General features: G+C 37.3%; 102 protein-coding genes (1 of these 102 cut by a window edge). 67 read left to right on the top strand and 35 right to left on the bottom strand.

Annotated elements, in window-relative coordinates:
* The 5 genes in view from nagB to PXG98_RS07825 are tightly spaced (at most 57 nt apart) and all read left to right on the top strand, a layout consistent with a single transcriptional unit that may run on beyond the window.
* On the top strand, positions 1–1,593 hold the 3' portion of the coding sequence (gene nagB, locus PXG98_RS07805) for a glucosamine-6-phosphate deaminase (protein WP_276390112.1). It extends 354 nt beyond the left edge of the window; the window shows 1,593 of its 1,947 coding nt (coding positions 355–1,947); the start codon falls outside the window, past its left edge; it ends in the stop codon at positions 1,591–1,593.
* Between the two features lie 57 nt (positions 1,594–1,650).
* A complete protein-coding gene (locus tag PXG98_RS07810) occupies positions 1,651–3,189 on the top strand; it encodes a glycoside hydrolase family 10-like protein (RefSeq protein ID WP_276390114.1) in 1,539 nt (512 codons plus the stop codon).
* Positions 3,173–4,447 carry an MFS transporter gene (locus PXG98_RS07815; RefSeq protein ID WP_276390116.1) on the top strand — a complete coding sequence of 425 codons (1,275 nt, stop codon included), beginning with the start codon at positions 3,173–3,175 and terminating at the stop codon, positions 4,445–4,447. Before PXG98_RS07810 ends, PXG98_RS07815 begins: the two co-directional genes overlap by 17 nt.
* On the top strand, positions 4,416–6,041 hold the full coding sequence (locus PXG98_RS07820) for a glycoside hydrolase family 3 protein (RefSeq protein ID WP_276390118.1): 1,626 nt from the start codon (positions 4,416–4,418) through the stop codon (positions 6,039–6,041). The genes PXG98_RS07815 and PXG98_RS07820 overlap by 32 nt, the downstream gene beginning before the upstream one ends.
* 4 nt (positions 6,042–6,045) lie before the next feature.
* Positions 6,046–7,122: an anhydro-N-acetylmuramic acid kinase gene (locus PXG98_RS07825; RefSeq protein ID WP_276390119.1), complete on the top strand. Its 1,077-nt coding sequence runs from the start codon at positions 6,046–6,048 to the stop codon at positions 7,120–7,122.
* Between the two features lie 186 nt (positions 7,123–7,308).
* Here PXG98_RS07825 and PXG98_RS07830 read toward each other — a convergent pair whose 3' ends face one another.
* The 3 genes from PXG98_RS07830 to PXG98_RS07840 are packed head-to-tail and all read right to left on the bottom strand — an operon-like array spanning position 7,309 to position 10,786.
* The gene (locus tag PXG98_RS07830; RefSeq protein ID WP_276390121.1) at positions 7,309–8,847 is read right to left on the bottom strand and encodes an acyl-CoA carboxylase subunit beta; all 1,539 of its coding nucleotides are present in this window, start codon (positions 8,845–8,847) and stop codon (positions 7,309–7,311) included.
* Between the two features lie 3 nt (positions 8,848–8,850).
* Entirely contained in the window at positions 8,851–10,293 is a 1,443-nt protein-coding gene (locus PXG98_RS07835) for an acetyl-CoA carboxylase biotin carboxylase subunit (RefSeq protein ID WP_276390123.1), read from the bottom strand.
* 7 nt (positions 10,294–10,300) lie between these two features.
* Positions 10,301–10,786, bottom strand: coding sequence for an acyl-CoA carboxylase biotin carboxyl carrier protein subunit (locus tag PXG98_RS07840; RefSeq protein ID WP_276390125.1), 486 nt, complete (start codon positions 10,784–10,786; stop codon positions 10,301–10,303).
* Between the two features lie 245 nt (positions 10,787–11,031).
* Here PXG98_RS07840 and udk point away from each other — a divergent pair, with 245 nt between their 5' ends.
* The 11 genes from udk (at position 11,032) to PXG98_RS07895 (ending at position 21,378) form a co-directional block, all read left to right on the top strand.
* Positions 11,032–11,640, top strand: a complete 609-nt coding sequence (gene udk / locus PXG98_RS07845; protein ID WP_276390127.1) for a uridine kinase — start codon at positions 11,032–11,034, stop codon at positions 11,638–11,640.
* Positions 11,640–11,972 carry an FtsB family cell division protein gene (locus tag PXG98_RS07850; protein ID WP_276390128.1) on the top strand — a complete coding sequence of 111 codons (333 nt, stop codon included), beginning with the start codon at positions 11,640–11,642 and terminating at the stop codon, positions 11,970–11,972. Before udk ends, PXG98_RS07850 begins: the two co-directional genes overlap by 1 nt.
* Positions 11,962–13,347: a methylmalonyl-CoA mutase subunit beta gene (locus PXG98_RS07855; RefSeq protein WP_277612700.1), complete on the top strand. Its 1,386-nt coding sequence runs from the start codon at positions 11,962–11,964 to the stop codon at positions 13,345–13,347. The genes PXG98_RS07850 and PXG98_RS07855 overlap by 11 nt, the downstream gene beginning before the upstream one ends.
* The gene (gene scpA, locus PXG98_RS07860; protein ID WP_276390130.1) at positions 13,340–15,487 is read left to right on the top strand and encodes a methylmalonyl-CoA mutase; all 2,148 of its coding nucleotides are present in this window, start codon (positions 13,340–13,342) and stop codon (positions 15,485–15,487) included. The genes PXG98_RS07855 and scpA overlap by 8 nt, the downstream gene beginning before the upstream one ends.
* A 145-nt stretch (positions 15,488–15,632) precedes the next feature.
* Positions 15,633–16,406, top strand: a complete 774-nt coding sequence (locus PXG98_RS07865) for a ParA family protein (protein WP_276390132.1) — start codon at positions 15,633–15,635, stop codon at positions 16,404–16,406.
* A 1-nt stretch (position 16,407) separates the two neighbouring features.
* Entirely contained in the window at positions 16,408–17,310 is a 903-nt protein-coding gene (locus PXG98_RS07870) for a ParB/RepB/Spo0J family partition protein (protein WP_276390134.1), read from the top strand.
* Positions 17,303–17,953 carry a DUF5683 domain-containing protein gene (locus PXG98_RS07875; protein ID WP_276390136.1) on the top strand — a complete coding sequence of 217 codons (651 nt, stop codon included), beginning with the start codon at positions 17,303–17,305 and terminating at the stop codon, positions 17,951–17,953. The genes PXG98_RS07870 and PXG98_RS07875 overlap by 8 nt, the downstream gene beginning before the upstream one ends.
* Before the next feature lie 2 nt (positions 17,954–17,955).
* Positions 17,956–18,657, top strand: a complete 702-nt coding sequence (gene dapB, locus PXG98_RS07880; RefSeq protein WP_276390137.1) for a 4-hydroxy-tetrahydrodipicolinate reductase — start codon at positions 17,956–17,958, stop codon at positions 18,655–18,657.
* Between the two features lie 51 nt (positions 18,658–18,708).
* Positions 18,709–20,415 carry a signal peptidase I gene (lepB, locus tag PXG98_RS07885; RefSeq protein ID WP_276390138.1) on the top strand — a complete coding sequence of 569 codons (1,707 nt, stop codon included), beginning with the start codon at positions 18,709–18,711 and terminating at the stop codon, positions 20,413–20,415.
* Positions 20,416–20,441: 26 nt separating this feature from the next.
* Positions 20,442–21,074, top strand: a complete 633-nt coding sequence (locus PXG98_RS07890) for a WbqC family protein (RefSeq protein WP_276390140.1) — start codon at positions 20,442–20,444, stop codon at positions 21,072–21,074.
* Entirely contained in the window at positions 21,067–21,378 is a 312-nt protein-coding gene (locus PXG98_RS07895; protein WP_276390142.1) for a DUF6122 family protein, read from the top strand. Before PXG98_RS07890 ends, PXG98_RS07895 begins: the two co-directional genes overlap by 8 nt.
* Here the strand turns inward: PXG98_RS07895 and PXG98_RS07900 are convergent.
* The 7 genes from PXG98_RS07900 to PXG98_RS07930 form a co-directional block, all read right to left on the bottom strand.
* On the bottom strand, positions 21,375–22,385 hold the full coding sequence (locus PXG98_RS07900; protein ID WP_276390144.1) for an endonuclease/exonuclease/phosphatase family protein: 1,011 nt from the start codon (positions 22,383–22,385) through the stop codon (positions 21,375–21,377). The genes PXG98_RS07895 and PXG98_RS07900 overlap by 4 nt on opposite strands.
* Positions 22,386–22,388: 3 nt before the next feature.
* Positions 22,389–23,264 (bottom strand): rhomboid family protein, encoded by an 876-nt coding sequence (locus tag PXG98_RS07905; RefSeq protein ID WP_276390773.1) that lies wholly within the window; start codon positions 23,262–23,264, stop codon positions 22,389–22,391.
* A gap of 1 nt (position 23,265) precedes the next feature.
* A complete protein-coding gene (locus PXG98_RS07910; RefSeq protein WP_276390146.1) occupies positions 23,266–24,009 on the bottom strand; it encodes a rhomboid family intramembrane serine protease in 744 nt (247 codons plus the stop codon).
* Positions 24,010–25,854 (bottom strand): DNA mismatch repair endonuclease MutL, encoded by a 1,845-nt coding sequence (gene mutL / locus PXG98_RS07915; RefSeq protein ID WP_276390147.1) that lies wholly within the window; start codon positions 25,852–25,854, stop codon positions 24,010–24,012.
* Positions 25,854–26,144, bottom strand: a complete 291-nt coding sequence (locus tag PXG98_RS07920; protein ID WP_276390148.1) for a riboflavin synthase subunit beta — start codon at positions 26,142–26,144, stop codon at positions 25,854–25,856. Before PXG98_RS07920 ends, mutL begins: the two co-directional genes overlap by 1 nt.
* Before the next feature lie 122 nt (positions 26,145–26,266).
* Positions 26,267–26,743, bottom strand: a complete 477-nt coding sequence (gene ribH, locus PXG98_RS07925; protein ID WP_276390150.1) for a 6,7-dimethyl-8-ribityllumazine synthase — start codon at positions 26,741–26,743, stop codon at positions 26,267–26,269.
* 6 nt (positions 26,744–26,749) lie between these two features.
* Positions 26,750–27,511, bottom strand: coding sequence for a tetratricopeptide repeat protein (locus PXG98_RS07930; RefSeq protein WP_276390152.1), 762 nt, complete (start codon positions 27,509–27,511; stop codon positions 26,750–26,752).
* A 115-nt stretch (positions 27,512–27,626) separates the two neighbouring features.
* Between PXG98_RS07930 and recF the strand changes: the two genes are divergently transcribed.
* From recF to PXG98_RS07945, 3 genes are read left to right on the top strand one after another with little or no spacing between them, the layout of a single operon-like run.
* Positions 27,627–28,706, top strand: a complete 1,080-nt coding sequence (recF, locus tag PXG98_RS07935) for a DNA replication/repair protein RecF (RefSeq protein WP_276390153.1) — start codon at positions 27,627–27,629, stop codon at positions 28,704–28,706.
* A 1-nt stretch (position 28,707) separates the two neighbouring features.
* Complete coding sequence (locus tag PXG98_RS07940) at positions 28,708–29,121, top strand: hypothetical protein (protein WP_276390154.1); 414 nt, start codon at positions 28,708–28,710, stop codon at positions 29,119–29,121.
* Positions 29,122–29,123: 2 nt separating this feature from the next.
* Positions 29,124–29,417 carry a DciA family protein gene (locus tag PXG98_RS07945; RefSeq protein WP_276390155.1) on the top strand — a complete coding sequence of 98 codons (294 nt, stop codon included), beginning with the start codon at positions 29,124–29,126 and terminating at the stop codon, positions 29,415–29,417.
* 206 nt (positions 29,418–29,623) lie between these two features.
* On the opposite strand, the gene PXG98_RS07950 is transcribed toward PXG98_RS07945, so the two are convergent.
* Both PXG98_RS07950 and PXG98_RS07955 read right to left on the bottom strand, forming a co-directional pair.
* Positions 29,624–30,043 carry a nucleoside-diphosphate kinase gene (locus PXG98_RS07950; protein ID WP_276390157.1) on the bottom strand — a complete coding sequence of 140 codons (420 nt, stop codon included), beginning with the start codon at positions 30,041–30,043 and terminating at the stop codon, positions 29,624–29,626.
* Positions 30,044–30,091: 48 nt separating this feature from the next.
* Complete coding sequence (locus PXG98_RS07955; protein WP_276390158.1) at positions 30,092–31,141, bottom strand: alkaline phosphatase D family protein; 1,050 nt, start codon at positions 31,139–31,141, stop codon at positions 30,092–30,094.
* 119 nt (positions 31,142–31,260) lie between these two features.
* Between PXG98_RS07955 and PXG98_RS07960 the strand changes: the two genes are divergently transcribed.
* The 3 genes from PXG98_RS07960 to PXG98_RS07970 are packed head-to-tail and all read left to right on the top strand — an operon-like array spanning position 31,261 to position 33,953.
* A complete protein-coding gene (locus PXG98_RS07960; RefSeq protein WP_276390159.1) occupies positions 31,261–32,277 on the top strand; it encodes a DHH family phosphoesterase in 1,017 nt (338 codons plus the stop codon).
* On the top strand, positions 32,274–32,816 hold the full coding sequence (gldI, locus tag PXG98_RS07965; protein ID WP_276390160.1) for a gliding motility-associated peptidyl-prolyl isomerase GldI: 543 nt from the start codon (positions 32,274–32,276) through the stop codon (positions 32,814–32,816). Before PXG98_RS07960 ends, gldI begins: the two co-directional genes overlap by 4 nt.
* An 18-nt stretch (positions 32,817–32,834) precedes the next feature.
* The gene (locus PXG98_RS07970) at positions 32,835–33,953 is read left to right on the top strand and encodes a peptidylprolyl isomerase (protein ID WP_276390162.1); all 1,119 of its coding nucleotides are present in this window, start codon (positions 32,835–32,837) and stop codon (positions 33,951–33,953) included.
* 31 nt (positions 33,954–33,984) lie between these two features.
* On the opposite strand, the gene PXG98_RS07975 is transcribed toward PXG98_RS07970, so the two are convergent.
* Positions 33,985–35,439 (bottom strand): aminoacyl-histidine dipeptidase, encoded by a 1,455-nt coding sequence (locus PXG98_RS07975; RefSeq protein ID WP_276390163.1) that lies wholly within the window; start codon positions 35,437–35,439, stop codon positions 33,985–33,987.
* 69 nt (positions 35,440–35,508) lie between these two features.
* Between PXG98_RS07975 and PXG98_RS07980 the strand changes: the two genes are divergently transcribed.
* Positions 35,509–36,588: a DUF3810 domain-containing protein gene (locus tag PXG98_RS07980; RefSeq protein ID WP_276390164.1), complete on the top strand. Its 1,080-nt coding sequence runs from the start codon at positions 35,509–35,511 to the stop codon at positions 36,586–36,588.
* Between the two features lie 16 nt (positions 36,589–36,604).
* Here PXG98_RS07980 and PXG98_RS07985 read toward each other — a convergent pair whose 3' ends face one another.
* Positions 36,605–37,405, bottom strand: coding sequence for a DUF6503 family protein (locus PXG98_RS07985; RefSeq protein WP_276390165.1), 801 nt, complete (start codon positions 37,403–37,405; stop codon positions 36,605–36,607).
* 75 nt (positions 37,406–37,480) lie between these two features.
* On the opposite strand from PXG98_RS07985, the gene PXG98_RS07990 reads away from it, so the two are divergent.
* The 13 genes from PXG98_RS07990 to PXG98_RS08050 all read left to right on the top strand — a co-directional run bounded on the left by PXG98_RS07990 (position 37,481) and on the right by PXG98_RS08050 (position 54,490).
* Positions 37,481–38,302, top strand: coding sequence for a TrmH family RNA methyltransferase (locus PXG98_RS07990; protein WP_276390166.1), 822 nt, complete (start codon positions 37,481–37,483; stop codon positions 38,300–38,302).
* A gap of 69 nt (positions 38,303–38,371) precedes the next feature.
* Positions 38,372–39,604 (top strand): M48 family metallopeptidase, encoded by a 1,233-nt coding sequence (locus PXG98_RS07995; RefSeq protein WP_276390167.1) that lies wholly within the window; start codon positions 38,372–38,374, stop codon positions 39,602–39,604.
* A gap of 41 nt (positions 39,605–39,645) precedes the next feature.
* On the top strand, positions 39,646–41,853 hold the full coding sequence (locus PXG98_RS08000) for a RelA/SpoT family protein (protein WP_276390168.1): 2,208 nt from the start codon (positions 39,646–39,648) through the stop codon (positions 41,851–41,853).
* A gap of 94 nt (positions 41,854–41,947) precedes the next feature.
* Positions 41,948–42,403 (top strand): Fur family transcriptional regulator, encoded by a 456-nt coding sequence (locus PXG98_RS08005; protein ID WP_276390774.1) that lies wholly within the window; start codon positions 41,948–41,950, stop codon positions 42,401–42,403.
* Positions 42,404–42,418: 15 nt separating this feature from the next.
* On the top strand, positions 42,419–43,690 hold the full coding sequence (locus PXG98_RS08010; protein WP_276390170.1) for an adenylosuccinate synthase: 1,272 nt from the start codon (positions 42,419–42,421) through the stop codon (positions 43,688–43,690).
* Between the two features lie 116 nt (positions 43,691–43,806).
* A complete protein-coding gene (locus PXG98_RS08015; RefSeq protein WP_276390171.1) occupies positions 43,807–44,871 on the top strand; it encodes a 6-bladed beta-propeller in 1,065 nt (354 codons plus the stop codon).
* 172 nt (positions 44,872–45,043) lie between these two features.
* Complete coding sequence (locus PXG98_RS08020) at positions 45,044–46,732, top strand: OstA-like protein (protein ID WP_276390172.1); 1,689 nt, start codon at positions 45,044–45,046, stop codon at positions 46,730–46,732.
* An 8-nt stretch (positions 46,733–46,740) separates the two neighbouring features.
* Positions 46,741–47,913 carry an aspartate aminotransferase family protein gene (locus PXG98_RS08025; RefSeq protein WP_276390173.1) on the top strand — a complete coding sequence of 391 codons (1,173 nt, stop codon included), beginning with the start codon at positions 46,741–46,743 and terminating at the stop codon, positions 47,911–47,913.
* A gap of 104 nt (positions 47,914–48,017) precedes the next feature.
* A complete protein-coding gene (locus tag PXG98_RS08030; protein WP_276390174.1) occupies positions 48,018–49,418 on the top strand; it encodes a tetratricopeptide repeat protein in 1,401 nt (466 codons plus the stop codon).
* 30 nt (positions 49,419–49,448) lie between these two features.
* Positions 49,449–50,372, top strand: coding sequence for a polyprenyl-phosphate transporter (locus tag PXG98_RS08035; RefSeq protein ID WP_276390175.1), 924 nt, complete (start codon positions 49,449–49,451; stop codon positions 50,370–50,372).
* 2 nt (positions 50,373–50,374) lie between these two features.
* On the top strand, positions 50,375–51,394 hold the full coding sequence (locus PXG98_RS08040; protein ID WP_276390177.1) for a DUF368 domain-containing protein: 1,020 nt from the start codon (positions 50,375–50,377) through the stop codon (positions 51,392–51,394).
* Positions 51,366–52,118, top strand: coding sequence for a shikimate dehydrogenase family protein (locus tag PXG98_RS08045; protein ID WP_276390179.1), 753 nt, complete (start codon positions 51,366–51,368; stop codon positions 52,116–52,118). Before PXG98_RS08040 ends, PXG98_RS08045 begins: the two co-directional genes overlap by 29 nt.
* A gap of 140 nt (positions 52,119–52,258) precedes the next feature.
* A complete protein-coding gene (locus PXG98_RS08050; RefSeq protein ID WP_420909563.1) occupies positions 52,259–54,490 on the top strand; it encodes a DUF349 domain-containing protein in 2,232 nt (743 codons plus the stop codon).
* Between the two features lie 14 nt (positions 54,491–54,504).
* On the opposite strand, the gene PXG98_RS08055 is transcribed toward PXG98_RS08050, so the two are convergent.
* Positions 54,505–55,080 (bottom strand): 3-keto-disaccharide hydrolase, encoded by a 576-nt coding sequence (locus PXG98_RS08055; protein WP_276390181.1) that lies wholly within the window; start codon positions 55,078–55,080, stop codon positions 54,505–54,507.
* Between the two features lie 74 nt (positions 55,081–55,154).
* Entirely contained in the window at positions 55,155–57,365 is a 2,211-nt protein-coding gene (locus PXG98_RS08060; RefSeq protein ID WP_276390182.1) for a carbohydrate binding family 9 domain-containing protein, read from the bottom strand.
* Positions 57,366–57,611: 246 nt separating this feature from the next.
* On the opposite strand from PXG98_RS08060, the gene PXG98_RS08065 reads away from it, so the two are divergent.
* The 3 genes from PXG98_RS08065 to PXG98_RS08075 are packed head-to-tail and all read left to right on the top strand — an operon-like array spanning position 57,612 to position 60,820.
* Positions 57,612–58,496, top strand: coding sequence for an alpha/beta hydrolase (locus PXG98_RS08065; protein WP_276390184.1), 885 nt, complete (start codon positions 57,612–57,614; stop codon positions 58,494–58,496).
* 47 nt (positions 58,497–58,543) lie between these two features.
* The gene (locus PXG98_RS08070) at positions 58,544–59,197 is read left to right on the top strand and encodes a GDSL-type esterase/lipase family protein (protein ID WP_276390186.1); all 654 of its coding nucleotides are present in this window, start codon (positions 58,544–58,546) and stop codon (positions 59,195–59,197) included.
* A 6-nt stretch (positions 59,198–59,203) separates the two neighbouring features.
* Positions 59,204–60,820, top strand: a complete 1,617-nt coding sequence (locus PXG98_RS08075; protein ID WP_276390187.1) for a family 20 glycosylhydrolase — start codon at positions 59,204–59,206, stop codon at positions 60,818–60,820.
* A gap of 9 nt (positions 60,821–60,829) precedes the next feature.
* Here PXG98_RS08075 and PXG98_RS08080 read toward each other — a convergent pair whose 3' ends face one another.
* Genes PXG98_RS08080 through ruvX form a run of 3 tightly spaced genes read right to left on the bottom strand, consistent with a single transcriptional unit; the run spans position 60,830 to position 62,302 of the window.
* Positions 60,830–61,255, bottom strand: coding sequence for a DUF5606 family protein (locus tag PXG98_RS08080; protein ID WP_276390188.1), 426 nt, complete (start codon positions 61,253–61,255; stop codon positions 60,830–60,832).
* A 41-nt stretch (positions 61,256–61,296) separates the two neighbouring features.
* Positions 61,297–61,887, bottom strand: coding sequence for a peptide deformylase (gene def, locus PXG98_RS08085; RefSeq protein ID WP_276390190.1), 591 nt, complete (start codon positions 61,885–61,887; stop codon positions 61,297–61,299).
* Position 61,888: 1 nt separating this feature from the next.
* Complete coding sequence (gene ruvX / locus PXG98_RS08090; protein WP_276390191.1) at positions 61,889–62,302, bottom strand: Holliday junction resolvase RuvX; 414 nt, start codon at positions 62,300–62,302, stop codon at positions 61,889–61,891.
* A 100-nt stretch (positions 62,303–62,402) separates the two neighbouring features.
* Between ruvX and PXG98_RS08095 the strand changes: the two genes are divergently transcribed.
* Positions 62,403–63,218, top strand: a complete 816-nt coding sequence (locus PXG98_RS08095; RefSeq protein WP_276390192.1) for a 2,3,4,5-tetrahydropyridine-2,6-dicarboxylate N-succinyltransferase — start codon at positions 62,403–62,405, stop codon at positions 63,216–63,218.
* 98 nt (positions 63,219–63,316) lie between these two features.
* Positions 63,317–64,111: a glycosyltransferase family 2 protein gene (locus PXG98_RS08100; RefSeq protein WP_276390193.1), complete on the top strand. Its 795-nt coding sequence runs from the start codon at positions 63,317–63,319 to the stop codon at positions 64,109–64,111.
* Here PXG98_RS08100 and PXG98_RS08105 read toward each other — a convergent pair.
* On the bottom strand, positions 64,093–64,905 hold the full coding sequence (locus PXG98_RS08105) for a glycosyltransferase family 2 protein (protein ID WP_276390195.1): 813 nt from the start codon (positions 64,903–64,905) through the stop codon (positions 64,093–64,095). The genes PXG98_RS08100 and PXG98_RS08105 overlap by 19 nt on opposite strands.
* Positions 64,906–65,153: 248 nt before the next feature.
* Here PXG98_RS08105 and PXG98_RS08110 point away from each other — a divergent pair, with 248 nt between their 5' ends.
* From PXG98_RS08110 to PXG98_RS08150, 9 genes are all read left to right on the top strand, one after another.
* Positions 65,154–66,221 carry a glycosyltransferase family 9 protein gene (locus PXG98_RS08110; protein WP_276390196.1) on the top strand — a complete coding sequence of 356 codons (1,068 nt, stop codon included), beginning with the start codon at positions 65,154–65,156 and terminating at the stop codon, positions 66,219–66,221.
* 29 nt (positions 66,222–66,250) lie between these two features.
* Positions 66,251–67,180: a glycosyltransferase family 2 protein gene (locus PXG98_RS08115; RefSeq protein ID WP_276390197.1), complete on the top strand. Its 930-nt coding sequence runs from the start codon at positions 66,251–66,253 to the stop codon at positions 67,178–67,180.
* A gap of 36 nt (positions 67,181–67,216) precedes the next feature.
* Complete coding sequence (locus PXG98_RS08120; protein ID WP_276390776.1) at positions 67,217–67,777, top strand: L-threonylcarbamoyladenylate synthase; 561 nt, start codon at positions 67,217–67,219, stop codon at positions 67,775–67,777.
* Between the two features lie 73 nt (positions 67,778–67,850).
* Entirely contained in the window at positions 67,851–69,284 is a 1,434-nt protein-coding gene (locus PXG98_RS08125; RefSeq protein ID WP_276390199.1) for a CCA tRNA nucleotidyltransferase, read from the top strand.
* Positions 69,285–69,598: 314 nt separating this feature from the next.
* Positions 69,599–76,744, top strand: a complete 7,146-nt coding sequence (locus tag PXG98_RS08130) for a T9SS type B sorting domain-containing protein (RefSeq protein WP_276390200.1) — start codon at positions 69,599–69,601, stop codon at positions 76,742–76,744.
* A 1-nt stretch (position 76,745) separates the two neighbouring features.
* Entirely contained in the window at positions 76,746–77,702 is a 957-nt protein-coding gene (locus tag PXG98_RS08135; protein WP_276390201.1) for a PorP/SprF family type IX secretion system membrane protein, read from the top strand.
* Between the two features lie 128 nt (positions 77,703–77,830).
* Positions 77,831–78,865, top strand: coding sequence for a COX15/CtaA family protein (locus PXG98_RS08140; RefSeq protein ID WP_276390202.1), 1,035 nt, complete (start codon positions 77,831–77,833; stop codon positions 78,863–78,865).
* 29 nt (positions 78,866–78,894) lie between these two features.
* Positions 78,895–79,386 (top strand): IS1096 element passenger TnpR family protein, encoded by a 492-nt coding sequence (locus tag PXG98_RS08145; protein ID WP_276390203.1) that lies wholly within the window; start codon positions 78,895–78,897, stop codon positions 79,384–79,386.
* Positions 79,387–79,473: 87 nt separating this feature from the next.
* The gene (locus PXG98_RS08150; protein WP_276390204.1) at positions 79,474–80,532 is read left to right on the top strand and encodes a nucleoid-associated protein; all 1,059 of its coding nucleotides are present in this window, start codon (positions 79,474–79,476) and stop codon (positions 80,530–80,532) included.
* Positions 80,533–80,535: 3 nt separating this feature from the next.
* Here the strand turns inward: PXG98_RS08150 and PXG98_RS08155 are convergent, their stop codons facing one another.
* Complete coding sequence (locus PXG98_RS08155; protein WP_276390205.1) at positions 80,536–81,621, bottom strand: hypothetical protein; 1,086 nt, start codon at positions 81,619–81,621, stop codon at positions 80,536–80,538.
* 86 nt (positions 81,622–81,707) lie between these two features.
* Between PXG98_RS08155 and PXG98_RS08160 the strand changes: the two genes are divergently transcribed.
* Genes PXG98_RS08160 through uvrB form a run of 5 tightly spaced genes read left to right on the top strand, consistent with a single transcriptional unit; the run spans position 81,708 to position 89,710 of the window.
* Positions 81,708–82,610 carry an ABC transporter ATP-binding protein gene (locus PXG98_RS08160; protein ID WP_276390206.1) on the top strand — a complete coding sequence of 301 codons (903 nt, stop codon included), beginning with the start codon at positions 81,708–81,710 and terminating at the stop codon, positions 82,608–82,610.
* Positions 82,611–82,627: 17 nt separating this feature from the next.
* Positions 82,628–83,461: an ABC transporter permease gene (locus PXG98_RS08165; RefSeq protein WP_276390207.1), complete on the top strand. Its 834-nt coding sequence runs from the start codon at positions 82,628–82,630 to the stop codon at positions 83,459–83,461.
* 26 nt (positions 83,462–83,487) lie between these two features.
* Positions 83,488–86,184 (top strand): T9SS type B sorting domain-containing protein, encoded by a 2,697-nt coding sequence (locus PXG98_RS08170; RefSeq protein WP_276390209.1) that lies wholly within the window; start codon positions 83,488–83,490, stop codon positions 86,182–86,184.
* A 32-nt stretch (positions 86,185–86,216) separates the two neighbouring features.
* Positions 86,217–87,671, top strand: a complete 1,455-nt coding sequence (locus PXG98_RS08175; RefSeq protein WP_276390210.1) for a T9SS type B sorting domain-containing protein — start codon at positions 86,217–86,219, stop codon at positions 87,669–87,671.
* A 50-nt stretch (positions 87,672–87,721) separates the two neighbouring features.
* Positions 87,722–89,710 carry an excinuclease ABC subunit UvrB gene (uvrB, locus tag PXG98_RS08180; protein WP_276390211.1) on the top strand — a complete coding sequence of 663 codons (1,989 nt, stop codon included), beginning with the start codon at positions 87,722–87,724 and terminating at the stop codon, positions 89,708–89,710.
* A 100-nt stretch (positions 89,711–89,810) separates the two neighbouring features.
* On the opposite strand, the gene PXG98_RS08185 is transcribed toward uvrB, so the two are convergent.
* On the bottom strand, positions 89,811–90,239 hold the full coding sequence (locus tag PXG98_RS08185; protein ID WP_276390213.1) for an Hsp20/alpha crystallin family protein: 429 nt from the start codon (positions 90,237–90,239) through the stop codon (positions 89,811–89,813).
* Between the two features lie 155 nt (positions 90,240–90,394).
* Positions 90,395–90,796 (bottom strand): TerB family tellurite resistance protein, encoded by a 402-nt coding sequence (locus tag PXG98_RS08190; protein ID WP_276390214.1) that lies wholly within the window; start codon positions 90,794–90,796, stop codon positions 90,395–90,397.
* Positions 90,797–90,936: 140 nt separating this feature from the next.
* On the opposite strand from PXG98_RS08190, the gene PXG98_RS08195 reads away from it, so the two are divergent.
* Positions 90,937–91,335, top strand: coding sequence for a DUF1456 family protein (locus tag PXG98_RS08195; RefSeq protein WP_276390215.1), 399 nt, complete (start codon positions 90,937–90,939; stop codon positions 91,333–91,335).
* A gap of 203 nt (positions 91,336–91,538) precedes the next feature.
* Here the strand turns inward: PXG98_RS08195 and sucC are convergent, their stop codons facing one another.
* Both sucC and PXG98_RS08205 read right to left on the bottom strand, forming a co-directional pair.
* Positions 91,539–92,732: an ADP-forming succinate--CoA ligase subunit beta gene (gene sucC, locus PXG98_RS08200; RefSeq protein ID WP_276390217.1), complete on the bottom strand. Its 1,194-nt coding sequence runs from the start codon at positions 92,730–92,732 to the stop codon at positions 91,539–91,541.
* Positions 92,733–92,879: 147 nt separating this feature from the next.
* A complete protein-coding gene (locus PXG98_RS08205) occupies positions 92,880–93,518 on the bottom strand; it encodes an LON peptidase substrate-binding domain-containing protein (protein ID WP_276390219.1) in 639 nt (212 codons plus the stop codon).
* A 155-nt stretch (positions 93,519–93,673) separates the two neighbouring features.
* Here PXG98_RS08205 and lysA point away from each other — a divergent pair, with 155 nt between their 5' ends.
* Both lysA and PXG98_RS08215 read left to right on the top strand, forming a co-directional pair.
* A complete protein-coding gene (gene lysA / locus PXG98_RS08210) occupies positions 93,674–94,915 on the top strand; it encodes a diaminopimelate decarboxylase (RefSeq protein ID WP_276390221.1) in 1,242 nt (413 codons plus the stop codon).
* A gap of 62 nt (positions 94,916–94,977) precedes the next feature.
* Positions 94,978–95,511, top strand: a complete 534-nt coding sequence (locus tag PXG98_RS08215) for a thioredoxin family protein (protein WP_420909560.1) — start codon at positions 94,978–94,980, stop codon at positions 95,509–95,511.
* Between the two features lie 42 nt (positions 95,512–95,553).
* Here the strand turns inward: PXG98_RS08215 and guaB are convergent, their stop codons facing one another.
* Positions 95,554–97,026: an IMP dehydrogenase gene (gene guaB / locus PXG98_RS08220; protein ID WP_276390223.1), complete on the bottom strand. Its 1,473-nt coding sequence runs from the start codon at positions 97,024–97,026 to the stop codon at positions 95,554–95,556.
* A 226-nt stretch (positions 97,027–97,252) separates the two neighbouring features.
* Between guaB and PXG98_RS08225 the strand changes: the two genes are divergently transcribed.
* Positions 97,253–99,484 carry a TonB-dependent receptor family protein gene (locus PXG98_RS08225; RefSeq protein WP_276390224.1) on the top strand — a complete coding sequence of 744 codons (2,232 nt, stop codon included), beginning with the start codon at positions 97,253–97,255 and terminating at the stop codon, positions 99,482–99,484.
* A 22-nt stretch (positions 99,485–99,506) separates the two neighbouring features.
* On the opposite strand, the gene PXG98_RS08230 is transcribed toward PXG98_RS08225, so the two are convergent.
* Both PXG98_RS08230 and PXG98_RS08235 read right to left on the bottom strand, forming a co-directional pair.
* The gene (locus tag PXG98_RS08230) at positions 99,507–100,373 is read right to left on the bottom strand and encodes a hydroxymethylglutaryl-CoA lyase (protein WP_276390225.1); all 867 of its coding nucleotides are present in this window, start codon (positions 100,371–100,373) and stop codon (positions 99,507–99,509) included.
* 30 nt (positions 100,374–100,403) lie between these two features.
* Entirely contained in the window at positions 100,404–101,030 is a 627-nt protein-coding gene (locus PXG98_RS08235; RefSeq protein WP_276390226.1) for a LysE family translocator, read from the bottom strand.
* 144 nt (positions 101,031–101,174) lie between these two features.
* On the opposite strand from PXG98_RS08235, the gene PXG98_RS08240 reads away from it, so the two are divergent.
* A complete protein-coding gene (locus tag PXG98_RS08240) occupies positions 101,175–101,528 on the top strand; it encodes a Dabb family protein (RefSeq protein WP_276390227.1) in 354 nt (117 codons plus the stop codon).
* 48 nt (positions 101,529–101,576) lie between these two features.
* Here PXG98_RS08240 and PXG98_RS08245 read toward each other — a convergent pair whose 3' ends face one another.
* Positions 101,577–102,620: a quinone-dependent dihydroorotate dehydrogenase gene (locus PXG98_RS08245; protein WP_276390228.1), complete on the bottom strand. Its 1,044-nt coding sequence runs from the start codon at positions 102,618–102,620 to the stop codon at positions 101,577–101,579.
* 71 nt (positions 102,621–102,691) lie between these two features.
* Positions 102,692–103,108, bottom strand: a complete 417-nt coding sequence (locus tag PXG98_RS08250; RefSeq protein WP_276390230.1) for a hypothetical protein — start codon at positions 103,106–103,108, stop codon at positions 102,692–102,694.
* 180 nt (positions 103,109–103,288) lie between these two features.
* Here PXG98_RS08250 and pepT point away from each other — a divergent pair, with 180 nt between their 5' ends.
* Positions 103,289–104,518, top strand: a complete 1,230-nt coding sequence (gene pepT / locus PXG98_RS08255) for a peptidase T (RefSeq protein WP_276390231.1) — start codon at positions 103,289–103,291, stop codon at positions 104,516–104,518.
* A 1-nt stretch (position 104,519) separates the two neighbouring features.
* Entirely contained in the window at positions 104,520–105,104 is a 585-nt protein-coding gene (locus PXG98_RS08260; protein ID WP_276390233.1) for a YdeI/OmpD-associated family protein, read from the top strand.
* A 31-nt stretch (positions 105,105–105,135) separates the two neighbouring features.
* Here the strand turns inward: PXG98_RS08260 and PXG98_RS08265 are convergent, their stop codons facing one another.
* The 4 genes from PXG98_RS08265 to nusB all read right to left on the bottom strand — a co-directional run bounded on the left by PXG98_RS08265 (position 105,136) and on the right by nusB (position 108,328).
* Positions 105,136–106,482, bottom strand: a complete 1,347-nt coding sequence (locus PXG98_RS08265) for a Gfo/Idh/MocA family protein (protein ID WP_276390235.1) — start codon at positions 106,480–106,482, stop codon at positions 105,136–105,138.
* A 101-nt stretch (positions 106,483–106,583) separates the two neighbouring features.
* Positions 106,584–106,871 carry a preprotein translocase subunit YajC gene (yajC, locus tag PXG98_RS08270; protein WP_276390237.1) on the bottom strand — a complete coding sequence of 96 codons (288 nt, stop codon included), beginning with the start codon at positions 106,869–106,871 and terminating at the stop codon, positions 106,584–106,586.
* Positions 106,872–106,890: 19 nt separating this feature from the next.
* Positions 106,891–107,367 (bottom strand): DUF1573 domain-containing protein, encoded by a 477-nt coding sequence (locus PXG98_RS08275; RefSeq protein ID WP_276390238.1) that lies wholly within the window; start codon positions 107,365–107,367, stop codon positions 106,891–106,893.
* Between the two features lie 46 nt (positions 107,368–107,413).
* Positions 107,414–108,328: a transcription antitermination factor NusB gene (gene nusB / locus PXG98_RS08280; RefSeq protein ID WP_276390239.1), complete on the bottom strand. Its 915-nt coding sequence runs from the start codon at positions 108,326–108,328 to the stop codon at positions 107,414–107,416.
* 202 nt (positions 108,329–108,530) lie between these two features.
* On the opposite strand from nusB, the gene PXG98_RS08285 reads away from it, so the two are divergent.
* The 4 genes from PXG98_RS08285 (at position 108,531) to PXG98_RS08300 (ending at position 113,988) form a co-directional block, all read left to right on the top strand.
* Positions 108,531–110,285: an ABC transporter ATP-binding protein gene (locus PXG98_RS08285; RefSeq protein WP_276390241.1), complete on the top strand. Its 1,755-nt coding sequence runs from the start codon at positions 108,531–108,533 to the stop codon at positions 110,283–110,285.
* A gap of 77 nt (positions 110,286–110,362) precedes the next feature.
* On the top strand, positions 110,363–110,734 hold the full coding sequence (locus PXG98_RS08290; RefSeq protein ID WP_276390242.1) for a PUR family DNA/RNA-binding protein: 372 nt from the start codon (positions 110,363–110,365) through the stop codon (positions 110,732–110,734).
* An 82-nt stretch (positions 110,735–110,816) separates the two neighbouring features.
* Positions 110,817–113,339 (top strand): M14 family zinc carboxypeptidase, encoded by a 2,523-nt coding sequence (locus PXG98_RS08295; protein WP_276390243.1) that lies wholly within the window; start codon positions 110,817–110,819, stop codon positions 113,337–113,339.
* A gap of 91 nt (positions 113,340–113,430) precedes the next feature.
* Complete coding sequence (locus PXG98_RS08300; protein ID WP_276390244.1) at positions 113,431–113,988, top strand: thioredoxin family protein; 558 nt, start codon at positions 113,431–113,433, stop codon at positions 113,986–113,988.
* Between the two features lie 4 nt (positions 113,989–113,992).
* Here PXG98_RS08300 and PXG98_RS08305 read toward each other — a convergent pair whose 3' ends face one another.
* A complete protein-coding gene (locus PXG98_RS08305; protein ID WP_276390245.1) occupies positions 113,993–114,535 on the bottom strand; it encodes a YfiT family bacillithiol transferase in 543 nt (180 codons plus the stop codon).
* Positions 114,536–114,688: 153 nt separating this feature from the next.
* Here PXG98_RS08305 and PXG98_RS08310 point away from each other — a divergent pair, with 153 nt between their 5' ends.
* A complete protein-coding gene (locus PXG98_RS08310) occupies positions 114,689–115,327 on the top strand; it encodes a peroxiredoxin (protein ID WP_276390247.1) in 639 nt (212 codons plus the stop codon).
* The last annotated feature ends 16 nt before the right edge of the window (positions 115,328–115,343 follow it).

A 115,343-nucleotide genomic window follows, 5' to 3' on the forward strand; every position in this document is an offset into this window, starting at 1 on the left:
CATATAGACATCAAAAAAAGCAATATAAATATCCCTGATGGTACTTTAGACAGAGAAGATGTGCGGGAGTTCTGCTTAGACTACGAGCGAAAAATTGAGGCAGCCGGCGGAATAGATATTCAGGTTTTGGGAATAGGTAGAACCGGACATATCGGTTTTAATGAACCGGGATCTTCTATTAACAGTAAAACTAGAATTGTAAGACTAGACCGAGTTACCCGTTTAGACGCAGCAAGTGACTTTTTTGGACTTGAAAACGTGCCAATTAAAGCTCTAACTATGGGTGTTGGCAGTATAATGGCCGCAAAGCGTATCATTTTAATGGCTTGGGGTGAAGGAAAAGCAGGAATAGTAAACCAGGCCGTAGAAGGAGCTATTCGGGAATCTGTTCCAGCAACTTTTTTGCAAAATCATCCAAATTGCGACTTTATCATAGATAATGCAGCAGCTTCTGCTTTAACAAGGGCCAAAACACCTTGGTTGGTTACGGAGTGTAATTGGAATGACAACCTAATAAAAAGAGCTACCATTTGGCTATCAGAGAAGTTAAATAAAGCCATTCTAAAACTTACAAATGAAGACTACAATGAATATGGGATGGGTAATCTTATTGCAGAAATAGGTTCTGCAGAGCATATCAACCTAAGGGTATTTAATCAGTTACAACGAACTATCACAGGTTGGCCTGGAGGCAAACCAAACGCTGACGATAGTCAAAGACCAGAAAGAAACGAGCCCTATCCTAAAACCTCATTAATATTTAGTCCACACCCCGATGATGATGTTATTTCTATGGGAGGTACTTTATTACGTCTGGTAGATCAGGGGCATGATGTTCATGTAGCCTACCAAACCTCTGGAAACATTGCTGTTTTTGACGATGAAGTAATACGGTTTTTAGACTTTGCTTCGGACGCCGCCAAAGGTAATTCTGAACTTTCTGAGCAGGTGATTAAAGTAAGATCATTTCTAAAAGAAAAAAAACCTGGACAGGTAGATAGTCCTGAAATTCAAAGATTTAAGGGACTAATCAGAAAAGGAGAAGCTCTTGCAGCCTGTAGATACTGTAGGGTAGACGAAGACAACGCACATTTTCAAAACCTGCCTTTTTACGAAACTGGAACCGTTAAAAAGAAGCCTTTTTCTGAGGCGGATGTACAACTAACTTACGACCTATTGAATAAGGTAAAACCTCATCAGATTTTCGCCGCAGGGGACTTATCGGACCCACATGGCACACACAGAGTTTGTTTAGATATCATTTATGCCGCTTTAGATAAATGTGTTGAAGAAGGTGTTAAATGGATTGATGATTGTTATGTTTGGCTATATAGAGGTGCTTGGCAAGAATGGGATATTGCAGACATGGAAATGACCGTTCCAATTGGCCCAATGGATATGGAACGTAAAAAGAATGCTATTTTTAAACACCAATCGCAAAAAGATGCTGCCATGTTCCCTGGTAACGATGAAAGAGAATTTTGGCAGAGAGCTGAGCAACGAAATACAGAGACCGCAAGAAAATACAATGCCCTTGGTATGGCAGAATACGAAGCCATGGAAGGCTTTGTACGGTACAAGTTTAACGCCTAAACAATGAATATAAATTCCTCAGGCGGTCTTAGATCGTCTGAGGAACTATAGCTAATAATGCTCAAAAAGACATGCTTCCTTTTCTTGGTATTTATAATTTCCTGTCAGGCACAACGACTTAGGAAAGATTTGCCAAAGAAAGAGTTTAGAGGAGTATGGATTGCTACGGTCGCAAATATCGACTGGCCAAAACAAAAGGAAGAATCCTGGGAAGTTAAAAAGAAGGACTTCCAGGAATTCTTAAAGTTCTACAAAGAACTAAACTTCAACTCGGTAATTGTACAGATTCGCACAGCCGGAGATGCCCTGTATCCAACTGACTTGGCACCCTGGTCGCGCTATTTAACGGGTCAAGAAGGTATTGCACCATCTTCCACAGAAAATCCATTGTCTTGGATGATCAAAGAAGCACATAGTTGGGGATTTGAATTTCATGCTTGGTTTAACCCCTACAGGGCTACCATAAATCTGAATACCTCCATTTTATCTCCTGAGCACGATTTTTTCAAACATCCGACATGGATGGTACCGTATGGAAAAAAATACTATTACAATCCGGGTATTCCTGAAGTACGAAAGAAACTTGTTGAAATTATTGACGAAGTAGTCGCTAACTATCCTATTGATGGCGTACATTTTGATGATTACTTTTACCCCTATAGAGTGCGGAATGCCAGTTTCAATGATTCACTCACTTTTAAAACCCATGCCAAGGAAGGAATAAGTCTTGATGATTGGCGAAGAGCTAACATTGATTCTCTTGTAAAAAATACCTACGAGATCATAAAAAAAAGAAAACCTTGGGTACAATTCGGAATTAGTCCTTTTGGTGTTTGGAAAAACAACACCACCGACCCCAAAGGTTCGGCAACTCTTGCAGGTCAAACCACCTATGATGATCTATATGCCGATCCCATCTTGTGGATGAATGAAGGATGGTTAGATTACATTGTACCACAATTATACTGGAGTCTTAAACTTTCTGTAGCCTCGCATAAAATTTTAGCAAATTGGTGGGTTAAAAATAGTATCAACACCAACTTATACATAGGCAATGGAGCCTATAAAGTATATAACAATAGTGATTCTAACTGGGATAAAACAATGGAATTACCCAGGCAAATAGTCTTAGGACGTAGATTAGACAAAATCCAAGGCAATGTATTTTTTAGTGCCAAATCATTAATTAGTGAACGGGAAGACCTAGTTCGCTATCTTAAAAGCAATACCTACCCCTACCCTAGTTTAACCCCAGAATCTCCCCATCGACCGATGACCTTGCAGGCCAAACCTGAAATTAAAAAAATAATTGATTGGGGTAGCTTTCTACAAATTCACTTTATATCAGATTCTACAACACCTCTGCGCTTCGCTAATGTTTATAAAACTAAGAGCGCAGAGAGAAAACCTAAGCTAAGGTCCATAGATTTATTAGCCAAAGTCTCCGTAGTACAAAAGGAATCTTTTACCGTCGGAAAGGGACTTTTCGGTAAAAAAGGAATCCTTGCCATCACTTTTACCGATGCCTATCGTAGGGAAAGTGAAGGAATTATCATAAATTTAAACCAAACACAACAAAATGGTACAAAAAAATAAGCGAGCTTGGGTCTGGATTCCCTTTCTTTATTTTACCCAAGGTTTGCCTTTTGTCATGGTTGTTACGGTTTCAGTAATTATGTACAAAAAGTTAGGAATTAGTAATGCAGATATTGGCCTTTATACAAGCTGGTTGTACTTGCCTTGGGTAATAAAACCTCTATGGAGCCCTTATGTAGACCTTATCAGTACTAAACGTAATTGGTTTCTGCTAATGCAACTATTAGTCTCTCTAGCCCTTTTGGGAATTGGTTTAAGCTTGCCAACCAATATATTTTTCGTTACAACTTTAGCGTGCTTTTGGATGGCAGCTTTTGCTTCTGCAACGAACGACGTTGCCTCAGATGGTTATTATATGATTGGACTTACCCAGGACAAACAATCATTTTTTGTAGGAATACGAAGTACTTTCTACAAACTAGCCAATGTAACAGGCCAGGGGCTGCTCGTAATACTAGCCGGGTTTTTAGAGAATTACTACGGGGATAACACAAAAGCTTGGTCTATTACCATGATCTGCGCAGCTGTATTAATGTTGTCTCTTACCATTACCAACTTTTTTGTTACTCCCAAATATGAATCATCTGAAGCAATTCAGGTACAAAAACCCAAAGGTTTTTTTGAAGTATTCTCTACCTTTTTTAATAAAAAAGGAATGGGTATTGCGCTTGCATTTATTCTATTTTTTCGCTTAGGAGAATCCCAGTTAGTTAAAATGGCTGCTCCCTTTTTTCTAGATAGCGTAGAAGAAGGCGGACTTGGATATTCCACTGCCGAGGTAGGCACCATCTATGGTACCGTTGGGGTTATTATGTTAACTATTGGAGGAATTCTTGGAGGGGTATTAATTTCTAGAGATGGACTAAAAAAATGGATGCTACCTATGGTTTTATCCATTAACATTCCAAACGCATTTTACGCCTTATTAGCCATAACCAAAACCACCAATATTGTTGCAGTTGTAAGCACCGTAGTTTTGGAACAATTTGGCTACGGATTTGGTATAGCTGGTTTTATGGTCTACCTCATTTATATAGCTGAAGGAGCCTCTAAAACATCTCATTATGCCTTGGCTACTGGTTTTATGGCATTGGGTATGATGCTGCCCGGATTTATTAGCGGCTACGTTCAAGAATGGCTTGGATACGACGGCTTCTTCATTTGGGTAGTGTTAGGAGCATTACCGGCATTGTTTATTTTACGATATTTGGATTACCCTGCAGACTATGGTAAAAAAGGAGCTAATTTCGAGAGTTGATATGACAAAATATTCTGAGGCGACCTTGAGCTTAACTCTTGAGGAAAAAGTAGGACAACTTTTTATGCCAGCAGCCTTCATTAATGATGGGGAAGAAGAAATACAAAAGCTTGAAAAATTAATAAAGGAATTTGCTATAGGAGGTATCTGCTTTTTTCATTCACGCGCAAGTGCGGCTACTAATTATGAAGGCAAAAAAGAAGTTCTCTATAACAAGGAAAGTCTCAGCTTGCTTAAAAAGCTTATTAAAAGATATCAAGAGGCTTCAAAGTTCCCATTATTAATCAGTATTGATGCGGAATGGGGCCTGGCAATGCGAGTTGAAAATACCCCCCAATATCCATATTGCCTAACCTTAGGAGCTTTGGATGGACATAATAGTCTTATTTTTGAACAAGGTAGGCATATTGGGCATGATTGCAGAGAAACAGGTATTCATTGGAACTTTGCTCCCGTTTCAGATATCAATAGTAACCCAAACAACCCGGTAATTAGTTATAGGTCCTTTGGAAGCAACAAGGCAAAGGTTGCTGAAAAAGCGGTCGCTATGAGCGCAGGCTTGGCGGAAGGGGGCGTATTAAACAGTGCCAAACACTTCCCCGGACATGGAGATACAGCAACCGATTCTCATTTAGGACTCCCCTGTATCGAAAAATCAAAAGATGAGTTATGGAATAATGAATTATTACCCTTTAGAGTTTTGATAGAACAGGGTATTGATTCTATTATGGTTGGACACTTATCGGTTCCGTCCTTAGCCAATGGCTCAACACAACCATCCTCTCTTTCAAAAGACATCATTAAAGGCCTGCTGCGAGGCGAGCTCGGTTTTAAGGGAACTGTTGTCTCTGATGCACTAAATATGCATGCAGTTTCCAAACTATATCCAACCAAGGGCGAATTGGAGTGGCTTGCTTTTGATGCTGGAAACGATGTCTTATGCTTTGCGGAAAATGTGAAGGAAGGTATAGCAATGATCTTGAATAAAGCTATTGATTCTCAAATTGAAGAGAGCTTTAGACGTATATGGCATTTAAAGGAAAAAGCATTAGGGTTTCAGACGAAAAATTTTAGGAAGAAACTATCAATCCCCGAAAAACTAAACCGTCAGATTGCCCTACAAGCCATTACCTATCTGGGTGATGATGAGACAGATTTAGAAAGGTTTTGGGCGGCAGATACCCTGTGCCTTACTGCAGGAAACAAGGAGGTAAGTAGATTTTTAAAAAAGTGTAAGGAAAAAAAAGAAATACCATCTTATAGTCTTTTTGATATATCAAACCCTAAAGAAAAAGACAAAATAGAAAGAGCAGAAAAAATAGTCTTCACTATCTTCCCCCCTAGTGTTAAACCTCAGAATAATTTTGGTTTTAGTTTTGAAGAAATGGAGATAATTAAAGATATTTTGGCTACGAAAGAAGTGGTTCTATATCTCTTTGGCAACCCATATTTTTTAAATCTTTTACGATCTATAGAGATAAAACACAAGGTGATAATCTATCAGGATTTTGAAGTATTTCAAGAAGTTGCAGCAGAACACTTTTTTGGTAAAATTAAAGCAAATGGGAGCATCCCTATAACTCTTGACCTCTAAATAAATGAAAGTATACGATGTCTTAGGTTTAATGAGCGGCACGTCCTTGGATGGACTGGATATGGCCTATTGCCAGATATGGAAGAAATTAGACCGATGGGACTTTAAAATTTTAGAAGCAACTACCATCACTTATGACGAATCGCTAAAACAACAATTAAAGGATAGCATCTATCTCGAAGCCCACGAACTATTGTCCCTAAACAATACCTACGGCAGTTGGCTGGGAGAAAAAGCAAAGAGCTTTATCTTGGAAAACAATCTGGATATCGACTTTATTTCGAGTCACGGACATACAACGCATCACAAGCCGGAAATTGGACTAACATATCAAATAGGCTCCGGACAACATTTGGCTAATGCTAGTGGCGAAAAGGTTATCTGTGATTTTAGAACCAACGACGTAGCATTAGGCGGTGAAGGAGCTCCCTTGGTTCCTATAGGAGATCAATTACTTTTTGGAGCTTACAACTTCTGTTTAAATCTGGGAGGCATCGCAAACATGTCTTTTGAAAAAGAAAACAAAAGAATCGCTTATGATATTGGCCTCGCGAACATGCCTTTAAACTATCTAACACAAAAAGTTGGACTACCATTTGACGAGGGAGGAAAAATGGCGAAAAAGGGGAAGCTTAATAATGCCCTATTAAAAGACCTTAATGAGCTTCAATTTTACAAAGAACCGTATCCAAAATCTACAGGTTATGAGTGGTTTACAGAAAAAGTGTGTCCGATATTGGAAAGACATAAAGATACGCTAGAGAACCAATTACATACCATTATAAAACATATTTGTCAACAAATCGCTATACAGCTAGAAGCCAACCTTACGGATGAAAAGGCCTCTTTATGGGTAACAGGAGGTGGCGCTATGAATACACATATGATGGATATGCTTCGCGAAGAACTTCAAGAAAATATAGAACTTGTCATCCCGGCTAAACAATTAATAGCCTTTAAAGAAGCGGTTGTATTTGCGCTTATGGGAGTCCTCAGAGCTGAGCAAGAAATAAATATTCTAAAAAGCGTTACAGGGGCTAAAAAAAATTCATCAAGTGGAGTAGTTTATCTACCTACATAATTGCTTAAAGAATAGCTTTAAGTTACAATGGTTAAGGCCTCATATTTAAGTATTTGCGTAAAAGCTAAGATGCCAACCAGATATTTATGCTTTAAGTATTAAGGAATATCCGATAGAATAATAATAAAGGGATTCTCCTTTTTTCAGTAGCTTCAGACCTATTACCTATTGTAGCCGAATAGACTGCTATAGGGGAATGTTTCCATGTTTTTTCTGAGGAGGATTAACTATCTTATTCTCTAACATACTAAATGCCTTAATTAGTTTACGTCTGGTGTTTTTGGGTAAGATTACCTCATCGATAAAACCACGACTTGCTGCTCTAAAAGGATTTGCGAACTTTTCGGCATATTCTGCTTCTTTCTCTTTAAGTACCTTCTCTGGGTCATCCGAATTCCCAATCTCCCGCCTAAAAATTATTTCACTGGCACCTTTGGCTCCCATAACTGCAATTTCTGCAGTTGGCCATGCAAAATTAAAATCGGCACCGATATGTTTAGAATTCATCACGTCGTAGGCTCCCCCATATGCTTTACGTGTAATTACCGTTACTCTTGGAACTGTAGCCTCACTAAAGGCAAACAACAGTTTTGCTCCATGCATTATAATCCCGTTCCACTCTTGATCGGTTCCTGGCAAAAAACCGGGTACATCCTCAAGTACTAACAAGGGTATATTAAAGCTATCACAGAAACGCACAAACCTTGCAGCTTTTACGGAACTCTTTACGCCCAACACACCTGCTAAAAACATAGGTTGATTTGCAACAATACCAATACTTCGGCCAGCCAACCTAGCAAATCCTACAATGATATTCTCTGCATAGTCTTTATGGATTTCGTAAAAAGAACCTGCGTCGATTATCCCTTCAACAACCTCATGCATATCGTAGGGTTTATTAGTATTGTCAGGTATAATAGTCGACAAGACTTCTCTTATCTCATCATCTAATTCATAAGTAAGCTGCTTTGGCTTTTCTCTATTACTTTGTGGTAAATAACGCAAAAGTGTTTTAATGTCTTCCAGACAAACTATATCGTTTGCCGATTTCTTATGAGCTACTCCAGATTTTGTTGCATGCGTACTTGCCCCTCCAAGTTCTTCAGAGGTAACCTCTTCATTCGTAACTGTTTTTACCACGTTGGGTCCAGTGACAAACATATAGCTAGTTTGCTCTACCATTATGGTAAAGTCTGTCATAGCAGGCGAGTAAACTGCCCCACCGGCACACGGACCCATAATGGCTGAAATCTGAGGTACCACTCCAGAAGCCTGAACATTTCTATAAAATATATCTGCATATCCACCTAAAGACCTGACCCCCTCTTGTATTCTGGCTCCACCAGAATCATTTAAACCGATTATTGGTGCCCCAACTTTCATTGCCAAATCCATAACCTTGCAAATTTTCTCTGCATGTGTCTCGGATAATGCCCCACCAAAAACAGTAAAATCCTGGGCATAGACGTAGACCAGTCTATCGTTAATTGTCCCATAACCGGTAACCACCCCATCGCCATAATAAATCTCCTTGTCCATACCAAAATCAGTGGTTCTGTGTGTAACAAGAATTCCCATCTCTTCGAAAGAACCCTCATCCAAAAGATAGGTTATTCTTTCTCTGGCGGTTAGTTTATGTTTTTTATGCTGTTTGTCTATTCTTTTTTGTCCGCCTCCAAGATGGGCAAGCGCTATTCGCTCGTTAAGTTTATTTAAATTATCCATAGTCTAAGCTGTTGGTATTCTTAATTTTTTTTGATCTTCTTCATACTTCCGTATTGCCATTAAAGCGGCCAAACGGGCCTCTATCTCTGCTTTATTCCGCAACATCTCAGGAGAATAATAGTCTTTTACAAAATGTGTGTCAAAGTTTCCCGAGCGAAAAGACTCATGCTCAAAAACAAATTTACCAAAGGGCAGTGTTGTTTCCACCCCTGCAATATGATAATCATCAATGGCCTTAATCATTAATTGCATGGCCTCTTCTCTGTCCTTTCCATGGGTAATGAGTTTAGACAACATAGGATCATAGTAAATTGGTACCTCCATGCCTTCTTCAAATCCATTATCCACTCTTATCCCTTCTCCCTGAGGTAGCTTATATACTTCCAATGTCCCCACACTTGGAAGAAAGTCATTCAAAGGATCTTCTGCATAAACTCTAAGTTCCAGCGCATGCCCATTAATTCTCAAATCCTCTTGTTTCATCTCCAGAGTCTCTCCTCTGGCTACCTTAATTTGTAATTCCACCAAATCAACTCCTGATATTAACTCGGAAACAGGATGCTCTACTTGTAGTCTTGTATTCATTTCCAGAAAATAGAAATTTAGATCTGCATCCATTAGAAACTCTACTGTACCGGCACCAACATAATTACAGGATTCGGCTACTTTTGTGGCAGCAATTCCCATTTTCTTCCTGAGTTCCGGATTTAGTATAGCGGATGGGGCTTCTTCCACTACTTTTTGATGCCTCCTTTGTATACTGCATTCTCGCTCGAAAAAATAAAGGATATTTCCAAAGACATCAGCCATTATTTGTATTTCAATATGCCTGGGAGAGGTAACATATTTTTCAATAAAAACAGAGCCGTCCCCAAAGGCAGAGGTAGCCTCGCTTATTGCTCTCTTCATTTGCGACTCTAAATCGCCCTCTTTTTCTACAATTCGCATTCCCTTTCCACCTCCCCCAGCAGAAGCTTTTATTAGAATAGGAAAGCCAATTTCTTTGGCTATTGCCTTTGCTTTTGCCAAATCTGTTATGGCCTCATCAATTCCGGGAACCATGGGTATATTATAGGTTTTAACAGCTTCTTTTGCAGCCAGTTTACTCCCCATAACTCTTATAGCATCAGACTTGGGGCCGATAAAAACTATATTGTTTTTTTCTACCTCCTCCGCAAAATCTGCATTCTCGCTGAGAAAGCCATAACCCGGATGTATGCCGTCAACATTTAGACGTTTAGCTTCTGCAATAATCTTTGAACCCAATAAATAGGACTTATTGGAAGGTGCTTCTCCAATACATACCGCTTCATCTGCAAATTTTACATGCGGAGCATTCCTGTCTGCAGTAGAATATATGGCTACTGTTTTAATCCCCATCTTCTGTGCAGTCTTCATCACACGAATGGCTATCTCACCCCTATTGGCAACTAAAATTTTCTTCATAATGCTCTTATTCAAATTCAATTAAAAGGTGATTCTTATCTACAGCATCACCCTTTTTAACGGCAATACTTTTAATTATCCCATCCCGGGGAGAGCAAATAAGGTTTTCCATTTTCATGGCCTCCAGAATAAGTAGGGGATCATCCGTCTTCACTTCCTGCCCCTGTGCCACATTAATTTCCAAAATAAGTCCGGGCATGGGTGCCTCTATCGAAACAATTTCCTTTGCAGAGGCAAGTTCAAATCCCATATCGGCAATCAGCCTATCTAATTCATCTGATATTACAACCTCATAGGTACTATGGTTAATACTTATGGTGTAGGTTTTGTTGTAAAAATCTTGTTTCAAGATTTGGGCAACATAGGGCTTGTTTCCCTCTAAAATATGATAGTTGTCTTTAGAGATAGATAAGGCGTCTAGCTTGGAAGCTTCCTTACTACTTATCTCAAAATCCAAACTATTATTTACGACAATCTTAAATAATTTGTCCATGGAATCGTGGCTTATTGGTGGTATATAAAATTCTGGATAAGATACTTAAATTTTGGCATTCTAGTTCAGCAGCAACAGGAGCATTAGCATTTTATTTGTCAAATTTATTCCCTTAAAATTTATGGAAATATGAATATTATCATATATTAAATTATTTTCTTAGCGTAACTATGCTATTGGAAAAGAAGACGGTTTGTCTCTTAATTTATATCCAATAATGTATTTTTGGAAGAAATAGATAGGACATGCTAATAATCGGAATAGCGGGAGGTACGGGATGTGGAAAAACCACAGTGGTAAATCAGATAATTAACCAGTTCCCGGATAAAGAAGTGGGTGTTATTTCCCAGGATTCTTATTATAGTGATTTATCGCATTTGAGCTATGAAGAACGAACGAAAATAAATTTTGATCATCCGAGAGCTATCGATTTTGAATTGTTGGGGAGGCATATAAAAGCCCTAAAAAATGGAGACACAATTGAACAACCCGTTTACTCTTTTTCTAAACACAACAGAACTAACGACTTTATAAAAGTACACCCCAGAAAGGTGATGATAATTGAGGGCATATTAATAATGACAAATCCTGAAATAAGGGATATGTTTGATATAAAAATATATGTACATGCCGATTCTGATGAACGACTTATAAGAAGATTAAGGAGAGACATTAATGAACGTGGCAGAGATTTAAACGAAGTGCTAAATCGATACCAATCTACTCTGAAACCTATGCATAGTCAGTTTATTGAGCCTACAAAAGAATACGCGGATTTAATTATTCCAAATAACAAATACAATACAGTAGCTATTGATATCGTGCGCACAATTATTAACGAAAAACTTAATTAATGGGATTTAAAAAGCTACGACAGAAAAAATGGTTTGGCATTGCAACCAATCTTTATGTTTTAGTATTAACAGCCTTTTTGATTTGGATGGTTTTTTTTGACACTAATTCCCTTTTGATACATTTAGAGCTGCGGAAGGAAATTAAGAAGTTAGAAAAGACCCAAGAGTTTTTAAAAAAGGAAATTGCCAAAGACAAACTAATTATCGAAAAACTTTCAGATCCCAAAGAACTGGAAAAATTTGCCAGAGAAAATTATTACCTCAAAAAAAAGAATGAGGAAATATATCTGATTGAATACGAGGATAGTACAATTCAAAACAATGATAGATAAAAAAGACTTGTTTTCGGAATTCGATACGGTTTCCAAGAAAGCTTGGAAACAGAAGATACAAGTAGATTTAAAAGGTGCCGATTATAATAACACACTTGTGTGGGAATCACCGGAAGGCATTAATGTAAAGCCCTTTTACAATGCAGAAGATTTAGAGAATCTTTCGGACAACCTTTTCCAAAGAAATAATAAATGGCAGGCAGCCGAACTTATTGTGGTTAACAATACTGCAGATACTAATATTAGAATTGAGAAAGCCCTGCAAGGAGGTGCAGAATGCCTTGTGGTGAAAATTGATAAACCACTATCAGGAATCTCGGAATTTATGCAGGGGTTAAACCTAGGTAAAATACCTATGCACATAGTTCTTCCAATACGTCATACATCTGTCCTTGAAGAAGTATCAGATTTCAACAAAGCATCTGGCAATAAGATTCAATTTTATTCGGATATAGTAGGAAGTTTTGCAGCATCTGGCAAATGGTTTAATTCTGAAGAGGAAGACTTTGCAATTTTTGAAAAACTTAAGAAGAATCCTAACTTCCCCTTTTCCATAACAATTAATAGTAATCTATACCAAAATGCAGGAGCCAATATAGTTCAACAACTTGCATATAGCCTTGCCCATGCCAACGAATACTTGCATTATTTGGATGTGAAAGAATCCTTAAAAAGAATAAAGGAAGTCACCTTTTTCGTTTCAGAAGGGGGAAATTACTTTTTTGAAATTGCCAAAATAAGAGCGCTTAGACTTCTTTGGAATGTATTAGCAGATGCCTATGGGGTAGAATTAAATTGTAAAATTATTGCCTCTCCAAGTAAAAGAAACAAAACTATCTATGATTACAATACAAATCTATTGCGCAGCACCATGGAAACCATGTCGGCAATTCTAGGAGGAGCAGATATTGTTTATAATAGACCTTATGATTTTTTATATCATAATTCAAATGACTTCGCCGAGCGAATAGCGAGGAACCAATTACTAATTCTAAAAGAAGAGAGCTATTTTGATCTTGTTAACAACCCTGCAGACGGATCTTATTATATTGAATCTTTGACCAATGAAATGGCCGAAAAAGCCCTAGTATTATTTAAACAGATAGAAAAAGGAGGTGGTTTTATAAAAGGTCTTAAAACACATCAAATACAAAAGAAAATAAAGGAGAGTGATAAAAAAGAGAAAGAGTTAGTTTCGTCTGGCAAGGAAGTCTTGGTTGGATCTAATAAGTATCCCAATCCTTTGGATAAAATGAAAATGAGTTTAGACAAAAATCCATTTCCGATTAGAAATCCAAGACAAACGCGCGTAGAACCAATTATCCCATCTAGGTTAACAGAAGTCATGGAACAAAAAAGATTGAATCATGAATAGAAAAAATCTTAGTGGCTTAAATCTTGCGTTAAAGCCTAAATCGCATCACACTCATATTGGGGATAAAAGGTCGACCACCGCCGAGGATATTGCAATTAAAACGTCCTATTCTAAAAAAGATATAGAACATGTAGATCATTTAAACTTTGCTGCAGGAATAGCTCCAAATTTAAGAGGCCCGTATTCTACTATGTATGTCCGCAGACCATGGACCATCAGGCAGTATGCCGGATTCTCCACTGCCCAGGAAAGTAATGCTTTCTACCGACGAAATTTAGAGGCAGGTCAGAAAGGACTGTCCGTAGCCTTCGATTTACCAACCCACAGAGGCTACGACAGTGATCATGAACGAGTAATTGGGGATGTTGGAAAAGCAGGAGTGGCCATTGATTCTGTAGAAGACATGAAAGTTTTATTTGATGGCATCCCTCTGGATAAAATGTCTGTTTCTATGACCATGAATGGAGCTGTTCTGCCTATTATGGCATTTTATATAGCCGCAGCAGAAGAACAAGGCGTTTCCCTGGAACAATTGTCCGGAACCATCCAAAATGATATTTTAAAGGAATTTATGGTTCGGAACACCTATATATATCCCCCAACTCCGTCCATGCAAATTATTGCCGACATCTTCGAGTATACGAGCAAAAACATGCCCAAATTTAATAGTATTAGTATTTCTGGTTACCATATGCAAGAAGCTGGCGCCACTGCTGATATTGAATTGGCTTACACACTTGCTGATGGCTTAGAATATATCAGAACAGGCTTAAAGGCAGGTTTAGAGATAGATAAGTTTGCTCCTAGGCTATCATTTTTCTGGGCTATTGGTATGAACCATTTTATGGAAATTGCTAAAATGAGAGCCGGACGAATGTTATGGGCAAAATTAGTAAAGCAGTTTAAGCCTAAAAATCAAAAGTCATTGGCGCTACGCACCCACTGCCAGACAAGCGGATGGAGTTTAACCGAGCAAGACCCTTTTAATAACGTTGCGAGAACCGTTGTTGAAGCTTCTGCAGCTGCCTTTGGCGGAACACAAAGCTTACACACAAATGCGCTAGATGAAGCCATAGCCTTACCCACAGATTTTTCTGCACGTATTGCTAGAAACACCCAAATTTACCTTCAGGAAGAAACCAAAATAACTAAAACTGTAGACCCCTGGGGCGGAAGTTATTACGTTGAATACCTGACACACGAAATAGCCAATAAAGCCTGGGAACTCATTCGGGAAGTAGAAGAACATGGCGGTATGACCAAGGCCATAGAGGCTGGTATTCCAAAGATGAGGATTGAACAGGCAGCAGCAAAAAAACAGGCCCGTATTGATAGTGGAACCGATACAATTGTTGGTGTTAATAAATATTCTTTGGAGGAAGAAGACGATTTACAAATCCTTGAGGTTGATAATGCCAAAGTACGGATGGGTCAGTTAGAACGTCTTAAAGAACTAAAAAGTAAAAGAGACTCAAAAAAGTTAGCCAATACGCTAAGGCGTCTTACCGAGGCAGCAGAAAAAAGTAATTCCGGAAAATCAGGGGATCGAGATAATTTACTAGCTTTAGCAGTAAAAGCTGCAAAGGACAGAGCAACCCTAGGGGAAATTAGTGCTGCCTTAGAAGTGGCTTTTGGAAGATATAAAGCTAAAATTCAATCGTTTACAGGAGTGTACGCAAAAGAAATAAAAGAAGACGCAAGTTTTAAAAAAGCCAGAGAACTAGCAGATAAATTCTCCGAATTGGAAGGAAGAAGGCCTCGTATCATGATTGCCAAGATGGGGCAAGACGGACACGACAGGGGCGCCAAGGTTGTAGCTACTGCTTATGCGGATTTAGGTTTTGATGTAGATATTGGTCCCTTATTTCAGACTCCTGAAGAGGCAGCAAAACAAGCGGTTGAAAATGATGTTCATATTCTTGGCGTATCTTCCTTAGCGGCAGGACATAAAACTTTAGTTCCAAAGGTCTTAGAGGAGTTAAAGAAATACGAACGAGAAGATATTATGGTAATTGTGGGTGGGGTGATACCCAAACAAGATTACCCCTTTCTGTTTGATGCCGGTGCGGCAGCTGTTTTTGGCCCGGGTACGAAAATAACCGAGGCTGCAATACAAATCTTAGAAATATTAATTGACTAGAAGCCGATTAAAACAGAAACAAGGCAACATATAAAAGCCTGTTTTAGTATATCCAAAGCTGCGTAAGTTATTCACTTGATGTTAACAAAATTCATTTTTTGGCACGGTAAATAATCGTATTTTTAACCCCTAACTTACTACAATTATGGGCAAAGTAATTGCTATTGCAAATCAAAAGGGAGGTGTTGGCAAAACCACTACCACTGTTAATCTCGCGGCATCGCTTGGGGTACTTGAAAAGAAAGTTCTTTTAATTGATGGTGACCCCCAGGCAAATGCTACTTCCGGTTTAGGTATTAATGTAGATGAAATTGAAATAGGGACTTATCAATTACTGGAACATACCGCCAACGCAGTAGATACAATTGTAAAAACTGCTTCTCCAAATGTCGATTTAATTCCCGCCCATATAGATTTAGTGGCTATAGAAATTGAATTGGTAGATAAGGACAATAGGGAGTCAATGTTAAAAATAGCAATTGAAAACCTAAGAGAGGCCTATGACTATATCCTTATAGACTGTGCCCCTTCTCTTGGTTTACTTACACTAAATGCGCTGACTGCGGCAGACTCCGTAATAATTCCCATTCAGTGTGAATACTTCGCCTTAGAGGGGTTGGGCAAACTACTCAACACAATTAAAAGTATTCAGCGTATACACAATCCAGACCTGGATATTGAAGGAATGTTACTAACCATGTACGATTCTCGATTACGCTTAAGTAATCAGGTTGTAGAGGAAGTAAAAAAACATTTCTCGGACATGGTTTTCGAGACTATTATTCAAAGAAATGTACGACTGGGTGAGGCTCCTAGTTATGGTGAGAGTATAATTAAATACGATGCAAGCAGCAAAGGAGCTACCAACTATCTTAATATGGCAAGCGAATTGTTGAAAAAAAACAAGGAAAAGGTATAAAATGGCGAAGGCAACAAAAAAGCAAGCACTTGGTAGAGGATTATCGGCCTTATTGAAAGACCCCAATAATGATATTAATACTATTTCGGATCGCAATGCGGATCAGGTAATTGGGAATATCGTAGAATTAGAATTAGAGAGTATTGAGGTAAATCCTTTTCAACCTCGAACGCATTTCAATGATGAAACCTTAAGCGAATTAGCTTCATCTATAGGAGAATTAGGTGTTATTCAGCCTATTACGGTTAGAAAACTAGATTTTAATCAATTTCAGTTGGTATCTGGTGAAAGAAGGTATAGGGCCTCGAAGCTAATAGGTTTAAAAACTATTCCGGCCTATATCAGAATAGCAAACGATCAGGAGTCCCTGGAAATGGCCCTGGTTGAAAATATCCAAAGACAAGACCTAGACCCTATTGAAATTGCACTGTCCTACCAGCGTTTATTAGAAGAAATTGGCCTAACCCAGGAAAAGTTAAGTGATCGTGTTGGTAAAAAAAGGTCTACAGTGGCAAACTACCTGCGCCTATTAAGATTAGATCCCATTATACAAACTGGGATGCGCGATGGTTTTATTAGTATGGGACACGGGCGAACTCTGGTAAATATTGAACATAAGGAAGACCAAATTGCCCTTTATGAAGAAATTGTTAAAAATGGCCTTTCAGTCCGGGATACAGAGTTATTGGTAAATACGTACAAGACGAAACCAAAGTCTTCAAAGCAGAGAACAGATACCCCCGCAGTACCAAGATTTATTCTTCAAGGTAAAAAAGAGTTGAATCAGTACTTAGAGGTTAATATTACGGTTAAAAACTCGGGCAAGAATAAGGGAACTATTAATATTCCATTTTCTTCTGAAGAAGAGTTTAAACGACTGAAAAACTTAATTACTAGTGAATAATACCCTATTCCTATTTGTTTTTTTTCTTTTCTGTTTGTTGAGTGTTGTGGCACAAGAAAAACAGAATGCGGTAAGCTCCGATAGTCTTGTACCAGCTGAGGCCAACTTAGAAACAGAAGAAATAGTGGTTAAAGGGAAAAAAGAAAAATCCAAGGAAATAAACCCTCTTGCCCCAAGTAAAGCTGCGTTTTATTCGGCCATTCTGCCTGGATTAGGCCAAATCTATAATAAGCGGTATTGGAAAGTACCAATTGTTTATGCTGCCATTGGCACTGGCGTTTATGCTTATATCTATAACGACGATTTATACGATAGGTTCCGAACCGCATTTAAAAGAAGGCGAGCAGGTTTTACAGATGATGAATTCTACGACCTAAACGGCTCTGGGATTATACCAGGCAGCCCCGATTTTTCCGATGAGGCTCTCCAAGATGCCCAAGAAAGATACCAACGGGATAGAGATCTTGCACTTTTTATTACTTTAGGCCTATACGCCCTAAACATTATCGATGCCAATGTTGATTCACATCTCAAACAGTTTAACGTTGATGACGATTTAAGTATGGATATTCAACCCTATTTAGATTACCATCCGGTTTTCGCTGATCCGTCTTACGGAGTGGCATTTACTATAAAATTTTAATTATGAGAATAGCATTATTCGGATATGGTAAAATGGGAAAAAAAATTGAAAAGATAGCTTTAGAGCGTAACCATACCGTAGTAGCAAAAATAGACATCGACACCAAAAATATAGACTACAATACGATGGATATTGCCATCGACTTTAGTAAGCCTGAAGCCGCCTTTGAAAATATTAAATCCTGTCTAACACATAAGGTTCCCGTAATTTCAGGCACCACAGGTTGGCTCGAAAATTATACTGAAGCCGTTGAACTGTGTAAAAAAAATGATGGCGCTTTTATTTATGCTTCTAATTTTAGCCTTGGAGTGAATATTTTTTTCGAATTAAATCGGTATTTGGCAAAACTTATGGCAGGGCAAGAAGAATATAAGGTTTCCATAGAGGAAACGCATCATATTCATAAATTAGACGCCCCAAGTGGCACGGCTATTAGCCTTGCGGAAGACGTAATAGATAATTCGGCATATAAAGACTGGAAACTTGGAAAATCTGCCAATAATGCCCTGCAAATAGAATCCTTCAGGGAAGGCGAGGATTTCGGAACACATGAAGTAAAATACCAGGCAAAAGTGGATGAAATTACCATTAAGCATAAAGCACATAACCGCGACGGATTTGCCCTTGGAGCTGTAATTGCAGCAGAGTGGTTGCTAACTAAGAAAGGCGTATTTACAATGAAAGACGTGTTAAATCTGGGTTAATTTCAGTAACATAGCAGATTAGAATGCGACTCAACAAAGAAATAACAACATATGAATAGTACAAATTGGATCCTTTTTATACTCTTAATACAGCTTATCCATTTTCTTGGGACTTGGAAATTGTATATTAAAGCGGGAAGAAAACCATGGGAGGCGGCCATTCCTATTTACAATGCCATCGTCTTAATGCAAATAATTAAGAGACCAAAATGGTGGGTGATTTTATTATTTATTCCAATTATTAACCTTCTCATGTTCCCGGTAGTTTGGGTAGAAACCATTAGAAGTTTTGGCAGAAATAGCCTAATGGATACTTGGCTTGTAATTCTCACTCTCGGCTTTTACATATATTACGTAAACTATTTTGTAGAGGTTAGCTATGTCCCTGATAGAAGTCTGCACCCAAAAAGTGCTATCGGAGAATGGGTAAGTTCCATTGTATTTGCCGTTGTAGCAGCCACCCTTGTGCATACATATTTTATACAACCTTATGTTATACCAACAGGTTCCTTAGAAAGAACGCTGAGGATTGGGGATCTCCTCTTTGTGAGTAAATTTCATTTTGGCGCAAGGGCACCGATGACTACCGTTGCAGCGCCAATGGTTCATGATACAATTCCTGTTTTAGGGATAAGATCCTATCTAAAAAAACCACAATTACCTTATTTTAGACTTCCGGGTTTTGAAAAGGTAAAGAAAAATGACATTGTTGTATTTAGTTGGCCGGCAGATACCGTAAGGGTGTTTTTTAAAAAGGAAGAAGGTGTTAAAAAGCCCATTGATAAGAAATCTAATTATGTAAAGCGATGCGTAGGAACGCCGGGGGATTCTTTATCTGTTATAGATGGTATCGTTTTTATTAATGGGAAAGAGTTACAATTATCAGATAGAGCCAAACCGCAATACGATTATAAGGTCTACTCTCAAAAAGGCGTTTCTTCGAAATTACTTTTAAGCTTAGGAGTTGAGGAATTTACGAGAAAGTATATTTCAGGTCCTTTAAACCAAGGCCAGTTTGAAGCCATTAACACTTATTTAGTTGGGGGTGGGCAAAATGCAAACGGAGATATTGAGTTAATCACCCGTGCTACAGGTATTCCAATGAAGGTGATAAGAAGGGCCGGACTATCCTTAAAGGAAGAAACCGGACGAGAAAGAATAGCCACCATGACCAATGACATGGTAGCTGCGCTCAGAGCTAATACCTCCATCGATTCTGTAGTAAAACAAATTGAACCAAAAGGGGTTGCAGGTTATAATATATTTCCTCAGAATCCAAACTACCCATGGAATAATGACAATTTTGGTCCTATTTATATTCCTAAAGCCGGTACCACCATCAAATTAAGTCCTGAGGTGCTTCCACTTTACAAAAAGATTATCAGGGACTACGAGGGGAAGTCAATCGCTGTATCTGGAAATCAAATTAGTATAAATGGAGAAACGGTAGACAGCTACACTTTTGAACAGGATTATTATTGGATGATGGGTGATAATAGGGATCATTCTGAAGATAGCAGAAGTTGGGGCTACGTACCAGCTAACCATGTGGTTGGAAAGCCTATTTTTATCTGGTTGAGTTTTGATAACTTCAAGCAAGGAATTACCAATTGGAGGCCAAGATGGGACAGAATATTTACCACAGTTGGTGGCGATGGGGAACCCAGGTCTTATTTCAAACACTTTCTTATTGCACTTGTTGCCTGGTTTGCTTTCGACTATTTTTGGAAGAGAAGAAAACGTTCTAAAAAGGAATAGCCAATAGATTGTCCAAATACTTTTTTATGGATACTTTAATCCATCCAACATATTTACCCAGCATTCCCTGTTTTGCTTTACTTTCCCAAAAGAGCATTATATGGGAGGTTTGTGATAACTATCAGAAGCAAACCTACAGAAACAGGGCATATATTTGCACAGATCAGGGGAAATACATGCTTTCGATACCAATAAATCATAAAGGAAAGAAACAAGGAAGGCAGCTTTATAAAGAAGTTGAACTGGAAAATGAGTCTAGATGGCAAAGACAACATTGGCGTACCTTACAAACTGCCTACAGAACCTCTCCTTTTTTTGAATACTATGAGGATGAATTTGAACCGCTATATTCAAAGAATTTTAAATATTTAATGGATTTTAATTTTACAACCATTGAAGTATTGGCTAGTTGTTTTCAAATAGAATTAGATTTTTTTAGAACTGAAGAGTATTTGGATAAAGCAGAAAACTTAGTTGATGCAAGAAATCTTGTAAATGCCAAATCAAAGCTAAGTATAGAACAACTGGGCTATGTTCAAGTATTTCAAAACAAACATGGGTTTATACCAAATTGCAGTGCCATTGATTTATTATTTAATGAAGGCCCTGCTGCCCTGAGTTATCTCCAGAACTTTAAGCTAGGTTTTTTAAATGCTTAGATTTATTCTTCATTACGGCTTTCATTTTATAGTTCCAATTGCTGTTGGGTTATTTTTTTATAGAAAAAACACCGTTCTGGTTGTTACAATACTTCTTTCCGCAATAATTATAGATATGGATCATTTATGGGCAGATCCTGTTTTTGACCCTAATAGATGCAGTATTAATTTTCATCCTTTGCATTCGTATTTGGCCATAGGGGTTTATTTTGTCCTATTTCTCCTGAGGAAAACTAGAATTATTGGCCTAGCACTCCTACTGCATATCCTTGCCGACACTATAGATTGTTATTTAATGTCCTAGAGCTTAATAGTAGCCATTACAGGTTCGTGATCGGAGAGTTTTACTTCAAAATTTTGATGTTTCTTTACCTCCATAGACTTGTCTATTAGTAGGAAGTCTATCCTAAATGGCAATATGTTTATATCATATGTCATTCCAACGCCCAGGCCCTGTTCGTCGAACGTATCTACCAAATTGTTTTTAACCAAGCGATAAACATTAGAGTATGGGGTATTGTTTAAATCGGCACATACGATTTTTCGATAGGGAGCGGCAGTAAAATGTTCGTTAAAGATTTCAGCCTGTTCTTCCTGCTTTAAAAAAGTAGCTTCCATTCTTCCATAAAACCTAAATGGATTTTTCGACTTTTTTATTCTGCCGGGTATTATTTTAAAGGATTGCAAATGCAGGTTATAAATTCTTAAAGTGTCTTTGCCTACAACAATATCGGCATAAATCGCATTATTTGCAGTCTCAGGAAAGTTTAAAGAACCCTTATCAATGATAGGATATTTGGAATAAATTCCTTGCATAGACCTCTGAGCATCATAAGGGGTAACATAATTATAGGGATAGTGTTTTAAATCTTTATGCCTAATTCTACTAGTCTCCTGAAGGCACAACACATCAGGGTCTTTCTCTAGTAAAAAAGATTTTAAGCGGTTTCCTTCTTTATCCTTGATTGTGGCACGATCATTAAAATTTCCCGTATTAAAGGTCATTAGGGTAAGTCCATCAGATCCCATATAGACAGAATTATCTTCAAAACGATAGAAGGAACCAAATACTATGTACGATATAAAAAGACTTATTAATGGGACTAGCCCAGCTCTATTCCATTTAACAAGCCAATAGGTTAAGATTACAAAGTTACTTATTACTAAAAAAGGTAATACTAAACTAAAAAAAGCAATTATTGGCAGTACTCTAACAGGCATGTAAAAAGCAATACATCCAAAAATTAATAGCATAGCTATGAAATAGGTGGCAAAGACCAACCAAGTCTTTATGGAAAAAATGTGTTTCACTGACTACTCGTCTTTACCCGCCTTAAAAAGAAAGTCTTTTTCTACTTGGGAGAGACTTTCGTATCCCGATTTACTGATTTTATCCAAAATAGAATCAATCTTGCGCTGCTTACTCTCTTTATCATAGTCTACCTTTGATCGGGTATTTCTAGCCTTATTTCTATAGACCGTTTTTAAGGGAGCTTTCTTTTCTCTTGGTTTAAAAAACCCAAAAAAACTTTCGCTAAGCTGCCCAAAACCTTCACCAATATCTCTTCCCTTTAAAAGTTGCCGCGCATATACATAACCTAACAGGGCACCGCCCAGATGTGCTAAATGGCCACCAGCATTTCCACTACTAGGAATCTGAATAAGATCCACTAAAACAAAAAACGCACCTATATACCATAGTTTAAGGTTAAAAATGAATAGTCGAACCTCCTGATTCGGTATATAAGTACAAACGAAAATCAGGACAGCTGTAACTCCTGCAGAAGCTCCTATGAGGGCTGTGTTGGTTGCTATAAATGCAGGGAAAACATTATAACTCAGCAGAAATACCAGTCCACCTGCTATTACTCCTAAAAAGTAAACATTACTGAACCTCTTAGGTCCAAAAAGATTAAGAAATATGCGTCCTGTAAAATACAACATTATCATATTCCAGAATAAATGCCATATCCCCCCATGAAAGAAAGAATATGTTATTAAAGACCAGGGTTGTAAAATAAACTCATTAAACTCCTTGGGCAATTCAAACCATTTCACAAAAGTATTGGGAGATAAGCCCATAAGAAATGTGACCAGCGCATTGGTAATAAAAACAATTACGTTAATTGCAATTAACTTCTCTGCCGTATTTAAACTTGCGTACTGGTATTTTAAGTTTCCTCCGTTCATCTTAATCCCACCTATTTTTATTGAATTCATTCTTCTTCCAATACCACATCATCAAGAAACCAAATAGAGCCCCACCAATATGTGCAAAGTGGGCTATCCCATCACCGAAAATGGAATATCCTGTTACCCCAGAAAACAAGTCCAGCCCAATTAAAACGGGAATAAAGTATTTAGCCTTTATGGGAATTGGTAAGAAAATAAGAAATAATTCACTATTGGGATAGGACATTCCAAAGGCTACTAATATTCCATATATAGCACCTGAAGCTCCAACCGCCGGTGTATTATATGCGCTTAAGAAATTATCGATAACACTCTGAGAGGCATAATTGTACCAGTCCGGACTATATTGGCCTTGTGAGATAATTTCCATTACCTGAATTTTAGTCATTCCAGCATTTACTAATGCCTCCATTCCCTGATTGAAATAATAAAAATTTACTCCGGTATGAATTAAGGCTGCACCAAGGCCTGCCGAAAAATAGAAGAAAAGAAACTTATTGCGACCCCACATTCTCTCCAAGGGAGTTCCAAAAGCCCATAAGGCATACATATTAAATAATATATGCGTAAAGCCTCCGTGCATAAACATATGCGATACTATCTGCCACCACTCAAAATTTGCATTTTCAGGAAACCAGAGGGAAAACCATTGGTACATTTGATCTCCATAAATATTGGTTGCTATAAAAAACAGCACATTTATTATCAGTAGATGCTTTATAGCATCGGTCAGTCTTCCCATTTATAAAAATTTATTTTCTATTTCTAAATCTGTGATTGTAATATAAATTAGCTTATTAAACGGGCTAATTTTGGATTCTTTACAGCCAAATAAAGAATTTACTAAAGCTTGTTGCGATTCAAGGTCAAGTATGTCTCCAGTTTTTACTGCTAAGGATTTACAAAGGGCTTTTGACAGAATTTCAGATTCTGTATAGCCTTCTGATTTTATTTCACTTTGATAATCCGAAATTAATTCATCTAAAATTGTAGGTAATTCACTTTCTTTCACCAAAGGAGGAATACCACTTATTTCAATCCTTGTGTCAGAAATAAATTCTAATGCAAATCCCAAAGCAATTAGACTTTCTTTAATTTCTCTAATGGCTGTAATCTCTGACTTACTAAACTCCAAAGATATAGGGAATAATAATTGCTGACTTATTGTTTTTCTTATAGTAATACTGCTCAGAAACTTTTCATACAATATACGCTGATGTGCTCGTCCTTGATCTATAATCAACATTCCGGATTTTATCGTAGACACAAGGTATTTCCTTTTTAACTGAAAAGTGGGAACTCCTATTCTATCTATACCCTCCCTCTCTGTAAAAATAGAACCTGAAATAAGCTCGGATTCTACGGTAAAAGAACTGAAGTCGTCCTTCTCTTCTTCTTTCCCCTCTAAATCTAAAAACATCCCTTCCCACTGGCCAGTATGTTTTTTAAAACCACCAAGTTTTTTTTTGTCTTCAGAAGTACTAAAAGGATTAAACGTTCTATCTACACTTACCATAGGGGGAATTCCAAACTGCTGAGTGCTGGCATACGATGTATCTAAATTTGGATCCTTATTGAAATCTAAAACCGGTCTTATATTAAATTGTCCAAGACTATGCTTAATACACGATTTCAAAATAGCATACAAGCTGTGCTCATCATCAAATTTTATCTCAGTTTTGGTAGGATGTATATTTATATCAATAGATTCAGGATCAACTTCTAAAAAAATAAAGTAACCTGGATACGTATCCGGTTTTAACAAGCCCTCGAAAGCTGAATTTACGGCATGATGGAGATATGGGCTTTTTACAAATCTATTGTTTACGAAGAAAAACTGTTCTCCTCTACTCTTCTTAGCGTACTCGGGCTTAATTACAAACCCATCAATGACGACTAGTTGAGTTTCTTCTTTTATCGGGACAAGTTTTTCATTGGTCTTCTGTCCAAAAATTCTAACAATCCGTTTTTTCAGATTAACTGCAGGCAGATTAAATAATTCACTTCCATTTGAATAGAAGTAAAACTGAATTGATGGATGCGCAATTGCCACCCTGTGAAATTCGTCGACTATATGTCTATGCTCTACTTGGGTCGACTTTAAGAACTTTCGTCTCGCCGGAATATTAAAAAAAAGATTTTTTACTGCTATAGAAGTCCCTTTTGGAGTTACCACTACTTCTTGGGTAATAAGGTCTCCTCCTTCTATCCTGATCATCGTGCCCACTTCATCTATCTCCTGGCGTGTTTGCATTTCTAGGTGGGCAATGGCGGCAATGGAAGCCAGAGCTTCTCCCCTAAAACCTTTAGTATTTAAATGAAATAAATCGTCTGCAGAAGTTATTTTGGAGGTCGCATGCCGTTCCAAACTCATTCTGGCATCTGTAACACTCATTCCTCTGCCATTATCAACTACCTGAATAAGGGTTTTACCTCCTTCTTTTACGATAAGTTTTATAATAGTGGCCTCTGCATCTATGGCATTCTCTAATAATTCTTTAACCACCGACGCCGGTCGTTGAACAACTTCTCCAGCGGCAATTTGATTGGCCACATTATCTGGCAAAAGCTGTATAATATCTCCCATTATTTTGTGAAAAATATGCTTAGATCGAAATCGATAATATAAAGGAAAATCAATATGAGCACAGCGGTTATTATTATCATTCTAAGCCTTAGATTTCTATCTCCGGTTTTCCGCATATCCGACATTGCGCTACTAAACTTTCCCTTTAAGCCTCTTGGTGCATCTACAGTAGTCCGAAACTTATCCAGTTTTGGCTGCATTTTATACGGACTACCCTCACCCTTATCGTCATAATAACGAGGAGAATAATTATACTTTCTGTTTTTTCTAAGCTTTGAAAACTTTCCCATAGACTTGTAGTCTCAAAGTTACTTAAAATGCAAAAAAGCAAGGGGTTTTACTTCCCAAAAATTGTTAACACTTTAAGACCAAAGAAATTGGCCTAAATAAACTACAAATATTGGAAAACCGATTAACGAGAGACCATTTTTATGGCGGCTATGGCTGCTTCGGCACCTTTGTTCCCATGCTTTCCACCGGATCTGTCTTTTGCCTGTTGAAAAGTATTATCGGTAAGGACGCAAAAAATTACCGGAATGTCTAATTGAAGATTAACATCCATTATGCCCTGTGCAGTAGCACTACAAACAAAGTCAAAATGTTTGGTTTCACCCTGAATTAAGCTTCCGATAGCCACCACAGCATCTACTTTTTCTTCCAGAATCATACGTTTACATCCTAAAGGCAATTCAAAGCTCCCGGGAACATTTAATCGAATGATATTCTTTTTCTCCACCTTACAATCCAGTAAGGTCAACTCAGCTCCATCAAAAAGTGCTTCTGTAATTTCAGAATTCCACTCGGATACCACCAAGCCAATTTTAAAATTTCTAGCGTCCGGCAAGGAAGCTTTATCATAAAAGGATAGATTCTTTCCCGCTGTAGCCATTAGAACCTAATTTTTTGCCATTCCAATGAAGGCATCGATAGTTTTGGCTTCCTCTGACTCTGGAAATTCATCTTTGATTCTAACAAAATACTCCAAAGCCTTTTGTTTTTGCCCTAAATCTAAAGAAGTGACTCCGGCCTTATACAAATATCTTGGAGTTGTAAAACTATTTAAATCATGATTAAAAGCTCTCTCATAATAGGTCAAGGCCTCAGATGCTTGATCTAATTGCATAAATGCATCTCCTATACCTCCCTTGGCTAAAGCACCCAATATGGCATCATCTGAAGAAAACTTCTCTAAATGCATTATAGCCTCTTGGTATTGCTTCATATTTAAATAAGCCATTCCGGCAGAATAACTGGATAAATTAGCGGCCTTAGTTCCTTTGTATTCGTCAATAATATCAAGAAACCCATATTTACCTTGCGCCCCATTCAAAGAAAGATTAAATAAAGAGTCCTTTTGTGTGGTGCTGTTTAAAGCTTGGTCGAAGTATTGTTGTGGATAGAACATTTCATTGGCAGCCATTGTCTCCTTTGGCTTTTGAATAAACTGGCTATAGGCCAAATAGCCCAGAACTGCCACAGCAATCACTCCAATTATTCCTAAAATGTAATTCTGATTCCTAGCTACCCATTGTTCTGATCTAGAGGCACTCTCATCTAAGCTACTAAAAACTTCAGCCGTTGCGCTATTCTGCATATCCAACTCATTCTCTTCGGCTTTATTCTTTGGTTTGTAACCTCTTTTCTTATATGTTGCCATGATTTACTTTATTGGTCGCGCAAAAATAAAGTTTTTATCCAAAACCAAAAGCCAAATTATTCGTTATTTTTGGATAATTTGCATGTTTCATTTATACCGCTAATTGCCTGCCCGAATGTTTCTCCGAAATCTATCCCTTGTAAACTATAAAAACTTCGATTCTCAAAGCTTCGAATTTGACGCTAAAATTAACTGTTTTGTTGGGGCAAATGGGATAGGCAAAACAAATATTCTCGATGCTATTTATCATTTAGCCATCGGTAAAAGTTATTTTAATCCAATGGCCAGTCAGAATATTAGACATGGGGAAGACTTTTTTATGATAGAAGGCACCTTTGAGATTAAAGATAGACCAGAAAAAGTAGTTTGCAGTTTTAAAAGAGGAGTAAAGAAAATAATTAAAAGGAACAATAAAGTATATGAAAGATTATCAGACCATGTGGGTTTGGTTCCTCTTGTAATCATCTCTCCTGTAGACAGGAATTTAATCTTAGAAGGCAGCGACGTCCGTCGAAAGTTTATTGACAGTGTAATTTCACAGTCAGACCGACTTTATCTAGACACCCTAATTAAGTACAACAGAACCTTGCAACAACGCAATACTTTACTTAAATACTTTGCCCTTAACCACACCTTCGACCTAGACACATTAACAGTTTACGATGAACAATTAGACGTATATGGCACGGAAATATTTATAAAACGCAAACAGTTCATTGAAGAATTTACACCAATTTTTAAACAGCAATACCTCTCTATTTCGGGAGGCAAAGAAGATGTTAGTATCGTATATGACAGTAAACTAAAGACTGAAAATTTAAAAAGTCTATTGCAACGAAGTTTGGAGAAAGATAGAAATCTTCAATATAGCTCTGTTGGAATCCACAAAGATGATCTGCTTTTTGAAATTAAAGATTATCCGGTAAAAAAATTTGGCAGTCAAGGGCAACAAAAATCATTCCTTATTGCTTTAAAATTTGCACAATTTCAGTTCTTGAAATCCCATGCCACTTCTTCTCCTTTATTGCTGCTTGATGATATTTTCGACAAACTGGATGAACATAGGGTAAGACATATAATAACCTTGGTTGACGAAGAGAATTTTGGTCAAATTTTTATAAGTGATACCCACCCTGAGCGTACAGAAGAAATAGTTAAATCTATCCATCAGTCTTATAAAATTTTTAAATTGTAGTATGAAAAAATTCTTTGGCGTCGCTTTTCTATTATTGATCTCTTGTGCCGAAAAAGTCACCCAAGAATCCTTGGCTTTATTGAATGGATACTGGGAAATAAAAGAAGTGCGTTTTCCAGATGGACAGACCAAAGAATACGAAATCAATCCAACGGTAGACTATTATTTTTTACGAGAAACGACAGGTTATAAAAAAAAAGTGAAACCAAGAATGGACGGAACTTTTACCATAACCGCAGATTCAGAAGAATTTGAAATACATAGTAGTAAGGAGGAGTTCTGGATCAGCTACAGTAATAATTTGTCATCGAGAGAAGAGCAGCTTATTGAAATTTCCAATAATATAATGGTACTGAAGGATAAAGATGGTCTAAGCTATAGGTACAGCCGCTATAATCCTGATAAAACACATTGACGATGGCACAGAAAAAAGGCGAGCAACCCCTTAGTAAAATACTCCAAAATTTTATCCAAAAGAATAAACTGCAAGAGGGAATAGACAAAGTATTGGTAAATGATGTTTGGAAAAAAACTATGGGTAAAGGGGTGGCAAACTATACTACCGCCATAGAGCTTAGAAGAGGGACACTATTCGTTTCCTTATCTTCATCAGTACTTAGAGAAGAGCTCAGCCTGGGGAATTCTAAAATAATTAATATGCTCAACGAAGAATTGGGCAAAGACTTGATTAAGAAACTAGTTTTGCGATAAAGAGCAACGATAGCATTATCTTATGCTATCGAGGACAAACTCCTCTACTAACCATAAGGTAACCTTATACGTTCAAACTTCCTCACTACTAGTCACTTCTATAAACAACCTAAGAAGAACTGCAGTGTGATAGAATTAATACTTATAAAACCTCAATAAATTGAAGAGTAAGAAAAAACCTAGTATAAGTAAGCCGAAATAGTGAACTAATAAATCTCACGTCCTGAAAAATGAAAACTACCCTCTATTAAGGCATTCTCATCACTATCAGAACCGTGCACCGCATTTTCGCCTATATCTTTCGCAAATAATTTACGAATTGTTCCTTCAGCCGCTTCTTCGGGATTGGTTGCACCAATTAAAGCTCTAAAATCTTCAACTGCATTATCTTTTTCCAAGATTGCAGAAACTATCGGACCTCTTGTCATAAAAGATACTAATTCTCCAAAGAATGGCCTCTCGCGATGTATGGCATAGAATTCCTGTGCATCTCTCAAACTTAATTGCGTATATTTCATGGCCACAATTTTAAAACCAGCAGAAGTTATTTTTTCTAAAATTGCTCCTATATGTCCGTTCTCAACGGCGTCCGGCTTAATCATTGTAAATGTTCTGTTCCCTGTCATTCTATAAATTTTGCGCAAAAGTACGTTTTCTTCAAGCAACCCACAACATTAATACTGTTGTCTTATTTCCAAAGGAATTTTTCCCTCGTCTTCTATTATTTGAAATTGAATCTCTCTAGTAATAAAATTTAATTTTACCAGGCCAAAGCTTTCATTAAAGACCACATGTCCTATTCTATATGGGTTTGCTTCGCCCTTGAAATCTTTATAGGCATGTGTTAAACCACTACTAGTAAAATCAACCAAAGGATAGGGTAACCCAGGTATCTCAGTTTTTGAAAATTCTGAAATATGACGATCGCCCGATAATACAAAAACTCCTTGTGCATCAGATGATACCAATAGTCTTTTAAAACGATCTATTTCATGAGGAAAATTTCCCCAGCATTCAAAACCGTGCTCGTTTGATAAAAACTGAATACTACTAATAATTATATTGAAATCTGCTTTAGAAGACCTGAGTTCTTTAGAAAACCAAGTCCATTGCTTCTCTCCCAGTAATTCACCCTGTCCATAGGAATTAGGGCTAATTCTTTTATTGGTCAAAGTATCCGGAGTTAGGGGAGTTCTAAAATAGCGCGTATCTAGGACAAGAATCTTTACACTGCCCATTTCTCCTTGGTAAGAATAAGAATGATAAATTCCTTCCTGTAAACGACGTGGGTGATTAGCAGGAACTTCTAAAAAATCTAAAAACGCCTGCTGACTTCCTCTCTTTGAAACAAACTCCTTTCCACCATCGTTAAGCCCGTAGTCATGATCGTCCCAAGTTCCAATTACTTGTGTCTTTCTTTTTAGCTTTTTATACCCTTTTATGTTATTCTGAGCCTCGTACATTGCTCTGATCTCATTCACGTCTTCCGTGTCTGCATAAATATTATCGCCGCCCCAAATCCATAAAACAGGTTTACTTTTAAGAATATCATCCCAAAGCAAATTCTCTATATCCACTTTATTACAAGAGCCAAAAGCAATTGTTAATTCGGATCCTGGAACGGGTGTATCTGTAAGATCTTTTTTAGTTGAACAGGAAACTAATAATAGAATTAGTAAAAAGAGAAGACTCGGTTTGCCAAAAATGTATTGTTTTTTTATCACTATTTAGTTTTACTGAGGGTAGTTGTTAAAATTAGAAAATAGACATGAAAGACCGAACAATTTCTATTATTTAATTTTGGTTATAATTGCTATAACTATTTAGTTGTATCTTTGCGCGCATGAATTCTGAGGACGTTAAAGCCGTGAGAGCCTTGCTCTCCAAACCACAAAGAATAGTAATAATACCTCATAAAAATCCCGATGGAGATGCTATCGGTTCTTGTCTGGGGTTATGGCATTACTTAAAAAACCTAGGACTGGAAGCTACTGTGGTTGCACCAAACGATTACCCTAAATTTCTTAAATGGATGCCCGGTACAGAAAGTATTCTAAACTTTGAAAAACAAAACAGTCAGGCACTAGAAGTTTTAGAAGCGGCAAGCCTTTGTTTTACCTTAGATTTTAACGATTTAAGCAGAGTTGGCCAGCTTACCCCTATTTTATTAAAAAGTACGGCAAAGTTTATTATGATCGATCATCACAGATCACCAGATAACTACGCTACAATAACTTATTCTGATCCAAAAATGAGCTCAACCTGTGAAATGATTTACCATTTCATAACTAAGCTCGATGGGAAAGATAAAATCACAGAAGACATTGCCAATTGCTTGTATTCTGGAATAGTTACGGATACCGGATCCTTTAAATTTGCAGCTACTACAAGTACAACACACCGAACTGCTGCTACCTTAATGGAAAAAGGCGCGGATAACGCCCTGATTCAAAATCGTATTTTCGACACAAATTCTCCCGAAAGATTACAGCTTTTAGGTTGTGCACTTAAAAATATGGTTATAATAAAAGAATTTCACACGGCATATACTTTTTTAACGCAAGAAGAGTTAGATACACATAACTATAAAAAAGGAGATACTGAAGGCTTCGTAAATTACGGACTTACCATAGAAAGTATTAAGTTTGCGGTCATTTTTATTGAAAACAAAGAAGAGGGTATCATTAAGATTTCCTTTAGGTCCCAAGGGCAGTTTTCTGTAAATGAATTTGCTAGGGCTCATTTTCATGGGGGAGGACATACCAATGCGGCTGGGGGTAAATCCGATTCCGATATGAGCACAGCCATTTCTAGATTCACTAAGCTTTTAAATGACTATAAAGACGAATTAAATTCATGAAAAGACTGGCATTTCTATCCTTTTTAGTGATCCTTATATCCTGCGGAGGTCCGGAACCGCGCAAACCAATTGAGGCCAGATCTGGTAGCTTTATTAAAGAATCGGTAGAGCGAAACAAAAAGTTACTGAAACAAGAAGAGGCGCTTTTTAAGCAAATTATAGAAAGAGACAGCTCTCACAACTATTTAAGCACCTCCTTCGGAGCTTACTATTATTATAATCTAGTAGGAGATAGTATAGGATATACTCCAGTGGAAGATGACCTGGTAAGACTAACATACAATATTAGAAGCATAACCAATGACACCCTATATAGTATGGTAGATATAGGAATCTTGGATTACAAAGTAGATAAGCAAGAGTTATTTCCCGGTTTGCGATCTGGGGTTAAACTCTTAAAAGCAAATGAAACTGCAACTTTTTTACTTCCTTCAGCCCAGGCTTACGGATATCATGGAGATAATAATAAAATAGAACCTAATACACCTATTTTTACCACCATAAAAATTATAGAAATAACAAAAAAAGAAAATTTATAAAGATTCAAAATAGAAAAAATGAGAAAACTAAATGTTGTAATAGTACTTGCACTTATTTTATTTGGAAGCTGCACCTCCAGTAAATTTAAAGATTTAGGCGATGGTTTGTTTGCGGATATTAATACAAATAAAGGCGATATCATCGTTAAACTTGAAATGGACAAGACTCCGGTAACGGTAGCAAATTTTGTCTCTTTGGCTGAAGGTAATAATCCTTTCGTAAGCGAGCAATACAAAGAACGTAAGTATTACGATGGAATAATTTTTCACCGTGTTATAAAAGACTTTATGATTCAGGGTGGAGATCCGACGGGTACAGGCCAAGGGAATCCAGGATATAGATTTAAAGATGAGTTTAACGATTCTTTGGTACATGATAAAGCCGGTATCTTGTCTATGGCCAATGCCGGGCCCAAAACTAATGGAAGTCAGTTTTTTATAACGCATAAAGAAACACCCTTCTTAAATGGAAGACATACTGTTTTTGGGGAAGTAGTTAAGGGTTTAGATGTAGTAGATTCAATAGCCAATGTTAAAACTTTTCAGGAGCCTAATAGAAAAGACAAACCTATGGAAGACGTTGTTATGAATTCTATGGTTATTATACGAAATGGAAAAGAGGCTAAAAACTTCGATGCAGTTAAAGTAATGACCGATTATTTTGCCGAAGAAGAGGCTTTAGTAGCAGCAGAAAGAAAAGTTAGAATAGATTTTGTTACAGAAATTTCTGAGCAAAAAGCCAACGCCACAGAACTTCCTTCAGGACTTCGAATTTTTACGCTTCAAGAAGGACAAGGTAAGAAGCCAAGTATTGGTGAAAAAGTTTTGGTTAATTATGCAGGATGGCTAACAGACGGCACCTTGTTCGACAGTAATTATGAAGAAGTAGCGCTTAAATTTGGCAAATTCGATGCCAGAAGAAAAGCGGGTAAAGGTTATGAGGCCATCCCCATGGATTACAGCCCGGAATCTCAATTAATTGCTGGATTCAAAGAAGGTCTACTTAGTATGAAGGTCGGTGATAAAATTAGAGTTTTTATCCCCCCCCATCTTGGATATGGGCCTCAAGGCGGAGGTCCTATACCGCCAAACGCTGAATTAGTTTTCGACCTTGAAATTGTCGGAATAACAGAATAAAAAAAATCCCGATAGAAATATCGGGATTTTTTTATGGTGTATTTTTTAGAATTTCCAAAAGGTATTTCCAAAATTTCTGTACGGAGGAAATAGATACTCTTTCATCCGGAGAATGTGCCCCTTTTATCGTAGGTCCAAAACTTATCATATCCAGGTTTGGATAATGTTGCCCTAGAATACCACACTCTAAGCCAGCATGGCAGGCAACCACCTTTGGCTTTTCATTAAACAGACTAGTGTATTGTTCTTTAAGTATTTTTAAAATTGGTGATTTTGGATTTGGTTGCCACCCGGGATATTCTCCCGAGAGACGAATTTCGCAGCCTGCCAATTCAAAAACACTTTGTAAAGAAGTAGCCAAATCATTTTTGGAAGACTCTATGGAGGATCTGGTTAAGCACCCAATATGGATATTTCCATCACCTATTCGAACTCGTGCTATATTGTTAGATGTAGCCACCAAATCGGGAATGGCCGTACTCATTAAATAGACACCATTATGTGCTGCATATATGGCCCTTAATACTTTATTCTGTATTAAAGGGTCCATAATTGCTTCGGGTAGTGCAACAACTTCTAATTCTAATTGCATTTGTTTTTCAACAATGGCAAACTCCCTTTTTATTTCAATTGCCAAGGCTTCAAAGTCTCTGACAAAAGCGGTTTCGTTTTCTTCCGAAACTACAATAATGGAGACACTCTCTCTTGGTATAGCATTTCTAAGACTTCCGCCATCAATTTTGGCAATACCTATATTATGACTATTGACAGAGCCCAGTAATAATCGATTCATGATTTTATTGGCATTTCCAAGGCCTTTATGAATATCCATTCCGCTATGCCCGCCTTGCAAACCCTTAACAATTACTTTATAAGCACTAGAATTTGTTGGTGTGGAAATTTGCGGATAGGTACGAGACGCTGTAATGTCTATTCCCCCGGCGCAACCTATATCAATTTCATCATCCTCCTCTGTGTCTAAATTTAAGAGAATTTCTCCCTGCAGAACACCGGGCTTTAAACCCTGGGCTCCCGTCATTCCAGTCTCTTCATCGATAGTAAATAATGCCTCTAAAGGTGGATGTGGAATACTAGTGCTCTCGAGAAGACTTAGGATTGCCGCAACTCCCATACCATTGTCGGCACCCAGAGTTGTTCCCTTAGCCTTTACCCAATCATCTTCGGCCAACATCGCTATACCCTGCGTCTCAAAGTCGAAAACTGTGTCATTATTTTTCTGATGAACCATATCTAAATGGGACTGTAAGGTAATCATCTTGCGATTTTCCATCCCCGTGGTTGCAGGCTTGCGAATAATCACATTCCCTACCTCGTCTTTAAAAGTTTCTAAACCCAAAGACTTGCCAAAATCCATAGCAAACTGAATCACTCTTTCTTCTCTTTTAGAAGGTCTAGGCACTGCATTCAATTTGGAAAAATTTTTCCAAACTACCTTGGGTTCTAATTCTAATATTTCCTTGTTCATAATATTATTAAAACGTCAAAAATACATATTGAAATTAAACCTAGCTAGATAAATAGTATTTTTGAGTGCATGAAGAACAGATTTAAAAATTGGATTGCCATAGCACTATTGCCTCAAATTCTACTTGTAAAATGGATTGGTCATTACCCTGAATTTGTAGATGCATATTATAGCCAAGGTTTTTACCAACTTATTTCGCAGTTCTTTAGAAGCCTATTAGGTTGGTCATCTATTTCTTTTGGAGATCTAATCTATTGTTTGCTCTTTATACTTAGCGTTCGATATGTAATTTTAAATTGGAAAAAAATAAAGGATAAACCGAAAGTCTTCTTTCGAGACTTCGTAATGGTTCTCTCGGTAGCATACTTCACTTTTCATTTAACATGGGGACTTAATTACTACAGGGTTCCATTGGCTAAGTCTTTAGAACTCAAGGAGACCTATTCCTTCTCTGAACTTGAGGAAATTACGAAGTCCTTAATTAAAAAAACCAACCAATTACAATTTGAAATCAGTAAGGATTCTACGGAAAAAATAAACATACCTTATACGCATAAAGAGTTCTTTGACCTTACCATCGATGGATATCAAAAATTGGAACAAAAGCTTCCTCAATTTGCCTATAAAAAGCCCAGTATAAAAAACTCCTTATTAAGTACAATGTTGAGTTATATGGGCTATGGAGGGTATTTAAACCCTTTTACAAATGAGGCGCAAGTTAATGCTAAGGTACCGAGCTTTAGGTTTCCCATAATTGCTGGTCATGAAATTGGACATCAAATAGGCTATTCTGCAGAAAATGAAGTGAATTTCATTGGATATCTAGTAACCTCCAATAATGATAATATCTATTTCAAATATGCCGCTTACGCCTATGCAGCCAGTTACTGTCTCAGTGAAATTAAACGTCGTGACAAAACCAAGGCCGCAACCCTATATGCAACTTTTAATCTAGGCGTGAAGAAAAATTTTGATGCTTACTACACCTTTTGGAAAGCCTATGATAATCCATTGGAGCCTGTTTTTAAAAATGTTTTTAATACTTTCCTAAAAGCCAATAATCAAAAAGATGGTATAAAAAGCTATTACAAAATTGTCACCTACCTCGTGGCATATCACTTAAAATATCCAATTGAATTTAAAAGCTAATAAAAAGAACAGTACACTAAGACTTTTTTACTATTGCTGCGTCAGAGGGTTTATCATAAAAACCCTTAGTTTTACTTTTAGTTGATAGCTCGGCGTTTTCAAATATTCTGGTGCTTTTCTTTTCCTTAATAATTCTACCCTCATAGGCATACCAACTTAAGCTTGATGGAAGCAAAATTCCATCAATAGTTCTCCAGTCATTATAGCGTATCCATTTTATATTGTCTGATTTTTCTCCAGTTCGGTAAGTTACGGTGTAACCCAACCATTTCATTTCGTAGGTAACAGGATCATAGTGAACAAAATACTGGTCTTTTGGAGATGTTCCCACGCCTGTTTCGTAACCAATTTGTATTCCAGGATACGATTTATCTTCAAAAATAAGAGGCACTGTTTCTTCATATACAATACCCGGATCAGCTAAAACAAAGGGCATGGCATAGAAGTAGAACATAAGGTTATGATAAAATACGGCATCCCCTGTGTATGCGTTTTTAGGGTCTAATAACCATACCTCTTCACCGTCAAACCCCATGGAATAATCATTAAACTCTATTTTATCCTTCCTAGACTTTAAGTCTATTGTATGTCTTTCCGTCAACTCGCCCTTTTTAAGAACGAACTGCAAAGTGTGCTGGTTTTTCCAACTTTCGATACCCCCATGCGCTAAAAGAACACTGTCTAAGGCACTTGGAAAGGTAGCCTGTTCCAATTCGGATGAGGCCTCTTGAGATTCTTTTAAATTTACAGCTGTATTAGACTTATCTTTACAAGAGATAAGAACAGAAAGCAGAAATAAGACTAAAAATCGGTTCATTTTTATTATTTTAAGATTAAGAATGTCTTGGTCGATTTTACCATGGAAAGTTTACATCTTTGCTAAAACTATTTTATGACAGGGGTAAAAAGAGTTACAAGTATACACAATCCTACCATCAAAAAATATCTTACGCTTAGAGAGAAAGCCAGAGATAGAAAAAAACTAGGTTTATTTGTTCTAGAAGGAAAACGAGAACTGGAACTTGCCTTAAAAAAAGGATATAGCATAGACACCCTATTTTACTGTCCAGAGATTATTACGGATTCCGAAACTCTCGCACTAATTAAAATTGGATCCCAAAGGCCAGAGATAATCGAAATTTCATTAGAGGTATATAAAAAGTTAGTAGTAAGAAAAACCACTGAGGGTGTAATTGCAATTGTAGAAAGCAAGGAACATTCGCTAAAATCTTTATTGGTACGGCGCAAAACCCCTTTAATACTCGTTGCTGAAGCTCCCGAAAAACCAGGTAATATAGGGGCTCTGTTAAGAACTGCTGATGCCGCCAAACTTGATGCGGTTTTAATTGCTGATTATGCAGGAGATCTATATAACCCTAATGTTATTCGTTCTAGCGTTGGCTGTGTTTTCACTGTTCCTATCGCCATTGGAAGTTCAAAAGAAATCCTGCACTTTTTAAAGGATCGTAATATTCCTCTTTTTGCTGCGGCCTTAACCGCATCTACCCACTACGACAAGGTAGATTTTTCTGAAGGAGGGGCAATTGCAGTAGGTACTGAAGCAAAAGGACTAACACAGGAATTTCTTATGGCCTCTCAACAGAATATTATTATTCCGATGGAAGGGGAAATTGATTCAATGAATGTCTCGGTCTCCGCGGCAATTATTATATTTGAAGCAAAAAGACAAAGAGGATTATTTTCGAATAAATAAGAGACTTTTAATCTAAGGCCCAAGCTACTTTGTCGATCTACATAACCAAAAATCTTTAACCACCCACCTATGGATAGTACGAATCTATTTTACCTTATCATTGGCATAATACTACTTCAATTTTTAATTGAAACGGTTTTGGATTTTCTAAATTTTCGTAGGTTCAATGACGCCATACCTCCAGAATTACAAGATGTTTTTGACCAAGAAGAATACCTAAAATCGCAGGAATATAAAATGTACAATTACAAATTTGGATTACTTACATCTATCTTTTCCCTGGGATTAATGTTGGGTTTTTTAAGTTTTGGTGGTTTTGAATGGGTAGATCAAATAGTTAGGTCTGTTACAGACAATTCTATTCTTATGACTCTGTTGTTTTTTGGCATAATTGCTATAGGTTCAGACTTGTTATCTTTACCATTCTCCTATTATCAAACCTTTGTTATTGAAGAAAAGTTTGGCTTCAATAAAAGTACCGTCAGACTCTTTATTTTGGATAAACTTAAAGGATGGATGATGCTGGTGCTATTGGGTGGCATCTTATTATCTGCCATAGTTTGGTTTTATGAATGGAGTGGGGCCGCATTTTGGCTCTATGCGCTTGGAATTATTGCCTTGTTTACAATAAGCATGAATCTCTTTTACAGCAGATTAATTGTTCCACTTTTTAATAAACAGAGTCCGTTAGAAGATGGAGAGCTCAAGGATAAAATAAGCGCCTATGCCGCAAATGTAGGTTTTAGTCTTAGACAGGTATTTGTATTAGACGGCTCTAAAAGAAGTACAAAAGCCAATGCCTATTTTTCGGGCTTTGGTAAAGAGAAACGAGTTACCCTGTTCGACACCCTCATAAACGACTTGGAACAAGAAGAAATTGTAGCTGTTCTGGCACATGAGGTAGGGCATTATAAAAAACATCATATCATTATTAACTTAGTACTTTCCCTACTTCTAACAGCTATTACGCTCTACCTGCTATCTCTTTTTATTTCAAATCCTGCTTTTTCCTATGCCATTGGAGTAAGCAACCCAAGCTTTCACGCAGCCTTAATTTGCTTTGGCATTTTATATAGCCCTATTTCAGAAGTCAGTGGTTTGGCAATGAATATCTTGTCTAGGAAGTTTGAATTTCAGGCAGATGACTATGCCAAAAACACCTACCATAGCAGCTATTTAATTAGCTCTCTGAAGAAGCTCTCCAAGAACAGCCTCAGCAATCTTAGTCCACATCCTGCCTATGTGTTTTTACACTACTCACACCCTCCTTTAATTCAAAGAATCAGGAATCTTAAGGCATGATTTTTGTTGGTAACTACAAAAGAATGTGGTATTTTTAATATATGGGGGTAGATACAGTTTTAGAGAAGGAAAACAAGGAAATCGCCAAACAGTATAAGGAACTTCTGCGCATTAGCTATCAAACTTTAAGCGCTCAAGACAAAAAACTGATAAGGTCTGCTTTTGACGTTGCGGTAGACGCACATAAAAACCAGAGGAGAAAGTCGGGTGAAGCCTATATTTTTCATCCTATTGCGGTAGCTAAAATAGTTGCCTCGGAAATTGGCTTGGATGCGGTTTCTATTGCCGCGGCTTTACTACATGACGTGGTGGAGGATACCGAATATACCTTAGATGATATTGAACGTATGTTTGGGGAAACTATCGCTCGTATCGTAGACGGCCTGACTAAAATAGCCCATCTTAAAAAGGACATGAATATCTCGCAGCAGGCCGAGAACTTCAGAAAAATGCTTCTCACGCTTCACGATGATGTCAGAGTCATTATAATAAAAATAGCAGATCGATACCACAATATGCTTACCATGGACGCCATGCCAGAGCACAAGCAGGTTAAGATGGCTTCTGAGACCTTATATATCTACGCCCCTTTAGCACATAGAATAGGGCTTTACAATATTAAAACCGAGCTAGAAGACTTAAGTCTAAAGTACACAGAACCGGAGGTATATAAGGACATTCAAGAGAAAATTGAGAAAACCAAAGAGGAACAACTAGATTATATAGATCAGTTTTCTAAAGTTATTCGAGACTCTTTAGATAAAGAAGGATTAGAATACGACATCAAAGGAAGGATGAAGTCTATCTACTCTATCCGAAGAAAAATGCTCACGCAGAATGTCACCTTTGATGAGATCTATGATAAATTTGCGATAAGGATTATTTATAAATCCGATAAACAAAATGAAAAATTTCTGGCTTGGAAAATATACTCTATTGTAACCGACCATTTTACACCTAACCCTATACGTCTTCGCGATTGGATTTCGTCTCCTAAATCGACGGGGTATGAAGCATTGCATATAACAGTAATGGGTCCGGAAGGAAGATGGGTAGAAGTGCAGATACGCAGTGAAAGAATGCATGAAATTGCAGAAAAGGGATATGCTGCTCATTTTAAGTACAAGCACGGCGATCAGAAAGAACAGGGTATTGAAATATGGCTAAACAAATTACAAGAGGCTCTAGAGACTTCTAATGGAAGTGCCGTTGATTTTGTTGAAGAGTTTAAATTAAATCTGTATTCCAAAGAAATATTTGTTTTCACCCCTCAAGGCGAGCTAAAATCCTTACCAAAAGATGCTACGCCCTTAGATTTTGCTTTCAATATTCATACAGAAGTTGGTATGAAAACAAGGGGGGCCAAGGTTAATGGTAAGTTAGTTCCCTTAAACACCTCCTTAAAAAGCGGAGACCAGGTAGAGATTATTACTTCAGAAAAGGCTAAGCCAAATCAAAATTGGCTAGACTACGCCACTACGGCCAGAGCACGATCTAAAATAAGATCATCTCTTCGGGATGAGCAGAAAGAAGTAGCTGCAGAAGGGAAAGACATATTAAGAAGAAAATTAAAATCCCAAAAAATAAATTTAAATGAGGATGCCATAAACAAAATGGTAGTCTACTTTAAGCTTAACACCAGTTTAGATTTGTTTTACAGGGTCGGAGTTGGGGCCATAGACAATCAAATGATTAAGGACTTTGCTTCCTCTTACAACAATGCCTTTATTAGTTTTTTCAAAAACAAAATTAGAAGAAAGCCTGTCCCTGAAGATATCAACAAAGATGAAATCACTTCGAAGTACGACTTATTGGTGTTTGGCAAAGAAGAAGAAAAGTTAAGCTATACACTTTCTAAATGCTGTAGTCCTATTCCAGGTGATGAAGTATTTGGTTTTGTCAGTGTAAATGAAGGTATTAAAGTACACAAGAAGAATTGCCCCAATGCTATCGCTTTGCAATCTAATTATGCCTATAGAATTATAAGTGCAAAATGGATAGATTCCAGTCAGGAAGAGTTTTTATCCGAAATCAGACTAACTGGCATCGATAATATTGGTCTGGTAAACGAAATCACCAAGGTAATTTCCGATAACATGCATGTAAACATTCGTAATCTAAATTTCAGTACGGATGGGGGTACTTTTACCGGAAAAATTACAGTGGTTGTAAAGAACAAATCCATTTTGAAAAAACTTATTAACAACCTTAAACAAATAGGAGGTATAGAAAAAGTAACTCGGGCATAAGACATGGAGTTTAAGGCTTCGCTTAATCTTCCTTTTTAGAGGATTAAAATTCGCATTTTAAATGTACATTTGCCCTAAAGATGATGTAGACATTATGGGGACCACACAGGACCAGGAAACAGTAAAAAACGTATTCACAGCTTTTTTAGAAGAAAAAGGTCATAGACGCACTCCTGAGCGCTATGCTATTCTGCAGGAAATTTATGAAAGCGACGATCATTTTGATATAGAATCTTTGTATATCAATATGAAAAACAAAAATTATAGGGTTAGTAGAGCTACCCTCTATAACACCATTGAATTGTTGATGGAGTGCAAACTGGTTCGCAAACATCAGTTTGGTAAAAACCAGGCCCAATACGAAAAGTCCTATTTTGACAGGCAGCACGACCATGTAATTCTCACAGATACTGGTGAAGTTGTAGAATTTTGTGATCCGCGAATTCAATCTATAAAACAAACCATTGAAGAGATATTTGATATAAAAATCAATAACCACTCTTTGTACTTCTATGGTACAAGAAATACGAAAGAAAATAATACTAATTAACCAATACGATATTTAATGGCCGTAGATTTGCTACTGGGTCTTCAATGGGGAGACGAAGGAAAAGGAAAAATTGTTGATGTACTTACCAAAGACTACAATATTATAGCCAGATTTCAAGGTGGCCCCAACGCAGGGCATACCTTAGAATTTGATGGAATAAAACATGTGTTACATACCATTCCTTCAGGTATTTTCCACGATAGCGCAACAAATGTAGTTGGTAATGGAGTTGTCATAGACCCTGTTATCTTTAAAAAAGAATTAGACAATCTTAAGAAGTTTAATTTAGATATAAAATCCAAATTACTTATTTCAAGAAAAGCGCATTTAATTCTACCTACACATCGCTTGCTAGACGCCGCCTCAGAAGCCTCCAAAGGAAAAGCCAAAATAGGCTCTACGCTTAAAGGAATTGGCCCTACTTATATGGACAAAACAGGCAGAAATGGTATGCGCATTGGAGATTTGGAACTCTCTAATTGGAAAGAAAAGTACCGGGCACTAGCCAACAAACACGAGGCAATGATCGACTATTATGACGTTGCCATAGAATATGATTTAAAAGAACTGGAGAACGACTTTTTTAAGGCTATCAAGGAACTAAAGGAATTGACATTTATCGATAGTGAGGAATATCTTTACCAAGCCCAGAAAAAAGATCAAAAAATACTTGCAGAGGGAGCTCAGGGGTCACTGTTGGATATAGACTTTGGCACCTATCCCTATGTTACCTCATCGAATACAACAGCTGCAGGTGCATGCACAGGATTAGGCATACCGCCAAATCAGATTGGAGAAGTCTACGGTATATTTAAAGCATATACCACCAGAGTTGGCAGCGGTCCATTCCCTACAGAACTTTTTGACAAAGTAGGTGCCAGAATGGGAAAAGTTGGGAATGAATTTGGCGCAACCACGGGAAGACCAAGACGTTGCGGATGGCTAGACCTTGTAGCTTTGAAATATGCGGTAAGAATAAACGGAGTTACCCAATTAATGATGATGAAGGCAGATGTATTAAGTGGTTTTGACAGCTTAAAAGTATGTACGGCCTACGATTATAAAGGAGATGAAGTAACTCATTTGCCTTTTAATATTGAAGCAGAAAACGTTAAACCGATTTACAAAGAACTAAAGGGTTGGTCTCAGGACTTAACCACTATGACAGATAAAACCCAGTTACCGGATACTCTAATGGATTATATCTCTTTTCTTGAGGAAGAATTAGAAGTACCCATTAAGATAGTTTCCGTAGGACCCGACAGAAAGCAAACTATTTTAAGATAAAAAGCTTTTTGTAAACATTTTCTCTTTTAAAAGAATCTCTTTTTAGAGCCTTTAAATTCTTATCTTTAAAGGTATTTATTCGCCTCCCTCCCCTAGGGCATACTAAAGAATTCTTTATGGAACCTGAATATTTTAAAAGAAGAAAATTCTTAAAAGACTCCTTGAGTTTAGGCCTTGGATCAATTGTTTTACCCCAAATAGCATTTTCGAAAAGGCACCCTCAAATTTATAATGATGGTGACTTAGTGGGTCATGGTGATTTTACCTACAAGGTAGATAAGTCATGGGCCCTGCAAGATCCTTCCAAAACACCAGTAAATGACTGCCACGAGATGGTTTTAGATAAAAAGGGTTTAATTTACATGACCACAACTGGAGAAACCAACAACAATATAATAGTCTATGATCGGAGTGGAAAGGTGTTAAACTCTTGGGGTAAAAACTTTAATGGAGCGCACGGCTTAACCTTATCACAAGAAGGCACAGAAGAGTTTTTATTTATAACCGACCCAGACGCTGGCAGGGTATATAAAACAACTTTGAAGGGAGATATACTTCTTACCCTAGACACGCCTAAAGAATTCTCTCATTACAATTCAGAAAAGCTTTATAAACCTACAGAAACTGCTATTGGACCTAAGGGGGACATTTATATTGCGGACGGATATGGGGAGAATTTTATTGTACAATACAGTTCTAAAGGGGAGTATATTAGACATTTTGGCGGCAAAGGTAAAGGAGATTCGAAATTTGATTGTTGCCATGGCATTACGCTAGATACGAGAGTTCCCAACTCTCCTACCCTTCTTATTACCTCCAGGGCCACACAAGAATTTAAAAGATTTACCCTAGAAGGGGAATTCATAGAATCTATCTCACTTCCAGGCTGTTCGGTTTGCAGACCTGTCTTAGATGGAGAATATTTATATTTTGCCGTAATTATTACGAATAGTTGGGAAAGCTATGATGGTATGCTGGCCGTTTTGGATAAAAACAATAAAGTAATTTCTTTTCCCGGTGGTACCGCACCTAAATATGAGAATGGTATTCTTAAAAAACCAATATACGACGGTAAGACTTTTTTGAATCCTCATGATGTATTGGTAGACAATGACCATAGTCTTTATGTACCCCAATGGAACTCTGGCAAGACATTCCCCATTAAATTAACTCGTGTATAAAAAGTGTCATGGGTATAAGCTGGTTTTAGGCTGCCTAAATAAAAAATCCCTTGCTAAGCTTAACTAAGTTGGTTGTTGCCTAAAAACATATAGGCAATAATTCCCAAAAGCAAGCCAATAACTATGCAGGGCTTACAAATTATCCTATTTTTGAATAAAATTTAAGGCCGTCATGAAACGACTTCAATTGGTAATTTTTATACTTGTTCTCGTGGAATTAAGCGCACAAGACGCCAATGATCAGGAACGACAAATAAACATTGTTTATGGGGCTAATTTCACTAAAGATGAAGTCCAATTTCCCGGAGCCTCTATTTTTAGTAAGGACGACAAACAAGTTCAATTTGAGCACCAAGGAGCGGATCTATGGTGTGATATTGCTATTTTTTATCAAAAGGAAAACAGACTAAAAGCTATAGGAAATATCCGTTTAAACCAAGGAGATTCTATACAGATGACCAGTGGTAAAATTAACTACGATGGGAATACTAAATTAGCGAAGGCCTGGGAAAACGTGGTCTTAAATAATTCGGACATGACCCTTCGCACAGATACTTTATATTTTAATCGTGAAAAGCAGGAGTCTTATTACAATAGCTCAGGGACAATCGTTGACACGGCTAATACTCTAACCAGCACTATTGGCCGGTATTATATGATTCCAAAAAAGTATCAATTTATTAATGATGTCTATATTAAAAACCCGGAATACACTATTGAATCTGAGCAATTAGATTATTACACTTCTTCTAGAAATGCCTATATGTATGGGCCTTCCACAATTACCGGAAAAACCTACAAAATTTATTGCGAGCGCGGTTTTTATGACACAACTATTGAAAGTGGTTATGGCATTAAAAACACTAGGATTGATTATAATAATAGAATAATTGAAGGAGATAGTGTTTATTTTGACAAGGCCACCGAATTTGCATCGGCAACCAATAATATCACGGTCACAGACACCATAAATAATGGAATTATACGAGCACATTATGCAGAAGTATTTAAGGCCAAAGATTCTCTCTTCGCAACTAAGAGGGCAGTCTCCATCAGTTTGGTAGAACAGGACTCCCTCTATATGCATGGGGATACGCTTATGCTTACGGGAAAACCCGAACAACGTATTTTACGAGCCTTTCGAAACGCAAAGTTTTATAAGACCGATTTAAGCGGAAAATGTGATTCTATTCATTTTGACCAGACAACAGGGATAACACAATTGATTACAGATCCCATTTTATGGAATTTAGAAAATCAAATGACAGGAGACAGTATCCATTTAATATCCGACTTAGAAACAGAAAAACTTGATTCTTTAAAAGTAATCAACAATGCCTTTATTATCTCCCAAGATACTATCGGAAAAACTGGTTTTAATCAGGCAAAAGGGAAAGATCTATTTGGAAAATTTATTGAAAATGAATTAAAGATAATTGATTTAGTGAAGAATACGGAGGTCATCTATTACATGTATAATGACGATGATGAACTCTTAGGAATTAACAAAACAATTTGCAGCTCGATCCGCCTACTTATGGCCGAAAATGATATTGAAGACATTACCTTCTACACGGAACCGGATGGTGATATTTTCCCAGAAAAAGACCTTCCAAAAAGTAGCCGAAAACTCAAAGGATTTATCTGGAGAGGAGAAGAAAGAATTCGAAAAAAAGAAGATATTTTTGACGAAGACGACAATAACATACAACTCGTCAAAATCAATGGAATTGACTTACCTATGGATTCTGAAGAAGTCCAAGATACAACTCCTGAAGAGCCCGGACCAATAAATTCGACTACTAAAAATGCAAAGGCAACAGAGGTAAAGAAGCCAGAAATTCGAAAAAAGACACCTTAGCTCGGACGATGGAAGATTTTTATAAATATCAGGCACAGACCACGCCCCATCCTCTAGCACTGGAAATTTCTCATGCGAAAGGCAGTTATATTTTTGATAAACAAGGTCTGGCACATTTAGATTTTATTGCAGGAGTATCTGCCTGCACACTAGGACATTGCCATCCAGGCATCGTAGAAGCAATTACAAATCAGGCGAACACCTACATGCATGTCATGGTATATGGGGAGTTTATTTGTTGGCCTGCCCTAGAATACGCCAAACTTTTAGCCTCAATACTGCCAGCACCCTTAGAAAACACCTATTTGGTAAATTCAGGCACAGAAGCTATGGAAGGTGCGATAAAACTAGCACGAAGATTTACAGGTCGTTCTGAATTAATTGCCGCAAAAAACGCCTATCATGGCAATACCATGGGAAGTCTTAGTTTAATGGATTTTGAAGAACGCAAAAAACCCTTTAAACCTTTGATTCCAAGCGTTAAACACCTTGAATTTAATTCAGAAGAAGATATATCCTTAATTTCAGAGCATACTGCCGCTGTTATATTAGAGACAATCCAAGGGGGAGCAGGATTTATTATACCCGAGATTGACTTCCTAAAAAAAGTAAAACAAAGGTGTATTGAGACCGGGGCATTACTAATTTTGGATGAAATTCAACCTGGTTTTGGCAGAACAGGGAAAATGTTCGCCTTTGAGCATTTTAAGGTGGTGCCCGATATACTGGTTATTGGTAAGGGGATGGCATCTGGCTTACCTGTCGGAGCATTCACCTCTTCGGTTGAAATAATGCATAGCCTTAAAGATTCCCCGAGTTTAGGACATATTACAACCTTTGGAGGTAACCCGCTAATTGCCGCCGCAGCTTTGGCCACCCTAAAAGAGTTATTAAAGGGATCCTATATAAAAGATGCTCTAGCCAAAGAGAAACTAATACGAAATAGACTTAAACATTCTAAAATAAAGGAAATTAGAGGTAAAGGTTTAATGCTTGCTTTAATCTTGGAAGATGAAGAAGTGGTTAATAGTGTCATAAAATATTGTGCCAAAAAAAAATTAATTCTATTTTGGCTGCTTTTTGAAAAAAAGGCGGTTCGTATAACCCCTCCGCTTACCATTAGTAATAAGGAAATACATTTGGGTTGTGACATAATCCTAGAAGCCCTAAACTCTGTTTAGCAATAATTTGTTAACTATTTTGTTAATAATAAAGACCCCATCACGAATTAAAAACTGTTTCAAAAAACTATTTTTAATTCCATAGAAAAATCAATATCGCTCTTATGGCGTTAGATCCTAACGAGAAACCAAGTCAACCAGTAATCAAATTTGAATCAATGCTTAAGACAGATGATGTCTATTTTTTTGATTCAGAAGATTTTCAAGATATTATTCATTATTATCTAAATAATGGTAAGATTTCTTTGGCAAAGAAGGCTATTTCAATAGGGTTACGGCAACATCCAGACGTTTTAGACTTAAAATTATTAGATATTGAAGTCCTTGTATTTGAGAACCAGCTAGATGTAGCTGAAAAACTCTTGGATGATCTTCAAATAATGGATAGTACCAACGAAGAAATCTATATTCAACGTGCTAACATCTATTCAAAGAAAGATAATCACGAAGCGGCCGTCGATATGCTTCAAAAAGCTCTAAACCTTACAGAGGACAATTTAGACATCTATTCTCTCTTGGGCATGGAGTACTTATTCATGGATAATTTTGAAAAAGCAAAACAGAATTTTATCCGATGTGTTTCTTTTGATGAAAGGGATTACTCTTCCTTATATAATGTGGTCTACTGCTTTGAATTTTTGGAGGATCACGAAGGAGCTATTTCATTTCTAAATGATTTTTTAGAGAGAAACCCATATTCCCAGGTTGCCTGGCATCAATTAGGGAAACAATATGTTTTCCTAGAAATGTTGCCTGAAGCCCTCGCGGCTTTTGATTTTGCAATTATAGCAGATGACTCTTTTATTGGGGCGTATTTTGAAAAAGGCAAGGTCCTTGAAAAAATGGGGAAACACAATGAGGCTATAGACAATTATGAGACCACAATAAAAATTGAAGACCCAACTTCTCATGCGTATTTACGTATTGGAAAATGCCATGAAAAACTTCAAAATGATGATCTTGCTAAGTTTTACTTTTATCAGACAGTTCACGAAGATCCACTATTAGACAAAGGCTGGTTAGCAATAACAGATTTTTACTATCGCAAAGAAAAATTTGATAAAGCACTATTTTATATAAACAAAGCAATAAATATCGACGGAGAAAATGCTTTATACTGGAAAAAATGCGCCAAGATTCATACTTCTTTAAAGAACTTTGATGAAGCCGATTTTTCTTTTAAACAAGCAGTAGACTTGGGAAATTATGAGCTAGACACTTGGATTCAATGGGCAGGAGTTGTGACCCAGAACGAAGATATTCCTTCAGCCATTCAAATATTATCACAAGGACTTGAATTCTATCCTGAAGAAGCCATAATTGAATACACACTTGCAGGGCTTTATCTTATGCTTAGTGACTCGGAACAAGCAAGAAATAGCCTTACCAATGCCCTCCGAATAAACATAGAACAACTGAGTTGTTTCGAACAGGCATATCCAGAATTTTACCAGTCTATATGGACCCAAAACATTATAGCCGATATTAAAAAGGCTTCAAAATAAAAGAACTACTTTTGTTTTTTTATTTTTAAAATGGGTCAGCGCAATCTACTTAACTACCTCATTATAGCTCTTAAGGGTATGGCTATGGGAGCCGCCGATGTTGTTCCCGGTGTATCAGGAGGTACCATTGCCTTTATATCCGGTATATACGAAGAGTTACTAAATTCTATTAATGCCTTAAACTTTTCTTTACTAAGTGTTTGGAAAAAAGAAGGTTTTAGAACGGTTTGGAAGCAAGTAAACGGAAACTTTCTTTTATCTCTTTTTGTTGGAATTGGAATTAGTATTTTTTCATTAGCCAAAGTATTAAGTTGGCTTTTAACCAACCAACCTATTCTCTTGTGGGCCTTCTTTTTTGGGTTGGTATTAGCTAGTGTGATTTTTGTTGCAAGGGCAATAGATAAATGGCAATTAAATACTATTACCGTTTTTATCCTTGGTGCATTACTAGCATTTTATATTACAACACTTCCGGTTTCTGATAATTCCGATAGCCTTCCATATCTGTTTCTCTCAGGAGCTTTAGCTGTATGTGCCATGATTTTGCCCGGTATTTCCGGAGCGTTTATTTTGGTATTATTAGGTTCTTATAAAACCATTTTAGACGCCGTTCATGAAAAAGATTTTTTAATTATATCCACTGTGGGCGTTGGAGCCGTAGTAGGTCTTCTTAGTTTTGCAAGACTACTTAAATGGATGTTTAACCGCTATAAAAATACCACCCTAGCACTGCTTACAGGGTTTATTTTAGGGTCTTTAAATAAAATCTGGCCTTGGAAAAAAGTATTACTCTTTAAAAATTTTGGTGATAAGATAATCCCGGTAAAGGAAGCAAATATTTTGCCTTCCAACTTTGAAGGAGATCCGCAGTTGCTCTATGCAGTCTTATTAGGGCTAGTCGGATTTTCACTTATTTTTATACTCGAAAATTTAGCAAAAAAAGAAGAAAAATAATAATGCATAAGCAAAGGACCCCCTTAGACAAAGTTTTTCTTGTGGTAAAAGGCTTAGGCATGGGAGCGGCCAATAAAGTACCAGGTGTATCTGGTGGGATTGTAGCCTTTGTGGCAGGTTTCTATGAAGAGTTTATATATTCCTTACAAAAGATCAATGCGAAAGCTTTTAAGTTGCTTCTAAATGGTCGTTTTAAGAGCTGCTACAGATATATAAATGGGCCATTCCTTTCCTTACTGATATTTGGAATGCTGGTGAGCTATTTTAGCGTTTCTAAACTCCTGGATTATTTCTTAGAACGAGAAGAATTGTTAGTTTGGTCTACCTTTTTTGGCATGATAATCGGGTCTATTTACTATATAGGGAAAGACTTTAAGCATTGGAATAAAGTAACCGTTATTTCTGGAGTAATTGGTCTAATGATTGGAATATCCTTAAGTTTCTTAAGTCCAGCAAAAGAGAACGACAATCTATTTTTTATCTTTTTATGTGGAATCATAAGTGTTTCCGGCATGACACTGCCTGGACTGTCTGGTTCTTTTATTCTGATTCTATTGGGAAATTACGTCTTACTCTTAGTTGATTCTGTAAACGCGTTGTACGATACTATTGCAGAAATACTAATTGGAGATTTTGGTTTTATAAATAATCCGGATAGAATACAGACGCTAAAAATTTTAACCGTTTTTACAATAGGTTCTTCGGTAGGATTAGTAACCTTATCCCATTTATTAGGATATGTTTTAAAGCATTACCGTTATGTTACTTCTGCGGTAATTATCGGTTTTATTACTGGATCCCTTGGAGTGGTATGGCCTTGGAAAAATCCTATTTATTTGTTGGACACTTCAGGAAAGGAGGCTTTGGACTCTAATGGAGCCAAAATTTTAGTTAATTACGAACGTTACTTTCCGGATTTAACCTTAGCAACAAATTGGTGGGCAGTATTTTATATTTTTATGGGAATAACCTTATTGGTGGTATTAGAATGGTATGGAAAAAAAAGAGCAGCAACAAAGTAAATTCGGGTTAATTGGTAGAAATATTAACTACTCCTTTTCAAAAACGTATTTCACCAAAAAATTTGGCAATCTTAGTCTGCAGGATTATTATTACGACAATTTCCATCTCGATGCTATTTCAGAATTACCCAATTTGCTTCGGGATAATCGAGGTCTCAAAGGGCTAAATGTTACCATACCCTATAAAGAAGAAGTTATTAAGTATTTAGACAGGCTCGATGAAGAAGCATCTAAAATTGGGGCAGTAAACACCATTCGTTTTACCCCATCTGGACTAAAAGGATACAATACAGATGCCTTTGGATTCAGAGAATCACTGCTTCCTCATTTAAAATCTGAACACCAAAAGGCTCTAATCTTAGGTACTGGAGGAGCTTCAAAGGCCATAGCATATGTTCTGGGTAAACTAAACATTACCTACACTTTTGTTTCTCGTAATCCGACAAAAGATCAATTAGCTTATACCGACTTAACAAAAGAGGTTATAGAGGCCAATAAACTTTGTATAAACTGTACCCCTCTAGGTACACATCCCAATATTTTAGACAAGCCTTCCCTTCCCTATGAATATTATGGCAAAGAACATCTATTATACGATTTAATATATAATCCTTCCAAGACCGCCTTTCTTTTAGAAGGTGAAAAGAGAGGGGCTACAATTATAAATGGACTCTCCATGCTAGAACTACAGGCCGAAAAGTCTTGGGAGATTTGGAATTTATAAACTACTAATTCTCCTCTTTTTCATTTCAAACCACCCCGTGGTTTAAAAGTAATTTTATTGATGCTTCGGACTAGTTTATGTACCTTTGTTAAGGATTAATACTCTCGTAGAATAGCGTATGTCTATTGAAATAATAAGAAATATTGGAAAATAAGGATCACAAACTGCAGCAAGCTGCAGAAGTAATAAAAAAGTCGGAAACTACGGAAGCTTCAAAAGTGGATGAGAAAAGCACCGAATTAAAAAAGGAGTTAGCTATAGCTGAGACTAAAAAGGTACAGGATACGAATTCCTTAGATAAAACAGCTAAGGAAGAAGTGGTAAAAACTACTCCTAAGACCTTAGCCACAGAAGACAAAAAACAAGAAAAGGAGGCCAAAGAATCATCAGCAAATGTGGAAGTAGTTGAAATAGAAAAAAAATCTGAGAAGCCTAATAGTATAAAAAAAGAGACGGCAGAAGAAGTTAAGGCAGAGTCGGAAGAGAAACAAGACGTAATTGATTCAGGAGTACAAGAAGAAATAGATGAATCCAATGCAGAAGATGCGGAGGATGAAGATAATCAAGAGAGGCATCATATTGCCATCTTAGACTACCATTCCATGTCCATGGAAAATTTAGTGGGTGAACTTCAAAAGCTAGTCAAAAACGAAAAGGTACAGGCTATAAAAAAACATGTAGATAGTATCAAATATGAATTCGACCAAAAGTTTACGGAATTTCTTGAGCACAAGAAGGATGAATTTGTTGAAAAAGGCGGTAATGAAATCGACTTTAGATATAATTCTGTAACCAAAAGACAGTTTAATGAGGTCTATTCGGAGTATCGTGAAAAAAGAAATGCCTATTATAAAAATTTAGAGCAAAACCTTCATGAGAATTTAAAAATTAGACAGGATCTCATAGAAGAGCTAAAAGGGCTTGTTAACATAGAAGAAGACATTAACACGACCTATAAAAATTTTAAAGGTATCCAGGAAAGATGGCGAAATGCGGGTTCTATTCCAAGAAATGCCTATAACGATGTTTGGAGAACGTATCACCATCACATAGAAATATTTTACGATTTTTTACATCTAAATAGGGAACTTCGCGACTTAGACTTTAAGCATAACTATGAAGAAAAACTGAAGTTGGTCATAAGAGCTGAGGCCTTAGCTGATGAAGAAGACTTAAATAAAGGTTTTAGAGAACTTCAAACACTGCATAAAGTTTGGAAGGAAGATATTGGACCGGTAGGAAAAGAACATCGAGAAGAGATTTGGGAACGCTTTAGCAATGCCACTAAGGTAATGCACCAACGAAGACAAGAGTATTTTAATACTCTGGAAAAAGTCTACGAAGAAAATCTTTTAAAAAAGCAGGAGATTATAGAGAATATCCTGTCTATAGGAGCTAAACCTGCAACAAGCCATAAGGCATTACAACAGCAAATTGCTCAAATTGAAAAACAAAGGGATCTTTTTTTTAAGGCGGGTAAAGTTCCTCAAAAAGTAAACGAAAAAACTTGGACAGAGTTTAAGGAGGCTGTTAGAAGTTTTAACAAGACAAAAAACAATTACTACAAAAATCTCAAAAAAGAGCAGCAGCTTAACTTTGAAAAGAAAAAAACTCTGTTAGCGAGAGCGGTAGAAATAAAAGATAGTGAAGATTGGGATTCAACGACGGAGGAACTAAAAAAAATTCAAAGAGAATGGAAAGCTATTGGGCATGTACCGCGAAAATACTCTGATAGCATATGGAATGAATTTAAGGCAGCTTGCAACCATTATTTTGATCGTTTTCACGCCTTAAAAAATAAGGCACACAAAGAAGAGTCAGACAATCTAAAAAAGAAAATGGTAAGTCTTGAAAAGCTAAAGTCTTTCAAATTATCCGGAGATAAGGAAAAGGATTTAATGGTAATAAAGAAACTGATTGACGAATGGAAAGCCAGTGGCAGAGTACCATATCATAAGAAAAATATCAATAGTAAGTTTAATGTTATTCTTGACGCAATTTTTAAGAAATTAGATGTTAGTTTACAAGAAGCCGAATTATTAAAATATGGCGATAAACTAAAAAAACTCGCTGGCTCCGATAATGAGAGCGCTTTGAGGAACGAACGAACTTTTATTAGAAGAAAAATTGAAGAGAGTTTATCGGAAATAAGACAATTAGAAAACAACCTGCAATTTTTTACAAATGTTTCCGAAGAAAATCCTATTGTTAAAGACGTAGTAAAAAAAATAGATCGACAAAAAGAAGCCTTGGCTACATGGAAGGCCAAATTAAAGAATTTGAATATCCTACAGCACAGTCTAACAAAAGAACAGATCGAGGAGGATACAGAATCCAAGTCGGACGAAGGTACAGAAGAAGAGACCTCCTAGTCTTTAATCTTTCGCTACTCTATATTTTTTAATTTTATATTCCGAAAGCGGATTCGCCCTGGTTCGGCAACCTGTAAGGCAATATAGCCTTCGACTAGCTCGTCGTTTAATATATCGGCAGTTAATTGATCGTTAATCCATGTCTTTATCTCGTTTCCATCGCATACAATTTTATAAGTATTCCATTTGCCAACCGTATTGACAAAAGTCAGAGGTTCTGTTCTAGTTACAATAGAACCCGTTCTGAATTTTTGATTCGGGTGAATATCCCAAATATTCATTTCATAGCAATCAGTATTAGAGATAACCGAATTTTTACATCGAACAAATACGCCAGAATTAACTAATTCATCGGGATAGAATTCAAGAGTAAGAACAAAGTTTGAAAAGGTGTTTTTAGTCATTACAAAACCTGTTGATCCCATAGATGTAGCTATAAGGACACCATTGTCATATTCCCAAGAAGGTTTTCCAGTAACCACCCAATCCTCCGAGCCTTCAATAAATATGGCCTTTCCCCCTTCAGAGCACGATGACAAAACCAGAAGGAACAAAAATATGAATTGATAGATATTGGACTTTTTAAACATGTAAACAAATTTTAAAAATTAAAAATACAATTCTTCGTTGTACTACTCAAATATTGAAACAACACAAAATACGGTTATTTTACCAGATCAAATATACGGGTATACTTAACTATAAAACTATGGTTAAGCGGATCGTTTTCTTGTAGGTTGTAATTATAGACCACAAAGAGACCTGTATTTGCTCTTTGCAGCCAACTAAACCTAAGATTTACAGCCCATAAATTATTTACCGTGTTATTTTGTACTAATCCCTGAACAAAGACATTGGGTTTAAACGAATAACTAAGTCTTGTACTGAAAATATTCTTAGTAAAATTTCCACCAGGCAAGTCGAAGTAATTGTATTGGTATCCTATATCTGTATTAAACTTCTCTCCTTTTCTAAGACTTAAGGTAGCACTATTTAGATACCTATGGCCACCAAAAGAACCGCCAAAAACCGATCTGAGATTTATGGAGATTGGTTTTGAGGCATTGGTAAAAAATACCAATTGACCTTCGGCATGTTTATATGTTCCTGGTTCCACAAATACGCCTTCATCTATCTCAAAAGGCACTAATAACCCTTCCGTCGTAAAGTTGATTCCCGTATGGAATTCCATTCCCGTTTTATACTCAAAATGATTATCAATATGCAAAAATCCAGTTTCTTGAAAACCATTAAAATCCCAATAGCCCCTATAGGCAACATGCGGTCTAAGCTCCAAAATTTTAGAATTTTCATTTTTAGGCCTGAGATGATACAACACTCTTCCTTCTGGCTTTTTAAAAGCAGAGCGGAGCAAGAACCCCACCTCAGGATTAAAACCCTGACCTACTTCCGTATATGCTCCTTGAAATTCCCAATTATCCCATATATAATCCGCTTGAAATTTAAATGAGTGTTCGTTTATTGTATCATTTGGCCCAGCAGTTTTCGCATAAAATCCCGATAACCTGGCCTTTGTTCCAAGGCCTAACTTCCCATCAATGGCGTAAGTGCGGTTATAATCATTTTTTGCCTCTAACCCCACTCGATTTATGAAAACTGCTCCTAAAGCGCTTCTTCCTTTAAACTCGTGATTCACCCTTGCCACAGAAAAGTTATTCTGTTGTATGCCTACCTCATCTACGTCATCCGTGAACATAGAGAGTATTCCAACATTGGTTCTATTTAGTTTTCCTGACATACGAGCCCCACCTATTATGGGAACAATATTTCCATCATCCCCTATTCCTATACGCCTGCTAAAGAAAAGGTCCACTTCTCCTGGGCTACCAACGGTAAACAATCCAGCATTCTCTAGGAAAAAGGGTCGTTTTTCAGGAAAAAACAAGTTAAACCGGTCTAAGTTCACCTGCTGATCATCCACTTCCACCTGGGCAAAATCTGTGTTATAGGTGAGGTCTAGTGTTAAACTAGGAGTTATACTATACTTAATGTCTCCTCCAATTTCAGGGGTAAATTCTGTTTCTGGATCAATCTCAGTATAGTCTTTGTCTAAACGTCCAAGTACATAAGGAATTAACTTTAAATTCCCTGGACTTTTAAGATCCAAATCTGTGAGTGTGCCGGCCAATGAAAGCCTGTTGATTGTAAAACCGATGGGAATAGGTGCCCAATACACAATCTCGTTTGTTTTTCTGATATTTCGTCGAAAATTAATACCCCAATCCTTTCCTGCTTGAAAACGAATGGTTCTGAGAGGAATTGCAAATTCGGCACTCCAGCCATAATTTGTAACTTTTGTCTTTACATTAAAAGCGGCATCCCAATTTAAATTAAACCCACCTATGGTTCCACCTTGTTGTCTGTTCGCATTAAAATTACCTTGTCCTTCATTATCAACCTGAGCATCGTACTCAATTCCTAAGGAATTGGTTCCGAAAACGAAACCGTTTTGACCATCTTTATACGTGTCAATAATAAAAATAAAAGCATCGGTATTATCTAAATTCGCATCTCTTCTGGGATCGGAAACTACCAGTTTATGTGGTTGAGAATCATAACATATTACAGAAAGGAAAAAAGTTTCCTTGGTATAAGCAATTCTAATCTCCGTTTTCTCTGAAGCCGGAAAACCAAAATTTGGTTGAAGTTGGGTAAAATCCCCAAATGGTATTACGTTTTGCCATACCGGATCTTCTAAGACCTCCCCATCTATAATGGGATCAACATCAATAATCACAGCGCTGGCAGTAGGTCTGTTTTCTTTGCTATACTCTTTATTCTTATCCTGACTATTTACAGACAAGCAAACAAAAAGTAAAAAGAATATTCCAAAGGAAACATTCTGAAAATTCATTTGGTTAGGTTGATTACGTATAGCTAAAGGTATAAATTTTTAATGGAAACCTAGGGAGGCTTGGCTACCCACAAAACAGTTTTTACACTTTTATTCTCACAAGTAAATCTAGCCCCTTTTTCTTCAAATATTGACTAGCCCGCCACAAATTTTAGTATAACAATTGAGTAGAATTTCAAAAGACAGATTCATTACTTAAATTAGCCTTAAATTACCTTTGTTTAGCTTTCTAATTCAACTAAAACTATGACTGCCAACAAAACAATAATACTTCTAATTACCCTACTGATGACTAGCACCGTGATTAACGCACAAGAAATAATTAATCTTCCTTTTGAACCTGCATCAGAGGTTGAATGGATTGGCAATGAAAAAAACTATTATTCTACCATTTGGGAAAATCAAGTTGTAACGAATGTATCTTCTCCAAGTATGCAGGTGTTTAGGCCAGAGCCATCAGTTGCAAACGGTACTTCCGTAATTATTGCCCCCGGAGGAGGCCTATATGCCCTTAGCATAGAAAGCGAAGGTAATGAAGTGGCTAAATGGCTTAACACAAAAGGGATTACGGCTTTTGTACTTAAATACAGGCTAGTTCCAACTGGGAAAGATGGTGTTGCCGAAATAACTAATGGAGGAGATGAAGTATTGAAGAAAGTAGCGCAAGTGCTTCCTTTATCGTATCAGGATGGACTTACCGCTTTGAACTTTGTAAGACAGAACGCACATAAGTGGCAGTTAGATTCAGAAAAAATAGGGTTTATGGGATTTAGCGCCGGCGGAGCAGTAGCAATGGGCGTAGCTTATAACTATAGCTTAGAGAATAGACCAAATTTTATTATACCCATATATCCCTGGACCACGGCAATGCCAGTGCAAGATTGCCCCACCGATGCACCTCCAATACTCATAGTTTGTGCTACGGACGATCCACTAAACCTAGCACCAGGAAGTATTGCCTTATATAACTCCTGGTTAGATGGAAAGAAGCCTGTTGGCCTTCATATGTATTCTAAAGGCGGACATGGCTTTGGAATGAAACAACAAGGACTTCCGTCAGACAAATGGATTTTGCGCACTTATGAATGGCTGCTTGCTGAAGGTCTAACGGAAGAAAGTAATTCTAATTAAAATATTCTTTTGAGGAAGTCCTGATTTAAAGTATCTTGCTGCGCATTATGCAAAGACTATTATTCTTTCTCTTCGTAATTGCAGCTTTTTGTGCTACTCCAGAAATTTATGCCCAGAGACTTTTTGATAAAGAAGTATTAAATATCCAAAAAAGATATGATAGCCTATGGGACTCTACTAAAAATACTATTGTCTTTACAGGAAGTTCTAGCATACGCATGTGGAAAGATGTACAAGAGCGTTTTCCAGAGCAACAAATTGTAAATTCAGGTTTTGGTGGTTCAGAAGCCACTGATTTGTATGAGTATTTAGAGGAATTGGTCCTAAATTTTAATCCTTCTAAAGTCTTTATTTATGAAGGTGACAACGATATCAACGCAGGAAAATCTTCTAAAGAAATTTTAAGGGTCACAGAAAGTATTCTAGATCGAATATTAGAACACAATCCAAAAACTGAAATTATACTTATTTCAGCTAAGCCAAGTATAGCCCGATGGCAATTAAAAAGGAAATACAGGAAATTCAATAGACGTCTGGCCAAATTGAGTGAAAGAAACAATCTAATTAACTTTGCAGATGTTTGGAGTCCAATGGTAGAAAATAAAAAAATCAAAAAAGATCTTTTTATTGAAGACGACCTACATATGAATGCCAAAGGTTATGAACTTTGGTACCACGTAATAAAAAACTATATTAAATAATCCAAAATGATTAAATCAGCTTTTTCAAAATACCTTATTATTTCAATTATATTGCTGGCCGTTATAGGATGCACTGAAAAGAAGAAGAGAATATTAAACTTACCTTCTACGGACATGGCTGAGGCAAGTCTAATCCCTAAACCGTTAAAGATTATCGCTACGAACGAGGCTTTTGGCTTAGACCACACTACTTCTATTTATACTTCTGCAAACGATAAAAATTTCGAAAAAGTTGGATTGTTTTTAGCAGACAAAATTAAAAGTAAGACCAACTTAAGACTGGCCGTTAACGACCCAGAAGTACCTGAGGTTAATGGGGTAATCTATATAAACCAATCCGACAGTGATGAGCTTACAACCGCCGAGGCCTACCAATTGTATATTACTAAAGATTCCATTATCCTCAATGCAAAGACTGCAGAAGGAGCCTTCCGAGGAATACAGACTATAAGACAACTCATTCCCGAAATCAGCAATGATACCATTACCGAATTGCCTGTTTGGGTTGTACCTACAGGAAAAATTTTGGATATACCAAACTTTGAATTTAGGGGCTCTATGTTAGACGTAGCTCGTCATTTCTTTAGTGTAGAAGATGTCAAAAAATATATTGACCTCCTTTCTTATTATAAAATAAACGCCCTGCATTTGCACCTTACAGACGATCAGGGCTGGAGGATAGAAATTAAATCTTGGCCAAAATTAACCGAGATTGGTGGAAGTACAGAAGTAGGTGGTGAAGCAGGCGGTTTTTTTACACAGGAAGACTACAAAGAAATAGTTGCCTATGCAGCAGATCGATATATGATGATTATCCCTGAAGTAGATATGCCCGGACATACTAATGCTGCCTCCGTTTCTTATCCTATATTAAATGGAAATGGCAAGACCCCTAAATTATATGAAGGAACACATGTTGGCTTCAGTACTTTTGATGCCAGAAAAGATACGGTTTATAGCTTTATAGATGATGTTGTCAGAGAAATTAGTGCCTTAAGTCCTAGTCCATATTTTCATATTGGTGGAGATGAAAGTCATGTCACTAAAAAGAGCGACTATATATATTTTGTAAACAGGGTAGAGAAAATCGTTCAAAAATATGGAAAACAGATGATAGGCTGGGACGAAGTGGCACAGGCCGATGTTTCCAGCTCGTCTATTGCTCAGTTTTGGGACAGTGAAGAAAATGCTCAGGAAGCCGTAAAAAAGGGTATGAAAGTAATTATTTCTCCTGCGAAGAAAGCTTATTTAGATATGCAGTACGATACACTTTCCAAGCATGGACTTCATTGGGCAGCATTTATCCCTGTAGATACGGCATATGTGTGGTCTCCAGAAAAATATGCGGGAATTCCTAAAGAGAATATCCTAGGAGTAGAAGCTCCCCTTTGGTCAGAAACTATTAGTAATTTAGAAGAACTTGAATATTTAGCCTTTCCTAGGGTAATAGGGTATTCCGAATTAAGTTGGAGCACTCAAGAAAACCGGGACTGGGATAATTTTAAAGTGCGACTTGGAAATCAGGCACCTTATTTAGATCGTATGAATGTAAAATATTATCCCTCTGAGCTAATCGATTGGAAAGAAAGCAAATTTACTTACAAAGAGATTAAAAAGGACTAGAAAAAGAGTTTAAACCTCTTTTTTTTCGTCGGTAGATTCTTCCGGCTCCTTAAAGTCGGTCACTCCATTATCATGGAGAATGTTATACCACTGAATAATCTTTTTAATATCGCTCACATATACTCTATCCTCATCATAGTTAGGAAGAATTTCAAAAAAATATTCCTCTAATTTTAACTTATCATCCTTGTGTTTTACAGAAGTCTTAGCTCCATCTTCTTTGGAATAAATCTTCTCAAAAACAGCTCTTAACGGTAGCTCTTCCTCCAGTGTAAATATGGCTATTTCAGAAAGCACGCTCACGTTGCTGCTCATCCCAACAGTTATCTTTCTTTTGTCTAATAATGATTCTGCAACTAAACCCGTCCTTGTTTGAGTAAGTAATTTAAACAGGCCAGGTCTGCCTCCAATAGCTAGAATTTTATCTAATGTCATATACTTTAATTAAAAGTCGCAAATATACTAATGCGAATTAATTATCTTCCTTTTTTTATAGCAGGAAAACGCATTTTATAATCAACCTTTATTTTACCTTTGGAAATATTTCCCAACTTACCCTTTAAAAGTCTTTTTTTAAGAGTGGATAGTTTATCCGTAAACAAGATTCCTTCGATATGGTCGTACTCGTGCTGTATAACCCTAGCCAAAAGGCCATCATATTCTTCTACCTGTTCATTAAAATTCTCATCGAAATAACGAATACGAATAGTGTCTTGTCTCGCAACATCTTCTCTTATGTCGGGAATACTGAGACAACCTTCGTTAAACGACCAAGGGCTACCTTTTTCTTCAATTATTTCAGCATTTATAAAAACCTTCTTAAAGGTTTTTAGCTTTTGTTGTTCTTCTGAATTTAGTTCTTCATCTTCTGAAAAAGGCTCGGTATCGACTAAGAACAAGCGTATAGGCAGTCCAATTTGTGGAGCAGCAAGACCAACCCCACTTGCATTATACATAGTATCCCACATATTACTTATTAGCTCTTTTAAATTTGGATATTCCTTGGAAATAGAGGTGCCCACTTTTCTAAGGACTGGATCTCCATAAGCCACAATTGGTAAAATCATTTTATTGTATTCTGTTTAAGTAAGCCTGTAGGATTAGTGTTGCACTAATCTCATCCACCAAAGCTTTATTCATTCTCTTTTTTTTCTTGGTCCCTCCTTCTATCAATGTTCTATTTGCCATTTTAGAAGTAAATCTTTCATCCTGCCGGACAATATTAACCGTCGGTAAAGCTACTTTGAGTCCTTTAAGAAAAACCTGAATGAATGCCTCAGACTCTGAAGGAGAACCATCCATCTGTCTAGGTTCACCGACAACTATTGTTTTCACTTTCTCTTCCTTTACATAGCGAACCAAAAAAGCCAATAGATTATGCGTTTCTACGGTATTTAATCCACTTGCAATAATTTGCAATGGGTCCGTAACCGCTATTCCCGTTCTTTTTATTCCATAATCTAAAGCCAGGATTCTTCCCATTCTACATTTTTGCCAAAAATAAGCCTTAATTTGTTATGCCTATAAAAATTAGAGATTAATTAAGACACACCGAGTATATTTACCCAAATTTTAAAAGTATATGACTTCGCTACAAAAGACTATAGAAAAAGCATGGGAAAACAGAGAACTTCTAAAGGAAGAAAAGACCCAAAAAGCAATACGAGGAGTAATTGATTTAATTGATCTTGGGGAATTGCGCTGTGCCGAACCTAAGGGTGGTGGCTGGAAGATTAACGACTGGGTTAAGAAAGCCGTGATAATGTACTTTCCCATTCAGCAAATGGAAACATATGAAGTCGGTATTTTTGAATACCACGATAAAATTCCATTAAAAAAGGACTATAAAAATAAAGGAATTCGCGTGGTACCCAATGCTGTAGCTAGACATGGTGCGTATATATCTCCAGGGGTAATCCTAATGCCCAGCTATGTAAACATTGGTGCCTATGTAGATGAAGGAACTATGGTTGATACTTGGGCGACTGTTGGAAGTTGTGCACAAATTGGTAAAAATGTGCATCTCAGTGGCGGAGTTGGTATTGGGGGTGTTTTGGAACCGGTACAAGCAGCGCCCGTAATTATTGAGGACAACGCATTTATTGGGAGTAGATGTATTGTAGTAGAAGGTGTTAAGATTGGAAAAGAAGCAGTACTAGGTGCCAATGTTGTTTTAACCGCATCTACTAAAATCATAGATGTATCCGGTAATGAAGCTAGGGAGAGTAAAGGATATATCCCTCCCAGATCCGTCGTTATCCCAGGTTCTTATACCAAAAGTTTTGCTGCCGGAGATTATCAGGTGCCATGTGCATTGATTATTGGAAAAAGAAAAGAAAGTACCGATAAGAAAACTTCCTTAAACGAAGCACTAAGAGAATATAACGTCTCCGCTTAGACTTTTAAGATTTTTTTGCAAAATATACTTTTTACTTTCTTTTGGAGTTATAACTTTGTAAGTATAATAGAAGTTTCCCCTTTTATTAATTTTGTTAAATGACCGAACCTACTTCAAAAATAACCGCCTTAATTATTACCTATAACGAAATGGGTTATATAGAAAGGTGTATAGAATCTGTTAGTTTTGCGGATGAAATAATTGTAGTTGATTCCTATAGCAGCGATGGCACATACGAATATTTAAAAAGCCTTGACCATGTGAAGGTCTTGCAACACCCCTTTGAAAATTTTACTTTACAAAAGTCTTTCGCCCTTAAACAGGCTTCCAATGATTGGGTGTTGTTTTTAGATTCTGATGAAGTGGTATCTGAAAATTTAAAGCAGGAAATAAATAAAACAGTGCAATCGAATCCGGAACATGCCGCATATTGGTTTTACAGGAAATTTATGTTTAAAAAAGAAGTTCTTCGTTTTAGTGGATGGCAGACCGATAAAAACTTTAGACTTTTTCGAAAAAGTAAAGCCAAGTTTTCTGATGAAAAATTAGTACATGAAACACTTGAAGTGGATGGTAGTACAGGAATTTTCAAAGAAAAACTGATACATTACTGCTATAAGAATTACGACGACTATAGAAATAAAATGTTAAAATATGGCCGCTTAAAGGCTAAAGAGGCCTTCTATAAGGAAAAACGTTTCAACTATTTATCAATGGTATTAAAACCGAGTTGGAAGTTTTTCAATCATTACCTTCTTAGGTTTGGAATCCTCGATGGGAAAAAAGGAATAACTATTTCCTATTTAAATGCCTTAGGCGTTTTAGAAAGATATCGTGAATTAAAACGACTTGAAAAGAAAAACGAATTGGTCTATTATTTGGTTATGCCGTAGTACGTCCAAACGCTTCTTTTTTGTCTTACTTCTTTTCTTATTACCATATTTCTGGCTATAGCCTCTGGAGTTTTATAGCCTCTTTCATGGTCCAAATGAACACAAACTGCGCTATACCTAAGTTGCTTGGACTTGATCCCGAAGTTTAACAGTCTTTCTCCGAATTCTCTGTCTTCTCCACCGTACCTCATTCTCTCATCAAATCCATTTACATTTAAGATATCTCTTTTCCAACCAGAAGAATTATGGCCATTCCAACTAGAATTTGTAGGTGTGAAAGTGTTAAATAGTTTTGAGACGAAACCCTTGGCTGTAAGCTTATTATTTTTAAATGTTTTTGGAATACCCATATCCTTTAACCATTGAATATTAAAACAATTTTGTTCCTCTATATCCTTTTTGGTTATTGCCTTAGAAATATTCATTGGTAACATATAATATCCCCCTGAGATAAAAGTAGCAGGCTCTTTATTGATATAGTGAACCTGAACAAAGTCTTCTCTGGGAATACAATCCCCATCTGTCATTATAATATAATCAGAGTCCGTAGCTACGATCGCCTTATTCAAAATTTTGCATTTTTGAAAACCATCATCTTCTTGCCAAACATGTTTTATGTTGTAATGCAAATGCGGTTTCAGGTCGTCTATCAATTCCTTAGTGTTAGGTTTAGAACCATCATCCGCAACAACCATTTCGAAATCCCTATAGGTCTGACAATTAAAGCCCCACAAAACATTTTCTAACCATTTAGGATTATTATAAGTACTGACGATCACACTTACGGACTTCATAATAACATATTATTTTTTGCTACTTTTACAAATGTAGTTTTTTGCCTTTCATATCCAAGAGCAATTAAGACTTTTACATTTTTTTTTGCATATAATTAATCTTGATATATTCAGAATAAACTGCCTTACATTTTAATCCCTTATACAGCTAAACGACCTTGCTGCATATTTCAAAACTCACACCTGTTCTGGATGCGATATTTATCAGAAGAAATACTCCATATTCATTGCGCTACATACTTCGTTAAATGAAAATTCTAGTTATTCAACAAAAAATGATTGGAGATGTCTTGGCTAGTACTATTATTTGCCAAAACCTAAAACGAATTTACCCAACAGCCAACATTCACTACGTAGTCAATTCTAACACCTTGGCAGTTTTAGAAAACAACCCATATATAGATAAGGCAATTCCTTTTCTAAAGGAATACCAAAGTAATAAGAAAGTCTTACTTAATTTCTTATGGAGCATAAAAAAACAGAAATATGATATAGTTATTGACGCCTATGGAAAATTAGAAAGTAACCTTATCAGTTTTTTCTCTAAAGCCGAAATTAAGATCTCTCAATATAAATGGTATACTTCCTGGATTTATACAGAAACCGTAAAGGAAGACTTAGGATTTGGGCCCTCCTTCCCCCTGGCATATAAGAATCGTAATAATTTGCTGCAAAGTCTAAATAAGAATCATGTGGCTTTGATTAGTAGACCAACTTTGCACCTTAGTGAATCAGAGCGATTACTTGCACAAAATTTAAAAAAAGATCTGCTGAGCAAGCTTTACAGCACTTTGATTATGGTTACTATTTTGGGCAGTGACCAATTAAAAACCTATCCGGCGAAATATATGGCTTCAATTTTGGATGAAATATGTATGGCTACAAAAAATGCTAGCTTGTTGTTAAACTTTATGCCTGAGGAAAAAAATAAGGTTCTAAAAGTTTATAACTTATGCAATGAACATACAAAGACTCGCATTAATCTAGGCTATAGTGCATCTAGCTTAAGAGATCTTATTGTAATTCTGTCGGTATGTGACGCAGTAATTGGCAACGAAGGCGGGGTAATTAATATGGCAAAGGCACTAAATATCTCTACCTTTGCAATATTTAGCCCATGGATCAGAAAAGATGCTTGGCACATAGATTTTGAGGATAGAGAAATTGCAGTTCATTTAAAGGACTATTTTCCTCAATATTATGCAAATAAAACTGAAAAAGAACTTAAAAAGTATGTACAGAAAAAGTATGCCGATTTTATTCCCACACTTTTTCTAGAGAAATTGAAAAAGTTTCTCAAAACTAACGGCTTATAACTATCTGACTAAAAAAGAAGTTGCCTTCTATGCTATTTGACCTCGCCATAATTATTATCAATTATAATTCTTCAGAATATACCATTGCCTGTCTTCACAGTATTCTAAATAATACATCCAAGAATTTGTCGTATCAAATAATTGTTATTGACAATAGTTCGGTAAAAAGGGACTATCAGAACTTAGAACACAAGATTAAAAAAATTCCGTTCCCAGACCTGCAGCTTTATCGTTCTAGAATAAACACTGGTTTTGGTGGTGGAAATATGATGGGTGTGCAATATGCCAAAGCCAACTATTATCTGTTTATAAACAACGACACCATTTTGGTTAAAGACCCAATTAGCATATGTTATGAGTTTATGGAATCCACTCCCGGGGCAGCAGTTTGTGGGATACAGATACTAGATGATAATAAAATACCTCAAGTTAGCTTTGATCATTTCACTTCGTTTTCACGAGAAGTTTTTGGAAAAAACATTCTTGAACTACTACAACCTAAAACCAAACCAAAAAGAAAGAAAAAGTATTCTGAACCTATAATGGTGAACTATGTGAATGGAAGTTTTATGTTTTTTAGAGCAAAAGATTTTGAGGATGTGGGTGGCTTTGACAACAACATATTCCTTTACTTTGAAGAGAGTGATATTTGTTTCAGACTCCTCAATAATGGCAAGAAAACCTTTTTTATACCAAACGCATCCTACCAACATTTTCAAGGTAAAAGCGTGGATAGTACAGATTGGCGTATTAAAACGAAAATTGAGCTTAAAACCTCTATGTTTTATGTGATTAGAAAAAATTATGGCTACTTACATTACCAAGCTCTCAGAATTGTATTTCTTTTGCGCTATGCTATAGTTTCATTAGTTAAACCCAAATACTTTAAATTGTGGTATAGAATACTTTTAGGAATGCCGATTAGTAAATCTTTAAAACAAGAACAAAAATTACACTAAAATCTTCTAATTAGTTAGAAATTGAACGACAAACATATGCAGGAAGACATTAACGCTGCTATTGAAGTATTAAAAAATGATGGGATAATTCTATATCCAACGGATACCGTCTGGGGTATTGGCTGTGATGCAACCTCAAAAGAAGCTGTTTCAAAAATATATGCTATTAAAAAAAGGGAAGAAAGTAAGGCAATGATATGTCTGGTGGCCGATCAGTTTATGTTAGAACAGTATGTGGAAAAAGTTCCGGATACTGCATATGACATTATCGATTTCTCAGAAAAACCGGTTACTATAATCTACGACAAACCTAAAAACGTAGCACATAATCTAATTGCTCAGGATAATACCTTAGCCATAAGGGTGGCTTCAGATAAATTTTGTCAGAGATTAATTAAATCTTTTAAAAAACCCCTTGTTTCAACCTCCGCTAATATCGCCGGCCAACCAACACCAACTAGTTTTGTGGAGATTGATCTAGACATATCCGGGGCGGTTGACTACGTAGCCAAATCAGGAAGAGATTCCATCAACAAATCCGCTTCAACCATTATTAAACTAGGTAATGACGGCCTTGTAAAAATTATTAGAAAATAGACAGTGAAACTATTTTGTTCTTTTAAATTTGCAGCGCAAATCATAGGACTAAATAATTACAAGAGAGTATTTTATGACAAGAAAGAATTTCAAACAAGAACTCCAAGACGAGGTCTTTCCAATAATCGCAAAATCAGCTGCGGATATTGGTATAGATTGCTATGTTATTGGAGGGTTTGTTAGAGATCTAATGCTTCACAAGAAAATACCAAAAGACATTGACATTGTAGCCGTAGGAAGTGGAATAGCACTGGCCAAAAAGGTTGCGGAAGCAATACCTGGAAAACCAAAAATTTCTGTTTTTAAAAACTTTGGAACTGCTATGATCAGGCACAAGGCTTTAGAGCTAGAATTTGTAGGTGCAAGAACAGAAAGTTATCAGGCAGACAGCAGAAAGCCCTTTGTAGAGAACGGAAGTTTGTTTGAAGATCAAGAAAGAAGAGACTTTACCATCAATACAATGGCCATTTCTCTAAACCAAGAAAACTATGGGGATTTAATCGATCCATTTGACGGCATAAAAGATCTCAAACAAAAACTTCTTAAAACACCTTTAGAGCCTAATATCACCTACTCAGATGATCCTTTACGGATGATGAGGGCTATTCGTTTTGCCACGCAACTAGGTTTTACTATTCAAGACGAGTCTTTACTCGCCATAAGCTCTAACAGAGACCGAATTAAAATTGTTTCTAAAGAACGTATTATCGACGAGTTTAATAAAATACTATTAAGTCCTGTGCCATCTGTTGGAATAGTACTCCTTCATGAAACAGGTCTTCTTCCCTTGCTTTTCCCTGAATTAAAGGCGCTTCAGGGTATAGAAGAAATAGAAGGTCAACGACATAAAGATAACTTTTGGCATACACTAGAGGTTGTAGATAACATCTCAAAAGCCACTGATAATCTTTGGCTGAGATGGGCCGCCCTGTTGCATGATATCGGAAAAGCCCCAACAAAAAAGTTCGATAAGAAAGTTGGGTGGACTTTCCACGGTCATGAATTTGTGGGATCAAAAATGGTATACAAACTTTTTCGAAGACTCCACCTTCCCCTAAATGAAAAAATGAAATTTGTACAAAAAATGGTACGAATGAGTTCAAGACCAATAATTTTGGCGGAAGATCATATTACAGATTCTGCCATTAGAAGGTTGGTTTTTGACGCCGGTAATCATGTAGAGGATCTAATGACCCTTTGTGAAGCAGATATAACCACAAAAAACCCAAGAAAACAACAACGATATAAAAATAATTTTAAACGCGTAAGAAATAAAATAGTAGAAGTTGAAGCCCGGGATAGCCTTAGAAATTTTCAACCTCCTGTCAGTGGTGAAGAAATTATGAAAACTTTTAATTTGAAACCCTCAAGGGAGATTGGTATTATTAAAGAAGCTATTAAAGAAGCAATTCTAGAAGGAGAAATACCTAATGATCATGATAAGGCTTTCGAGTATATGTTAAAAAAAGGGGAAAAACTAGGTCTGAAAGTAAATCCGAAAAGGTAATTGCAAACAGTTAAATTTAGGAAATTAACAGTATATGTCCTTAATATCGAACTTGTGTATTTATGAAAACGAGTCAATCAACGACCAATTATCCCATACATATAAAATATATTTAGACCTAACAAACTAATAGTAACTTTACCAACAAGATTAAGTACAGACCCCAATCTATGCGAACAAATACCTATACCAACATGCTATCTTCATCGATACCATATATTCTTTTAGGTATTTACTATACTTTGTAACCACTGTAATCGTTATAAAGGGAGTTCATCTTAATTTTCATTTAAAAGAACTTGAAATTCGAGAGAATGCAATATTTAATTGAAAATATAAAGTCAGTATCCAAAATCCTTAAAGTAGCATTTTTAAGGCCCATAACTGAATGGCAATATTTAAGACAGACCAGTCCTTCAGAAACACAACAAAAAGACTTATTCAGGACCCGATATTCTAATCCAAGTGTAATTCTTTTGCTGGTAAGTATTCTATTCTTAGCAAACATGAATTCTGGTCTCGCTCAATGCTCAGACACCTCTCCTTTGGCAGATTGTGATGGGGATGGGGTACTAAATGGAGCAGACCTCGATGACGATAACGATGGTATCTTGGATACTAATGAATACGATTGCACCCCTGGCTCTCTGCTTTGGGGAGCATCTACCTGGACTGGAGGTGATCCTGACGATGATTTTGCCTCCAGTGCCACAACAACTATAAATGGAATTGATATTGTAGCCGACAATAGCGCTACTAACTTTGGTGTTCTTAGTACCTATTCTGCCTTAGAAGGAACTACCTTTAATGGAAAAAATGGCCTGCTTCTTCAGGCAGATATCGGACAACTAGACGACGAACCTATTCTTTATAATTTAAGTTTTGATACTCCTGTAACCAATCTAAGTTTTAGCCTGGTAGATGTTGATAAAAGAATACCTACCGACCTGCCTGCTGGGGATACCTATACAGATCAAGTAGTCGTTGTAGCTTCCAATAACGGTACCAATGTAATTCTGACTCCAGGAGTAGACTATACTGTAGGTAGTGCAGTGGATGACTTAACCGGAGGTGTCTTCCAGGGGAATGCTTTGGTGGGTAATGTAAACACCACAGACGCCGATGTAATTTTTACCATTAGTGAACCTGTAGACAACATCTCTATTGCTTTTAGTAATACCATCCCCAGCACGGGTACCGACAATACCGCCCTACTTATTTCAGACCTGAGCTGGAGCTGTAACTTTAGAGATACCGATAATGATACCTTTCCCGATAATGTAGATAACGATAGTGATGGAGATGGATGTGCCGATGCTCTGGAAGGTAACGGAGGATTTGTCTTAGCAGATCTTAATCCGGATCAGAGCCTTTCCGGGGCTATTAACTTAACCAATGGAATTCCTGTTATTGCAGTAGGAGGGCAGGCAGATGTAAGTAGTACGAATAATACCATTACTTCACCAGAATGCGACGACGACGGAGATACCGTAAGCAATGCTTTAGATGTATGTGACGGTGGAAATGACACTTTAGATGCAGACCTGGATGGCGTTCCTAATGCCTGTGACCTCGATGACGATAACGATGGTATCTTGGATACTAATGAATACGATTGCACCCCTGGCTCTCTGCTTTGGGGAGCATCTACCTGGACTGGAGGTGATCCTGACGATGATTTTGCCTCCAGTGCCACAACAACTATAAATGGAATTGATATTGTAGCCGACAATAGCGCTACTAACTTTGGTGTTCTTAGTACCTATTCTGCCTTAGAAGGAACTACCTTTAATGGAAAAAATGGCCTGCTTCTTCAGGCAGATATCGGACAACTAGACGACGAACCTATTCTTTATAATTTAAGTTTTGATACTCCTGTAACCAATCTAAGTTTTAGCCTGGTAGATGTTGATAAAAGAATACCTACCGACCTGCCTGCTGGGGATACCTATACAGATCAAGTAGTCGTTGTAGCTTCCAATAACGGTACCAATGTAATTCTGACTCCAGGAGTAGACTATACTGTAGGTAGTGCAGTGGATGACTTAACCGGAGGTGTCTTCCAGGGGAATGCTTTGGTGGGTAATGTAAACACCACAGACGCCGATGTAATTTTTACCATTAGTGAACCTGTAGACAACATCTCTATTGCTTTTAGTAATACCATCCCCAGCACGGGTACCGACAATACCGCCCTACTTATTTCAGACCTGAGCTGGAGCTGTAACTTTAGAGATACCGATAATGATACCTTTCCCGATAATGTAGATAACGATAGTGATGGAGATGGATGTGCCGATGCTCTGGAAGGTAACGGAGGATTTGTCTTAGCAGATCTTAATCCGGATCAGAGCCTTTCCGGGGCTATTAACTTAACCAATGGAATTCCTGTTATTGCAGCAGGAGGGCAGGCAGATGTAAGTAGTACGAATAATACCATTACTTCACCAGAATGCGACGACGATAATGACGGCCTTACCAACGGAGAAGAAGCAATTCTATTAACCGATCCAGATAATCCAGATACGGATTCTGACAACCTAAACGACGGCGACGAAGTAAATGTAGAAAATACAGACCCTTTAGATCCGGATACAGATGGAGATGGCGAGATCGATGGAGATGAAGTCTTGGCAACCACAGATCCTTTAGACCCATGCGACCCTGTACAAGCAGCAGGATATACAGGATACGATGCTGCCAACCCTATTTGGGCAGCCGCCGATTGTGATAGCGATGGTGTAACTAATGGCGACGAAGATACCAATGGTACCGATCCTTATTTGGCTTCAGGAGATACCGATGGAGATGGTATCATTGACGATATCGAAATTAATGATGGTAATGATCCCAATGATCCTTGTGATCCTGTACAAGTGGCAGGATATACCGGCTATGATGCAGCCAATCCAATTTGGGCTGCAGCCGACTGCGATAGTGACGGGGTTACTAACGGCGATGAAGATACCAACGGAACAGATCCCTATGCCGTATCAGGGGATACTGACGGTGATGGAATAGATGACGATAACGAAACAAATCTGGCGACCGATATTAACGATCCTTGTGATCCGGTACAAGTGGCAGGCTATACAGGCTATGATGCAGCCAATCCTATTTGGGCTGCAGCCGACTGCGATAGTGATGGGGTTACCAACGGGGATGAAGATACCAACGGAACAGATCCCTATGCCGTATCAGGGGATACTGACGGTGATGGAATAGACGACGATAACGAAACAAATCTGGGGACCGATATTAACGATCCGTGTGATCCAGGACAGCTTGCAGGCTATACAGGCTACGATGCAGCCAATCCTATTTGGGCTGCAGCCGACTGCGATAGTGACGGGGTTACCAATGGCGATGAAGATACCAACGGAACAGATCCCTATGCCGTATCGGGGGATACTGACGGTGATGGAATAGACGACGATAACGAAACAAATCTGGCGACCGATATTAACGATCCTTGTGATCCGGTACAAGTGGCGGGCTATACAGGCTACGATGCAGCCAATCCTATATGGGTGGCAGCCGACTGCGATAGTGATGGGGTTACCAACGGAGATGAAGATACCAACGGAACTGATCCTTATGCCGTATCCGGGGATACCGACGGTGACGGGGTGGATGATGATAACGAAACAAATCTGGGAACCGATATTAACGATCCTTGTGATCCGGTACAGCTTGCTGGCTATAATGGCTACGATGCAGCCAACCCTATTTGGGCAGCGGCAGACTGTGATGGCGATGGGGTTACCAATGGGGATGAGGATACCAACGGAACAGATCCTTACGCCGTATCAGCCGATACTGATGGCGATGGAATAGACAATGATAATGAAATTAACGATGGCACCGACTTAAATGTCCCTTGTGATCCTGTACAAGCTCCAGGCTATACAGGCTACGACGCAGCCAATCCAATTTGGGCTGGGGCAGACTGCGATAGTGATGGCGTTACCAACGGCGAAGAAGACACCAATGGTACCGATCCTTATTTCGCTTCAGGAGATACCGATGGAGATGGTATCATTGACGACATTGAAATTAATAATGGTACCGATCCAAATGCTCCATGTGATCCTGTACAAGCTCCAGGCTATACTGGCTATGATGCAGCCAATCCAATTTGGGCTGCGGCCGACTGCGATAGCGATGGGGTTACCAACGGAGATGAAGATACCAACGGAACTGATCCTTATGCTGTATCGGGAGATACCGACGGCGATGGCGTAGATGATGATAATGAAATAAATCTGGGCACCGATATTAACGATCCTTGTGACCCTGCACAGTTGGCTGGTTATACGGGCTACGATGCAGCCAATCCAATTTGGGCGGCAGCTGACTGCGATAGTGATGGGGTTGCCAATGGCGATGAAGACACCAATGGTACCGATCCTTATTTTGCTTCAGGAGATACCGATGGAGATGGCATCATTGACGATATCGAAATTAATGATGGTAATGATCCAAATGATCCTTGTGATCCTGTTCAAGTGGCAGGCTATACCGGCTATGATGCAGCCAATCCTATTTGGGCTGCAGCCGACTGCGATAGTGACGGGGTTACTAACGGCGATGAAGATACCAACGGAACAGATCCGTATGCGGTATCCGGAGATACAGACGGTGATGGGGTAGACAACGACAATGAAATAAATCTGGGCACCGATATTAACGATCCTTGTGATCCGGCACAGTTGGCTGGTTATACGGGCTACGATGCAGCCAATCCTATTTGGGCTGCAGCTGATTGCGATATGGATGGGGTAACTAACGGAAATGAAGATACCAATGGAACTGATCCTTATGAAATATCTGGAGATACTGATGGAGATGGAATCATTGACGACATTGAAATTAATAATGGTAACGATCCAAATGATCCTTGTGATCCTTTACAAGTGGCAGGATATATCGGCTATGATGCAGCCAATCCAATTTGGGCGGCAGCAGATTGCGATGGCGACAGTGTAAGCAACGGCGATGAAGACACTAATGGAACAGATCCCTATTTCGCTTCAGGAGATACCGATGGAGATGGCATCATTGACGACATTGAAATTAATGATGGCAACGACCCCAATGATCCATGTGATCCCGCACAAGTGGCAGGTTATACCGGCTACGACGCGGCCAACCTCATTTGGGCGGCAGCCGACTGCGATAGTGATGGAGTTACCAACGGCGATGAAGATACCAACGGAACTGATCCCTATGCCGTATCTGCCGATACCGATGGTGACGGAGTTGACGACGATAATGAAATAAATCTGGGGACCGATATTAACGATCCTTGTGACCCTGTACAGGTGGCAGGATATACCGGCTACGACGCAGCCAATCCAATTTGGGCGGCGGCAGACTGTGATAGTGATGGGGTTACCAATGGCAATGAAGATACCAACGGAACTGATCCCTATGCCGTATCTACTGATACCGATGGTGACGGAGTAGACGACGATAACGAAATAAATTTAGGGACCGATATTAACGATCCTTGTGACCCTGTACAGGTTGCAGGATATACCGGCTACGACGCAGGCAATCCTATTTGGGCAGCAGCAGACTGTGATAATGATGGGGTTTCCAACGGGGATGAAGATACCAACGGAACAGATCCTTATGCCGTATCCGGAGATACTGATGGTGACGGGGTTGATGATGACAACGAAATTAACAATACAACAGATCCTAATGCCCCATGTGATCCTGTACAAGTAGCAGGCTATACTGGCTACGACGCAGCCAATCCAATTTGGGCGGCGGCAGACTGCGATGGCGATGGCGTAACCAATGGAGATGAAGATACTAACGGAACAGATCCATACGCCGTATCGGCCGATACCGATGGTGACGGGGTGGATGATGATAACGAAATAAATTTAGGGACTGATATTAACGATCCTTGTGATCCATTACAGTTGGCAGGCTATACCGGCTACGATGCAGCCAATTCTATTTGGGCAGCGGCAGACTGTGATGGTGATGGCGTAACCAACGGCGATGAAGATACTAACGGTACGGATCCATACGCCGTATCAGCAGATACCGATGGAGATGGCTTAGAGAATGACATTGAAACAAATAATGGCACCGATCCGAATGACCCTTGTGACCCTGTGCAAGTGGCAGGCTATGCGGGCTACGATGCTGCCAATCCTATTTGGGCCGCAGCTGATTGTGATGGTGACGGCGTTACCAACGGCGATGAAGACACCAATGGTACTGATCCTTATGCTGTATCAGGGGATACCGACGGCGATGGAGTAGACGACGACAACGAAATTAGTCTGGGGACAGATATTAATAATCCCTGTGATCCGGTACAAGTGGCAGGTTATACAGGCTACGATCCAGCCAATCCAATTTGGGCTGCAGCTGATTGCGATATGGATGGGGTAACCAATGGCGATGAAAATACCAATGGTACTGATCCTTACCTTGCATCTGCAGACACCGATGGAGATGGCATTATAGACGACATTGAAATTAACAATGGCACGGATCCGAATGCACCTTGTGACCCAATACAGCTTGTAGGCTACACGGGTTATGACGCAGCCAATCCTATTTGGGCCGCAGCTGATTGCGATAGCGACGGACTAACAAATGGGGATGAGGATACCAATGGTACCGATCCTTATTTGCCAAATATTGATACGGATGGCGACGGTATTGATGACAATGTTGAAACAGACAATGGAACAGATCCTAACAATCCTTGCGATCCGGCACAAACTTCTGGCTATACAGGCTATGATTCTAACAACAATATTTGGGGAAGTGCTGATTGTGACCAAGATGGTCTGACTAATCAGGAAGAATTTGTCTTGGGCACCGATCCTTATAATCCTGATACCGATGGGGATACTATAAATGATGGGCAGGAAGTTCTTGATAATACAAATCCATTTGATGACTGTGATTCTATAGGAGGAACCCCACTTCCTACAAGTATTTGTAATACAGATTCTGACGGAGACGGTCTAACCGATACTCAAGAAGAGGCGCTAGGAACGGATCCAAATAATCCAGATACCGATGGTGATACAATAAATGATGGACAAGAAGTCGCAAATAATACCGATCCATTAAACCCTTGTGATTCTCTAGGGGGAACACCTCCAGAAGGCTCTGTTTGTGAAATAACCATTGGAAATACAATTATAACGGCAGATGGTGATGGAATTAACGACTATTTCAATATCATAGATATTGAGTCATTTCCTGTAAACGAAGTGGAAATATTCAATAGATGGGGAGCCAGTGTATTTAAAGCTTCAGGATATGACAATACTACAAAAGTATTTAGAGGGATTTCTGAAGGAAGTGGCACCATTAATAAGGGAGATGGATTACCACCAGGTGTATACTTCTATATCATTAAATACTTTAACAACAATAATCCGCAGAACCTATCAGGGTATTTATATATAAACAGATAGCATGAAAAACAAAAGCATTTCTATAGTAAAATTTGGCATTTTGTTGCTTCCATTCTTCTTAATAAATATAGGAGAAGTAAAAGCACAGCAAGATCCGAATTATACACAATACATGTTAAATACCATGGTAATTAACCCTGCCTATGTCGGATCCAGGGGTGTTGTCAGTGTTGGGGGACTCTATAGATCCCAATGGATGGGATTAGAAGGAGCGCCAAAAACCCAAACCTTTAACGTAGAAACACCTGTTGGAGAAAATATGGGTCTTGGTTTTTCGATAGTTAACGACAATATTGGCGATGGCACCGTCCAAGAAACTTATTTTGATGTGGCCTTTTCTTATACCATAAAAGTAAATGATGAAAGTAATTTGGCCTTTGGAATAAATGCCGGTGGTGATCTGTTAAACATAGATTTTACCAACCTAATTAATTATGGGATTGAGCCAAATTTAACCAATATTGACAACAAATTTTCTCCAAATTTTGGAGTTGGAGCCTATTACTATACGGAAAAGTTTTATGCAGGAATCTCAGTTCCCAGTTTATTAGAAACGGAACATTTTGAAAACTCAGATGACAGCAGTAGTTCTTTCTTAGCTACTGAACGAATGAACTTCTACTTCACTTCTGGTTATATCTTTGAATTAGATAGAAAGACTAAACTTAGGCCGAGTGTTCTAGTAAAGGCTGTTAGTGGGGCACCAGTACAAGTAGATTTGTCTGCGAACTTTCTTTTTAATGAGAAATTTACCGCAGGGGCGGCTTATCGATTCGGTTCGTCTTTAAGCGCTCTCTTCGGTTTTCAAATTACTGAAAAACTAATGTTAGGACTGGCTTACGATGTCGCTACTACACAATTAGGAAGCACTACCTTCAACGACGGATCCTTTGAAGTATTTTTGCGTTTCGACTTTATATCTAGATACAGACGAGAGGTAACTAATAAATTCTTTTAACATTATACCTCTGGCATTTTAAAGACATACATCTTTGTTATCCAACCTGCATTCTCGAATAAATGTCCTCTTATTTCACTGATAAAAATAATTAAGTGTAGTATTTTTGTAGTCCCTTAAGTTACTGCATGCAACGACACTTTATTAAAATTGCGAAAATTTCCTTGATACTGGTCTATTTAGTAATTATTGCGGGAGCAGTAGTTAGAATGACGGGCAGTGGTATGGGTTGTCCCGATTGGCCCAAGTGTTTTGGATATTATATTCCTCCAACAGACATCGAGCAATTGATCTGGAAGTCTAATCACAACTATAAAAGTGGTCAGGTCATTATCCTAAATGAATCTTTATTTGTAGCTAGGGACAACTTTTCATCCGGGACAATTCTAGATCCAATAAATTGGGAGGTCTATTCAAAACACGACTACGCTGTCTTTAATGCTTCCCATACTTGGATAGAGTTTATCAATCGTTTATTTGGTGCTTTGGCCGGAATCGCGACCTTGATAACGGCAATAATTTCAATCACATTTTGGAAACAAAATAAAAAAATCACCTTAATTTCCTGGTTTATAGTGTTTTGCATGGGGTTTCAAGCCTGGCTAGGCGCAACTGTGGTGTATTCTGTTTTAGAACCTGTTAAAATTAGCATACATATGTTAATGGCTTTATTAATAGTTGCCTTATTAATCTATCTAATCCATTATAGCTCTCACAAAAAAACTAGGGCAGTATTGAGCCGTTTGGATTTTAGGTTATTAGGCGTGGCTTTTGGTTTAACGATTATTCAGATTGTGTTTGGTATACAGGTTAGACAGTTTATAGATGAGCAGGGAGAGCTTCTTGGGTTAGATCTAAAAGCCTTCTTTCTTCAAGACCCAATTTGGTCGTTTTACGTGCATAGATCTTTATCAATCTTAGTCTTTCTGGTGAATATTTTTTTGGCAAGGTCAATTTTTAAGAAAGCGCCGAGCTATCCTCAAATGAAATGGATTCTTTTGTTACTTTTCATGGAAATTGGAACGGGAATACTCATGTACTATATGGCTTTTCCTTTTGGCAGTCAACCTTTGCATCTCATTTTTGCCGCACTTCTATTTGGCATACAATTTCATTTTGTTTTGGAAGCTAGAGAACGACAAAATACTGGTATTTCTTTGTAACTTTGCCCCCTATTTAAGATTTAGAGAACATGGTATATAAAATCAGGATCATTCTAGACACCGAAGAAGATATATTTCGAGATATTGAAATTGAACAAGATGTAAGTTTAGAAGATTTTCACAATGCAATTACCCAAGCATTTGGATTCCTTGGAAATGAGATGGCCTCTTTCTATACCTGTGATGAGAATTGGAACCAGGATGAAGAAATTCCGTTATTTGATACAAGCGAAGGGGACTCCCCTACTCGACTAATGCAAGACATCCCATTGTCTTCACTTGTTACTGAGAGTACGCCCAAATTAATTTATGTTTATGACTTTCTGAGTATGTGGACATTTTTTGTAGAGTTGGCGGATATCGTAGATAAGGAGGATGGAAGGGCTTATCCAAATGTTCTTTTTAGTTTTGGAGAGCTCCCGGAGTCACCACCTGAAAAAAACTTTGAAGCGGATTCAAGTCCGGAATTTGACACATTCGATAATTATGAGGATTTAGATTTTGATGAAAATTGGAACTAAATACTTAATTACATCTTATACCTTACATAGAATACATAAGACATCAACTAATAATTTTTATCCATATTCACTTAATTCCCAAAACTTATGATTAACCTTTTCAACGCTCAGATTGAAAAAATAGCCCTTCACAAAATAGGCAATAAAAGCAAAGCAGAACCTATATTTCTATCTAAAGAAAATTTACGCCTTGATGATGAGACTAATGGGGTTTTAAAAGAATTTTTTCTCAAACCATTTAGAGAAAAAGAGGAAAACTATTACCAGTTAACACATGAGGTGGATGTTGAATTTAACGAAGTCTATAAGACGGCTAAATTACTGTTTGAAAATCCTGAAGAATTACATGACGCCTCCATTGATATCACAAAACACCTATATGCGCAGTCAAATCATCCACATATTAAAAGCGGTGAAATTTTTGTTGTACACTTTACCAATATACTTTTAGACAATAAAAAAACGGAGGCTTTAGGGATTTTCAAAAGTGAATTAAAACACGATTTTCTTCAATTCAAAGAGAAAGAAGACAACTTAGAGCTTCATATTAAACAGGGAATAAACACCTCAAAATTAGATAAAGGATGTCTGGTTTTTAATGTATCCGTAGAAGAAGGTTATAAGGTTCTTTCTGTAGACAGCAATAGGTATGACACAAAGTATTGGCTAGAAGATTTTCTTGGGGTGAATGTGCTGGCAGATGAAAATTTCTACACAAAAAACTATTTAAAGTTCTGTCAAAATTTTGCCAAAGACGTTGTACTACCAGCAGAAGACAAAAAAGAGGAAGTAATGTTTATGAATAGGGCTGTTAATCATTTTGCCAAAAATGATGCCTTTGAAGAATCTTCCTTTCTGAATGAAGTTATGGATAATCCAGAGCTTATACCAGAATTTAAACACTATAAAACAGAGAAAGGTCCCAAATATAGTATAGAAGATATTTCTAGTTTCGATATAGCAAATAAAGCGGTATCAGATTCTCGAAAAAAGATGAAAAACGTCATTGAACTAGATACCAATATTCAGATAAAAATGGACTTTATTAATCCAGAATCTGCTGAGAAATTTGTAGAAAAAGGATGGGATGAGGAGAAACAAATGTATTATTATCTGGTCTACTTCAATAAAGAACAAAAATCCTAAGACTTAAGTTAGATTTATCCTCTTTTCAATTATTTGTTTCATACTTACGTCCTGATAATTACGTTTTACGAAATCTAACGCAAGGTCTAAGATTTGTCCCATGGTCTTACACTTCTTAAAACTTGCATCCAGAGTCAGGTCATAAATCTGTTTACTCAAAAACGTTATATTCTCGGGAAGAGAAATTTCGTCTTCCTTACAAATATCCACCAATCTGTTAATTCTGCGTCCAGAACTAATTATTCGTTTGGCCACGATGGATCGCTCCTCTATTTTATACTGGTCTACAGAGTCTCGCTGAAGCTTTTTCTGCACATTCTGTACCATGGTAAAATTTTCTTTAAAAAATTGTGGTCTGTATACCTTTAAATTTCCTTCGAAGCTCTGTTGATCAAAATCAATTGCTCTAATTTTATATACTACATGATCAAAATCGTGCATTGGAACAATTACATAATTATAAGAACGCATATCCCCCAAAAGTCTAATCATACAACGTTCATTGAACTTAACGAATTCTTTTGCTAATTGTGCCTTGTCACTTTCGGAACAGTTTGGCAGCATTTCTTTAATAAAAACGTCTCCTGGAATACCTGCAATATGCTCCTCAATAATGGTATCTTTATGTACCAAAAAGTTTAGATTATAAGGCGACAGCAAATGCTCTAATTCCAGTCCATAGACTCTTGAAGCATCGGCTTTTTTAATATAGAAATACAGGAAATTATCGTTCAATATATTACGAACTTTAATTCGAAATGGCTTGGAATTCCCAAACGTACAATAGTCAACGGCGTCAATATTTAGGTACTGAAATATACTATCACTTCCATCGGAGTGCAATATGGAATATACTTGTTTTAAACCTTCATCGATTTCAATTCTATCTGTATCAGAATAATATACGCGAATCCACAAAGTATCTGCACCATTATCGTCATATACTACAACAGAGCCAGCAAATCGAAGTAAATCCTCATAGTAAATAGGAATTTCAATTTTCCTACTATACTGATCCAAATAAGCATCTAACTTTGAGCTAATTGGGTAAGCTGGCTTTTTACGGGACATTAAACGTTTCTCCGACATAAATCCTTGGTTATTTCCTACGAATTGTAACAAATTAACGATTTCTTCGTCAAGTATACTAGACACCAACAAAAAACTAATCCAATTTGAAAAACATACTCACTGTAAATCAGCTCACAAAAAAATTTGGATACCTCACGGCGGTAGACAATCTTTCATTTTCTATTGAGAAAGGAAATGTCTATGGGATACTGGGACCAAATGGCAGTGGGAAATCTACCACCCTAGGAATTGTGCTTAATGTTGTTAATTCTACCTCGGGCTCGTTTTCTTGGTTTGACGGGAATACATCTACCCATAATGCGTTGAAAAAAGTTGGCGCCATAATTGAAAGGCCGAACTTTTATCCCTACATGACTGCCTTAGAAAATCTAAGACTTGTTTGTAAAATTAAAGAAGTTCCCTTTTCAAGAATAAATGACAAACTAGAGTTAGTAGGGCTCCTGGATAGAAAAGACAGTAAATTCAAAACCTATTCCCTAGGAATGAAACAGCGATTGGCGATAGCTTCAGCGCTTTTGAATGATCCCGAAATCCTAATTTTAGACGAACCAACAAATGGATTAGATCCGCAGGGAATACATCAAATCAGAGAGATTATTAAAAAAATTGCTTCTGAAGGAACTACCATTTTACTTGCCTCGCATTTATTGGATGAAGTTGAAAAAGTCTGTAGCCATGTTGTTATATTAAGAAAAGGAAAAAAGTTGTATTCAGGGCGAGTTGACGGAATGCTAGCCACTTACGGCTTTTTTGAATTGAAATGTGCAAACGAAAAAGCGCTTTTAGAGTTTTTAAAATCTCATTCTGGATTCGGAACAATTAAGTCCGACAACGGTCTTATCACTGTTTTTTTGGAAGAAGAGATGAATTCTGAAGAATTAAATGCCCAATTATTCAAAAAGAATATAGTCCTATCACATTTGGTCAAAAGACGAGAAAGTCTAGAAGAAAAATTCCTCACACTCACCGAAAACCAATCAAATTAAGACCAAACAACATTTCTATGAAAAGGTTATTACAAATAGAATATATTAAACTCTGGAACAATAGGGCCAGTAGAGTACTAATAATCGCGTACTTCGTTCTACTCACTTCTATTGCGCTTATTGCCGCAATAAAATTTGATATTGGTCCCGTAAAGTTTCATTTAGCCGAACAAGGAATCTTTAATTTCCCCTATATATGGCATTTTAACACCTTTATTACGGCATTTTTTAAACTATTTCTAGCCATTGTAATTGTTTCTATGATGGCTAACGAATACAGCAATAAAACCATAAAACAAAACCTAATTGACGGCTTGTCGAAGAAAGAATTTATTTTATCTAAATTCCTTACGGTCATAGCATTTGCTGTTGTTTCAACGATTTTTGTTTTTGTCGTTTCTATGGTATTGGGCCTTATTTATTCTGACTATAATGAATTATCCATAATTTTTTCTGATCTAGAATTCTTGTTAGCTTTTTTTATAAAACTGGTGGGATTCTTTTCATTTTGTCTTTTCCTTGGAATTTTTGTGAAAAGATCGGCCTTTGCCCTCGGTTTTTTAATTCTATGGCAGGTCTTTGAAGGTTTTGCTAGGGGCATGTTACGCTGGCAATTTTTCGATAAGGATACTACTGAAATTATAATGGGGTTTTTTCCATTAAATTCTATGTGGAATCTTATCAAAGAGCCTTTTTCGAGACTAAGCGCGGTACAATCTGTTGCAAATCAAATTGGAGAAGAAATTGCAGTTAATTACCATGTTCACTGGTACGAAGTCCTTATTGTAGTGGCTTGGACAGGTATTTTTATCTATTTATCGTACGCATTACTTAAAAAGAGAGATTTGTAGTATCTTGTGGTGTTTGGAAGAACACTATGAAAAAGCTTGGGACACTAGTACTTTTTTTGTCCCTTTGCCCTCTATTGTTTGGGCAGGGAGAAGCATCCAATTGGTATTTTGGAAGAGGGGCTGGATTAAGATTTAACAATGACGGATCCGTAACTCCTCTCTCTGACGGAAAACTTGATACCTTTGAAGGCTGTGCGACGATTTCTGACAACTTCGGAAATCTTCTCTTTTATACCGATGGAATCACGGTATACGATCAAAATAATGATCTAATGCCAAATGGAAGCGGACTTTTTGGAGATCCCTCTAGCACGCAATCTGCCCTAATTGTTCCAGTTCCTTTAAATGCAGATCTTTTTTACATCTTTACAGTAGATACTTCTACTGGTCCCGGTGATCCGGACTTTGGGTTTAATTACTCCATAGTAGATATAAGTCTTAATGGAGGATTGGGTGAAGTAGTTGAAAAAAACACCAACCTTTTAAAAGATTGCTCAGAAAAAATATCTGCCGTTTTAAAAGACTGTTCGGACAACTCGATTTGGGTTTTAACCTTGGGACCCGAAAATGGAGAAAGTGGACCATTTAATACGTATTATGCCTATGAAGTTAACTCTGAAGGAATAGATCCAATTCCGGTTAAGACCGTTTTCAAGGGTCTTACTATAGAGGATCCTAGAGGTTATTTGAAACTCTCGTCGGATGGCACAAAAATGGTAAGTGCAAATGTATTAGACGGGGCACAAATTTATGACTTCGATGCGGCCACAGGAGTTGTTTCTAATCAACATGAATTACTTATCAATGCTACAAATAAATTTCCTTACGGAGCAGAATTTTCGCCAAATGGAGAATTACTCTATCTGGTTACATCAAATAATATTTTAGATAAATTAGGAAATACTTCTAATCTTTTACAATATGACCTTCTCTCGGACAATATATCAGCCTCAGAGGTTGTTTTAGATCAAAGCCCTACCTATAGAGGGGCTCTTCAATTAGGAAATAATGGTAAAATTTATAGAACAATTTCCAGTGGCTACTTTTTCGGAACACCTTATTTAGGGGTAATTGATAATCCTAATGTAAGGGGTACGGACAGCAATTACCTGCACAATGAAATCCTTCTGGAGGGACTGGCTACACAAGGCCTTCCTCCTTTTATACAGTCTTTTTTCAGCAAAATACCTTTAGCTGTAAATTCTGATGGCAGCAGGAGCAGTACTCTAAATGGCTGTCTTGGAGAAAGTATTCGGCTGGAAGCAGAAGAAATTCCCGGAGCTACATATTTATGGACCAAAGACGGATACCCTATTGATCTGAGTACAACGTATTTTCTGGAAATTTTAGATCCTACGGAGGAAGATTCAGGCAAATATGGCTTGGAAATAATCCCAGTAAATTCTAATGAATGCCATATTCAAGGAGAGGCCCTCGTAAACGTTTTTGGTAGACCAGATCCAATTATCAACCTGTCAGTATGTGATATAGACTCCGAGAATAGCTCTGATGGACTTACCAGAATCAACTTAGCGCGGCTAAATCAGGATCCGGAAATACAATTTACATTTTACGAGAGACTTATCGATAGAACTAATGACCTCCCCATATTGGATACGACGAACTTTTATAACACCTCCGCTTTCAACCAAACGATATATTATCGAAGTATAAATGCAGCAGCTTGTGAGTATTTAGGAGAAGTGGTTATAGAAGTTTCGAGTGTTACAAAGCAAGATAGTTCACATGGCCCATTTTATAGCTGCGATGAAATTTCTGATGATAATATGCTACTTAGCACCTTTGACTTAAATGAAATAGCTGCGTATTACCAAAATGAATCAATAATATTTTACGCTTCCCTTGAAGATTTAGCCAATGGTGAGAATGAGTTAAAAGAAGAATACGTATCCGAACCTACTTTTATATATGCGCTTAGAACTCTAGATAATTCCTGCTTAGGAATAGATATTATAGAACTTGATATCTCCAAATCTCCAAAGCTAGAAATGCCAGAAGAGTTTTTTCTTTGCGAAGATATCGACTTAATTATACAGGGGCCGGAGGGGTTTATCGAATATAATTGGTACATAGTAAAAAATGGGCAAGAAATTCTGGTTTCAGAGAATGAATCGGCTATAATAAATCAAGAGGGTAACTATATCTTGGACACCGTCTTTAGTCTAAACATAAATGGAGAGGAAATACTATGTGAAAACAGTACGACCTTTTCGGTTATACCCTCCGGCAGACCGATTTTACAGGAAATCGCGGTAAACGACTTCTCCTCAAACAATACGATCCGGATTGATGCTACCGGTATTGGGGATTATGAATACTCCATTGATGGTATTAATTATCAAAGTGAAAATATTTTTAGAGAAGTTCAACCTGGCTATTACCATATTTCCATTCGAGATTTAAATGGTTGTGGAATAGTAGAAAAAGAAATTGCAGTTATGGGCTACCCTGCTTTCTTTACACCTAATGGAGACGGCATTAATGATTTTTGGAAGATTACAGGACTAAATGAACATTTTGAGTCGAATGCGATGATTGCTATTTTTGATCGCTATGGGAGAATAATTACCCAGCTCTCCCCCACTGCGTCTGGTTGGGATGGACGTTTTAATAATCAGGAATTACCCGCATCAGATTATTGGTTTACTATAAAATTAGAAAATGGGAGGCAAATTAATGGCCATTTTGCTTTAAAAAGATAATTGGTATTCTCCTTCTAGGAGGATAATTAGGAATGATGAAAAAGAAAATTATTTTTGGTCTCATGCTATGGATCGGCCACTTCGCAATGTCGCAGGAGTGCCCCAGACTAATAACACCCTCAGATGGAGCCAGCGGTGTTCCAGTAGACGTAACTATTACTTGGCCGCCGGTTCCGGGAATAATTGGTTATTTAGTTTCCTTAGGAACCACGCCGGGAGGTGGCGAAATACTTAACAGAAGGTCTGCAGGTCTAACCAATAGTTATACGCCCGAGGTTGGTTTACCTGAGAATACCACGATTTATGTCACCATTAGTCTTTTCCTATTTGATCAACCCCTAAGAATTTGTCCATCAGAAAGTTTTACAACAGCAGACGTCACCACCCCTCCTGTCTGTACCTTTCTGAATAGTCCCCTAAATAATGAGACCAATGTAGATGTAACCTCCCCCTTGCAATGGTCCTATGCATCTTTGGCCACTAACTATCGAATATCCGCAGGGACCAGTCCAGGAGCTACAGATATTTTGGATGATTTTACTACCGGAAACGTGCTCTCTTATAACCCCCCTGGAGATCTACCACAGGATAGTCCTATATATGTGCGAATTACTCCTTTTAACGAAAATGGTGATGCCAGCGGTTGCATCGAAGAAAGCTTTTCAACAGGGAATGCTGTAATTGATTGCAATGCTTTTTTTGACCCAGACACTGGTACCATAGTACCAAGAAGACCCAAATCTGATGTTCCTACTACTCTAGGTCTATGTGGCGGACAAAATACCACCGACTATACAACAAGAGACGTTGCAGATGGGTATAGATGGTTTAAAATAAATGAAGATGGGTCTGAAAGCCTAATTTCTTCCACTGCTACGGTAAATTTAACAGAGCTCGGTCCACATCGATATGAAGCTTATAATATTATCACAGAAGGTAGTTTTTCTTATGAATGCCCAACTTCTATAAACTTTGAAGTAGTCCCGTCGGAAATTGCAGTCATTGAAAGTCTAAATATTGAACGACTGGCCGATGGCAAAAGAATAGAAGTGATTGTTAGTGGCTTAGGGGCCTATGAATACGCTTTAGATCAAAGAAAGGGACCATATCAAAACTCAAATGTTTTTACACAAGTTTCTGAGGGTTTACACACAGTTTATGTTCGGGATAAATTTGGCTGTGGTATTGCTGAGCGAGTGGTAGAGCGAGAATTAAGTGCGGACGACTTTCCCAGATTTTTTACCCCAAATGGCGATGGAATAAATGATTTTTGGCAATTTATTGCTCCGGAAGATAATCAGGAAATCAAGGTGCTTTTTGTTCAAATATTTGACAGGTACGGCACCTTGCTAACACAAATACTACCAAACACCAGAGGCTGGGACGGCACCTTTAATGGCCAACCCCTTCCTGCTTCCAGTTATTGGTTTAAAGCCAAGGACAATTTAAATAATGAAGTCAAAGGGTATTTTGCCTTAAAGCGCTAAATTATTATAACTCTAGCTAGGTTTACAACTGCCTTTTGTAAATTTGAAGGATGAAATTTAAGGTAGTATCTGAATTTAAACCAACCGGAGATCAGCCGGAAGCCATTAGTCAGTTAAAAGAAGGGATTGTTACAGGCGAAAGATACCAAACGCTCCTGGGAGTTACGGGATCTGGAAAGACGTTCACTGTTGCAAACTTGATAAAAGAAGTACAGCGCCCTACTTTGGTTCTTGCTCACAATAAAACACTTGCCGCACAATTATATTCGGAATTCAAGCAGTTTTTTCCCGAAAACGCAGTGGAGTATTTTGTCTCCTATTACGACTACTATCAACCTGAAGCCTATATACCTACCTCTGGCTTATATATAGAAAAAGATCTTTCAATTAATGAAGATATTGAAAAGCTAAGGTTAAGTGCAACTTCCTCCTTACTCTCTGGCCGGAGAGATGTAATAGTAGTTGCATCTGTTTCTTGCCTTTACGGTATCGGAAACCCTGTAGAATTTCAAAAAAATGTAATCTCTATAAAGAAAGATCAGGTTATATCCAGAACAAAGTTTCTTCATCAATTAGTCCAGAGTCTTTATTCCAGGACTACCGCAGATTTTAAAAATGGAAATTTCAGGGTTAAGGGAGATGTAATTGATGTCTTTCCCAGTTATGCAGACCACGCTTTCAGAATTCATTTTTTTGGAGATGAAATTGAAGAAATTGAGGCATTTGATCCTTTTAAAAATAAATCACTGGAACAATATGAAACTCTTAATATTTATCCAGCGAATATGTTTGTAACCTCTCCTGATATTCTCCAGGGAGCCATACATAACATTCAGGAAGATTTGGTTCATCAGATTGAATATTTTAAAGAAATTGGTAAGCACTTAGAAGCAAAACGTTTAGAAGAAAGAACAAATTTTGATTTAGAGATGATACGTGAACTAGGCTACTGCTCGGGCATAGAAAACTACTCTAGGTATTTAGATGGTCGGGAGCCTGGTACCAGGCCCTTTTGCCTACTCGATTATTTTCCAGATGATTATTTGATGGTCGTAGACGAAAGCCATGTTACCATTCCACAGGTACATGCAATGTATGGGGGTGATAGATCTAGAAAAGAGAATTTAGTAGAATACGGTTTTAGACTACCCGCAGCTATGGATAACAGACCTCTGAAATTTGAAGAATTTGAAGCTTTACAAAATCAGGTCATATATGTAAGTGCAACCCCGGCAGATTACGAATTAAAAAATAGTCAAGGAGTCTATGTAGAACAGCTTATTAGACCCACAGGTTTATTAGATCCCGTAATTGAGGTTAGGCCAAGTTTAAATCAAATAGATGACCTTGTTGAAGAAATTCAAAAAAGAGTAGAGTTAGATGAGAGAACCTTGGTCACTACACTAACCAAAAGAATGGCGGAAGAATTGGCCAAATACCTAAGCCGTATTAGTGTAAGGTGTAGGTATATTCACTCTGATGTAGACACTTTAGAACGAGTGGAAATTATGCAAGATCTTCGGAAAGGAATTTTCGATGTTTTAATCGGTGTTAATTTATTGAGAGAAGGACTAGACCTGCCAGAGGTATCCCTTGTAGCAATTTTAGATGCCGATAAGGAAGGCTTTTTAAGGAGTAATCGATCGTTAACACAAACCGTTGGACGGGCGGCTCGGCATCTTAATGGAAAAGCGATTATGTATGCAGATAAAATTACTCATAGCATGAAATCGACTATGGACGAAACCAAATACAGACGTCAAAAACAAATGGAGTACAACACCAAACATAAAATTACCCCTAAAGCATTAGAAAAAAGCTTGGATAGTGTTTTGGCCAAAAACTCCGTATCCACTTTTCATTTTGAAAAAGAAGAAATGAAAGCGGCCGAACCAGACATCGAATATCTGACCAAAGAACAACGAGAAAAACTAATCAGGGATAAGAGAAAAGCTATGGAAAAAGCTGCAAAAGATCTCGATTTCATGCATGCAGCAAAGCTTAGGGATGAAATAAAACAATTACAACAACAGAATTAAAAAAGAGAGCGTCACAATTACTTGTAACGCTCTCCCAACTAACCAACTAAACAAACCAACCATCATGAAAATCCACGATTGGATATTTCACAACTTTTTCTTACTGCCCAATTTCAATTAATCTCTTGGGCTTGGGTAATGCTTCTTCTTTTTTGGGTAATACAAATTTTAATACCCCATCTTTATAGGAAGCTTTTATAGCATCTTCATCCACACTTTCAGGAAGGGTAAAAGCTCTCTTAAAGGATTCGTATGAATACTCTTTTCTTGAATAATTATTATTCTCGGTTTTATTTTCCTGAGATAATTCACTGGAGATGGTTAAGACTTGTTCGTCGATTTCCACGTTAAAGTCTTCTCTTTTTCGTCCTGGAACAAACAATTCTAATTGAAAATCAGTTTCATTTTCCATGATGTTCACTGCTGGTACATAAGAGGTATGGTTTTCAAGACCTCCAAACCAATCTGGCTTAAAAATATCATTCATCAAAGACGGAAACACTACATTGTTTTTTCTTATAATACTCATAACTATATACTTTTTATTAGACTTAAATTTATATCTGGTATAGGTCAAAAGTTATACCAAGGCTAATAAATGACTTTTTGTCTCTATTTAGCTAAACGTTAGCGACAATATGGCATATTTTAAAAAGAAAAAAGGTAAGTTGACTAAGAATTAGTCTAATTGTAGTGTGCCTTGAAAATATCTATAAGTACTTCTGGAGGAACAATTTTATCGGGATATTGATGCATCACACTTAGAACCTGCTCGATTGCCGAGGGTGGCAACCCCATTCCCAGTCCAATATTATGCAATTTGCTAATTTCAACTAGACGTTGATTATTATCGACATTCATTAGCAGTAACAACCTGTGAAATTGAAGAATCCTTTCTGCCTGGGTTTTGGGAATAATCTTTTGGGCTTTAGCTTTAAACAAGGAATCGAAGGTCTTCTTGTTTACGCCTAAATTGGTGGCAACACTAAAAAGAAAGTTGTATTCGCTGTCATTGAGATCTTCATCAGCCTTGGCAAATGCGATCATTTCTGACAAAATACTCAGTTTTTCTTCTAGAGAGTTCATTAGTACAATTATTTTTTGAGAGACCAAAACCGTTATTAATACAACAGTTTTTTTTAGTATTTCGTATAATGAAGACACGGAAATACGGCAATAAAACCATGAAGACAGGAAAAATATAATACCTTGCAAAAAAAAATAAAATGAACAATAATGATATTCTAAAAAAATTGCGCGTAGCTCTAATGCTAAGAGATGACGAAATTGTACAAATATTAGAGCTTGTAGATTTTAGAATATCCAAAAGTGAAATCGGCGCTTTTTGTAGAAAAGAAGGCCATCCGAAATTCAGAGAATGTGGAGATCAGGTATTGCGTAATTTCCTGAATGGATTGGTGATTAAACTTAGAGGTACCAAAGAAAATCCAAAAACCCCTGCCGAATTTCTAGACAAAAAGAAAAAAGATGTTCTAGACAGAAAAAAGAATCCTGTTCCTCCTAAAAAGCAGAAAGAAGCTTCGAAGGCTAAGGACATTAAAGGAAAAAACAAGAAAAGTGACCTAGGACCGGTGAAATACAAAAACAAGAAAAAAACCAAATAGAATTAAGGCTTTTATATTTCAATAATTTTAAAGAATCTCTAAAAATAAAAGGAGTACATTTTGCTGCTATGACCGACTGGGCTACCATTGAAACATAGGATGTGTTTATCTATCTCCTTAATAAAACTCATTTCTGTAATGCTGTTAAACAAAAAAAGAGCCTCTTAGGCAGAGACTCTTAAATTTATCTTTGTTAGATTGGATTAAGCCAATACTTCCTTCACCTTGTCTGCAGCTTCTTGAAACTGTACAGCTGAATGTACAGCTAATCCCGAATTATCAATTATTTCTTTGGCTAATTCAGCATTTGTGCCCTGTAGCCTTACAATAATAGGTACGTTGATAGCATCACCCATATTCCTGTAAGCATCAACAATACCTTGAGCAACTCTATCACAACGAACAATCCCGCCAAAAATATTAACCAAGATTGCTTTTACCTCACTGTCTTTCAGAATAATTCTAAAAGCTTCTTCTACTCTTTTGGCGTCAGCAGTACCACCCACATCCAAAAAGTTGGCTGGTTTACCTCCCGCCATTTTAATAAGGTCCATGGTTGCCATAGCCAGTCCGGCGCCATTTACCATACATCCCACATTGCCGTCTAAATCCACATAATTTAATCCAACTGCTCGGGCTTCCACTTCAATTGGGCTTTCCTCTCGTAAATCGCGCATTTCCGCATATTGTTTGCGTCTATATAGTGCATTATCATCTATGGACACTTTCGCATCAACAGCCATAATTTTATTATCAGAAGTCTTCAAGACTGGATTGATTTCGAACATATTCGAATCGCTCTGATCATAAGCTTTATAAAGAGCGGCAACAAATTTTGTCATCTCCTTAAATGCCTTTCCTGATAATCCTAAATTAAAGGCAACCTTTCTAGCCTGAAAAGGTAACAAGCCTACAGCAGGATCAATTTCTTCCGTAAATATTAAATGGGGGGTCTTATCAGCAACTTCTTCAATATCCATCCCACCCTCCGTGGAATACATAATCATATTCCTGCCATTGGCTCTATTTAACAAAACCGACATGTAAAATTCTGATGTCTCACTTTCACCGGGATAATAAACATCTTCTGCAATCAACACCTGGTGTACTTTCTTTCCTTCAGCTGAGGTCTGAGGGGTAATTAGGTTCATCCCGATAATCTGCCCTGAAATCTCCTCTACTTCTTTAAGGTTTTTGGCGAGTTTTACTCCACCGCCCTTTCCTCGCCCACCAGCATGGACTTGCGCCTTAATAACGTACCATTCTGTTCCAGTTTCCCTATTTAATTGTTTGGCGACATCCACAGCCTCTTTTGGATTATGGGCTACTAGACCTCGTTGTATATTTACTCCAAAACTTGCTAGTATTTCTTTACCCTGATATTCGTGAAGATTCATATTATAAATTGTCTATGTTCGGAGGCAAAAATAGGAAACAGCCTTCAGTTACCCTAATAAATTGAATAGAAGGCACTAAAAAAAACAAAATAAAAGAGTCTATCTCAAAAGCTGCTGTTTTTAGCTTGAGAAAACGTCATAAATCAGTTATAAGGTAAAATCTTGAAAGTCAAGAGGGTCAAAATTCTTAAAATGCCCATTTAATTCAATAAGCATCTTTGTTCTATTAATTTCTCCTAAAACCTGAATGGTGGAGGTAAGATGTTCTAGGATAAATGCCAAACGATCCTTTTCATGAGGCATCTGCAATAATTGATACTCCTGCTCGAAGGACAAACCCATTTTATGCGCCAGTTGATAGGGGTTAAATAAAAGAGGATCAATTTCAGTAAATGGTACTTCCATCATCGCATAAAGATTTTTCAATTTGAGGATTACTTCTTTCTTATCCTCAATGTCCCCATCTTTTATGTTATCTAGATACTTGACAATTCCCCCGGCATAAAGTTTTCCATCCAAGGTGTTTTCAAAGCTAACTACCTTAAAGACTTGTCGTGCTACACATAATACATCCATAGAACCGTTTTCGTAGGAATTTACAACTTCCACTAATTGCACCTCCGTACCATAAGTAATTGTATCATTAATATAAACAGGAATTCCAAAGGTAACTGCCTCTCTTCGGCAATCATTAATTAGCTCTTTATAGCGGTCTTCAAAAATGTGTAACGGTACTTTTTCTCCTGGAAAAAAAACAGATTTTAATGGAAAAAAGGGAATCTTCATAGATTTTTATTTTAAAAATACAACTTGGTAGACCCACATACAAATGAAAATGAATATTGTTATATTTAAAACAATATGTTTTAAATATAAAAAACATCTAAATATTTTTGTAAAGTCACCTCTATAATTATAGCTTTGTATGAAATAAAAAGAGTATGAAAAACAAAGATCTGATAAACATTTCCGAGAAATTTGGTAATCCCGTTTATGTCTACGATGCGGAGAAGATAATTTCGCAATTTGAGCGACTCACAAAGGCTTTTAAGACGGTAAAGTACTTAAAACTAAATTACGCCGCCAAAGCCCTTTCAAACCTAAGTATTTTAAGACTTATGAATAGTCTTGGAAGTGGTTTAGACACAGTATCTATTCAGGAGGTTCAACTAGGCCTGATGGCTGGGTTTAAACCAGAGAATATAATTTTCACTCCCAATGGAGTTTCCCTAGAAGAAATTGAAGAGGCTTCAGCCTTAGGTGTACGCATCAATATCGACAACCTGTCTATTTTAGAACAATTTGGGAATAAGCATCCGGACGTACCTGTATGTATCAGAATCAATCCTCACGTAATGGCTGGGGGTAATTCCAATATTTCTGTGGGCCATATAGATTCAAAATTCGGAATAAGCATACATCAAATACCTCATTTGCTTCGTATAGTGGAGCTTACACAAATGAAGATAAACGGTATTCATATGCATACCGGAAGCGACATCTTGGATATTGAAGTGTTTCTTTACGCCTCTGAAATTCTTTTCGATACGGCCAAGAATTTTAAGGATTTAGAGTTTATAGATTTTGGAAGCGGTTTTAAGGTACCCTATAAGGAGGGGGATATAGAAACAAATATCGAGGAATTGGGTGAAAAGCTCAGTGGCAGATTCAATACATTTTGTAAGGAATATGGAAGAGAGCTCACTTTGGCCTTTGAACCTGGTAAGTTCTTAGTTAGTGAGGCTGGTTATTTTTTAGCCCGAGTAAATGTAGTTAAACAAACTACGTCTACTGTTTTTGCCAGCGTAGACTCCGGTTTTAATCATTTAATTAGACCTATGTTATATGGAGCATCTCACCAAATTGAAAATATATCTAATCCCAAAGGGCGAGAACGTTATTATTCGGTAGTGGGTTACATATGTGAAACTGATACTTTTGGAAATAATCGCAGAATTAATGAAATTAGGGAAGGCGACATACTCTGTTTTAAAAATGCAGGGGCCTACTGTTTTACTATGGCTAGTAACTATAATTCCAGGTATAGACCTGCAGAAGTACTCTGGCATGAGGGTAAGGCTAGTCTGATTAGAAAAAGAGAAACTTTTGATGATCTCATAAAAAACCAAATTGATATTAAAAATTTATTTATGGCCAAGGTAGAATCTACAGAGGCAAAATAAAGCATGTAAAATTTCGTTAGTTTTGTAAAAGAAAGTGGACTAAACATAGAAATCCCTTACATATGACTCAGAACAAACTTATGTTTATTAAAGGAATATTATTTCTCTTTACAGTTTTAATTACTACGGCCACCAAGGCACAAGAAGTTCAATGGCTGAGCTGGGAAGAGGCTACCCAACTGGCTCAGAGTGATGCGGCTCCAAAGAAGATTTTTATAGATGTTTATACGGACTGGTGTGGATGGTGTAAAAAAATGGACAAAGACACTTTTCAAAATGAGGAAGTCGCGACCTATATGACTGCCAATTTTTATATGGTTAAATTAGATGGAGAAGGGAAAGAACCTATCGAATACAATGGTAAAACCTATTCCTATGTACCTTCTGGAAGAAGAGGATATCATGAACTCGCTGCTGCACTGATGCAAGGAAAATTAAGCTATCCTACGGTAATCTTTTTAGACGAAAATTTAAAAATGCTCTCCCCGGTTCCGGGATACCAAAAGCCAGCGCCCTTTTTAAATATTGCTAGATATTTTGGAGATGACATTTACAAGGAAAAAGATTGGAATTCCTATAGCGGCAATAGTAAATAAATACCTTGAAATTAGGTGTCTTTCCTTAGATAAAACTTTTAATTATCTACTATAGTTAGGGGATTCTTTGGTAATAGTGACATCATGAGGATGGCCTTCATTAATTCCACTAGAAGTAATCTTCACAAATTTGCCCGTCTCCTTTAGGGTGGCTATATCCTTTGCGCCGCAATAACCCATTCCTGCTCTTAACCCCCCTACAAATTGATGTATACTCTCGTATAATTCTCCCTTATATGGGACTCTACCAACAATTCCCTCTGGTACAAGTTTCTTAATATCATCTTCTACATCTTGGAAATAACGGTCTTTACTGCCTTCTTTCATAGCCTCAACAGACCCCATTCCACGATACGACTTAAACTTTCTACCTTCATAAATGATGGTTTCACCAGGGGATTCTTTTGTCCCCGCCAATAGTGAACCCAACATTACCGTGTCTGCGCCAGCAGCAATCGCTTTTGGAATATCCCCTGTATATCTTATGCCTCCATCGGCTATTACAGGAACACCCGAGCCTTTTATTGCCGCTGCCACTTCAAGTACCGCTGAGAATTGAGGAAAACCAACCCCTGCTACAACCCTAGTTGTGCAAATAGATCCCGGTCCAATACCAACTTTTACGGCGTCGGCACCTGCATCTACCAAGTATTTTGCAGCCGCTCCAGTGGCAATATTCCCTACAATAACGTCTAATTCAGGAAATTGATTTTTAACTTTTTTCAATACTTCTACAACACCCTTGGTATGTCCATGCGCTGTATCAATAACAACGGCGTCGACTCCGGCTTGAACAAGAGCTGTAGTTCTCTCAATAACATCGGCTGTAACACCAAGAGCCGCTGCAACACGCAGTCTGCCATATTTATCTTTATTCGCAATTGGTTTTTGCGTCAGCTTAGTGATATCACGGAACGTAATAAGCCCCACCAATTTATTGTCTTTATTAATAACCGGAAGTTTCTCTATTTTATTAATCTGAAGAATATCTTCTGCCTCTTCTAAAGAAGTACCTTCAGCCACTGTAACCAATCGCTCGGAGGTCATTACTTCTTCTATGGGACGGTTATTATTTTTTTCAAAACGCAGATCTCTATTTGTAACTATTCCCAACAAAACTCCATCATCATTTACAATAGGTATACCACCAATACTGTGTTCACGCATACTGGCTTTTGCATCTCGTACTAAGGCAGACAATGGCAGAGTCACAGGGTCCATTATCATGCCGCTTTCTGCCCGCTTTACGCGTCTTACTTTCATTGCCTGGGCCTCGATGGTCATATTCTTATGCAACACACCTATACCCCCTTCACGGGCCATAGCAATAGCCATTTTTGATTCCGTAACCGTATCCATAGCAGCAGATACAACAGGAATATTAATGGTAATATTTTTAGTAAATTTAGTTTGAATATTAACTTCACGAGGAAGTATTTCAGAAAAGGATGGCACTAACAGAACGTCATCATATGTGAGACCTTCTCCAACAATTTTTTTTAGGTGAGCTTCCATGGCAATTAAGGATTAATTGCGTGCAAATATACGCTTTTTTAATAGACTGTTCTCTAAGTATTCGGAATATATAAATCTAAAGGAAATTTCTGGACCATTCATGTATGTGAAAATCAAAATATTACAAATTATTATCTTTATTTATTCTAAATAAGCTTTGTCATTAGTTAAAACAGTCTTAAATTTGCGTTTTTAAAACCAATCTATTTATAATTAGTCTAAATTAATGAAGTCCTTATTAACGGTTCTATTTTCCAGCCTCGCACTAACCTATACCTTTGCTCAATCTAACCTAAAAGATTCCAAAATAAAAGACAGTATCATAGTACAACTAGATGAAGTAGTATTGTCTGCAAATACTATTTTAGGAAGTAAATTCCAGGCAAAAAACAGAACCGGCTCGGCCTATTACGTGTCAGAGCCAGAACTTCTTAAGTTTAATTACACTGATATTAACCGTGTATTGCGCTCTGTACCGGGGGTTAATTATGTTGAAGAAGATGGTTTTGGACTACGACCAAACATCAGCTTAAGGGGTACCTCTCCCGAAAGGAGTGCCAAAATAACCCTCATGGAAGACGGGGTCCTTATAGCTCCTGCTCCTTACAGTGCGCCTGCTGCTTATTATTTTCCATCTGTTGCAAGAATGCAGGCCGTTGAAATACTAAAAGGAAGTAGCCAGGTACAGTATGGCCCCTTCACTACTGGTGGTGCCATAAATATGATTTCCTCCGAAATACCGGATACATTTAATGCTTCCTTACGCGCCAGTTATGGAAGTTATAATAGTGGTCAGTTACATGCTAAACTTGGAGATTCTAAGGAGCGTTTTGGATATAATATAGAATACCTTAATTTCAATTCTGATGGTTTTAAAGATCTTGATAATGGTGGAAATACAGGATTTGATAAAAATGATTTAGTTGCTAAATTCCGTCTAAATAATTCTGCTGAGGCCAAGCTTCATCAAATCCTAGATCTTAAATTTCAATACTCTGATGAAGATTCTAATGAGACCTATGTTGGACTAACAGAAGAAGACTTCGAAGCCACCCCTTTTAGAAGGTACTCAGGTTCCCAAATAGATGAAATGGTAAATGACCATATTCAGATTGCCGCAACCTACGTTTTAGATTTTAATGATCATTTCAATATTGCTACCACTGCCTATTATAATGGGTTTAGTAGAAATTGGTATAAACTGGATGCGGTAACCTTAAATGGCGATAGACGAGGAATTGCCGGCATCCTTGCAGATCCTGACGAAAATGAAGCCTACTATAATGTCATTGCGGGAAATCAAAATGTGGCTTCGGATGCATTATTGGTAAAAGCAAATAACCGTAAATATGTCTCCAGAGGAATTCAGACTAAAATAGATTATCATTGGAATGGAGTTAATACTTTTCATGACCTTGAAATTGGTGCAAGATTCCATTATGACAAGGAAGATAGGTTTCAATGGGTTGACGGTTACGGCATTAATAATGGTATTATGAATTTGACTAGCGCAGGAACCCCTGGCACAGATGCTAACCGCATAAGTGACGCCAATGCATTTTCTACCTATGCCATGTACAAATTAAAATATAAGAACCTTACACTAACCCCTGGATTAAGGTATGAAAACATGACCCTAGGAAGAGAAGATTTTGGAAAAAATGATGTTGACAGAAACGGTGGAGACTTAAAAACCAGAGAAAATTCTGTAGACGTTTGGATTCCTGGAATGGGCTTTAATTACAATTTTAACCAAATATCACTGTTCGGTGGAATTCATAAAGGCTTCTCTCCTCCTACCAGTTCGGAAGGTGAAAAACCTGAAGAGAGTATAAATTACGAATTAGGAACAAGATTTACTTTAGGGAGCTTTTCGGGTGAAGTGGTTGGATTTTTCAATGATTACAGCAACTTATTAGGAAGTGATCTGGCGGCAACAGGTGGTACAGGAAGTCTTGACCAATTTAACGCCGGGGAGGTTAATGTTGGTGGGGCAGAAGTACTTTTAAACTACAATCTATTAGGCAACAATGACAAATTAAATTTACCCATAACCCTTGCCTACACCTATACCTATACCGAATTTCAATCTAGTTTTGACAGTCCTAATGATATATGGGGAGAAGTTGAAGCAGGCGATGAACTTCCGTATATTCCTAAAAATCAATTTAATACAATGATCTCTTTGGAACATCCGTCTTTCCAAATAAATTTAAGTGGAAGATTTAACGGGGAATTCAGAACAAAAGCAGGATCTGGTTCTATTCCCACCGACGAATTAGTGCCTTCTAACTTCGTAATAGATCTTTCTGGGGAATACTATATTAACAAACATTTTAGTGTTAATGGTAGAATTATCAATTTACTCGATGAGGCTTATGCAGTTTCAAGAGTACCAGCCGGGCTAAGACCAGGCCATCCTTTTGGCGCCTACTTGGGGATAATGTTGCAATACTAAAATTTCCTAAAAGGAAAAAGGATTAGTGGTATGCCGCAAAAAGCTCTTTAGCTTTATTATAGGCAGCCTCAAAGGGCATCCACTTCACCGCAGTTTCGGTTTTTTGTGAGGTAAAGAAGGACAGCATCTTTTCTGTTGGCATGTTTCCGGTTAATTCGTCTTTTGCCATTGGACAGCCCCCTAGTCCCTGAATTGCACCGTCAAATCTGCGGCAACCACCATTGTAAGCAGCCTCTAGTTTTTCATGCCATTTTGAAGGTGTAGTGTGTAAGTGTGCCCCAAATTCAACATCAGGAAATCTGGGAACCAGATTAGTAAATAAGTAATGAATATCTTCGGGACTAGATGTCCCGACCGTATCGGAGAGCGACAAGATAGTAACTCCTAGTGCCGCCAGTTTCTCGGTCCATTCCGCCACAATATCGACATTCCACGGGTCCCCATAGGGATTCCCAAACCCCATGGATATATAAGTAACCACTTGCTTATCGGTTCTATCAGCAAGTTCTAATATTTGTTTCAGGATAGTAATGGACTCCTTTATAGTCTTATGCGTATTTCGCATTTGAAAATTTTCTGAAATAGAAAAAGGATAGCCTAAAAAATCAATCTCTTTATGTAAACTGGCTTCCTTAGCCCCACGATAATTTGCAACAATAGCCAGTAACTTACTGTTTGTTTTAGATAAGTCTAGTCCACTTAAAACTTCGCGTGTATCTACCATCTGAGGAATTGCTCTAGGAGACACGAAGCTCCCAAAATCAATGGTATGAAAACCACATGAGAGCAGCGCTTGAAGGTAGTTCGTTTTTTTAATTGTAGGAATAAACTGTTTTATCCCTTGCATAGCATCTCGCGGACATTCGATAATTTTTACTTTCTCTTTCATTTCTTATTTGGCCAACACTCAAAATTAGGGCTATTTATTGAAAAAAAATAGATATGAAGCAATCCCCAGAAAGATAAAAATTTGAAACCATTTTAATACTTCTGCTACCTTTTTATTATCCCTATAATGTTTCAAAATTTGACTTGCCGAAATAGATATTAGGGCAAAAACCAAGAAGGAAACCAACATAAATAAAAGTCCCAAAACATAAAACTGTACTACCGTACTCATACTATCACTAAATAAGAATCCAGGAAAAAAAGCAAGAAAAAATATTGTCACTTTGGGGTTTAGAACATTCATGGTAAAACCCCTCCAAAACATTGCATTAAGACCTTTTTTAGGACCCCTGGCACTCTCTTCAATTAAAGAAGTTGGGCTGTGGTATACCCCATAGGCCAGATAAACCAAATAAATAGCACCAAAGAGTTTTATTAGAAAATACACCTCTTCATTTTCCTTTAAAACCGCAGATAATCCAAAGGCCAATAGGCTTGTGTGAATAAGACAACCTGAAATTAGTCCGGCAGTAGTGACCAAACCGTACTTAACTCCTTTAGAAATACTCTGAGTTAAGACAAATATGTTATCTGGTCCTGGAGTAATAGCCAAGGCAGCCGTTGCCAAGACAAACCCTAATAGTAGTTGTAAATCCAAATGAAGCTTTCCAATTATTTTGAGTGAATTTACAAAAGTTTAATGCTTTTGTTTATCTTTCGAAAAAACATCCTTATGAAATTCACAATTGTCTCATTAATAACTATATTCTCCCTTACTGTCTTTAGTATTAATTCTTCAAAAATGAAAATTCAAAACGCTTCAGAGGTAAAATCTACTTTCTTAGAAAATGATAGTGTTCTGAGACATGTTGTTCTATTTAAGTTTAAAGAGGGTACTACGGATAGTCAGCTAAGGGCTATTGAAGATTCATTTAGTGGACTTCCGGCTAAAATCCCTGAAATTGTAGGATATGAGTGGGGTCTAAATAACAGTCCTGAGGGCCTAAATAAAGATTTTACACACTGTTTTTTTGTAAGTTTTGCATCAGAAGAAGGTAGAGCAACCTATTTACCACATCCCGCACATAAGGCTTTTGTTGAATTAGTTGGTCCATCAGTGGAAGACGTCCTAGTGGTAGACTACTGGGTGAAATAAGGTTTAATAAAGTAAGAGTTTACATTAAATATACTGTCTTTTGAAAAACTAGATAGAATATCTTTTTAGGATGGCCTTGTTTATTCCCTTCACCAAGGACGGTCCTTCATAAACGAATCCTGTCCAAAGTTGAATTAAATCTGCGCCGGCTTCTAATTTTTCGATTGCGTCATCAGGATTATGTATGCCCCCTACGCCAATTATTGGAAAGGCTTTATTACTCTTATCTGCTAAAAACCTTATTACTTCTGTACTCCTATCTCTCAATGGTTTCCCGCTTAAACCGCCTTTTTCTTCTTTCAGATCGTCCGTAGATTTCAAACCTTCTCGTGAAAGAGTAGTATTTGTAGCTATTATTCCGTCAATTCCGGTTGTCTTTACTATAGCTATAATATCCAGCAGTTGTTCGTCCGCTAAATCAGGTGCTATTTTTAACAATATAGGCTTCTCACGAACATCATCCTTAGTGGCCTTAACCGTATTTTCCTTTTTTAAAGTTTTTAAAAGAGCTGTAAGTGGTTCTTTGTCTTGCAACTCTCTTAATCCCGGGGTATTCGGTGAACTCACATTTACTACAAAGTAATCTACTGCCCCATACAAAGCATGAAAACATTTTACATAGTCATCTATGGCTTCAGCATTTGGGGTAAGTTTGTTTTTTCCAATATTACCTCCAACCAAAACGCGATGTTTCTTTTCAAGGTTTCTCGCTGCTTCTGCAACTCCAAGATTATTAAATCCCATTCTATTTATTATGGCCTTGTCTCTTTTTAATCTAAAAAGCCTCTTTTTGGGGTTGCCATTCTGAGCTTTTGGGGTGATTGTTCCAATTTCTACAAAGCCAAATCCAAAATCAGAAAGTTCATTGTACAATTCGGCATTTTTATCAAATCCAGCGGCCAAACCCACCGGGTTCTTAAATTTTAAACCAAATACCTCTTTGGATAATCTTGGATCCTCTAAACAAAAAATTGTCCTGGTTAGAGCTCCTAATCCCAGCTTGGAAGTAAGTTTTATGACATTAAAGGACAAATGGTGAACTTTTTCAGGATCTAGTGTAAACAGAAGGGGTCTTATAAAAGCTTTGTACATTAAAAAAAGTTTGCACAAAAATACAAACATTTCATTGCATCTCCCTACAGAATTGAGATATAAAACACCGCCTATTCGGGAAGAATTCCCAAGAGCGGGGTTCTCATAACTTCTGCACACAACTCCGTATAAAGCTTATATTGTTTAGGATTAAACAATCTTAAAAGCTTTATGTCATATGATTTGGCATTCACCACCATTTTGTCTTGAAGAGTCTTGTATTTACCTGCAAGTTGCATAAGTTCCTCTTCCGTTTTCTGAGGGTGGGTTTTCATAAGGAGATCAATTTCGTCTTGAAGCAATTTATTTTCAATGGAAAGCTCTTGCGTCCAAATTTCCATTTTTGCCTTTTGATCGTCATTCAATTGAAAAACCTCTGCCAGAGTAGCGTTGTCTTTCCCTCCGATTCCCAGAGTACAGTCCCCAACTTGGCCAAAGCCCGTAAGGCAACAAAAAAACACTATAAAAAGACTAATTAATTTTGGCATAACTGATCACAAATTAAACGAATTAACACTAAAATTAGTTATATTTCTCAAGGAAATAATGTAGTCTATAACCTTTAGACCCAAAAACCATATCTATCTATTTAAAAATTGGCAAAATAATTAATGGGGCTCCTTCTAGCTCAAAATTAGAGTTTAATCTAAATAAAACACTAAAGACATATGGAATCATGCTTAACCAGATTCATCAGATACGCCTCTATTGACACCCAGAGCGATCCAAATTCAACAACTACCCCAAGTACAGATAAACAATGGGATCTGGCCAACATGCTATTTGAAGAACTAAGTAATATGGGACTACAAGATGTGAGTATTGACGATAATGCCTACATCATGGCCACATTGCCTTCTAACCAGCTTAAAGAAGTGCCAACAATTGGCTTTATTTCTCATTTTGACACTACTCCAGATTTTTCCGGCACCGACGTAAAGCCAAGATTAATAGAGGATTATGACGGTAAAGATATCGTGCTAAATAAAGAACAGAATATTGTTCTCTCACCTTCTTATTTTGAAGACTTAAAACAGTACGAAGGACAAAATATTCTGGTGACGGACGGCACTACGCTCTTAGGTGCTGATGATAAAGCAGGTATAACCGAAATAATGTCTGCCATAGCGTACCTACAGGAACATCCTGAGATTAAACATGGTGACATAAGAGTAGGATTTACGCCAGACGAGGAAATTGGAAGGGGTGCACACAAGTTTGATGTAAAGAAGTTTAATTGTGATTGGGCGTATACAATGGATGGAAGTCAGATTGGTGAATTAGAATATGAAAATTTTAATGCGGCCAGCGCTACCATTACAACAATTGGCAAAAGTGTTCACCCAGGTTATGCGAAAGGCAAAATGATAAATGCTATTTTACTAATTCAGGAATTTATAAGTCTACTGCCGGAAACTGAAGTTCCCCAGCATACTGAAGGACGTGAAGGTTTTTTTCATATTCATCATATAAGTGGTAAAATTGAAAAAGCGAAAGTAGAACTAATTATAAGGGACCATGACAAAAGTTTATTTGAAGAACGCAAAGCCTTTTTATTAAAGCAAGTCCAAGAGCTAAATGCAATTCACGGTGACTTTTTTAATATTGAGATAAAAGATCAATATTTTAACATGAGTGAAAAGGTGAAACCCGTATTCCATATAGTTGAAATTGCAAAGGAGGCGATGGAATCTATTGGAATTAAACCTATTATTAAACCTATCAGAGGAGGAACAGACGGATCTCAATTAAGTTTTATGGGATTACCATGTCCTAATATTTTTGCAGGAGGACATAATTTCCATGGTAAGTATGAATATCTACCCGTAGCAAGTATGGAAAAAGCTACAGAGGTTATTGTCAAAATCTGCGAACTGGTGGCAGCAAAAGAAAAGTAAAATGGATAAAATTGAAGCCTATTATCGTAAAGAGGGCCCTTATACCACAGGAATCCAAGTACTACGTGAAATTGCCTTACAAACGGAGCTAAAAGAAACACTAAAATGGGGGGCACCGGTATATACCATAAATGGAAAAAACGTACTGGGTATATTGGCCTTCAAGAATCACTTTTGCATATGGTTTTTTCAAGGAGTTTTTTTAAAAGACACACTAGGGGTATTACAGAACGCACAAGAAGGCAAAACAAAGGCCATGCGGCATTGGAAGTTTAAATCACAAGAGGATATCGAGCCAATTAAGGTTTTAGAATATTTTAATGAAGCCATTGCTAATCAGAAAAAAGGCTTAGTGGTTAAAGCAACTTCAAAAAAAACTGTCAAAGAATCTCCAGATTTAATAACATTCTTAGCTTCTCACGGAGAAGCTCAAGAAGCATTTAAGCAGCTAAGTACTGCAAAAAAAAACGAGTACCACAGTTATATTTCAGAGGCTAAGCAACTAAAAACTAAAGAATCTAGGCTCCAAAAAGTCTTACCATTAATAATAGCCGGCAAAGGTCTCAATGATAAATACAGATCTTAGTTATCCGAAAAATGTTACAAAACAAATTGTCCTAGGAAGGAAGACTCCAGCCATTTTCGTATGAGGCCTTCATTATTTCATTTGCTGCATTACTTGTGAACAGGCCTTTTTCCTCATCCCAATAAATCCGGTCTCCTGTTTTAAAGGCTACATTTCCCATGTGAGAAACCATTGCTGCATCATATCCTACTTGAATTGGTGCGTTTAATTGGTCCAAATCTCTACTTTTCACAACTTCCAAAAAGTTTTGTGTATGTAAATCTAGACCACTTCCCTCTTTGGGTTGCAAGGCCACTGCTTCCATTTTTGGTGGTCTATCATTTCCCCAGCCCTTAAACTCCGTTTCCGGAATTACTTCCCATCCACCTCTATCTAAAACCAACGTGCCATTATTTCCTATAAAAGCTATACCATGGTTCCGTCCGTAGTTCCCGCCATCTATCCCAGTGGCGTGTTCCCATAACAATGAGAAATCCTCGTATTCAAATACAGTTTGTAAAGTATCTGGAGTTTCCGATGCATCATTTGGATACGCAAACTTGCCCCCTAAAGCCATCACCGATTTCGGTGTGCCTGCTTTCATTCCATAGAGCGCATAATCAATTAAATGAACCCCCCAATCGGTCATTAAACCACCTGCATAATCCCAGAACCATCTGAAATTAAAATGATATCTATTCTGGTTAAAAGCTCTTTCAGGAGCAGGCCCAAGCCACATCTTATAATCTATACCTGAAGGTGTGCTTTTATCCGCCACAATCGGAACTGGCTTCATCCAACCTTGATATGCCCAGGCTTTTGCCAATCTAATCTCTCCTAATTTACCCGAATGTACAAAGTTTATGGCATCTACAAAATGAGGTTGACTCCTCTGCCATTGGCCAATCTGCACTACTCTATCACTTTCGCCAACAACATTGAGCATTATCCGACACTCCTGCATAGAATTAGCCAGAGGCTTTTCACAATAAACGTCTTTACCAGCCATCAGGGCATCTGCTAACTGTAAACAATGCCAATGATCAGGAGTTCCAATTATTACAAAGTCTATGTCTTTGTCTTCCAATAATTTTCGGTAATCCTTGTACCATTTAGGTTTAGAAATTCCTGCTTTCTCCAAATCGGCAGTGCGCTTCGCTAAAACACTCTCATCTACATCACATAAAGCGGCGACATTCACTTCGCTTAATTTCACAAAAGAAGTGAGATTGCTAAAACCCATCCCGTTACAACCAATTAATCCCACATTAATCTGGTCATTGGGGCTTATTTTCTTTCGAAAACTAGCCAATAACTCCATCGGAAACATAAAGGCTCCTGCAGAACCCATAAAGGCCAAAGAGCTATTTTTAATAAATCTTCTTCTTGTGAAATCCATAATTAAATAATTAGAATCTCAAGATAATTAATTTTAAAATAGCAATAAAAAAAAACATCCCTGCATGCAGAGATGTTTCTATATTTTGACAAGTGAAAATACTATTCCTTCACAGGTGCGTTTAATTTCTTACTTAATTCCATCGAAATAGCAGTACGATCAAATTTTAATCTGCCTGCCATAGTTTCCACAATACAAGAAAAATCCTTGTCGTTTAAGTCAACTACTTTTCCGTGAAGTCCACTTTTTGTAATAATCTTATCTCCTTTTTTAAGTTCTTGAGAAAACTTCTTTTCATCTTTTTGACGTTTCATTTGCGGGCGGATCATAAAAAAATATGCCACTGCAAATATCAAAATCATCGGAAGGAATTGTCCTATATCACCCATAATTATAAATTCAAAAAAATTATTTAACCGGACCTAAGGCAGTTGGCCCAGCATCTTTAGGATTAACAAAAGCCTTTATTCTCAATAACTCTTTACCTTTTTGTGTATTCGCCATAACCGTAATAGTCTTGGTTACCTGATTCTGACCAGTCCCGTTAAATTTAACCAATAACTCGCCATCTTCTCCTGGGGCGATAGGATCTTTTGGAGGGTTAGGCACAGTACATCCACAACTACTTGTAGCACTGGTAATTATTAAAGGAGCATTACCAGTATTGGTAAACGTAAATACTGTTTCTTGAGGAGTACCTTGGATAATAGTTCCGAAATCGTGTTCTATTTTTTCAAAACTCATTTCTGGAAGCTTTTTGGCTTCTAAATCTCTTTCGGCTGCCACTTCAACATTTTCCGCATTAACCTTGCTGGAAGCGTTTTCTTTGCAGGAAGCAAAAACAAACATACCTACTATACCTAGGGCGATAAATACTTTTTTCATTATAAATTACTTTTAAGATTTGAATGCAAAATTAAGGAATATTTATTTATAATAACCCCCTACCTGCCTTTTTCAACTTTCCAGACTCTTTAAATTCTTTGACAATCTTATCTAAAATACCATTTATGAATATACTGCTTTTAGGTGTGGAGTATTCTTTTGCTATTTCTAGGTATTCATTGATAGTTACTCTTTCCGGAATAGATGAGAAATATTGCAATTCACAAATAGCCATTTTTAAAAGGATGGCATCTATATCTGCAATTCGATCTTTATCCCAGTTTGGAGTTTTTAATTGTATCTCTTCCTCGAAAGCCTTATTATTCAGAAGTGTTTTTACCAATAATTGCTCTGCGAAGAGCATATCTTCCTCATCTTTTAAGAGCGCTGGCAAAAAATAGGAAGAAGGCGATGTATGTTTTAGTTTTTTTAAGATTTTTAAAATAAAGGTGTTCACCAAGGGAATATCATCTACCCAAGTAAGTTTATCGTCTTCAAAATATTCATATATTTTTTCATTTGGAGCAATAATTTCCCTAAAAAGTTGAGAAATAAAACTCTTATCTTTTTCGTAATCAACTTCGGAAAGACGCATATAATTCTCAAAAAGATCGCTATTCTTAACCGCATTAAACACAATCTTCACGTAATCTTCATGTAAATCCCATTGATTTAGCTTATTTGCCTCCAAAGAATCTAAAAGTTCTTCATTATTTGACAATTGGACCAAAACGGCATTATTTACAAATCTCTTAGGATCCTTAATAGAAGTATCCTCTGTATTTATATATTTTTTCGAAGATAGTTTTAGAAAGTTTTTTTCTCGCTTATGAAGTTCTATAAGGAGGCTCAAAACAAGTAAGTATAGGCTATAGGTATTCGCAATACTCTCTTTTAGGAACATTTTCTGTTTATCCAAGGATTCATCCTTAGAAAGGGTTAAAGCATATATGCACTGCATAACTTTAATCCTGATTTGCCTTCTTGTGAGCATTTTAAAGAACCTTGCTAATTAATATTGCTTCTAACGATGGCAAAAATACTAATCTATTTCAAAAACAAACCTATTAATACAGTTATCTTATCAGTTTTATAACATTTGGTTTGTATGCAATCTCCTATATTTGCCAAGCTTTAACCATTAGTTATTTGCTCCCGCATTAATGAAAGAACTACGCCATCTTAATAAATATTTCAAAAAGTATTGGGTTAAATTACTTATTGGGATCTTGATAACTATTGTTGCAAGAATTTTTCAGTTAGTTATGCCATCTTTTGTCAAAAAGTCAATAGAAGTAGTAGAGAACTATAGCAGACAAGAAATTGCAGAACCACTGGCCAAAGACTTACTCTTGGAGTATATCCTAATAATTATAGGCGCTGCCTTACTTTCCGGTTTTTTTACTTTTTTAATGAGACAGACCATAATCAATGTTTCCAGATACATTGAGTTTGATTTGAAAAATGAAATATTTGATCACTACCAGCTTCTAAACCTTAACTTTTACAAAAGGAATAGAACCGGAGACTTAATGAATAGAATTTCGGAGGACGTTGGGCAGGTTAGACTTTATGCGGGGCCAGCGATCATGTATGGGATGCAAACCCTAACTCTTTTTGTATGTTTAATCCCTCTAATGTTTATAAAAGCGCCTACCATAGCCTTTTACTCTTTGTTGCCGCTTCCTATCTTATCTGTTCTAATTTATCAGATCAGCAAAATTATCCACCGCAGAAGCACCAAAGTACAAGAATATTTATCCACTCTTTCCACCTTTGCGCAGGAGTCTTTTTCTGGAGTTTCTGTAATTAAAGCATACGGACTAGAGCCGCAAACCAATAAGGATGTAAAACTTCTGGCAAACGAAGGTAAAGTTAAAAGCATGGATCTGGCTAAAGTAAATGCCTGGTTTTTCCCACTGATGATTTTGCTTATTGGGATAAGTAACATTTTCGTGATCTATATAGGAGGTAAGCAATACATTAATGGTGAGATTGAATCCGTTGGAACCATTGCTGAATTTATACTTTACGTAAATATGCTTACATGGCCTGTTGCCATTGTAGGGTGGTTAACCTCGATAGTGCAGCGCGCTGAAGCCTCTCAGAGAAGAATAAATGAATTCCTAAAGGAAGAGCCTGCAATTAAGAATAATTGTTTAGAAGCTACTCCAATAGGCGGTAGTATTGAATTTAAAAATGTGAGTTTTACCTATGAAGATACCAATATTACAGCCCTGAATGATATTTCCTTTACAATCCAAGAAGGGCAAACGGTAGCCATTTTAGGTAAAACCGGGGCAGGAAAATCAACAATCTTAGATCTTGTAGCCCGTCTTTATGACACCACATCCGGGGAAATCAGCATAGACGGGACCCCGATCAGGGATTTAAATTTAAATAGTTTACGGTCTGCAGTAGGGGCAGTGCCTCAGGATGCATTTTTATTCTCTGATACTATTGAGAACAACATAAAATTTGGAAAAGAGGATGCCACAAGGGAAGAGATTGAAGAAGTTGCTAAAAAAGCAGTTGTACATAATAATATAATGGGCTTTTCTAAACAGTACAGGACTATTTTAGGAGAAAGAGGAATTACTCTTAGTGGAGGACAAAAACAAAGAGTGTCAATTGCACGGGCCTTGCTTAAAGATCCTCAGATTTTCTTATTCGATGATTGTTTATCTGCTGTGGATACAGAAACGGAAGAAGAAATTTTAAATAATCTAAAAAAAGCAGTTCGCAGAAAAACAACTTTAATAGTAAGTCATAGAGTATCTTCAGCAAAGAATGCAGATAAAATTATCGTGTTAGAAGATGGCAAAATACTTCAACAGGGTACACATACTGAATTGATCTCTGAAAACGGTTATTACAAGGAGTTATATTTCAAGCAGCTATCCACTAAAGAAAACTAGGAAAATGTTGCTGAATACGCTTTTTTTTTACATTTTTACTGATAATTAAGGCAAAACACTAACTACAATTGCAATCTATGGGTGATAAAGATTTAATGGACCAGGAAGAAATATTTTCAAAAGTTTTAAGAGCAGGCAGAAGGACTTACTTCTTCGATGTTCGAAGTACTAAAGCAGGTGATTATTATTTAACTATTACGGAAAGTAAGAAGTTTACACATGATGATGGGTCTTTCCATTATAAAAAACACAAAATTTATTTATACAAAGAAGATTTCCAGCCTTTTAAAGAAAATGTGGAGGAAATGATGGATTATATTATTTCTGAAAAAGGACATGAGGTTATCTCCGAAAGACATCAAAAAGATTTTAAAAAGGAAGAGCCAAGTGATAATGGAGAGGCGCCTTCCACTGATAGCTTTACGGATGTAAGTTTTGATGATATATAATAAATTAATAAAATAATTCTAAGGCGATCTTTGGTTTCAAGGATCGTTTTTTGTTTAAACCCATTTTAAAAATTCCCGCCATATGAAAAAATACTTATTCCTTTTACTATTAGTTTCTTATCTGGGTTTCGGCCAAGAGACCCTAAATCTGGATTACTACTTGCCTCAAAATATATCCTATAAGGAAAGTATTCCTACTCCAAAAGAAATAATTGGACATGAAGTGGGTGAATGGCATGTGACCCATTATAAACTAATGTTTTACATGCATCAGCTAGCTGCAAAAAGTGATCGAATAAGTATAGAGACTCGGGGTGAAACTTTTGAGGGAAGACCAATTCTCCTCTTAACAATTACTTCCCCTGAAAATCATCAAAATCTGGAAAGTATTCGTCAAAATCGTCTGGCATTAACAGAAGCTGGCAAGGAGGGGGTTTCTTTAGAAGAAATGCCAATAATAATATATCAAGGCTTTTCCATTCATGGCAATGAAGCTAGTGGTGCAAATGCCGGACTCCTATATGCGTATTATTTAGCCGCCGCTGAAGGACCAGAAATTGAGGCGCTCTTAAATTCTGCGGTGATTCTTTTAGATCCTTCCTATAACCCCGACGGTTTGCAACGCTTTGCGTATTGGGCAAATACCAATAAAAGTATAAACCTAAATGCGGATCCCAATGAGCGGGAATACCATGAAGTATGGCCAGGTGGACGAACCAATCACTATTGGTTCGATATGAATAGAGATTGGCTGCCTGTACAACTTCCTGAAAGCAGGGCTCGTATAAAAACATTTCATAAATGGCTGCCTAATATTCTGACCGATCATCATGAGATGAGTACAAACTCTACCTTCTTTTTTCAGCCAGGAGTTCCATCTCGTGTACATCCGTTAACCCCTAAACTCAATCAGGAACTAACCGCAGAAATTGGTGCTTACCATGCCAGGGCATTAGATAAACTCGGTTCACTGTATTATTCTGAAGAACGATATGACGACTATTATTATGGAAAAGGGTCTACCTTTCCAGATGTAAACGGCAGCATTGGAATTCTTTTTGAGCAAGCAAGCTCTCGCGGGCATCTTCAAGAAACAGAAAACGGAATTTTAACCTTTCCGTTTTCCATAAGGAATCAGCTTACAACAGCCTTATCCACTATTGAAGCAGCCCAAACTATGCGAACCAGATTATTAGGTTATCAACAAGAGTATTATAGCGATTTAAGGAAAGAGGCAAGTAATTTAAAATCAGAGGTAATCTTATTTGGTGATAGTAAGGATGCCTCCAAAGCATACCATCTTGCGGAAATACTTCAAAGACAACAAATAGATTTTGACCTTTTAGAGGAAGATAAGACGATCCAAGGAAAAACCTATACAAAAGGTCATAGTTATGTAGTCCCTTTAAATCAAAAAAATCCTAGGTTAGTCAAAGCTATGTTCGAGAAAAGAACCACTTTTATGGATAGCTTGTTCTATGATATCTCTGCCTGGACTTTTCCCCTCGCCTTCAATGTAGATTATACCTTTACCAATGAAACCACATCTACTACTTCGGTTACTTCTGTTTTAAAACGGCCAACGGCCAAGGTTTCTAAAAAAAGTAGCTATGCCTATTTGTTCGAGTGGCATGAGTATTATACCCCAAAGGCATTAAATAAAATTCTTTCTAAAGGACTAAGAGCCAAAGTGGCAAAAAGTCAATTTAGTTTAGAGTCTTTAGCCTATGACTACGGAACAATAATGATTCCAGTACAAAATCAAAAGCTGAATGCCGAAGAATTATACCTGTTTTTAGAAGAAATAGCATCCGAATGTGGTGTTCCCATAAACGGTGTATCTACGGGTTTAACCAAAGGAATCGATTTAGGAAGTAATGATTTTGATCCTTTAAAACCTCAAAATGTTGCTCTAATAGTAGGAAATGGTATACGGCCTTACGATGCGGGAGAAATTTGGCATTTATTTGATACACGTTACGACATACAAATCACTAAAATTGACAAATCTTATCTTCCAAATTTAGACCTAAGCAGTTATACAGACATTATTCTACCGCAGCATTCTGGAAAGGGCAGTTTGGATTCTGCTTCCACAAAAACTATTCGAAATTGGGTAAAATCAGGAGGTACTTTGATAGGATACGGTAATGCCGCTATTTGGATGAATGAACATGATTTAATGACATTGGAATTTAAAAAGGATACCCTAGTTGCTACCAATATTTCCTTTGGACAAAAACAAGACTTTTTAGGAGCGCAGGTTACCGGGGGAGCAATATTTGAATCGAGACAGGACAGATCTCATCCAATTAATTATGGTTACAAAAACGATATGATATCTCTCTTTAGGAATACCAATGTATATTTAGAAAAGGACAAAGAGAGTTATAACAATCCGTTGCAGTATAGTAAAGACCCTCTTTTAAGCGGATATATTTCTAAAGAAAACTTAGAACTTATTAAAGAAAGTGTTCCCTTTAAGGTACATAGACAAGGTAGAGGTCGTGTAATTATTTTTACAGACAATACCAATTTTAGAGCTTTCTGGTACGGCACAAACAAATTACTGATGAATGCTATTTTCTTTGGTAAAATCATGTAATAGCAGGTAGTCTTACAGGTTAATTTTGTACTAATTCCGTGGAAATAGTATTTTTACCCAGTATATAATTTAATAGCATAAGAATATCATTATGGCAAGTACTCCAAGTACGATGCTTCCTCTGGGAACAAAAGCCCCTGGCTTTTCCTTAATGGATACAGTGTCTGATAAAGAATTACATTTATTAGAAGACCTAAAGGGAGGTAAAGGAACCCTGATTATGTTTATCTGCAATCATTGTCCGTTTGTAAAGCACGTAAATTCAATGCTAGCTTCCTTGGCCGAAAAATTTCAGCCCTTAGGCATTCAATTTGTAGCCATCTCCAGTAACGATGTAGAAAACTATCCTCAGGATTCTCCAAGTTTAATGAAGATTACGGCCAAAGAAGAAAACTATACCTTTCCTTATTTATACGACGAGGACCAGGATGTTGCCAAAGCATACCAGGCGGCATGTACACCTGATTTCTTTCTTTTTAACAAAGACTTACGTCTGGTATATAGAGGGCAGTTAGATGACTCCCGCCCAGGAAATGGAATACCGGTATCGGGCATAGATTTAATAAGGGCGATGGAGGCTCTTTTAGCAAATACAGAGGTATCTCCAATTCAAAAACCCTCCATTGGGTGTAATATCAAATGGAAATAAGAAATTACCATCCCTTTTTCTGAAGGATGTTCCTAATATGTTGTGTATGATGATTTCCGTGCCAGGCATATCTGCCAATATTTTCTTCAAGCGAAGTAAAAGTATTGGTCTCCGGATGAATAAATCCTTTTTTTAAATCCTGATCCTTTAATCCTTTAAGAAGAAATACCAATTTGGCATGTACTACTTTTAGATGATCAAGAGACATGGAAATTGGAGCGGAGCGCGAATCGTGAAGCTCAGCCCATTTTTCTTGTTCATAGACCTTTATACGCGGCGTATCCTCGGTTAGAGCCCATTTAAATCTAATATAACTGTTATGATGACTGTCGGAAATGTGATGTATTAATTGCCTGATAGTCCAACCCTCGGGCCTATAAGGTTCACTTAATTGCTCATCATCCAGGGATAATACTAATTCCGAAAGCACTGAGGGTAATACCTCTAAATCCCCGATCCATTTTTTCAAATGTGATTCCCTAATCTCCTCAGGAATAATAAAAGTTCCTATAGGGTATTTTAAATTTTGTAAAGTAGATTCATCCATTGCATAAAGTTAATAAATAGGTAGAATAGTGTCTCTCTTATTAAAAATTATATTAAGCCAAACTTTAATAGTTTTTTAACCTGCGATTGATTTTTATCATAGGATTAAACTATACTTTTAAATAAGTTTGAAAATTAATTTAAATCAAAAAAAATGGCAACAATTAGGCTTGGAGATACTGCTCCAAATTTTACAGCAGAGAGTTCAATAGGAGAAATAAATTTCTATGAGTATTTAGGTGATGGTTGGGGGATTTTATTTTCACACCCGGCAGACTTTACACCTGTTTGCACAACAGAATTAGGTACCGCTGCTAAATTCAAGGAAGAATTTGACAAACGTAATGTAAAGATGATTGCCTTAAGTGTTGATGGCAAGGCGTCTCACAACGAATGGATCAAAGACATCAATGAAACGCAGCAAACATCTGTTAATTTTCCGATAATTGCGGATGAAAATAAAAAAGTATCTAATCTTTATGACATGATACATCCTAATGCAGACAACAATTTAACGGTTCGCTCAGTCTATATCATCGCGCCAGATAAAACAGTAAAACTAATTATAACCTACCCGGCCTCCACAGGTAGAAATTTTCATGAATTACTCAGAGTAATTGACTCCCTGCAACTAACGGCCTATCACAAGGTAGCTACTCCCGCTAATTGGGAGCATGGTGAAGATGTGGTGGTAAGTCCGGCTATACCAACCGATGAGGCGAGAAGCATATTTACAAAAGGGGTAGAGGAAATTAAGCCCTATTTAAGGATGACACCAGACCCAACCGCTTAAAAGGTTTTGGGTATAA

Origin of the sequence: Eudoraea chungangensis (genome assembly GCF_029360665.1) — a bacterium.
GTDB classification, from domain to species: domain Bacteria; phylum Bacteroidota; class Bacteroidia; order Flavobacteriales; family Flavobacteriaceae; genus Eudoraea; species Eudoraea chungangensis.

What these genes read in the sequence shown, in the direction of transcription:
- PXG98_RS07975 (WP_276390163.1), bottom strand. Translation starts at nt 35,439, where the DNA reads ATGAACAAGGAAATATTAGAATTAGAACCCAAGGTAGTTTGGAAAAAT.
- PXG98_RS08040 (WP_276390177.1), top strand. Translation starts at nt 50,375, where the DNA reads ATGCATAAGCAAAGGACCCCCTTAGACAAAGTTTTTCTTGTGGTAAAA.
- PXG98_RS07855 (WP_277612700.1), top strand. Translation starts at nt 11,962, where the DNA reads ATGATAGATAAAAAAGACTTGTTTTCGGAATTCGATACGGTTTCCAAG.
- PXG98_RS08260 (WP_276390233.1), top strand. Translation starts at nt 104,520, where the DNA reads ATGGATAAAATTGAAGCCTATTATCGTAAAGAGGGCCCTTATACCACA.
- PXG98_RS08305 (WP_276390245.1), bottom strand. Translation starts at nt 114,535, where the DNA reads ATGGATGAATCTACTTTACAAAATTTAAAATACCCTATAGGAACTTTT.
- PXG98_RS08140 (WP_276390202.1), top strand. Translation starts at nt 77,831, where the DNA reads ATGCAACGACACTTTATTAAAATTGCGAAAATTTCCTTGATACTGGTC.
- PXG98_RS08165 (WP_276390207.1), top strand. Translation starts at nt 82,628, where the DNA reads ATGAAAAGGTTATTACAAATAGAATATATTAAACTCTGGAACAATAGG.
- PXG98_RS08225 (WP_276390224.1), top strand. Translation starts at nt 97,253, where the DNA reads ATGAAGTCCTTATTAACGGTTCTATTTTCCAGCCTCGCACTAACCTAT.
- PXG98_RS07840 (WP_276390125.1), bottom strand. Translation starts at nt 10,786, where the DNA reads ATGGACAAATTATTTAAGATTGTCGTAAATAATAGTTTGGATTTTGAG.
- PXG98_RS08290 (WP_276390242.1), top strand. Translation starts at nt 110,363, where the DNA reads ATGGGTGATAAAGATTTAATGGACCAGGAAGAAATATTTTCAAAAGTT.
- PXG98_RS07835 (WP_276390123.1), bottom strand. Translation starts at nt 10,293, where the DNA reads ATGAAGAAAATTTTAGTTGCCAATAGGGGTGAGATAGCCATTCGTGTG.
- PXG98_RS07810 (WP_276390114.1), top strand. Translation starts at nt 1,651, where the DNA reads ATGCTCAAAAAGACATGCTTCCTTTTCTTGGTATTTATAATTTCCTGT.
- PXG98_RS08120 (WP_276390776.1), top strand. Translation starts at nt 67,217, where the DNA reads ATGCAGGAAGACATTAACGCTGCTATTGAAGTATTAAAAAATGATGGG.
- PXG98_RS07850 (WP_276390128.1), top strand. Translation starts at nt 11,640, where the DNA reads ATGGGATTTAAAAAGCTACGACAGAAAAAATGGTTTGGCATTGCAACC.
- PXG98_RS07950 (WP_276390157.1), bottom strand. Translation starts at nt 30,043, where the DNA reads ATGACAGGGAACAGAACATTTACAATGATTAAGCCGGACGCCGTTGAG.
- PXG98_RS07815 (WP_276390116.1), top strand. Translation starts at nt 3,173, where the DNA reads ATGGTACAAAAAAATAAGCGAGCTTGGGTCTGGATTCCCTTTCTTTAT.
- sucC (WP_276390217.1), bottom strand. Translation starts at nt 92,732, where the DNA reads ATGAATCTTCACGAATATCAGGGTAAAGAAATACTAGCAAGTTTTGGA.
- PXG98_RS08095 (WP_276390192.1), top strand. Translation starts at nt 62,403, where the DNA reads ATGACTTCGCTACAAAAGACTATAGAAAAAGCATGGGAAAACAGAGAA.
- PXG98_RS07990 (WP_276390166.1), top strand. Translation starts at nt 37,481, where the DNA reads ATGACAGGGGTAAAAAGAGTTACAAGTATACACAATCCTACCATCAAA.
- dapB (WP_276390137.1), top strand. Translation starts at nt 17,956, where the DNA reads ATGAGAATAGCATTATTCGGATATGGTAAAATGGGAAAAAAAATTGAA.
- PXG98_RS08285 (WP_276390241.1), top strand. Translation starts at nt 108,531, where the DNA reads ATGAAAGAACTACGCCATCTTAATAAATATTTCAAAAAGTATTGGGTT.
- ruvX (WP_276390191.1), bottom strand. Translation starts at nt 62,302, where the DNA reads ATGGGAAGAATCCTGGCTTTAGATTATGGAATAAAAAGAACGGGAATA.
- PXG98_RS07830 (WP_276390121.1), bottom strand. Translation starts at nt 8,847, where the DNA reads ATGGATAATTTAAATAAACTTAACGAGCGAATAGCGCTTGCCCATCTT.
- PXG98_RS07960 (WP_276390159.1), top strand. Translation starts at nt 31,261, where the DNA reads ATGAATTCTGAGGACGTTAAAGCCGTGAGAGCCTTGCTCTCCAAACCA.
- PXG98_RS07865 (WP_276390132.1), top strand. Translation starts at nt 15,633, where the DNA reads ATGGGCAAAGTAATTGCTATTGCAAATCAAAAGGGAGGTGTTGGCAAA.
- lepB (WP_276390138.1), top strand. Translation starts at nt 18,709, where the DNA reads ATGAATAGTACAAATTGGATCCTTTTTATACTCTTAATACAGCTTATC.
- PXG98_RS07970 (WP_276390162.1), top strand. Translation starts at nt 32,835, where the DNA reads ATGAGAAAACTAAATGTTGTAATAGTACTTGCACTTATTTTATTTGGA.
- PXG98_RS08155 (WP_276390205.1), bottom strand. Translation starts at nt 81,621, where the DNA reads ATGTCGGAGAAACGTTTAATGTCCCGTAAAAAGCCAGCTTACCCAATT.
- PXG98_RS08010 (WP_276390170.1), top strand. Translation starts at nt 42,419, where the DNA reads ATGGCCGTAGATTTGCTACTGGGTCTTCAATGGGGAGACGAAGGAAAA.
- PXG98_RS08060 (WP_276390182.1), bottom strand. Translation starts at nt 57,365, where the DNA reads ATGAATTTTCAGAATGTTTCCTTTGGAATATTCTTTTTACTTTTTGTT.
- PXG98_RS08300 (WP_276390244.1), top strand. Translation starts at nt 113,431, where the DNA reads ATGGCAAGTACTCCAAGTACGATGCTTCCTCTGGGAACAAAAGCCCCT.
- PXG98_RS08025 (WP_276390173.1), top strand. Translation starts at nt 46,741, where the DNA reads ATGGAAGATTTTTATAAATATCAGGCACAGACCACGCCCCATCCTCTA.
- lysA (WP_276390221.1), top strand. Translation starts at nt 93,674, where the DNA reads ATGAAAAACAAAGATCTGATAAACATTTCCGAGAAATTTGGTAATCCC.
- PXG98_RS08310 (WP_276390247.1), top strand. Translation starts at nt 114,689, where the DNA reads ATGGCAACAATTAGGCTTGGAGATACTGCTCCAAATTTTACAGCAGAG.
- nusB (WP_276390239.1), bottom strand. Translation starts at nt 108,328, where the DNA reads ATGCAGTGCATATATGCTTTAACCCTTTCTAAGGATGAATCCTTGGAT.
- PXG98_RS08240 (WP_276390227.1), top strand. Translation starts at nt 101,175, where the DNA reads ATGAAAATTCAAAACGCTTCAGAGGTAAAATCTACTTTCTTAGAAAAT.
- PXG98_RS08145 (WP_276390203.1), top strand. Translation starts at nt 78,895, where the DNA reads ATGGTATATAAAATCAGGATCATTCTAGACACCGAAGAAGATATATTT.
- PXG98_RS08045 (WP_276390179.1), top strand. Translation starts at nt 51,366, where the DNA reads ATGGAAAAAAAAGAGCAGCAACAAAGTAAATTCGGGTTAATTGGTAGA.
- PXG98_RS07820 (WP_276390118.1), top strand. Translation starts at nt 4,416, where the DNA reads ATGGTAAAAAAGGAGCTAATTTCGAGAGTTGATATGACAAAATATTCT.
- PXG98_RS07870 (WP_276390134.1), top strand. Translation starts at nt 16,408, where the DNA reads ATGGCGAAGGCAACAAAAAAGCAAGCACTTGGTAGAGGATTATCGGCC.
- PXG98_RS08070 (WP_276390186.1), top strand. Translation starts at nt 58,544, where the DNA reads ATGCAAAGACTATTATTCTTTCTCTTCGTAATTGCAGCTTTTTGTGCT.
- PXG98_RS07980 (WP_276390164.1), top strand. Translation starts at nt 35,509, where the DNA reads ATGAAGAACAGATTTAAAAATTGGATTGCCATAGCACTATTGCCTCAA.
- ribH (WP_276390150.1), bottom strand. Translation starts at nt 26,743, where the DNA reads ATGGCTACAGCGGGAAAGAATCTATCCTTTTATGATAAAGCTTCCTTG.
- PXG98_RS08245 (WP_276390228.1), bottom strand. Translation starts at nt 102,620, where the DNA reads ATGTACAAAGCTTTTATAAGACCCCTTCTGTTTACACTAGATCCTGAA.
- PXG98_RS08275 (WP_276390238.1), bottom strand. Translation starts at nt 107,367, where the DNA reads ATGAAAAAAGTATTTATCGCCCTAGGTATAGTAGGTATGTTTGTTTTT.
- pepT (WP_276390231.1), top strand. Translation starts at nt 103,289, where the DNA reads ATGGAATCATGCTTAACCAGATTCATCAGATACGCCTCTATTGACACC.
- PXG98_RS08105 (WP_276390195.1), bottom strand. Translation starts at nt 64,905, where the DNA reads ATGAAGTCCGTAAGTGTGATCGTCAGTACTTATAATAATCCTAAATGG.
- PXG98_RS08190 (WP_276390214.1), bottom strand. Translation starts at nt 90,796, where the DNA reads ATGAACTCTCTAGAAGAAAAACTGAGTATTTTGTCAGAAATGATCGCA.
- scpA (WP_276390130.1), top strand. Translation starts at nt 13,340, where the DNA reads ATGAATAGAAAAAATCTTAGTGGCTTAAATCTTGCGTTAAAGCCTAAA.
- PXG98_RS08295 (WP_276390243.1), top strand. Translation starts at nt 110,817, where the DNA reads ATGAAAAAATACTTATTCCTTTTACTATTAGTTTCTTATCTGGGTTTC.
- PXG98_RS08265 (WP_276390235.1), bottom strand. Translation starts at nt 106,482, where the DNA reads ATGGATTTCACAAGAAGAAGATTTATTAAAAATAGCTCTTTGGCCTTT.
- PXG98_RS08000 (WP_276390168.1), top strand. Translation starts at nt 39,646, where the DNA reads ATGGGGGTAGATACAGTTTTAGAGAAGGAAAACAAGGAAATCGCCAAA.
- PXG98_RS08030 (WP_276390174.1), top strand. Translation starts at nt 48,018, where the DNA reads ATGGCGTTAGATCCTAACGAGAAACCAAGTCAACCAGTAATCAAATTT.
- PXG98_RS08110 (WP_276390196.1), top strand. Translation starts at nt 65,154, where the DNA reads ATGAAAATTCTAGTTATTCAACAAAAAATGATTGGAGATGTCTTGGCT.
- PXG98_RS08065 (WP_276390184.1), top strand. Translation starts at nt 57,612, where the DNA reads ATGACTGCCAACAAAACAATAATACTTCTAATTACCCTACTGATGACT.
- PXG98_RS07825 (WP_276390119.1), top strand. Translation starts at nt 6,046, where the DNA reads ATGAAAGTATACGATGTCTTAGGTTTAATGAGCGGCACGTCCTTGGAT.
- PXG98_RS08195 (WP_276390215.1), top strand. Translation starts at nt 90,937, where the DNA reads ATGAACAATAATGATATTCTAAAAAAATTGCGCGTAGCTCTAATGCTA.
- PXG98_RS08020 (WP_276390172.1), top strand. Translation starts at nt 45,044, where the DNA reads ATGAAACGACTTCAATTGGTAATTTTTATACTTGTTCTCGTGGAATTA.
- PXG98_RS08150 (WP_276390204.1), top strand. Translation starts at nt 79,474, where the DNA reads ATGATTAACCTTTTCAACGCTCAGATTGAAAAAATAGCCCTTCACAAA.
- PXG98_RS08130 (WP_276390200.1), top strand. Translation starts at nt 69,599, where the DNA reads ATGCAATATTTAATTGAAAATATAAAGTCAGTATCCAAAATCCTTAAA.
- PXG98_RS08170 (WP_276390209.1), top strand. Translation starts at nt 83,488, where the DNA reads ATGAAAAAGCTTGGGACACTAGTACTTTTTTTGTCCCTTTGCCCTCTA.
- recF (WP_276390153.1), top strand. Translation starts at nt 27,627, where the DNA reads ATGTTTCTCCGAAATCTATCCCTTGTAAACTATAAAAACTTCGATTCT.
- PXG98_RS08005 (WP_276390774.1), top strand. Translation starts at nt 41,948, where the DNA reads ATGGGGACCACACAGGACCAGGAAACAGTAAAAAACGTATTCACAGCT.
- PXG98_RS07985 (WP_276390165.1), bottom strand. Translation starts at nt 37,405, where the DNA reads ATGAACCGATTTTTAGTCTTATTTCTGCTTTCTGTTCTTATCTCTTGT.
- PXG98_RS08135 (WP_276390201.1), top strand. Translation starts at nt 76,746, where the DNA reads ATGAAAAACAAAAGCATTTCTATAGTAAAATTTGGCATTTTGTTGCTT.
- PXG98_RS08015 (WP_276390171.1), top strand. Translation starts at nt 43,807, where the DNA reads ATGGAACCTGAATATTTTAAAAGAAGAAAATTCTTAAAAGACTCCTTG.
- uvrB (WP_276390211.1), top strand. Translation starts at nt 87,722, where the DNA reads ATGAAATTTAAGGTAGTATCTGAATTTAAACCAACCGGAGATCAGCCG.
- PXG98_RS07895 (WP_276390142.1), top strand. Translation starts at nt 21,067, where the DNA reads ATGCTTAGATTTATTCTTCATTACGGCTTTCATTTTATAGTTCCAATT.
- PXG98_RS08035 (WP_276390175.1), top strand. Translation starts at nt 49,449, where the DNA reads ATGGGTCAGCGCAATCTACTTAACTACCTCATTATAGCTCTTAAGGGT.
- PXG98_RS07905 (WP_276390773.1), bottom strand. Translation starts at nt 23,264, where the DNA reads ATGAACGGAGGAAACTTAAAATACCAGTACGCAAGTTTAAATACGGCA.
- PXG98_RS08055 (WP_276390181.1), bottom strand. Translation starts at nt 55,080, where the DNA reads ATGTTTAAAAAGTCCAATATCTATCAATTCATATTTTTGTTCCTTCTG.
- PXG98_RS07945 (WP_276390155.1), top strand. Translation starts at nt 29,124, where the DNA reads ATGGCACAGAAAAAAGGCGAGCAACCCCTTAGTAAAATACTCCAAAAT.
- guaB (WP_276390223.1), bottom strand. Translation starts at nt 97,026, where the DNA reads ATGGAAGCTCACCTAAAAAAAATTGTTGGAGAAGGTCTCACATATGAT.
- PXG98_RS07910 (WP_276390146.1), bottom strand. Translation starts at nt 24,009, where the DNA reads ATGGGAAGACTGACCGATGCTATAAAGCATCTACTGATAATAAATGTG.
- gldI (WP_276390160.1), top strand. Translation starts at nt 32,274, where the DNA reads ATGAAAAGACTGGCATTTCTATCCTTTTTAGTGATCCTTATATCCTGC.
- PXG98_RS07930 (WP_276390152.1), bottom strand. Translation starts at nt 27,511, where the DNA reads ATGGCAACATATAAGAAAAGAGGTTACAAACCAAAGAATAAAGCCGAA.
- def (WP_276390190.1), bottom strand. Translation starts at nt 61,887, where the DNA reads ATGATTTTACCAATTGTGGCTTATGGAGATCCAGTCCTTAGAAAAGTG.
- yajC (WP_276390237.1), bottom strand. Translation starts at nt 106,871, where the DNA reads ATGGGTGATATAGGACAATTCCTTCCGATGATTTTGATATTTGCAGTG.
- PXG98_RS07995 (WP_276390167.1), top strand. Translation starts at nt 38,372, where the DNA reads ATGGATAGTACGAATCTATTTTACCTTATCATTGGCATAATACTACTT.
- PXG98_RS08230 (WP_276390225.1), bottom strand. Translation starts at nt 100,373, where the DNA reads ATGAAAGAGAAAGTAAAAATTATCGAATGTCCGCGAGATGCTATGCAA.
- PXG98_RS08205 (WP_276390219.1), bottom strand. Translation starts at nt 93,518, where the DNA reads ATGAAGATTCCCTTTTTTCCATTAAAATCTGTTTTTTTTCCAGGAGAA.
- udk (WP_276390127.1), top strand. Translation starts at nt 11,032, where the DNA reads ATGCTAATAATCGGAATAGCGGGAGGTACGGGATGTGGAAAAACCACA.
- PXG98_RS08215 (WP_420909560.1), top strand. Translation starts at nt 94,978, where the DNA reads ATGACTCAGAACAAACTTATGTTTATTAAAGGAATATTATTTCTCTTT.
- PXG98_RS08175 (WP_276390210.1), top strand. Translation starts at nt 86,217, where the DNA reads ATGATGAAAAAGAAAATTATTTTTGGTCTCATGCTATGGATCGGCCAC.
- PXG98_RS08125 (WP_276390199.1), top strand. Translation starts at nt 67,851, where the DNA reads ATGACAAGAAAGAATTTCAAACAAGAACTCCAAGACGAGGTCTTTCCA.
- PXG98_RS08115 (WP_276390197.1), top strand. Translation starts at nt 66,251, where the DNA reads ATGCTATTTGACCTCGCCATAATTATTATCAATTATAATTCTTCAGAA.
- PXG98_RS08185 (WP_276390213.1), bottom strand. Translation starts at nt 90,239, where the DNA reads ATGAGTATTATAAGAAAAAACAATGTAGTGTTTCCGTCTTTGATGAAT.
- PXG98_RS07890 (WP_276390140.1), top strand. Translation starts at nt 20,442, where the DNA reads ATGGATACTTTAATCCATCCAACATATTTACCCAGCATTCCCTGTTTT.
- PXG98_RS08250 (WP_276390230.1), bottom strand. Translation starts at nt 103,108, where the DNA reads ATGCCAAAATTAATTAGTCTTTTTATAGTGTTTTTTTGTTGCCTTACG.
- mutL (WP_276390147.1), bottom strand. Translation starts at nt 25,854, where the DNA reads ATGGGAGATATTATACAGCTTTTGCCAGATAATGTGGCCAATCAAATT.
- PXG98_RS08080 (WP_276390188.1), bottom strand. Translation starts at nt 61,255, where the DNA reads ATGACATTAGATAAAATTCTAGCTATTGGAGGCAGACCTGGCCTGTTT.
- PXG98_RS08075 (WP_276390187.1), top strand. Translation starts at nt 59,204, where the DNA reads ATGATTAAATCAGCTTTTTCAAAATACCTTATTATTTCAATTATATTG.
- PXG98_RS07920 (WP_276390148.1), bottom strand. Translation starts at nt 26,144, where the DNA reads ATGGGAAAGTTTTCAAAGCTTAGAAAAAACAGAAAGTATAATTATTCT.
- PXG98_RS08100 (WP_276390193.1), top strand. Translation starts at nt 63,317, where the DNA reads ATGACCGAACCTACTTCAAAAATAACCGCCTTAATTATTACCTATAAC.
- PXG98_RS07940 (WP_276390154.1), top strand. Translation starts at nt 28,708, where the DNA reads ATGAAAAAATTCTTTGGCGTCGCTTTTCTATTATTGATCTCTTGTGCC.